Raw genomic sequence first — 110,317 nt, 5'->3', positions numbered from 1 at the left:
TACACCCGGACATCTGGTCCTCAGACCACCAGTCCGGGCCACTCGACAAGGGACCGCCACCTCACGAAAGATCGAGGTTAGGGGGGCGCTTGTGGCGGAAGTCTCATTTATCGCTTTTCTCGGCCGGTGGAGTGCGTGGTCGCGACGTCTTCGCAGATAAGCCCGCGAAACCGACCGATTCGCGCCATTGTCGGAGGTCGTCGCCATTTTAGGTCTGCCTTGCACCCCGTCTTTTCGGGTGGCAACCTCGGTGTGGCGCACGAAGCTGAAACACCACGCTGAACTGCCCGCAATATTTGCGAAACATGACAACAGAACACGGCGAAGATGCCGATTGAGGGAAAGGATCAGCGAAGATCGTGATAACTCAAACAGCAACGAAACCAGTTGACGTTTACCGGACCCGGTTGGCCAAGCGTGGCCAGATCGAGCCACGGCCGCATCCGACCGTCTGGGGGGACACGTCTGGACGCGGACCACTCTCGGCCGACCAGCTCGCGGCGTACGACGAGCGCGGCTTCCACACAGCGACAAATGTACTGAGCGACGGAGACATCCGGACCTGCATGGGTGAGGTCGATGCCATCACCGAGCGGCTCGGCGACGACGAGCGGGTGATCCGCGAATCATCGTCGGGCGACGTGCGGTCACTGTTCGCGGTGCACCAGCTCAGCGATGCCATCGCCGAGATTTGCTCGCGCCGCGACATCGTCGGCGTTGCCGAGCAGATCCTCGATGACGAGGTCTATGTCCATCAGAGCCGGATGAACCTCAAGCCAGGGTTCGCGGGTGGGCCGTTCTACTGGCACTCCGACTTCGAGACCTGGCACGCCGAGGACGGCATGCCCAAGCCGCGGGCGCTGAGCGTGTCACTCGCGCTGACACCGAACTACGAGTACAACGGCGCGCTGATGATCATCCCGGGGTCGCACAAGAAGTTCCTGACTTGCGTGGGAGAGACTCCGGGTGACTATCACCGCGAATCGTTGACCTCTTACCGGCCGCCCTTCGGCACGCCGGAGGAGGACGACGTGACCGCGCTGGCCGAGGAGCATGGCATCGATATGGTCACCGGCCCTGCGGGTTCCGCGCTGTACTTCGACTCGAATTGCATGCACGCGTCGTCGGGCAACATCACCCCATTCCCGCGGAGCAACCTGTTCGTGGTGTTCAACGCAAAGTCGAACGCCATCGGTGAGCCGTTCGCGGCCGAGCAGGCGCGCCCGGATTACCTGGCACACCGCTGACAAACACACGAGCTCCCCCTCTCAAGAGTCCTCGAGAGGGGGAGCTCGTCGTACCAGTGCTCAGGTACGCGCCGCGGTCACCGTCTCGCTCGCCGCGGGGGCGGTCTGGTGGTCGGCCTTCTTGCGTAGGACCGGGATGAACATCGTGATGGCGACGCCGACGAATGCGGCGATCGCGCCGATCAGGAAGCACCACCGGAACGCCGAGTGGCTGGGCACATCGAAGGAACCGTAGGTGACGGTCGAGCTGGTCAGCACCAGTGCCATCACCGCGGAGGCACTGGTGGTGCCGATCGAGCGCATCAACCCGTTGAGGCCCACGGCTGCCCCGGCCTCGCGGATCGGCACCGAGTTCATGATCAACGTGGGCATGGCGGCGTAGCCGATGCCGACACCCGCCGAGCAGATGACCGAGGCCAGCGCGAGCTGCCAGGGCGCGTTCATCAGTAGGAAGGCGCCGAGGTAACCCAGTCCGAGCACGGTGGCACCGATGGCCATCGTGAACTTCGCGCCGATCGTGTTGATCAGCGTGCCCGAGACCGGCGCGAACACCAGCATCATCAGGCCACCGGGAGCCATCCACAGGCCGGCGGCGAGCAGCGTCTGGCCGAGGCCGCCCATCGCCACCGGGATCTCCAGCAGCTGCGGCATCACCACGGCCTGGGCCATCATGCCGAAGCCGATGGCGATGGCGGCGATGTTGGTGAGCAGCACGGCCGGGCGGGCGGTGGTGCGTAGGTCCACCAGCGGATCGGTATGGCGCAATTCGTAGGCGGCCCAGATCAGCAGCAGCACGAGACCGCCGAACAGCAAGCCCAACGTGCTGGCCGATCCCCAGCCCCAATCGTTGCCCTTCGATACGGCGATCAGGATGCCGGACAGGCCCAGCGCAAGACCGACGGCGCCGCCGATATCGAAGTGTCCGCCGTTGCTGTCGTCGATGTGCGGGACGAGTACCGCGACCAGCACGGTGACCACCAGGGCCAGCGCGGCCGACACCCAGAACAGTGCGCGCCAGTCGAATTCCTGGGCCACCCAGGCAGACAACGGCAGGCCGATCGCGCCGCCGACACCGAGCGTGGCGCTCATCGCGGCAACCGCCATCGACGTCAGCTTGGGCGGTGTGACCTCCCGCATCAGACTGATGCCGACCGGGATGAAGCCCATGGCCAGGCCCTGCACGGCTCGGCCCACGATCATCGGGATCAATGACCCGCCGAGCGCACAGATCAGCGACCCCACCACCAGCAGCATCGCGCTGCCGAGCATGATTCGCTGTTTGCCGAACATGTCGCCCAGGCGCCCTGCGATGGGCATGGCCACCGCCGCGGCCAACAGCGTGGCGGTGATGACCCAGGACGCATTGGAGATCGACGTGTCCAGCAGTCGGGGCAGTTCCGGCTGGATCGGGATCACCAGCGTCTGCATCAAGGATGCGACGAGACCGCCGAAACACAGGACGGCAACCACCGCGATCGCGGCGCCGGTGTGCTTGTCGTCGGTCAACTCGGCGTCCACCGGGACGGCCGACTGCTCGCCGGATGGCGAAGTGCTCATGGGCTCCCTTTCCTCATTCGCAAGACTCCCCGAAACTGATGTGTAGCGTACATATGTACGATGCACATACCAACTCGTGGGTAGATTGCCAGGTGTCGTGACCGGGAGGGGATGTCGGATATGCCGGAAATCGGGGACGAGTCGGTGTGGCAGACGCCGCTCTACCAAGGGTTGGCCGAAGAGCTGCTGCGGATGAGTCGACGTAAGACCCATATCGTTCCCGGGGCCATGTTGGAAGCCTCGGCGTTCGCGATTCTGTGGACGCTCTCCGACGGCGCCCCGCGCACGCTGCGTGATCTCGCCGACGAACTCGACCTGGATCGGTCAACGGTCAATCGGCAGGTCAACGCGGCCATCAAGCACGGCCACCTGGAACGTTTCGAGGTGGCCGGTCAGGCGAGTCGGCTGATCCGGCCCACCGCAGCCGGCGAGGCGGCGTTCGAGCACGACGGACAGTTGCGTGCCGATCGGCTCCGGCGGGTGTTCGCCGACCTCGATCCCGGGACACCCGAAGCGCTGCTGCACGAGTTGCGCGCATTCAATGACGCCTACGAGCGCACCTACGTCCGCCAGCACGAAACTGCCCAGCGGTGACCGACACCGATCCGACCGGGCCTGAGGTGGCTTCCTCCGGCACCTACCTGGTGACCGGAGCCGCCTCCGGGATCGGCCTTGCCGTCGCGGATCGGCTGTGCGTTGCCGGGCACCGGGTGATCGGTCTGGATTTGCGTGACGTCGACGTGTGCGCGGATCTGTCCACCCCCGCCGGGCGGCGCGGTGCGGTCGAAGCGGTGCTCGCCTCGGCCGGCGGCCGGCTCGATGGTGCGGTTATGGCCGCCGGTCTCGGGCCCGCGAAAGGGCGTGAGGACAGCATCGTGGCGGTGAACCTGCTCGGTGTCATCGAACTGCTCGAGGGCCTCCGTCCAGCGCTCGCGGCCGCCACCGACGCAAAAGTGGTGGTGTTGGGCTCGAACTCGGCCGCCACGACCCCCTTTGTGCCACGACGTGCCATACGTCTGCTGCTCGACGGTGACGACGAGCGTGCCGTTCGGCTGATTCGACGTCGTCGTGGTGTGGCGGCGCCGGTGGCCTATGCCGCATCGAAACTGGCGGTGGCGAGGTGGTGTAGGCAGCGCGCGGTCGCCGATGAGTGGGCCGGTGCGGGAATCAGGTTGAACGTGATCGCGCCCGGACCGGTATTGACCCCGCTGCTCCGTGCTCAGCTCGACAGCAGCACCGGTGCTCAGGTGCGGTCCTTCCCGGTCCCGATCCGGCAATACGGCACCCCGCACCAACTCGCCGACTGGATCACGATGATGCTCTCGCCGAGCGCGGATTTCCTCGTCGGCAGCGTGCTGACCGTCGACGGCGGAACCGATGCCTTGCTGCGGCCCGACGGCTGGCCGCGGCAGCTTCCGATGCATGCTCTTCCGCGCATGTTGTGGACGATGTACCGTGCCCCTCGGGACGGTCGTGTCGCACAGTATTGAGGGTGCGGTCCACCGGTCGGCATCACAGGCGAGAGGACGGGCATGTCCGCATTCCGGCAGGCGATAGACGTACGCGACATGGATACGGTGGAGCAGATGCTCGCCGACGACGTGGTGTTCCGAAGTCCGGTCGCATTCAAACCCTATGAGGGCAAAGCGATCACGAGCGCGATCCTACGCACCGTCGTCCAGGTCTTCGAAGACTTCCACTATGTGCGCGAGATCGGCGAGTCGGGTGGCCGTGATCATGCTCTCGTCTTCGAGGCCAAGGTCGACGGACTGGCCATCACCGGTTGCGACTTCCTCCGATTCGACGACGACGGCAAGATCGTCGATTTCATGGTGATGGTTCGTCCGTTGCGTGCCGCGGAAGCGTTGGCCAAACAGATGGGCGAGCGGTTCGAATCGATCGTCGAGATGGCCTCGCGTAGTTCCTGATCATTCTCTACGACATTCGACCGGCGTCGCTGCTGTAGACCTTTACATTTTCCGATATAGGAATATGATGGCTTCATGGCGCGAGCGGCGACGACCTCCGACGCATTCAATGCGATTGCCGAGCCGCAGCGTCGCGAGATCCTGATCCTATTGCGCGGCGGCGAGCGGCCGGTGAGCGACGTCGCGCAGGATCTCGGCATGAGTCAGCCGCAGGCGTCCAAGCATCTGCGCGTGCTGCGGGAGGTCGGGCTGGTACAGGTTCGCGGCGCGGGAAAACAGCGCCTGTATGACCTCGACGCCCGAGGGCTGCAACCGGTTCGCGAGTGGTTGGGCGGTTTCGAACGGTTCTGGAACGAGAGCTTCGATCGGCTCGACGAGTACGTCCACGACCTGAAGCAGGCGCGAAGAGAGGGAGATTTCGATGACAGCGAACAACGAGGCTGACGCCGCCGAGGTGACCGTCGACCGTGAGGTTGTGGTGTCGCGGATGATCAGCGCACCAATGGAATTGGTATTCGAGGCGTTCACGCAGGTTCGTCATCTGTCCCGATGGTGGGGGCCGGACGGATTCTCCACCACCACCCGATCGTTCGAGTTCCGGTCCGGAGGAATCTGGGATTTCGTCATGCACGGGCCGGACGGGACCGACTACCAGGAGTGGATCACCTGGCAAGAGATCATTCCCTCCGAGCGAATCGAACTGCTGCACGGAGCCTTTCGCGATGATCCCGACGCCTTCACCTCGGTCCTCACCTTCGAACCGATCGGTGATCAGACCCGGATCGTGATGCGCACGGTGTTTCCCACCCGCGAACTCCGCGACGAGGCGGTGCAGCGCTATCACGCGATCGAAGGCGGCGAGCAGACGCTGGGCAATCTGGCGTCCTACGTCGACGAACTCGTCCAAGACGGTGCCGCCCCGAACGCTGCCACCGGGCGCGAGTAGGACAAGCGCATGTCTCTGGTTCGGGTACACAACTTCTCGGTCTCACTCGACGGTTTCGGCGTCGGCGAAGGCCAACAACTCGACGCGCCGTTCGGCCACGCCGGACATCGTCTCATGCAGTGGGCGTTTCCCACGCGGACATTCACCCAGATGGGCTTCCACGGTGAGGGCCCGGGCGATACTGGCGTCGACGAGGCGTTCGCGAGCCGGTGGGCTACCGACATCGGCGTCGAGATCATGGGGCGCAACAAATTCGGGCCGCAACGCGGTCCCTGGGCCGACGAACAATGGCGCGGGTGGTGGGGCGACGACCCGCCGTTTCACACCCCGGTCATCGTGCTCACCCACCACCCGCGTCCGACGCTGCAGATGAACGGCGGCACAAGCTTTCACTTCGTCGACGCCGCGCCCGCCGAGGCATTGCAGCGGGCCAGAGAACTTGCAGAGGGCAAAGATGTCCGAATCGGCGGTGGCACCACCACCATCCGCGAGTTCCTGGCGGCGGACCTGATCGACGAGATGCACATCGTCGTCGTGCCCATTCTGCTGGGTCGCGGTGAGCGGCTCTGGGACGGTCTCGAGGGTCTCGATGAGGGGTTCCACATCGAACCGGTGTCGTCGCCGAGTGGGGTTGTCCATCTGACGTTTTCGCGGCGGCAGGTGTGAGCTCGTGTTGAGGTTCGGGGGCGGGTGCGGCGGGTCTGGTCTCGATACGTCACTCGCCTAGCGGCTCGTGGCTACTCGACCAGCGATATGGTTGTTGGCAAAGTGGGGAGCGACGCGGGTTGGTGACTACTCGACCAGCGATAGGGTTGGTGGCTACTCGGCCGGCGAAGGGGCGTCGCGCCAACCGGTCAGCACCGCGTGGACGGCTTCGGCGCCGTGCAGGGGGTCGGGTGGGTGCGGGAGGTCTTTCGGGAACAGCAGGAACGGTGTGCTCTGCGGGCCGCCCATCCCGCCGTGCGAGCCTACCTGTTCCTCGAAGGCAGCGACCTCGTCGGTCTCGGGCCAATAGGCGCCACCGACCATGATGTCTGCGACATTGTCGAATGTATCTGTGCGCCGGATCTTCTCGAGTGCATCCGGGCCGAACCCGCGCAGCGGGTCGGTGCCGGTGACCGCCCCGGTGGCCACGTCGACCGAACCGTCGGCGCCGAGCACCACCGACCCGCCGCCGGGCACAGCAACCAGCAGGAAACCGATCCCGGGGTGGCCGCATAGTCCCGCGAGTAAACCTGGATAGGCGTCCTCGATCGACTCGGTATCGGCGCGGCCGTCGATGCGCGGGAAGCTGATCAGGCCCAGGTTCCCTGAGCCCAGCACAACCGGTCGATCAGACGGCGGGGACACGTCGGTTTTCTCACCCGCAGAACCCATACTGGCCGAGGCATAGAGCCGCCCCTCGGCATCGGCCTGCGCCGAGAGGTCTTCGGACTCCGGCCGTTCGGGATCGCCGCACAGCCGGTCGACCAGCTGTGCCAGACTCTCGCCGTAGCGCCGACTGAAGGTGGCGCCCTGACTCTGCCCGTGATCGGACAGCAGCACAACCCGGTAGTCGCGGTCGGCCTGTTCCACGGTGGCCAACAGCAGTCGGATGGTCTCGTCGATCTTCGTCAGCACCGCAAGGGTTTCCGGCCGCGAAATACCCGAGTGATGCGACACCTCGTCGTAGCCGATCAGGTCCGCGTAGATGATGCTGCGACCGTCGATGAGATCGCGGACCACCGCGGCCACCGTGATGTCGTTGGCCACCACGGTGGTGAAGGCCCGCACGAACGGGTAGACGCCGCCGCGTCGGACCCGTGGCCGGATGTCGCGCCGCCGTTGATGAAACCCCTGGCGCAGTTCGCGCTGGATCTCGGCGATCATCCGCACCACTGTGCGCAGTGCGCTCGACGGGTCGAAGAAGTACGACGCGTAGCCGGCGTCGCCGCCGAGTCGGGCGCCCCGCATCCGGCTGACCACCAGCACGTTGTCGTCGGCGCCGCCGGTGAACAGGTTGCCGCGGCTGGCGCCGTCGAACGCCAGCAGCCCCGGTCGGTCGGCGCGTTCGGCCTCGCGTTGTTCGTTGTCGCGGGGGTTGCTGAACACCGCAACGGTGCCGGTGGTCTTGTCGTACCAGCGAAACGCGGGGACGTTGTGGTTGCAGCCGTGCAGGATGCCCAGTTGGGACGCACCGGTCTGGCTGCTCCAGTCGGTGTGCCAGGGCACCAGCCGGTGGGTGTCGCGGACCAGCTTCGCCATCGTGGGGGTGACCCCATCGGCGATGGCGCGCCGCAGCACGCCATGACCGAGGCCGTCGATCTGTAGGCACAGCAGACCCGGAGTGGTGGTGGCCGGTACCGACGGGCGCCGGCGGAAACGTTGCCGACGCACCTGCATGATCCGGTAGGAGGTGTCCGAGCGGGATGCGATCACACCACCGACCACGGAACTGAACACCGAGAGCAGCGCGGCCATCACGAACAGGTCGAATGTGCGGTCCACGCTGGCGACCGGCACGAGGATCATCGACAGCATCAGCAACAGCCCGCCGGCCAAAAAGACCGCGACGAACAGCATCACCGGTCCGATCCATGCCATCGCGCGCACCACCAGCGGCCACAGGATCGCGTTGAGCAGACCGAACACCAGCGCCAACGCCAACGCCGCCGGCAGCGTGGTCGCCCGGCCGTCCACCACGACCGTGTCGAGGGTGACCCCACCGAAGACGGCGTCGAGAACCAACAGGGCGAGTGCCGAGATCAGCCACAAGACGATGAGTTCGACGACGATGCCGACGACTCGGGCGGTGCTGCGCATGGCGTCCTTTCGATTGCCCTGCGATGGTAATGGCATGACCCATCCCGGCGACGACCCTGCGACCCGCCGCGATACCCGCCCGGACTCCGAACTGCGCTGGCTGGGTCATGCGAGCACTCTGCTCGTCGATCGGCAGACCACCGTGCTGACCGACCCCATCCTCACCGGACGGGTTGCCCATCTGCGGCGGCGACGCGGCCCCATTCCGAGCGACCCCGACGTTCGTGCTCCCGATGTGGTGCTGTTGTCGCATCTGCACGCCGACCACACGCACCTGCCGTCCCTGCGGCTGCTCGGTCAGGACGTGCCGATCGTGGTGCCGCGCCACGCGCCCGACGTACTCCCTGCCTTGCGAGCCGTCGGGGGTCGGCTCATCGAGGTCGTGGCGGGCGACGAGATCACGATCGGTGGGTTGGGGATACGGGCCGTGCCCGCCGATCACGACGGCAGGCGATGGCGTCGCGGGCCGGCCGATACCGTCGCGCTCGGCTATGTGATCAGCGGGCAGCGGACGACCTACTTCGCCGGCGACACCGACCTCTATCCCGATATCGGCGACTGGGTTCCCCGCTGTGACCTCGCGCTGCTGCCGGTTGGCGGTTGGGGGCCGAACCTGGGGCCCGGGCACATGAACCCGACGCGGGCGGCCGAAGCAGCCGAGATCGTCCATGCCGGACTGGCCATTCCGGTGCACTTCGGGACTCTGTGGCCGATCGGACTCGAACGTGTGCGGCCGGACCGCTTCTTTCGGCCGGGCGCGGACTTCGTATCACTCTTAGCGGACAACGCGGTGGCCGCCATCGAGCTGCAACCGGGTGAAGGGATCGAGCTGGGCGAGTCCTCGTGACACTCACGTACCGAAGATCGGCGGCAGACAGAACAGGATGATCGCGCCCCAGATCACGTGGGTACAGATCGCCGCGAGGACTCCGTCGGTCGCGCGACGCAACACCGCGCACACCGAGCCCAGCACGATGGCGGCGAACCCGAGCATCACGTTGCCGCTGGCCAGCGTGACGAGAGCGTAGAGCAGCGTCGACCAGATCAACGGTTGATGCTTCTGCACCGCCGAATACACCGCTCCCCGGAAGAAGATCTCCTCGGCCAGACCGTTGCCGAGGGTGATCGCAGTGATCAGCACCACGCTGCCCTCGTCGCGGAACGCGAGCACGTTGCGCACCAGGGAGGCCAGCACCTCGATTTCGCGGGTGATGAGCGCGCCCAGGACGAAGGCGGCACCCACGGCGAGACCCACCGCGATGCCGAGCGCGGCCGCACCGACCGCAGACGCCGACCCGGTCGACGCCTTCGGCGACGTCTCGGACTCCGGCGGTCGCCACCCGAACCGTCCCAGCCGGATCGGCCCCGACAGAAACCCACCGATCAGCCAGGCGGCCGCCAACGCGATCGTCATCGGGACAAAGGATGCAGCCCCCGGTTCGGCGGACAGCGAGAAACCCAGGATGATCGCCCCGATCACCACGAAGACGGCGACGACGATCCGCCGGCGCCGCAACGCATCGGGGTCGTCGCGCGTGGTGCCGGGAGCGGGCTCGGTCAGTCGCTGGGCGAAGGTCGTGAGGTCGGCAGTCATCCTGTCAGCAGGGATACCATGCTTTGCGCTACTCGTCCCGTCGACGACACCGTCGTGGACACCGTGGAACCGATCATGCGGCGCACCCGCATCACATCTCCGCCCGCCCACATGGGGTCGGTCTCGGCCAGATGATGCAGATTCGACAATTCGCAAACCGGCCGGGGTGCGGGACTGCGCACGGCCGCGGCGATGGCCTTGCGCATAGGGGTCAGGCCGCCGGGCAGCGCCGGCACGATCTCGCGGATCGTGTGTTCGGACGCGGCCATCGGCTGATCCAGCGAGGTCACCAGGTCTTCGGTCAGCGACGTCGGTACCGGCACGATGCGTCCGGCGACCTTGCCGACCAGCCGCGTACTCACGTCGGGGAAGGGGAGGCGCAGCCGAGGTTGCCCGATGGCCCGCAGATACTCGGTGAGGACTTCGCCGTAGCGGACGCCCTCATCGGGGCCGGCGATGTCGTAGGCGCCGGCCGGGACCTCGGGCCGTGCAACAGCGGTCAGATAGTGCAGCACATCGCGTATGGAGATCGGGTCCATCGGGTTGCGGGTCCACCCCGGTTCCGGGATCACCGCGAGCCGGTCGGCGACGTAACGGATGATCTCGAACGAGGTGGACCCGGCACCCAGGATCACCGCGGCCCGCAACCACACCAGATCGGCGCCGCCCGGGATGTTGAGCGCATCGGCGGCGTCGGCGCGACTGCGCAGATGCGGCGACAGGCGGTTGCGGTCGACGTCGGGAACAAACCCGCCGAGGTAGATGATGCGGCGAACCGACGCGTCGCGGGCGGCCAACGCCACGTTGTTCGCCGCGCGCACATCGGCATCGTCGAAGTCGTCCTGACCGATGCCGTGCACCAGGTAGTAGAGGGCGTCGATCTGGCCGGCGTCCTGCAGCGCAGCGTGCGCCGACCATTGGTCGTCGGCATTCATCTCGACGGCGGTCACGGCGTCGTACCAGCTGAACTGCCGCAAGGATGCGGTCCGCCGGCTGCTGACCACCACCTCGTGTCCGGCCGCGAGCAGCGAGCAGACCAGCCGCGACCCGACATATCCGGTCGCGCCGGTGACGAACAGTCTCATCGAAGTCCCCCTGGGCATGGTCGCTGCCAGTTGTTCATACCCCGACGCTACGAGGTTCAACCCCGGCGCGTCGCGCGTGCGCGCGAAGGTGCAACACGATCGCGACGGCGATCACGGCGAGGTAACGCCGGTCGCGCGACGCGGCGTCGTCGTCGGCAGTGACAAGATCGACGACATGCTCATCAGTGTGGACGAACTCACCGAAGCGATGCTCTCCGACCGGCCGCCGGTGATCCTCGACGTGCGGTGGCAGCTCGGTGACAGTCACGGTCACGAGCACTACCGCGACGGACACATCCCGGGTGCGGTGTACGTCGATCTCGACCGCGAACTCGCCGCACCCCCGTCGCCGGAGGACGGGCGCCATCCGCTGCCCGATATCGCCGACCTGCAGGCCGCGGCCCGGCGTTGGGGGATCGACGACTCGTCGCCGGTGGTGGTCTACGACGACATCGGAAATCTGGCGTCGGCGCGGGCATGGTGGTTGCTGCGGTGGGGTGGGCGCCACGACGTCCGGATGCTCGACGGTGGCCTCGGTGCGTGGCGTGCCGCCGGACTTCGCGTCTCTGCCGGCGACACGACGCCTCGCGCCGGGTCGGTGACACTCGACGCGGGACACCTGCCGGTGGCGGAGATCGATGACGTGGCAACGACATCGGCGATCCTCGTGGACGCGCGCGCCGCCGAGCGATACCGAGGCGAGGTGGAGCCGGTCGATCCGCGCGCAGGTCATATCCCGGGCGCCATCAGCGCACCCACGGCTGCCAACCTCGGCCCCGATGGTCGGTTCCTACCCGCCGAGGAACTCCGGGAGCGGTTCGTGGCCTTGGGAATCGGCGACGACGACGAGGTGATCACCTATTGCGGCTCCGGGGTCAACGCCGCCCATGCCGTCGCGGCGTTGCAGATCGCCGGGCGGTCCGCCGCGTTGTACCCCGGGTCGTGGTCGCAATGGTCGGCGAATCCGTCCCGTCCGGCCGAGACCGGGTGACGCCCCGCCGATCGTGAGTACCGTGGGGAACATCGGAGCGCCACAGACGAGACCGAAGGAGGCCGACATGGCACAGACGGTGCTGTTCGTGATGACCGGATCCGACCACTGGACCCTGAAGGACGGAACGCGGCACCCCACCGGGTTCTGGGCCGAGGAAGCGGTGGTCCCACTCGAGGCCTTCGTCGACGCGGGCTATCAGGTGACCGTGGCCACGCCGGGCGGGGTCCGGCCACCCGTGGACGAAGGCAGTCTCAGTGCGCGGAGCGCCGGTTCCGAAGAGGCGGCCGCGCACTATCGGGAGGTCATCGACAACGCGCCCGAGTTCCAGAAGCCGATCGCGTTGGCCGACGTGAAGGTCTCCGACTACGACGCGGTGTTCTTCCCGGGCGGGCACGGTCCGATGGAGGATCTCGCCACCGATGCCGACGCGGCCGCCGTGCTGACCGCGGCGATCGGCGGTGATGTTCTGCTCGGCATCGTCTGCCACGGTCCCGCAGCGTTGCTGTCGGCCAGTGATGCCAACGGCCAGAGCGCATTTGCCGGTCGTACGGTCACCGCCTTCACCAACGCCGAGGAGGAGCAGGCCGGCCTTGCCGACCAGGCGCCATGGTTGTTGCAGGATCGACTCACCGAAGCCGGACTGAAGGTGATCGCCGGTGACCCGTGGGCCCCACACGTGGAGACCGACGGCGCGCTCTACACCGGCCAGAACCCGGCATCGTCGGCTCCGTTGGCCCGAGCCATGGTCGAGCGACTGGAACAGGGCCGCTGATGTCCACCGGCCCACTGCCGCCGGCGGTCACCGAGATGCTGGCTCAACCGAATCCCAGCGTGATGGCCACGTTGCGCAAGGATGGATCACCGGTCTCGGCGGCCACGTGGTACCTCATGGACGGCGACCACGTGATCCTCAATATGGATGACGGACGGGCGCGGCTCGGTCACTTGCGCCGCGATCCGCGGGTGACGCTCACGGTGTTGGCCGAGAACTGGTACACCCACGTCACTCTGATCGGTCGGGTGATCGAGTTCCGCGCAGACGAGGGTCTCGCCGACATCGACCGGCTGTCGCGGCATTACACCGGCAGTCCATACCCGCAGCGCGACCGTCCACGTACCACCGCGGTGATGGAGGTGCAGCGGTGGTTCGGCTGGGGCGAGATGAAAGACAACGACCAGTCGCAGTCGGTTCAGTCCTGATCCCAGAGCGGTCGATGTGCTGATAGCGCGAGCCGGAAGGAGTCGCGGTGGCCACCATTCGTCACGGTGACCTCGTCATCGAGGTCCCCGATGATCTGTCACCGGACGAGGTCGCCGTGCGCGACATCGGCGACGACGACCCGCTCGTGCAGGCGCTGTCCGCCGCTGACGATCTCGCGCTGGTGCACAGGGTGGCCATCACAATCGAGCGGCCGCTGTTCCGCACCGTCGAGGCGTCGACGTGGGGGCGTCCGGTCGCCCCACTGCTTCGCGTGCGGTCGGTCGGCGACGGTGACGTGCTGCTGTGTGAACGCGGCGGATGCTACTCGTGGGCCACGCACCGCGGCACACCGCCGGACGACCACAACGTCAGTGCAGTGCGGCCGACGGTGTTCGACGAACCGCGGCGCGGCGAGCCCGAGCTGAGTATCCGCCTCGCCGCGGCCGGTGTCGCGGAGAACACATTGCGGCTGTTCGGGATTCGCCTTCGTCGACCGCTCGCCGGTGACATCGTGGCTGCGTTGGAGTCGCGAATAGCGCGGCCATCGCTGGTCGAGATCGCCGATTCCGATCCCACCACCTGGACGCCGATCCAGCCCGCGGACGTCAGCTTCGGTGCCGGGACCAGTCGCGTGGTGCTGTTGGTCCACGGCACGTTCAGCACCACCCGCACCGGCTTCGGCTGGCGGGACGCGGGCTGGCGTGCGGTGCTCGACGACCTGATCGGCGCCGAGGGCACGACCGTGCTCGGCTTCACCCACCGCACCCTGAGCGAAGATCCCGAGCAGAATGCCCGGCAACTCGTCGCCCTGCTCGACCAACTGCAGGCCGATCGGATCGATCTCGACATCCTCACCTACAGCCGCGGCGCGCTCGTCGCGCGCAGCGCCATCGAACTGGTCGGCATGCCCGTCGGCGTCGTCGTCCGTGACGTGACCATGCTGGGCGGGCCGAATGCCGGAACGTTGCTGGCCGACCGCAGCAACTGGTCGACGTTGCTCGACCTCTACACCACGCTGCTCGCCGACGTGATCCGTCGATTCGCCGGTGCCGCCGGAGGTGCTGCGGCGCAACGGGTGCTGACGCTGATCTTTGCGGTGGTGAAGGGCATCATCGACCAGGCTCTCGATGCCGAGCAGGTGCCCGGGCTGGCCGCCATGACGCCGGGGTCGGCCTTTCTGGACCGGCTCAACGCGGGTTCGGCTCCGGACGGCGGGGTGACGTACTCGACGGTCGTCACCGACTTCGAACCGAGCGAGGTCGCCGACATTTCGCAGAATCTTGGTGCGGCGCTGGCGCGGATCGCCGACGAGGTGGTGGATCCACTGATGGGTGACGCCGCCAACGATCTGGTCGTCGATGTCGGCAGCATGTCGCTGATCGACGGGGCGGAGGTTGCGGCCACCGACATCCATCGGGTCCCGAGTTCGTCTGGCACACATCATCTCTCGTATCTGCTTACCGACGAGTCGTTGCGCATCGTCTCCGAGTTGCTCGACTGAGCTCCGCCAACGATTACCGGCTACAGACCGCGCCGCTCAAGCGCCTCGTCGAACTCCTCGGCCGCGGCCTTCTCGCCCTTGCCGGCAGCGATCGCACCTTGATAGACGTCGAACAACTCGTCGCCGTACGCCGCATACCGACGGGACCACTCCTCGCCGTCTGATCGCCAGTACCCGATGGTGTCGTAGCTTTCGCGTCGCCAATGGTGCTCGTTACGTAGCCACTTGCGCACCGCGCGGGACTCTGCGGCCTCACCGGCGAACCAGCAGTAACCGGGTCCGGCCGGAAGTGTCAGGTGCCGCATCGTCTCCGCCAGCACACTTGGTCCGATCCCGTTGCCGCTACCGGGAACCAGCACGATATCCGCGTCGTGAGCGACGTCGTCCAGGTAGTCGAGCTCGATGGCAGCCGGTACCTCGACGACCGCGATGGTTGATGTGGTTCCGTTGTCTTCCTGCAGAATCCGCGCCAACGCGGGGAGTCCGGCGAGGTCGGCGGCCAGCAGTCGCCACTGGGTGGGCGGAGGTCGGTACCAGCCGCGGGCATGTGCCATCACCACCTGGTGGCCTGGCTCGGCGCGTTGCGCCCATGCGGTGGCCGGCCCGTGGGAGTGGACGACGAAGTCCACCGTCATCGTCCCGGTGGCGTGATCTATGGCGCGCACCGAATAGTTGCGTGCCTCGGGGGCCGATTCCGGATCGTGATAGCCCCACACGCCGTTGCGGCACTCCATTTCCGGTGTGGCAGTTTCGCCGGGAAGCGGGAAGTAGATGCCCACCGCCTCGTCAGGGTCACCGGGCAGGGCGAGGCGGGCCAGGTCGGGCACGTGGAATTGCACCCGCCGCAGCCGCAGGGTCAGGTCGGTGGTCGCGGTGACACGCGCCGTGGAGTGCGTCATGAGTGCTGCGGGTTATCGGTTGCGGTGGTCGTCGTGAGGTCTTCGATGGTGGCGAGAAGTCCATCGACTGCGTCGGCGGTGGTGGCATGCGAGGTCACCAAGCGGGCAACGCCGGGTGCGGGGATGCCGTGATGGAAGACGTACCCCTGTGCGGTGAGGCCGTCGATGACCCGCTCGGGGAGCGCGCAGAACACCAGGTTCGCCTGCGCGGCACCCTGGACCGTGACACCGGCGGTGGTGCGCAGTCCGGATATCAGTCGCTGGGCCATCTCGTTGGCGTGTCCCGCGTTCCGCAACCACAGGTCGTCGGCCAGGTAGGCCAGCACCTGAGCCGACTCGAAACGCATCTTGGAGGCCAACTGGCCGCCACGTTTGACCCGGAATCGGAGTTCATCATGCAGGGTGGGGTCGAACGAGACGATGGCGTCGGTGGTCATCCCGCCGTTCTTCGTGATGCCGAACGAAAGGACGTCGACACCGCTGCGCCACGTCATCTCGGCCGGTGACACGCCGAGGTGGACGATCGCATTGGCGAAGCGTGCACCGTCCATGTGTATCCGCAGACCGGCGTCACGGGCGATCGCGGTGAGAGTGCGGATCTCGTCGAGCGAGTACACCGAGCCGGTCTCGGTGGCCTGCGTCAGGCTGAGCACCTGTGGTTGCGCGCTGTGCACGTCGCCGACGCGATGGCGCACCGCCCGCCGCATCTCGTCGGGGTCGATCTTACCGTCATCGCCATCGAGGAGAACGAGTTTCGCTCCGCCGCTGAAGAATTCGGGCCCGCCGCATTCGTCGACCTCGATGTGTGCGCTGCGATGGCACAGAATCGATCCCCACGGACGCGTCAGCGCCGCCAACGCAAGGGAATTGGCGGCCGAACCGGTGGACACGCAATGCAGGTCGACGTCGGTGCCGAAAAGCTCGGCGACCCGTTGGCCCGCCGATGCGGTCACCGTGTCATTGCCATAGGCCAGATGTGCCTGCGCCGATACCGCCACCACCGCATCGACGATCCCGGCGCTGGTACCGGCGGCGTTGTCGCTGGCAAACATCATCGCCGGGTCAGTTCCGTGACTGGTCACACTCGCTGTACCCATCGCGCCCAGTGTATCGATCCGCACTGGGTCGCTGAACGGGGCTGGAGCTTGCGGAAGCCCCGTGCGTAGGGCCCTTCGTGACGCTCGCTCGCCCTCAGGGGGCAGGTGATGAGGGCCGCTCGTTCCTCGCTCGCCCTCAGGGGCAGGTGGTGGCGCTCGTTGGCTCCTCAGGGAGCAGGGGGCGTGAACAGCGCGGGGTCGGGAACGGGGCGCAGACTCTCGCCCCCGCGGCGCAACCAGACCGCCGCGCCGACCACCGTCACCCACACCGCGAGGAGGACGATGGTCAGGCCCAGCCCGAAGTTGCGGTCCAGGATGGTGCTGTTGGCGATCTGATCGTCGGCGGGACGGGGTGCGATCACCGGCAGCGCCAACAGGATGAGTACATTTGTCAGACCCAACGCGATGAGGAGTGTGCGGCTCCACCACACCGGAAGACGATCCCGCAGTAGCCACGAGACACCGAGCGCGATCGGTGCCAGGACCGCGTCGTGGGCGAACAAGCCGACCGCCAGCCAGACGACGACAGACAGGCGATCGGCCGGCGTCAGCTCCCACAGCAGCCATCCGCCGTAGCCGCACGCGGCGATCCCGCAGGACACCAAGATGATTCGCACGGACCGCTCGATCACTGCACCACGCCCATCACAGGACCTCGATCCGCGACACCCACTTGGTCTGCATCACACCCGGCAGGTTCGGGGCGATGAGGCGGGCGGGGTAGCCGTGATCGATGTCGAGTGTCTCGCCGTTGAGCTGCAACGCCAGCAGCGTCAACGGGTCCTGCGACTGAGCCGTGGGCAGGGTGCTGACCGCATACAGTCCACGCTCCAGTGAGATCACCCGGATACCACGTGCGCCGGTGGCGCCGACCAGTTCGGCGAGGTCAACCAACCGCACTCCCGTCCACGTCGCGCCGACGCTCCATCCCTCCACACACGCAATCGGCAGGTCAACGGTGTGCTGGGGAAGGGCGCGCAGATCGGCCGAGGACAACTCCCGATCGGCGCCGCCGCTGGCGATGCTCAATCGGTAGTCGGTGTCGGTGGCCGCCGTGATGACCCCGGCGGCCTCGGCGGTGCGATTGATCGGCAGCCCCTGCGGGCCGTCGCCGCTGCGCGGGGCGAGGAAGGCCACCGGCCGCAGCAGGGGGATGGTCTGGCCCGCGAACGCCAGCGCGCCCAGACCACCGGCCACCCAGGTCAGGTTGAGGAAGCCGCGCCGCGTGAGCCCGGACGGTCCGCGACGCTGTGCCACCGGCCGAGAATCGACTGGGCCGTCGAGCGCGGCCCGGATCACCGGCAGCTTCACCGCGATGTGGATGGCCAGCGCACCGATCGCCACATAGGCCATCGCGTAATGTGCCGTCGGGAAGAAAAACGCCCACGGATACCACTGAGCGATGTTGAGCAACCCGGTGAGCAATTGGAAGATGCCGGCTGCCACCAGAACCGCGATCGACGCACGTTCCAGGGCGCGTGCCGGTGGCCCGATCAGTGGCCGGTCGAACAGCTTCGGGTACACCACGGCGAGCTTGGCCAGCAGCAGCGGGATCGCGACACACCCCGAGATCACATGCACCCCTTGGGTGACGCGGTAGAGCCAGATGGGCCGGGCGATCCACTCGAACCACGACGGTGGATGCTGGATGCCGTGGCTCAACAGGCCGGTGGCAAAGCAGATACCGAAGCTGATGCCCAGCGCCACACCGATCCGTGCGGTGACCCGCGGGCTACGGATGCCCGCGTCGTCGTCGGTGGTGGTCACGGCCGGATCATCTCCACCACCTGGCGCCCGGCATGCTCCCAGGTGCCCAGGATAGTCAAACCGCATCCGTGACAAAGACTCTCGGCGCCCAGTAAGCCGATCCGTGCCCACGGGAACCAGGTGCTGGCGTAACTGTCGCCTTCCACCCGCACTTCCTCGTACTCGATGTGTTCGACCGCCGGGTCGATTTCGACGAGCACCGTCCCACCGGGCCGGACGAGCGCAGCGGCGCGGGAGAGCACGCGATCAGGTGCACCACCGATGCCGATGTTGCCGTCGATCAGCAGGGCGGTGGTCCATCGTCCCTCGCCGGGCAGCGGGCCGTGGATGTCGCGGTGCAGCACTGTCACCCCGCGGGCACGCGCCATGGCCACCGCGACGGTGGAACTGTCGACGCCGAGCGCGATGAGACGTCGGGTGACCAACTCGTCGACCAAACGTCCCGGCCCGCAGCCGAGGTCGATCGTCGCGCCGTGACACCGGTCGGCAACCAACGTGTCGAACTGCCGGTCGAGATCGTCAGCCGCGGAGTCCGTGTCGCACCAGCGGTGCACCGGCCACTGCTGCGCCGAACCGTCGGTGCGGCGCAGCACGGTGTGCCGTGACGCGAACATCGCGTCGAACGGATTCGGCGCTCCCGCCGAAGTGGTCATCGCACTGCTCCGAGAAGTTCGGCAGTACGGGCGAACTCACTGGTGTCCGGACATTCCCGGGCCACTTCGGCGATGTCGGTGGGCAGATCCACATCTGTCATCGGGTCGAGCAGGGCGACGGTCAATCCCGCGTGGCGTAACGCGGCCTGGGTTGCGATGCCGGTGTCCGGACGCGACATCGTGACGGTCGACAGTGCCCGGGCCCCCCGGCCCAGTGCGGTGCCGAACGCCCACCACCCACCGTCGTCGGCGATACCCAGAACACAGCGTCGGGCGCGCGGCTCGAGTCGCCGCAGTGCGCTGCGCAGCTGGTCGGCCCGCACCTGTGGCGTATCCATCCCGATCTGGATGACCCGCTGTGCACCGGTGTCCGCGGCATCGAGATGGGCATTGACCAGTCGCTGCGCGAACCCGTCGCCACGCTGGGTGATGAGCGTGCAACCGCTCAGCGCCTCGATGAGGTCGACGCTGCGCACCGCGTCGGCGAGCCGGCCGGTGAGCGCCACGATCACCGAGGCCCCGGCCACTCCACGAGCGGTGCGCACGGTGTCGAGCAGGGCGGCGGCGGCCAGGGTTGCTGCGCCGACATCACCGAACTCGCCGGCCAGGCGGGTCTTGGCGAGGCCGGGCACCGGGGCCTTGGCGACGATGAGTACTGCCGCGCTGCTCATCGCAACACCACCAGGAAGTCCCGCGCGGCTCGTGCCGACCCTCGGATGGACCCGGACACCTTGGACTCGCCGGCGGTGCGCACGGTGTAGCGCACATCGCGTTCGACGACGCGCAAGCCGTGCTGCCCGGCCCGGAGCAGCAGTTCCACGGGGTATCCGCTCTGTCGATCACCGACGTTCAGTCCGTTGAGCGTGTCGCGGCGGATGGCGCGCATCGGTCCGATGTCGTGGATGGGCAGACGGTAGCGGCGGCGCAGGTAGGCGGCGACGACCGCGGAACCCGCGCGTGCATGCAGGGGCCAGGTCCGGGGATGGTCGGGGCGGCGGCGCCCGACGGCGAGGTCAGCGCCGCGATCGAGTTCCGCTACCAGCATCAACAGCTCCTGTGGGTCCATCGAGCCGTCGCCGTCGATGGTGCACACCACCGGCCGGCGGGCGGCCGCAACACCGGCACCCACTGCGGACCCGTAGCCGGGCTCGGGCTCGTACACCACCGTCGCCCCGGCTGCGCGCGCCGCCGCGGCGGTGTCATCGTCGGAACCGTTGTCGACCACGATGCTCTGCACGCCCTCGGGAACCCGGGCCAGCACATCCGAGATGGACCCTGCCTCGTTCCGGCAGGGGATGATCACCGCGATCTCGCTGGCATTCACCCTGTCCACGGTAGGAGCGGGACCGGTGAAGCGACAGGGTTTCGGTGATGACAGAAGTGTGACGGGTTGACAGTCGACGCCCGCCGACGGTGTGAAACCAATAGCGTTGCAGCATGGCCGACACGGTGACCGAGGACGAACGGGAGGGGCACAACGGCGCAGACGTTGCCGCGCCGCCTCCTGTTCGCCTGCGTCGAGACATCGTAAGCGTCTGTATCGCAGTGCTTCTGGTATCCGTTGCCGCTCTGGTGCCGTTGGTGTTCGACCGAACGCTGCTGGCCCGGATCTTCGCCGAGGCGCCACCGTTGTTCGCGCACTGGCTGCCGCATACGGGCCCGGGTACCGTTCCGGCGATCGTGATCGCGGTACTGGCGGTGGTGGCCATGCCGGCGTTGGCGCTGCGCCTGTCATTTGTGGGATTGTGCGTGGTGACCTGGGCCTGGGCTCTGGCGTGGACGGTGAGTCTTGCGCTGATCGATGGTCCACAGCGTGGCTACGCGGGACGGTTGGAGCGACCCGACGAGTACCTCTCGGAGGTGTCCGGCGTGGCGAGCATCCCGACGATGCTGCGGGAGTTCGCCGACCGCATCGTCGACGGTCAGCCCGATTCGTGGACGACGCATGTGTCCGGACACCCGCCCGGCGCGTTGCTGAGCTTCGTGGTGCTCGATCGGATGGGTCTCGGCGGCGGGGCCTGGGCGGGTACCTGGTGCATCGTGACCGGTACCAGTGCTGCGGTCGCCGTGCTGATCGCCGTGCGACGACTCGGTGACGAACGATGGGCACGACGATGCGCACCGTTTCTGGTGCTGTTTCCCGGCTGGGTGTGGGTAGGCGTCTCGGCAGACGGCTACTTCATGGCGGTCGCGGCATGGGGCGTGGCCCTGATCGCGGTGGCCGCGACCGAACGTGGCTGGCGACGAGCACTGTGGGCGACGGTGGCGGGCGTGCTGCTCGGTTTCGGGATCTTCCTCAGTTACGGACTCATCCTGGTGGGGGTGGTGGCGCTGGCGGTTCTGCTCGCCGCCCGGACCGCGCGTCCGCTGCCGTGGGCGTGTGCCGGTGCGCTCATCGCGGTGGTGGCGTTCTGGGCCAGCGGATTCTGGTGGCTCGACGGCTATCACCTGGTTGTCGAGCGGTACTACCAGGGCATCGCGAGCGATCGGCCGTTCGCGTACTGGGGCTGGGCCAATCTGGCGGCCACCCTCTGCGTACTCGGTCCGGCGGCTGCGGCCGGAGTCGGGCGCGCATTTCGGTGGCCACCGCGACGGATGTGGCACAGTGCGCCCACGGTGTTGTTGCTCGGTGGGCTCGCGGCCATCGTGATCGCCGACCTCAGCGCGCTCAGCAAGGCGGAGACGGAACGGATCTGGTTACCGTTCTCGCTGTGGGTGATGGTCGGTACCGGACTGCTGCCGATCCGGCATCAGCGAATCTGGTTGGTGCTACAGGCAACCCTGGCGCTGCTCGTCAACCATCTGCTGTTGACCTATTGGTGAGTCGAGAGGTGGGTGATGGTGCGCATACTCGTGGCCGACGACGACCGGGTGGTCGCCGACGTCGTACGGCGTTATCTGCAACGCGACGGAATGGAGGTGACGGTGGTGGACACCGGTGCCGCGGCACTTGCCCACATCGCCGCCGAGCCCATCGATCTCGCCATCCTCGACGTGATGATGCCCGAGGGCGACGGCATCGAGGTGTGCGAGACGATCCGCGCCGGCCGCCACGCCGACCTGCCCGTCATCATGTTGACCGCGCTCGGCGAAGCCGACGACCGTGTCGCCGGGCTCGAATCCGGCGCCGACGATTACGTGGCGAAACCCTTCAGCCCCCGCGAACTGAGCCTGCGGGTGCAGTCGGTGTTGCGGCGGGCACGGGCGAACCACACCGCGCCGGCGGCGTCGATCACCGACGGCGAGATCTCGGTGGACCCGGCGTCCTGTGCCGTGTTGGTCGGGACGCGTGAGATCTCGACCACCAAACGCGAATTCGATCTGTTGGAGTTCTTCGTCGCGCACCCGGACGCGGTGTTCACGCGCGAGGAACTGCTCGACCGGGTGTGGGGGTGGACGTTCGGCGACATCTCGACGGTCACCGTCCACGTCAAACGGCTGCGCGCCAAACTCGGTGCGGCGGCACGGATCGAGACGGTGTGGGGTCGCGGGTACCGATGGAACGCGGCGCCGGCGCCGCGAGAGCGGAGCAACAGGTGAACACCGAGACCCTACGCATCTTCGCGGTGGCGCTGGCGATGACGGCGCCGATCGCTGCGGCGGGCGCCGCCGTGATCTATCTCATCCGGGGAATGTCGTTGCGTGCCAACATGGTCGCCATCATCTTGGTGCCGTTGGCGGCAACCTTCACCGCGATCTTCGGGGTCAGCGGCTTCATGTTCACCGACGACAGTTCGCGGGTGGTCGCAGTGCTTGCGGCGGTGGCGTTGGTGACCGCGCCGCTGGCCCTGCTGCTCGGCCATTTACAGGCCAAACGCACCGTGTGGGAACGTCAGATGCGTGCGCAGGAACGTGCCGCCGAACATTCGCGTCGCGAACTGATCGCCTGGGTGAGCCACGATCTGCGGACTCCGCTGGCCGACATCAAGGCGCTGGCCGAGGCACTGTCGGATCAGGTGGTCACCTCGCCGGACGAGATCGCCGACTTCGCCCGCGAGATCGACACCAACACGATCCGGTTGTCGCAGATGGTGGATGACCTGTTCGAGATGTCGCGCATCAATTCCGGTGCGATGACCCTGGAGTTGGAGCCGGTCGACGTCCGGGAGGTGGTCGACGAGGTGACCACCGCTCTCGGTGGCGCCGCTCGCCGCGCCGACATCTCCCTCGGTGTCGTCGCCCCGAATACGCCGGTGGTGGCCACGGCGAGTTCGTCGGCGCTCTCACGTGTCCTGACCAACCTGGTCGTCAATGCGATCGCGCACACCGGGCGCGGTGGAGCGGTGGATCTGGTGGTCGCCGACCTCGGCGCGAGCGTGTCGATCGCGGTGGACGACGACGGCTCCGGAATCCCCGACGAGGACCTGCCCCGGATCTTCGAGGTGGCCTACCGGGGCACCACGTCGCGTAGTCCGGTCAACGCCGACGGATTGCCCGTCGGCTCCGGTATGGGTCTGGCGATCGCCCGCGGTCTGATCGAGGCGCACGCCGGTGAGATCGTCGCGGCCAACACCGAACGGGGCAGCCGATTCGAGGTGGTGCTGCCCCACACACCGCGCGCACCGCGTACGGATACGTCGGTCCGCGCCGAACTCGGCCGGTCAGCGCGCCGCATCACGTAGCGGCGCCGTCGCGAATTCGGCGAGACCCTCGTCGGGGCCGATGCGCGCGGTGAAACCCAGCGTCTCCCGTGCTCGGGTCGGATCGGCGACGATGTGCCGGATGTCGCCGGGCCGCACCTCGCCGGTCACCATGGGAGTCGGTCCGGTGATGCGCCGCGCCAACACACCGGCCACTTCGCCGATCGAGATCGGTTGTCCCGAACACACGTTCAGTGCGGAGAAACCTTCGGTGTGCGCGGTGATCGCCATAGTGTTCGCCCGTGCCACGTCGTCGACGTGGACGAAATCGCGCATCTGGCCGCCGTCTTCGAACACCAGCGGGGCCTGTCCGGCGGCGAGTCGGGAGCGGAAGATCGACGCGACTCCCGCGTACGGGGTGTCCCGCGGCATTCCCGGTCCGTACACGTTGTGGTAGCGCAACGCGACCACTGCACCGCCGGTCGCGATGGACCACGCACGCGCGTAATGCTCTTGGGCCACTTTGCTCGCCGCATACAGACTGGTGGGGCGCAGCGGTGCGTCCTCACCGGTCAGTTCCCAGGAGATGAGCTGCCCGTCCTCGGTGTGATACTCGAAATCTCCGGCGTCGGTGCGGGCCGGATCGCGGACTGGGAGCTGCTCGACCCGACTACCGTCGGCTGCCCGCAACCGACCAGAGCCGTAAACCACCATCGACGACGCCAGAACGAGCCGGCCACACCCGGCGCGATGCATCGCCGCCAGCACGGCCGCGGTGCCGAGGTCGTTGTGTCGAGCGTACAGCGGTGCATCCGAGGCGGTGACGCCCATCCCGACCATCGCCGCCTGATGGCACACCACGTCGACGCCGTCGAGTAGGTCGGCGATCGCGTCGACGTCGGTCACATCCACCTGCGTCACCCCGTCCGGGGTGAGCGGCCGGCGGCCGTGGGCCTCGGCGATCATTGCGTCGACGGCCACGGTGTCGATGTCCTGCTCGCGCAACTGACCGACGATGCGTGACCCGATGAATCCGGCTGCGCCGGTGACCAGAACCCGGGTCACGAGATCTCCGCGAGCACGGCGTCCACATCGTGATCACCTGTTGCGCAGGGGCAGTGGGTTGACACATCGATTGTGCGGATCGCGTCGAGCAGCAGGCCGGCGAATGTCGGCAGATTTCGGGAGAACTCGGCGAACACCTCCGCCGCGGTCACCCCATCGCCTTCGGACACGCCGGCGTCGAGATCGGTGACCAGGCAGGCATTCGCGTAGCAGATCTGCAGTTCGCGAGCCAACGCCGCCTCGGGGTGCCCGGTCATGTTGATGACCGACCAACCCTGGGCGGCATACCAACGACTTTCGGCGCGCGTGGAGAACCGTGGGCCGTCGATCACCACCAGCGTGCCGCCATCGACCGCGTCCGACCGGGTCATCGCCGCTCGCAGCGCAGGGCAGTAGGGGTCGGCCAGCGACACGTGGATCGGCCCGTGCGAGTGGCCGGTTGGTAGCCGATCGAAGAAGGTCTGGGCGCGTCCTCCGGTACGGTCCACCAGCTGATCCGGGACGATCACCGTGCCCGGCCCGTTGTCTGGCTGCAGCCCGCCAACTGCGGATGCGCTGAGGATGCGGCGAACGCCCACCGACCGCAGCGCCCACAGGTTCGCCCGGTAAGGGACGGTGTGTGGCAGGTATTCGTGGCGCGCGCCGTGGCGGGGGAGGAAGACGATGCGCCGACCGTCGAGGGTGGCCTCGGTCAGGACCGCCGACGGATCGCCGAAGGGGGTCTGGACACGATGCTCGACGACGTCGTCGAATGCCGCCTCCTCGGCCAACCACGAATAGAAGCCCGAACCGCCGATGACCCCGATCGCTGCGTCTCGTTCGACCATGCAGCCATCATCACCGAGGAACTCCGGTCGGGGGCGCAGATTGGCACGACGGTCACACTTTCGTCACCGGCCGGGCTGTGGTTGCCGGTGGCGTGGCCGCGGACTTCGCACAGCGACCGGGCAGGTTGTCCGAACACGGTGAACGCGCCCGGTGCGCGCGGTACCTTTCGACCATGCTGCGATCCCTGCGCGTTCTCGCCGGACTGTGCGTGGTTGCGGCGCTCTCCGGTGTCGGCACCTCACCCGCGCTCGCCACACCGTCGTCGGGGATCTCCGCGGTGACGGTGGCAGAGGGGGACGTCCCGGCCGGACTGCTGCCGTTCGTCCCCGACGGCGTCCATGTGGCCGTGCGGGAGATCACGATCGCTCCCGGTGGCACCACCGGCTGGCATTATCACGACGGCGATCTGGTCGGACTGGTGCGATCGGGGACGCTGACCCACCCCGGCCCGGACTGCGTCCCGACGATCTACGGTCCTGGGACGATCATCGAAGAGCCGCGCGGGCAGCAGAATACGCATGAGGGCGAGAATCTCGGCGACGTACCCGTGGTGCTCGACGTGCTCTATCTGATTCCGCTGGGCAAGCCGTTGTCACAGGACGCGGCGGCGCCGCCATGCGCGCAACCGTAGTCGGCGCGAGTCACAGGAACTGACGGCGCGAACCGGGAACATTCGCGAACTCCGGCAACGTCCTACTCTCGTTCGGCCGATGGGCCGGAACCCCAACCGGGTCTACGAGAGGAACACCAATGATCATCGCCATCTACAACCTGGGCGTCGCCATCTGGAATCTGGTCGTGAGCATCATCTGAGCACAGCCGACCGGCTCGGCCCGGCCCGGGACGTCGGACGGCCGCTAGGCGAAATGCGCCCCACAATAGCGCCCCTACCAGCACGTTCGTGAACACAGTGTTTGCGAAGGTGCTGTGCGGGGTGCTTCTGTGGGGCGCATTTCTGCTGGATCGACACACAGAAGGCGGGTGCTACACAGCTCGCGACCAGTGAACCTCAAGTGATCCCCAAGCGTGGTCGGCGAACCTCATCGGTGAGGACACCGAGACGAGGAGTACACCATGGCCGCGCGAACACACACGGTCCCGACGCCGCGCTGGGCGCATCGCCGCTGGACGTCGATGCTGGACACCACCGCGGTCGCCGTCCCGCAGATCCTGATGATGGGACTGATCATGTTCGCCGTTGCCGAGAGCCCCGCACCTGCCACCGAGTCGACCGAGCAGCCGCCGGTGGTCGTGGTCGCGCGGTGATCCGATCCCGGCCGGTCCGGCCACTCACTTCTTGGTGCGCCGGCTCCCGCCGTGCCAGTCCTCTTGCAACCCGGCTTCGGTGGTGTCCACCCCGAACGCGGTCAGCTGGGGACGCTCGCGCAGGCTGCGCTTCAGTTCGGCGAAACCGGGAAAGCGGGCCAGCCCGACGACGTGATCCCACAGTTCGACGGCATCTTCGTCGCTGGGCAGGCGGCTGATGACCGGGCCGAAGAACGCCACCCCCTCTGGCGGCTCGAAGTGGATGATCGGCGTGCCGACGTCGCGGCCGGTCAGCCCCAGCGCTTCGTCGGTCTCGGCCCGGATCTCCGCGTCCAACGATGTGTCGTCCAGCGCGGCGGCGTGATGGGCCGGCAGGCCCAGTTCGTCCAGCACGGGTTTCAGAAAGTTCTCGGTGCCTCGATCATCGCGTCCATCGACGATGTAGGTCCCGGTGTGCGAGTCGAAGATCCGCGTGCCGAACGCCTCGTACAGTCGTCCGATCGGTTCTCGTCCGTGTTCGCGTCGCACGCTTGCGGCGGCCCGGAGCAATCGCAGTCCCGCAGTGTGCCCGGCCTCGTATTCGGGCGGGAAATGACTGTCGTAGTCGATGTGCGAGTTGAGCAGCCGAAGCGAGATGAACCGCCAGTCGACGTTGTAGTCGCGTTGCGCCTGGACCTTTCGAACCCACTTGCTGGTCATCCAGGCGAAGGGGCAGACCGGGTCGAAGTAGAAGTTGATGTCGGACATCGGTGTCGCTTCCGGTTGCGGACGGGTCTCGGACTCGACCATAGCGCGCACGATGGGTGGCCGGCGTTTCCGTGGAATGTTGACCAGGTTGTGCACAGATCGGGTCATCGTCTGACGATTGAGCCTCGACATGACAGATTCGGCTCCGTGGCCATTCACCCTGCAGAGCGCGAGGTCTCGTACTCGATTCGTCCGATCCGATGAGCTGCGGCCTTCCATCCCGAGCTCACCAACCCGACTACACTCCTGAGCATGTCCCGCCCAGCTCGCGCCCATTTGCTGTCGCTGGATGAGTGGTGGGAAAGCGGCGAGGACCGTGAGGTCCGAGTCGAACTGCAAGAGGGTGTGCGGATAGTGGCGCCTCGGCCGCGACCCGCGCACGCACGCGTGGTGTTGAGTCTCGCCACTCAACTCAGCGACCAGCTCCCACCGGGCTTCGAGGTGCTGATCGAGGTCGATGTCGTGATCGATCCCAACACCCCGGCCACCGTGCGCGTGCCCGACCTCATCGTTCGCTCCACGACGTCCGTGGAGTTCCCGATCACCGCCGATCAGCTGGCGCTGGCCATCGAGGTGATGTCGCCGGGCTCGCGACGCACCGATCGCGTCACCAAGAGCAGCGAATACGCCGAGGCGGGCATCCCGCACTACTGGATCGTCGATGAAGACCTCTCGGTGACTGCATTGGAGCTGACACCGGGCGGTTACGTGGCGACCGGCTTCGTCGGCGACATCGTGACGTCGACCCCGTGGCCGATGCGGATCTCGCTGGAGCGGTGACGACGGGCCGAGGCAAAGTCTCGCCAGGTCGGGCGTCCAGGCGGATACTTGCAGTCTGTGGACACCATCGCAGTGCAGGACCGGCTGTTCCCGACGATGAACTGCTTCGGTTGCGGACCGGCCAACGAGCGCGGGTTGCGCCTGAAGAGTTTTGTCGACGGCGGTTGCGTCGTCGCCACGTTCACACCGTGGCCCGAGCACGACAACGGGATCGGGTATCTGAACGGCGGCATCATCGCCACACTGCTCGACTGCCACAGCGCCGCGGCGGTCATGAACGAGGCGTCGGTGCAGGGGTGGCACTCACTCGACGGAGCGCTGTTGCCGTTCGTCACCGCGGGTATCGACGTCCGCTATGTCCGACCGAGCCCGCTCGATCTGCCGGTCGAGCTCCGCGCGACGATCGTCGAATCGGTCGAGGCCGAGATCGTCTGTGATGTCGAACTGCGTTTCGACGAGAAGGTCCGCGCCACCGGACATGCGGTGTGGAAACGATGGCGGCCCAGGTGAATACGACCTCCCGCGACGGATGTCCGATGCCTCACCGGCAGCCGGTTTCGGTGGGTCCGTACACTGCCGGGGATGCCGAATCCTGATCCAACTCCGCGTCCGCTGGCCCGACGAGCCCTCCGCACCACCGCGGTAGTCATGATGACTCTCGTGTTCGGTGCGCTCGGATTCATCCAACCGGCGTCCGCGGACGTGGTCCTCGGTGGCCACGCGGTAGGCGGCAAGATCGGCGAGGCCTATCTCGGCAGCGGTGGCGTGTTCAAGTGGGGTGTGCCGACCTCCGACGAACGCGCTGCGGCCAAGGGCGGTCGCTACCAGACCTTCGCCCGCGATGTCACCTTCTACTGGCACCCGTCGGCCGACAATGGCACCGCGCACCAGATCGGCGGCGCCATCCGGCAGCGGTGGCAGGCGGCGGGCGCCGAGCGCGGACCGCTCGGATTCCCGGTCACCAATGAGTTCAAGGCCGGCAGCGGACGCGCCAACGACTTCACCGGGGGGTCGATCTGCTGGAGCAAGACCGGCGGTGCGCAGATCGTGTGGGGCGGTATCCTGCAGAAGTGGCGGGCCACGGGGGCGGCCGGCGGGTATTACGGTGTGCCGCTCGGCGGCGAGTACCGTGTCGGGTCGCGCTTCGCCCAGGACTTCGCCAACGGGACGATCTTCTGGCCGTGAGTGTCGGCGCCGGCAGCGGATGCGGCCTCGGCTCTGGCCACGTCGTAGTGGCGTTGGCCGCGGTCAACCAGCGATGAGTACGCGATGATCGACGGCGCAATCGGCGAATAGTCGGCGTACGGCGACGCGGGCCCAGGCGCACCGGAAGTACGGTTCGCGCTGCGCGTGGGCGCGGGCGTTGACCGAGTCGGGGCCGTGGCGCGTCAGCATGTTCTGCATGCGCTCGTCGAGGGGCAGATACTGTCCCTGTGGTCCCGACGTCTGGTCGGCCACGGTCAAGGCGTCGCTGACGGCGTCTTCGGTGAACTCGAAGCTGCTGAGTTCCTCGCCGAGGCCGTGTATCTCGGCGCAGAATCGCGCTCCGGAGTGGTGGGCCACCAGAGCGCAGATCTCCGGCGACCATCCCAGCGACTCGAGGTGGTGGGCACCGTCGATCGGATGGAATCCGCAGGACGCCAATTGTGGCGCGTACCCGACGTCGTGCAACCACGCCGCCGCGATCAGCGTCGGCCGATCCGCGGTGGGTACCGTCTTGGCCAGCCCCGGCGTCCTGGACACCACACCTTCGGTGTGCCTCAAACGTGATGGCAATGGTGTCAATAGTTTTCGTGACAATTCCGCTGCAGAAAGCACCAGTGGGTGCATACTCGCATCTTCACTCATGACCAACCCCCGACTATCACCCCGAAGGTTACTAGGCAGTAAGTCTCAACGCGAGTTGTGTGCACTACGTCACTACCTGGTGCATCAGACGGTCGAGAGTCGCCGTGACATCGGCCGCGTTCTGGCCGGTTCGCGCGTCCGATCGTCCCGGGCGGGGTAGGAATGGTCGCAGGGGGATCCACCGTGCGACGAAGGAAGTGACCATGAGCGAGACCGACGACTGGAATACCCAGATCATCAACGAGTTCCGTGCGAATGAGGGCAAGGTGGGTGGCCCGTTCGAAGGTGCGCCGATGGTCCTGCTGCATCACACGGGTCGCAAGAGCGGCAAGCAGAACGTCACCCCGCTGATGTTCATGCCCGATGACGACGATGCGGCGCTGATGTACATCTTCGCGTCCAAGGCCGGTGCCCCCTCTCATCCCGCCTGGTATCACAACCTCACCGCGTCCGGAAGCGCCCGTGTGGAGGTGGGCACCGAGACCTTCGACGTCGCCGTCAATGAGGTCGTCGGCGACAACCGCGACCGTATCTACGCCGAACAGGCCAAGCGGTATCCGGGGTTCGCCGAGTACGAGGCCAAGACCGCAGGTGTCCGCACGATCCCGGTGCTGGCGTTGCGACGGGTTTGAGTACTCGCGCGCGTCGATGCGTCGAAGCGGGGGCGTCGGCGGCTGTCCCGGAGTACAAACGAAGAATGAGTGACAGCGCCGTCATCGAGATCGGTCGTGACCGGAATCCCTTCGGCGTCTCCGGCGTCGTCCGCGACGACGATGGCGTGCCCCGGTACACGGGTCTGCCGGCGACGCTGGTCGACGTTGTCCGCGAGCGTGCCCTGTCGGCTCCGAAGGACGAGGCCGTCGTCGAACTCGGTGGACGCCGCCTGACGTACGCCCAGTTGTGGGACGAGGCGTGCCGCGTGGCGGGCGGTTTGCGAGAGCAGGGCGTGACAAAGGGCGATCGAGTCGCACTACGGTACGCGGCGGGTGTGGACTGGGTGCTGGCCTTCTGGGGCACCGTGCTGGCCGGCGGTGTGGTGGTGGCGGTCAACACACGAATGGCCGACGCCGAAGTGCAATTCGTGCTCGACGATGCCGCGGTGCGGGTGGATCTCACCCCGGACACGCCGCTGCCTATCGGGGAGCCGTACGTCGCCGACGACCTCACGGCTCGCGACGTCGCAGCGTTCTTCTACACCTCGGGAACGACCGGCCGGCCGAAAGGGGTGCCCACCACCCACGAGGCGTTCATCACCAACGCCGAGAACATGATCCGGTGCTCTGGCATCTCCCGCGATCTGGGTTCGGATTACCGCACCCTGGTCTCGGTGCCGCTGTTTCATGTGACCGGCTGCAACTCGCAGCTGTTGGTGGCCGCTTATGTCGGCGGTACGTCGGTGATCATGCCGCAGCTCGACGTTGCGACCATGGCCGACGTCGTGGTGGTCGAGCGGATCGGCTACCTGATCACGGTTCCGGCGGTCTACGCATTGCTGTTGAGACATCCCGCCTTTGCCGGCGCGGACGTGTCCGGGGTGCGGGTCGTCGGCTACGGCGGGGCGCCGATCGCGCCCACGCTCGTCCAACAACTCCAGGCTGCCTTCCCGCGGGCGACGGTGATGAACGGCTACGGAATGACCGAGTCCGCGTCACTCATCACGGTGTTGCCCGACGCGGATGCCGTCGCCCACGCCGACTCGGTGGGCTACGCCGTACCGTCGGTGGACATCGGCATCGTGCCGATCGGCGACGACCGGAGTGTCGGCGAACTCGTGGTCCGCGGTGCCAACGTGACCGGCGGCTACTGGCAACGCCCGGATGCGGATGCGGACACCATCATCGGCGGGTGGTTACACACCGGGGACGTCGTTCGGGTCGACGATGCCGGTCGCGTGCACATCGTCGACCGGATCAAGGACATCATCAATCGTGGGGGCGAGAACGTGTCCAGTATCGAGGTGGAGGCGGTGCTGTTGTCGGCCCCCGGCGTGCTGGACGCCGCGGTGCTGCCGGTGCCCGACGACGTGATGGGCGAGAAGGTCGGTGCGGTGCTGGTGTCGGAGTCCGGGGAGCTCGACCTCGACGCCGTCCTCGACCATTGCCGGCGCAGCCTGGCCGACTTCAAGGTGCCGCAGTTTGCCGCCGTGTCGGGAGAAGCGTTGCCGCGTAACGCGGGTGGGAAGCTGCTCAAGCGCAGGATCCGGGACGAGGTGAGGTGGGGAAATCCGTTGCGGTGACGCGTACGTGTCAGTCCACCACATAGGACGTCATCGACAGCGACCCGTACGAGCAACCGTCAACGAGGACGGTTGTGGACGAGTCGTCGGAGGTGCCGGCCGCCAGGCCGGCGAGATACACCGAGGGTAGGAAGTGGTCGGGCGTGGGCACGGCCGCGGCATAGTCGTGGTGGCCGGCCAGTGTCGGGTAGTCGGCGGGGTTGGTGAGCATGACCTGACGTGCGGCATCGTCGAAGCGTTGTGCCCAGTCGTAGCCGGACTCCGGAACGGAGAAGTCGACGGCGCGCAGATTGTGCACGATGTTGCCGCTGCCGATGATCAACACACCCGATTCGCGCAGCGGGGCCAGTTGTGCGCCGAGATCGAAGTGGTAGTCGAGATCGCGTTCGCCGTTGATACTCAATTGGACGATCGGGATGTCGGCGTCGGGGAAGGCATGCGCGAGCACCGACCACGCGCCGTGATCGATACCCCAGCTGTCGGCATCGGTGCCCACCCAGGTGGGTTTGACGACGTCGGCGACCTCACCGGCGAGATCGGGCAATCCCGGTGCCGGATAGTCGAAATCGAACAGCTCGCGCGGAAATCCGTAGAAGTCGTGAATCGTGCGGGGCCGCGCCATGCCGGTGACCGCGGTGGCGTTGATGTACCAGTGGGCACTGATCATCAGGATGGCTCGCGGGCGGGGGACCGACCGGCCGAATTCTGCCCACGACTGGGTGAAGCGGTTGTGTTCGATCGCGTTCATGGGGCTGCCGTGCCCGAGGAACGCCATCGGCATCGTCGAGGGGGATGCAGCGGTCATTGTCGTTCCTTCGCAGTCGGTCGAGGAAGCGCATGCGAGTGTGCATGAATCTTCATGAATTCTGATCGTACGACCATCTGTATGAAAGTTCAAGAACTTGCTACGCTGCGATCATGACGCTCACTCCGGACGAACAGCGGGCGTTTCGTGGGTTCCTGACGTTGTCGATGCTGCTCGACGATGCTCTCGATGTTCAGTTGCGGCGCGACAGCGGGCTGACCCACTCGCAGTACATGATCCTGTTCCGGCTGTCGGAGGCGCCAGAGAAGACCATCGGCATGCGGCGTCTGGTGGTCCTCGCGCACAGTGAGCAGAGTCGGTTGTCGCACGCCGTCACGGTGATGGAGGGTCGGGGGTGGGTGCGACGGGTCAAGTCGTCCGACGGCAGCGACCGTCGTGCCGTGTCGGTGATGCTCACCGAAGCCGGAATGGACCTGGTGCGTGCGGCTGCGCCGAGACACAGCACCGAGGCGCAGCGACTGATCTTCGATGCCCTGGACGCCGATGATCTCGCACACCTGAACTCGGTCATCGATCGTGTGTTGCCGCACATGTCCGCACTCGGACTGGATCTGCCCTCGCCGCAGGAAGACCCGACCATGTGGGATGGTCGGGTCGACCCGCGTGATACGTGAGAGAAACGGTGGTCAGTCGTCGGTCGACGCTTGCTCTGCGCGTGCGCCGGTCGAGACGTACTCGGGCTCAGTTGCGAGTGTTGCGGGAGGAGCGGCCAGTCGCCGTCCCAGGACCGAATGGCGCCGACCGTAGATAAGGTAGACGACGACACCCAGCACCATCCATGCGACGAAGCGAATCCAGGTCTCCACGGACAGATTGATCATCAGCCATCCGCACGCGATGATCGCGATCGCCGGAACGATCGGGCTGCCGGGAACCCGGAAGCCGCGCTTCAGGTCGGGCCGCGTGCGCCGCAACACGATGACACCGGCGCAGACGAGGACGAAGGCGAACAGGGTGCCGATGTTGACCATCTGCTCGAGTGTCTCGATGGGGAACACCGCCGCGATCACCGCGACGATTCCGCCGACGAGCATCGTGATGCGAATCGGATTGCCGGACTTGTTGGTTGTGCCCCACGACCGGGGGACGAGCCCGTCGCGGGACATCGCGAACAGCACCCGTGTCTGCCCCAGCATCATCACCATCACGACGGTGGTCAGGCCGGCCAGTGCGCCGACGTTGATCGCTGTCTGCGCCCAGGTCACCCCGTGGTACTCGAATGCGGTTGCCAGGGTGGCCGTGCCGTCGTCGACGAGTGGTCCGTCGGTGCGCAGCTGTTGATAACTGACCATGCCGGTGAGGACGACGGTGACGGCCACGTAGAGGACGGTGACGATGGCCAGCGAGCCCAGAATGCCCCGGGGAATGGACTTCTGCGGATTCTTGGTCTCCTCGGCGGTGGTCGCCACGACGTCGAACCCGATGAAGGCAAAGAACAGCAGGCTGGCGGCGGCCAACAGGCCGTACCAGCCGTAGTCGCTGCCGTGGGAGCCGCTGAGCAGCGAGAACAGCGTCTGCTGCAGACCGGCCCCGCTCTCGGTGTTCGCCTCCGTCGGTGGGACGAAGGGCCGGTAGTTGTCGGTGTTGATGAAGAAGGCGCCGACGATGATGACCAACAGCACCACCGCCACCTTGATGGCGGTGACGATCGCCGATACCCGCGACGACAGTTTGACGCCGAAGGCCAGCGTCAGCGTGATGGCACCGATGATCACCACCGCGCCCAGATCCAGGCTGACACCGCCGATCTCGACCGTGGTCGCAGTGCCGAGGAAGTCGGCCAGATACAGTGACCACCCCTTGGCCACCACCGAACTGGCCAGAGCGAACTCGAGGATCAGGTCCCACCCGATGATCCAGGCGATGAACTCGCCGAACGTGGCGTAAGAGAAGGTGTAGGCGCTGCCGGCGACCGGGACCGTCGAGGCGAACTCCGCGTAACACAAGGCCGCCAGGCCGCAGGCGACGGCGGCGAGGACGAAGGCCAGCGACACCGATGGTCCGGCGACGTCACCGGCCGTGCGGGCCGTGAGGGTGAAGATGCCGGCACCGATGACGACCGCGACACCGAAGGTCGTCAAATCCCGCGTGGTCAGGTCCTTGCGTAATCGACTGCGCGGCTCATCGGTTTCGGCGATCGACTGCTCGACCGACTTCGTCCGCCATATGCCGACTCCGGGCATGGTGTCTCCTCAATGCGAGTTGTGCTCGCGCAGTGTGCATCCGGCTGCCGGGAACTCCCGCTTGTGGCGGTCGGCCGGGGTGCGCGGGATCGGTGTCCGCGGGCTGCGCCCCGGCCTGTCAGGTGAGTGCCGGCATTGCCCGCCATGCAAGCAGTGTGATGTGGCACACGCCAGATGAAGACGCGAAATCCGGGTCAGGACGCAAAGATCGTCGTATTGACCGGCTTCGTGTGGAAATTTCTTGCGCGCAGAGTCGTGACGACGCTCGCCGGGTGCCGTTGGTGCGTCGTCACCGATGCCACGAGCCGAGCACGATCATCGTCTTCGTCCCGGTCGCCTTGCCGCCCCGACGTAGATGGTTGATGACCTGCTGCAGGTGGCTGTGGTCGCGGGCGCGCACCTTCACCAGCATGTCGGGGTCGCCGGCGATCGTGTAGACGGCCTCCACCTCGGGTATCTCCGTCATCGCCTGCATCATCTCCTCGGGTTGCGACGTGCCCACGTAGCGCACCTCGGTGAAGGCATGCACCGGCCAGCCGAGTGCCGTCTGGTCGATCGTGGCGGTGAATCCGGTGATCACCTGCTGGGCACGTAACCGATCGACTCGGCGCTTGGTCGCTGCGACGGACAGATTGACCCGGCCGGCCAGCTCCGAGAAGGTGGCGCGGCCGTCCTCGGACAGCAAGGCCAGCAGGGCCAGATCAACATCATCGAGATCGACCATGCGCAACAATTTATCGAAAGCGCTCTCCCGGTGATAAACGTTTGCGTCACGAGGGTCAGTTCGCGCCAAGTCCTTGCGGCCGCATTTCGGTCGGTCATAGCGTCGGGCGCCATGACCACAACCTTCGCAGCATCCGACTTGACCGCCGAACTCCACCAGCGCGATTTCGAACAGCTCGTCATCTGCCGAGATCCCGAGGTGGGACTGGAATCGGTTATCGCCGTACATGATACGACGCTTGGGCCATCGCTGGGCGGTGTGCGGATGCGTCGCTATCCGTCTCGGGCGGCCGCGGTGGCGGATGCGATGGATCTCGCCCAGGCGATGACCTACAAGGCCGCGCTCGCCGGAGTGCCGCTCGGCGGCGGCAAGAGTGTGATCAACGCCGATTCGCGCGTGGCCAACCGTGACGAGGTCTTGATCGCTCACGCCAAATATGTTGCGGCATTGAATGGTCGCTATATCCCGGCACTCGACATGGGCACGTCGGTGCGCGATCTGGAGCTGATCGGACGTCACGTCCCGGTGGTGTGCGCGCAGCGCGGCGACCCGTCCTACTTCACCGCGCGTGGCGTGGTGCGCAGCATCGAGGTCGCGCTGGAGGCCTGTGGTCGATCCGTCGCGGGCAGTCGCGTGGCGATCCAGGGGCTGGGGAATGTCGGTCTGCACGTCGCCCGGATGCTGTGTGCTGCCGAAGTGGAGGTGCTCGCCGCCGACATCGATCCGGTACGGGTGCACGACGCGGTCGACGAACTCGGGGTCACCGCCACGGATTTGGCCGACATTCTGTTTGCCGACGCCGATGTGCTGGCACCATGCGCCGCCGGCGGGGTCATCGACGAGCATGCGGTCCCCCGGTTGCGGGCTTCGGCACTCGTCGGTGCCGCCAACAACATGCTCACGACCCCGGCGCTCGCCCGCGATCTGCGCGAGCGTGGCATCGTGCACGTCCCCGACTTCGTCGCCAACGCCGGTGGGCTCATCGCGGTAGAAGCCGAACTCCGCGACGACGAGAGCGGCCTCGCCGACCGCGTCGATGCCATCGCGGACACGGCCCGCGACATGGTGAACCGTTCGGAGCGAAACGGTGTCGACGTGGTGAGCGCGGCGCTGTCGATGGCCACCGAGATCATCGAGGGCAATCGCAAGTATCGGCCGTGGTTCCGCGCGTAGTGTCACAGCGGTGACCGAACCGCTGCTGGTGGATGTGCGTGACGGTGCCGCACTGGTGACTCTCGATCGGCCGCAGGCGCGCAACGCGCTCAGCCCGGATCTGGCCGATGGCCTGAGCGCGGCACTGCGCCGACTCGACGCGGACGACGCCGTTCGGGCGATCGTGCTCACCGGTGCCGACCCGGCATTCTGCGCGGGACTCGACCTCAAGAGCCTGGCCGCCGACGGACCCGCCTACCTCGAGGCCATCCGCGAGTCGAACTGCATCCGGCTGGTTGGTGAGCTCGCCACACCCGTGGTGGGTGCGGTAAATGGTGCGGCATTCACCGGGGAAGTGGTGGATGCGGCCCTGGCATTGCGCATCGGCCTGGTGACCGAGGTCGTCGCACACGAGGATCTGCTGGGACGCGCATGGGACCTCGCACGGCGGATCGCTGATGCCGACGGTGAGATGATGCGGTCGGTCAAGCGGATCTACGACGCGGGCTGGGATGCGACAACCGGGGCGGCCCTCGATGTGGAAGGGGAGTTGGCAGCGGCGGCGGCGCCGGAGTGGTCGGCGCTGGAAGCGAATCGACAACAGGTCATGGCACGCAACCGGGCGCAGTTGTGAGTGTTGGGGCGGCCGCCTATCGCTCTCCGCAAGCGCCTACTCCTCGCGCCCGTGGACGTGTCCTGCGTCACCGATGAAGCTCAAGTTGAGTGAAATAGACTCAAGTTTGTTGGCGTTACACCTCTCGTATGGCTCATACTTGAGCCTGTTGGACTAAAGAGAGAAAGGTACACGCCCGTGGACAGCTTCAACCCGACCACCAAGACGCAGCAGGCCCTGAGCGCTGCTGTGCAGGCGGCGGCCTCTGCTGGTAATTCCGACGTGCGCCCGGCCCACATCCTGGTGGCCCTGCTCGATCAGTCCGACGGCATCGCCGCGCCGCTGCTCAAGGCGGTCGGGGTGGACCCGTCGACGGTTCGTTCGCAGGCTCAGGCACTGGTGAACCGAGCGCCGACGGTGTCCAGCGCGAGCGCGCAGCCGCAGCTCTCCCGCGAGTCGATCGCGGCAATCAGTGCAGCTCAGCAGCTCGCCGGTGAGCTCGACGACGAGTACGTGTCGACCGAGCACATCCTGGTCGGGCTGGCCACCGGAGACTCGGAGGTCGCCAAGCTGCTGGCCAACGCCGGCGCGACCCCGCAGACCCTGCGGGATGCGTTCGTCTCGGTGCGCGGTAGTGCCCGCGTGACCAGCGAGGACCCGGAGTCGACATATCAGGCGTTGGAGAAGTACTCCACCGACCTGACCGCGGCCGCCCGTGAGGGCAAACTCGACCCGGTCATCGGACGTGACACCGAGATCCGCCGCGTGGTGCAGGTACTGAGCCGCCGCACCAAGAACAATCCGGTGCTCATCGGTGAACCCGGCGTCGGCAAGACGGCCATCGTCGAGGGGCTGGCGCAGCGCATCATCGCCGGCGACGTCCCTGAATCGCTCCGCAACAAGACGGTCATTTCCCTGGACATGGGTTCGATGGTGGCCGGTGCCAAGTACCGCGGTGAGTTCGAGGAACGCCTCAAGGCGGTGCTCGACGAGATCAAGGGATCGGCCGGTCAGGTCATCACCTTCATCGACGAGCTGCACACCATCGTCGGCGCCGGTGCGACCGGCGACTCCGCGATGGACGCCGGAAACATGATCAAGCCGATGCTCGCCCGCGGCGAGCTGCGGTTGGTCGGCGCGACGACGTTGGAAGAGTATCGCCAGCACATCGAGAAGGACGCCGCGCTCGAACGCCGCTTCCAGCAGGTCTACGTCGGCGAGCCGTCGGTGGAGGACACCATCGGCATCCTGCGCGGACTCAAGGATCGTTACGAGGTGCACCACGGTGTGCGCATCACCGACTCCGCGCTGGTGTCGGCGGCGACGCTGTCCGATCGCTACATCACCTCGCGCTTCCTGCCGGACAAGGCCATCGACCTGGTCGACGAGGCCGCGTCGCGCCTGCGGATGGAGATCGATTCGCGTCCGGTCGAGATCGACGAGGTCGAGCGCATCGTGCGCCGGCTCGAGGTCGAGGAGGTCGCCCTGCAGAAGGAGACCGACGAGGCCTCGAAGGAGCGCCTGGAGAAGCTGCGCGGCGAACTCGCCGACCAGAAGGAGAAGCTCAACGAACTCTCGGCTCGCTGGCAGTCGGAGAAGACCGCCATCGATGCTGTGCGCGACGTCAAGGAGGAGCTGGAACGGCTTCGCGGAGAAGCGGATCGCGCCGAGCGCGAAAGCGATCTCGGCCGTGCCGCCGAACTGCGCTACGGCCGGATCCCGGGCCTCGAAAAGGAACTGGCGGCCGCGCTGGAGAAGACCGGCACCGATCCCGGCCAGGACGTGATGCTGCAGGAGGAGGTCGGACCCGACGATGTGGCGCAGGTCGTGTCGTCGTGGACCGGAATCCCCGCCGGCCGCATGCTGGAAGGTGAGACCGCCAAGCTGCTGCGCATGGAAGATGAACTCGGACAACGGGTCATCGGCCAGAAGGACGCCGTGCAGGCGGTGTCGGATGCGGTCCGTCGCGCCCGCGCCGGGGTGGCCGATCCGAATCGTCCGCTGGGCTCGTTCATGTTCCTCGGCCCCACCGGTGTCGGTAAGACCGAGCTGGCCAAGGCCCTGGCCGAGTTCCTGTTCGACGACGAACGTGCGATGGTCCGCATCGACATGAGCGAGTACGGAGAAAAGCACAGCGTCGCACGGCTCGTCGGCGCGCCTCCCGGCTATGTCGGGTATGAGGCGGGCGGTCAGCTGACCGAGGCGGTGCGGCGTCGGCCGTACACGGTGGTGCTGTTCGACGAGATCGAGAAAGCGCACCCGGACGTGTTCGACGTGCTGCTGCAGGTGCTCGACGAGGGTCGCCTCACCGACGGTCAGGGCCGCACGGTGGACTTCCGCAACACCATCCTCATCCTCACGTCCAACCTGGGCGCGGGTGGCGACAAGGACCAGGTGATGATGGCCGTGCGCAGTCGGTTCAAGCCGGAGTTCATCAACCGTCTCGACGATGTGATCGTCTTCGACGCGCTGAGCCCGGAGGAGCTGGTGTCCATCGTCGACATCCAGCTCGCCCAGCTGGGCAAGCGCCTGGCGCAGCGTCGCCTGGAGCTGTCGGTCACCCCGAAGGCCAAGGAGTGGCTGGCCGAGCGTGGCTTCGATCCGCTCTACGGTGCCCGTCCGCTACGGCGGCTGGTGCAGCAGGCGATCGGCGACCAGCTCGCGAAGGCGTTGCTGGCCGGCGACATTCACGACGGCGACGTGGTGCCGGTGAATGTGGGTGCCGACGGGGAGTCGTTGGTGCTCGGCTGAGCCGGCAGAGTCGCAACTGACTGAAATCGGCTCCCTCAGGTCGGACCGAGGGGATATCCCCTCGGAGCCGTCCGAGGGGGCCGATTTCAGTCACGGGCGGATTCTTGCGTTACGGGTTTCGATACGCGCCGGGCTCGCAAGCTCGCTCGGCGCTACTCCAACCCGCGGGGGTGGGGTCTGGCCGCTGCGAAACCCGCCACGGCGATGAGGCCCCCAACTCGGTGGTCGAGTAGTCGCGAGCGGCAGCGAGTGACGTATCGAGACCGGCCTCAGCTACCGATCTCGGCCGCGGCCCGATACAACCACGAGACGACCAGCGCACCCGGATCGACCACGCCGCGGGCATTCTCGCCCACATAGCTGGCCCGTCCCTTGGCGGCGGTGGTGTCGCGGGTGGATTCGGCGCCGTCCTCGGCTGCCTGCGCGACCTCATCGAGCGCCGCGCCATCGTTCAACGCGCCGGCTGCCGGGGCCAACGCGTCGACCATCGTGTTGTCGCCGACCTCGGCACCACCGAGGTCCTTGATCTCGGCGAGCGCTGCGCCCGTGCCGTCGCGCAGGGCCGCAGCGAAGTCATCGGATTCCGCGAACGCGGAGGCGAGCTGACGGAACAGCACCCCGAACACCGCACCCGAGGTACCGCCGGCGCGCACCAGGAACGAGGTGCTGATCGCCGTCAACACCTCGGCATCCGTCCCGCGAAGCGGCGCCTCGAAATGGCCGAGGGCCGCATCCATGTTGGCACCGAAGTCACCGTCGCCGGCCTGCTGGTCCAGCGCGGTCAGGTCGTCGATCGAATCGCGAACGCGGGTGACAAAGGTCGTCAGCCACGCCGACTCGGCGCCCTCGGATGCGGCGTCGTCGGGTTCGGCGAACTCGACATCGCTCACCTCCGCCGGACCGCGGCCGATGTGTGACGGCCACACCGGTGCCTCGGTGTCGGCGTCGAACAGGTCCAGGATCTCGTCGTCGTGACGGACGAGGGTGATCGAGAAGCCGGTCATGTCCAGTGCGGTGACATAGGTGCCGACCATCGAGCGATCGACCGTGACGCCGCGCTGCGACAGATCGGCGACCACCTCCCCGAACACCAGCGACAGCTCGAGCGGGTGAGCTGAGCCCAGGCCGTTCACCAGGCAGATCACCCGCTCGCCCGTACTGAGCCCCAGTGATTCCACGATGCGATCGAGCATGCGGTGAACCAACTCCCGTGCCCCGACCTGCTGGGTCCGCGCCTCGCCGGCCTCACCGTGGATGCCGACACCGAACTCCATCTGGCCCGGTTCGAGGTCGAAGGTCGCCGACTGCGCTCCGGGGATGGTGCACGCGCGGTAGGCAACCGCGAAGCTGCGGGCGTTGTCGGCGGTCCGGCGACCGAGTTCGGCGACTGTTGCGAGGTCGTCCCCGCGGGCGGCCGCTGCGCCACAGATCTTTTCGACGACGATGGTCGCCCCGGTCCCGCGGCGACCGGGACCGGACTCGGACTCGGTCGCGGCGTCGTCGTCGACGAGGACGTGATCGGTGGCGACTTCCTCGCGGAGCAGGTGACGGGCGATCCGGAAGTTCATCACGTCGCCGGTGTAGTTCTTCACCACGTGCAACACGCCCTGCCCGCGGTCGGCCCATCGGGTGGCGCCGACGATCTGCAGTGCGTTCGGTGATGTGAACACCAGGCCTGGGCAGGCGGCGTCGAGCAGGCCCGCGCCGATCAGCCCGGCGTGCATCGGTTCGTGGCCCGACCCGCCGCCGGAGATCACCGCGACACCGGAGCCCGGAGCCTCGCGACGGTGCAGGAAACCGGGGTCGGGCCGCCAGGCGATGCGCGGGTTGGCGGCGAGAAAGCCGCGCAGTGCGTCGGTGATGAAGGTGTCGGGGGAGTTGAGGACGTACTGGTGTGCGGTCACGACTCCACCCTAGGCAGCGTGACCCGGCTCCAAGTGGGTGCGAAGTCTGCGCATGCCGTCGCGGATGCGGGATTTGACGGCCGGCAACCCGATGCCCAGCCGGTCGGCGACCTCGCGATAGGTCAGACCCTGAAAGTAGGCCAGCTCCACAGATTCTCGCTGCAGGTTGGTCAGCGAGTCCATGCCGTCTCGGACTTCCCGGCGTCGGGCGCGGATCTCCACGGCATCGGATACCTCGTCGACCTCGGGGCGTAGCGAGGCCAGCCCGTATTCGGTGGTGCGCCGATGCGATGCCGTCTCCGACCGCACGCGGTCCACCGCGCGGCGATGCGCCATGGTGATCAGCCACGACAACGCCGACCCCGCGGCGGGATCGAACGCCGATGCCGACCGCCACACCTCCAGATAGACCTCCTGAGTGGTCTCCTCGCTGTATCCGGGGTCGCGCAGCACACGCTGGACCATTCCGAAGACCCGCTCGCACGTGCTGTCGTAGAGGGCGGCGAACGCGGCATGGTCGCCGCCACCGACACGTCGGAGTAGGTCGGCGAGGTCGATATCCGAATCGGTCACGGTGCGCGTCGCGGTGGCGGGCGAAATGTCGAGAACCGTCATGGATGAACCTGTCGCGTCATGAGTGTTGCAGCCGATACGAAAACGCTATCGACGATTCGGGTCCACACCCGCTGTCGGCAGACCATCTGCGATGCATTTGCAACTCGGATAACGGAAAGGTAACGGCGGTTCATCCGCCGGCCAGCCGTCGATCGAGGTTGATGGCCGCACTGATCAGCGACAGGTGAGTGAAGGCCTGCGGCAGGTTGCCGAGCTGCTCGCCGGTCAACCCGATCTGCTCGGCGTAGAGGCCCAGATGATTGGCGTGGGTGAACATCTTCTCCATCGCCAGCCGGGCGTCGGCGAGACGGCCCGAGCGTGTCAACGCCTCGACGTACCAAAACGAGCACAGCGAGAAAGTGCCCTCGCCGCCGTCGAGGCCGTCGTGGCCGTCGGTGGTGTCGTAGCGGAACACCAGCGAGTCGCTGACGAGTTCGTCTTCGATGGCCCGAAGCGTGCTCTGGAAACGGTCGTCGGTGGGCGCCAACAGTTTCACGGCCGGAATCAGGAGCAGCGAGGCGTCCAGGCGGTCGGCGTCGAGGGTCTGCACGAAGGCGCCCAGCTTCTCGTTCCAGCCGCGTTCCATGATCTGGGTGAAGATCTCGTCGCGGGCCGTCATCCAGCCGGCGATGTCGCCGGGCAGGCCGCGCTGGCGACTCATCCGGATCATCCGCTCCAGCCCTACCCAGCACATCAGCCGCGAGTACACATGATGGCGCGGTTCGGTGCGGACCTCCCAGATGCTCTGATCCGGTGCGTCCCAGTTGTCGACCAGCCAGGCCGCTACGTCGCAGAGCTGAGTCCACGACTGATACGAGATGCCCGGTCCGTACTTGTTGAACAGATACACCGAGTCGATGAGCTCGCCATAGATGTCGAGTTGGCGTTGCTGGGCGGCGGCGTTGCCGATCACCACCGGCGACGACCCGCGATAGCCCTCCCAGTCCAACCGTGTCTCCTCCGGCGGGGGATCGCCGTCGAGGGTGTACATCAGGCGTAGCGGACCCGTCAGGTCGTCCTCGCCGTCGGCGAAGCGGCACGTCAGCCACTGCATGAACGCGGCGGCCTCGTCGGTGAACCCGAGTCGCAGCAAGGCGTACAGGGTGAACGCGGTGTCGCGGATCCAGACATAGCGGTAGTCCCAGTTGCGTTCCCCACCGATGCTCTCGGGCAATCCCGCGGTGACCGCGGACACCACCGCGCCGCTCGGTTCGTGGGTGAGCAACTTCAAGGTCAGGGCCGAGCGATGCACCATCTCGCGCCACCGCCCGGTGTAGGTCGACTGCGAGATCCAGTCTTGCCAGAAGGTAACCGTCTCGGCAACGACCTCGGGGCGACGGTCATGCGTGAAGCAGTCATCGGCGATGGATTCCGGGGCCGCGACGGTGGTCATCGATTCGCCGGTGCGGAGACTGAACACGCCTTCGAGGTCGCGGTCGTCGATGGCGTGCCACTCGGCGTCGGAGGCGATGTGCAGGCGTGTTTCGGCGGTCTCGAACGTCGCGCGGCCGTTACCGCCGACCTCGACGGTGTGCGGGGCGCGCCCGTAGTCGAATCGCGGCGCGATGCGCATTCGGAATCTCACCTTGCCGCGGACACACACCACTCGCCGCACGATGCGGGTGCGGTGCTCGGGATCGTGTGGTCGCGCGATGGGCATCAGGTCCTGGACCTCGGCCACACCGTCGTCGCTCATGAAGCGGGTCACCAGGACGTTGGAGTCAGGCAGATAGAACTGCCGGGTCGTCACATCCCCATCGATCTGCTCTATCGTCCACGCGCCGCCATGCTCGGCGTCGAGCAGCGAACCGAACACGCTCGGGGAGTCGAAACGCGGGCAACAGAACCAGTCGATGCGTCCGTCGACCCCGATCACCGCGGCGGTGCGTAGATCGCCTATGACGCCATGGTCGGCGATCGGGAGATACGCGGGCGTGGGGGAGGACGTGGTGGTGGCGCCGTCGCAGCGGGTGGACATATCCGCACCGTAGGCAGGCGCCCGCGCCCGCGGCCGCCGTCGACCGCATACGGTCACAGAGTCGTGATCCGATGCCAAGATTCGATATCGATGGGTCGTCGGGCCGCGGGCGCTTGACCCTGACACCCTGTGAGGCAGGAGTGTGATCGTGTCATGTTCACCATCGGAGATTTCGCCACCATGGGTCGGGTGTCGGTGCGGATGCTGCGGCACTACGACTCGATCGGGCTCCTGCAACCGGCACGCGTCGACGAGTACACGGGCTACCAATACTACGAGGCCGATCAGCTGCGTCGACTCAACCGGCTCGTCGCGCTGAAGGATCTCGGGTTCACCTTGTCCGAGGTGACCCGGATCATCGACGCCGACGTCGACACCGCCGAGCTGCGCGGCATGCTGACTCTGCGGCAATCGCAGGTGGCCGCCCAGATCGAGGCCGACACCGACCGGCTCCGGCGCATCGAGGCGAGACTTCGGATGATCGAAAGGGAAGGCACCATGAGCACCACCTCTGTCACTGTGAAATCCGTCGAGGCACTCCGGATCGCGTCGATCAGCGGAGTCGCCGAGAGCACCGACTCCGCCGATGTCGCGCCCGTCATCCAACCGCTGTTCGGTCAATTGTTCGCCGCACTCGGGCCGGCCGGTGTGGAACCCGCGGGTCCGATCGTCGCGACCTATGCACCCACGGCAGACGGCAAATTGTCCGTCAGCGCGGCATGCACCGTCGCCGACGGGGTGACCGTCGACGGTCTCGTGATCTCCACCCTGCCGGCGCAGGAGCAGGTTGCTTCGTATGTGCACCACGGCGAGATGGCCAACATCGGTGAGGGTTATCAGATCCTGGCCACCTGGATCGACGACAACGGCTACATCACCGACGGCACCGCACGTGAGGTGTACCTGCTCAGTCATCCCGAGCCCGAGGAGAAGTGGCAGACCGAACTGCAGATGCCGATCACCGCGTCGGCCTGAGGCGTCGGATCAGTGCGGAAAGCGCGGCAAGTTGTCCTCCACCCAGTCGCGAAGTGCGTCAAGCGGCACCGAGGCGTCGGCGCCCAGGTCGGTCAGTGCGTACTCCACGTGTAGGGGCACCGCCGGATACACGGTGCGCGTCAGGATGCCGTGCTCTTCGAGTCGGCGCAGCGTGGCGGTGAGCACCTTCGGGCTGATGCCGTCGAGTCGCGTGCGGAGCTCACCGAAACGCATCGGGCCCGACCGCAGGGCACCGATGATGAGGGCGCTCCATTTGTCGGCGAGGAGGTCGAGCATCCCTCGGCAGGGGCATGTGGCCGAGTAGGCGTCACCGCGGTGTTGAGCTGTGCTCATTTATCCTCCTGACGTGCATAGGTTCCCGAAGGATACCAATATCCCTTGCGGGTAACCAGGGTCCTCTGGATACTGTCAGCGCCATGCCGACAACCACATCTGCCATCGCCGCCACCGCACCCGGTCCGATCGACGCCGACACGTCGTTCGTCACGCTCGACGTCGTCGTGGACGACCCCGGCCCACATGATCTGCTCGTGGAGGTTCGGGCCGTCTCGGTCAACCCGGTCGACGTCAAGGTCCGCGCCTCGTTCGATCCCGCCGACGGACCGAAGGTGCTCGGCTTCGACGCGGCCGGTGTCGTGGTCGGGGTCGGATCGGCAGTCACCCGCTTCGCTGTGGGTGACGAGGTCTACTACGCGGGTGTCATCAACCGTCCGGGTAGCAACGCCGCTGTCCAGCTGGTTGACGAGCGCATCGTGGGGCACAAGCCGGCATCACTGAGCTTCGGTGATGCGGCGGCTTTGCCGCTCACGTCGCTGACCGCGTGGGAGGTGCTGTTCGACAAGTTGCGGCTCGAGGAGTCCTCCGCTGGAACACTTCTGGTGGTCGCCGGGGCAGGTGGCGTGGGTTCGATGGTCACGCAGTTGGCGCGGAAGCTGACGGGAGTGACCGCGATCGCAACCGCGTCGCGGCCCGGCTCGGCCGACTGGGTACGGGATCTGGGGGCACACCACGTGGTGGCTCCGCGAGAGATGCGCGATCAGGTTGGCGCCTTGGCGCCGGAAGGGGTCGACTACGTGTTCTCACCCCACTCCCGCGGCAACGTGGAGACCTACGCCGAGATCATGGGCGTGCACGGTCAGGTGGTGGCCATCGACGAACCGGAGGGACTCGACACGTTGCCGCTGAAGAGCAAGAGTCAGAGCTGGCACTGGGAGCTCATGTTCAGCAAACCGCATTATCTTCCGTCCGACGACAGTCAGCATCGAATACTCGATGAGGTGGCGCGGTTTGTCGACGACGGCACGATCCGCAGCACGGTGAATCAGGTCTTCGAGGGATTCACCGTCGAGAATCTCCGCGAGGCGCACCGCATCTCCGAGAGCGGCGGAGCCATCGGGAAAACCGTCGTCATCCGTTGACCATCGGACGTGTCGGTGCACGGCGGTACGGTGCGGTTGATCACCGAACCCGAGGAGTGCCATGTCGTTCGTGACCACCGGAGCCGATGGCGCGACGCGCTGCGGCTGGGCCGCTGTCGAGCCGGAGACGACGTATCACGACGAGGAATGGGGATTCCCGCTCGAGGGCGACGATGCGTTCTTCGAGCGGGTCGCCCTCGAAGGGTTCCAGTCCGGCTTGAGTTGGCGCACCATCCTCACCAAGCGGGAGAACTTCCGGGCCGCGTTCGTCGGATTCTCCATCGAGAAGGTCGCCCGTTTCACCGACTCCGATGTCGACCGGCTCCTCGGCGATGCGGGCATCATCCGTCACCGTGGCAAGATCGAGGCGACCATCAACAACGCCCGCCGCGCGGAGGAGCTCATCGAGAAGGAGGGCTCACTACCGGGTTTTTTCTGGCGCTTCGAGGCGGAGGCGGAGGCGGAGCCACAGTCGCAGACCACGTCGGTGGAGTCGGTTGCGCTGTCCAAGGACCTCAAGAAGCGAGGCTGGAAATTCGTCGGACCCACCACGATGTTCGCGTTGCTGCAGGCCAGCGGGATCGTCAACGACCACGCGGTGCAGTGTGTGACGCGCGAGCGGGTCGCGGCCGCGCGGGCAGCGGCACGTCCTGCGGGTCCAATCGGCTGACGCCGGTCGGCTGGGGTCGCGCGGGCCGTCGACGACCTGCGGGAACGGAATCGACCTGCGGGAACGGTGTCGTCCCGCGTGGACCGAGAGAACCCGCGTCATCGCCATCGAAATGGGCGACTGACCAGCGTCGATCGCGTAACACAAATGTCATCTCGCACAGATTGTTGACAATCCGACAACGTGTCATCATTCCAGCATGAAACCGGTAGAGGTAACGGGTGTCCCCCAGCATCAGGTGGGCATTGGGATGGTGTGCCCGTTCGATATGGCGCTCGACCGGGAGCTGTGGCGGTGGATGCCCGACTCGGCGTCGATCTACTTCACGCGCACGGGCTTCATCGATGCCCCGGTGGATGTCGACCTGTGCCGCGACCTCAACAACCACGCAGACATCACCACCGCTGTCCGCAGCATCACTGCGGTCGGCCCGCGCGTGGTCGGATACGCCTGTGCATCAGGAAGTTTCGTCTACGGAATGACCGGGGCCAAGGAGCTGTCGCACTGCATGGTGGCCGCCGGAGCGAAGGCCGCGGTGACCACCTCGGAGGCGCTGGTGCGGGCGCTTGACGCCATGGACCTCGGCCGCATCGCAGTGGCAACCCCGTACACATCAGCGCTGACCGGCCTGCTGTGTGACTTCATCGGCGAGGCCGGCCGAACGGTGGTGTCACAGGCAGGATTGGGCCGTGACCATGAGATCTGGACGATTCCGTATGCGGTGACCTGCGACCTGATCCGGCAGGCCGACCATCCCGACGCCGATGCCATCTTCGTGTCCTGCACCAATCTCTGGACCTACGAGATCCTCGGCCTGATGGAGGCCGAACTCGGCAAGCCGGTGCTGTCGGCCAATCAGGTCACCGCGTGGGCCACCCTGTCCGAAGCGGGCCTGGTGGCCGAGTCGTTGTCCGCCGACGATGGGCAGTCGTTGTTCGCGCGCGTAGCCTGACATCCATGTCCGATGCACCGTTCGGCGAGGCCGCCGACGCCAAGTACGTCCTGCTGACCACGTTCCGCAAGGACGGCACGCCGAAACCCACGCCCATCTGGGCGGCGATGGATGGCGATCGCATGGTGATGTGGACGGAGGCCGAGTCGTGGAAGGTCAAGCGCATCCGTCGGGACGGCCGGGTCGTGGTGCAGGCCTGTGATGCCCGCGGCAAGACGACCCACGGTGTCGCGATCAACGGCACAGCCGAGATCCTCGACCCGGCAGCCACCGAACACGTCCGCGACCTCATCAAGGGTAAGTACGGCCTGCTGGGCAAGGTGTTGGTCACGGCGTCGACGTGGCGGCGCGGCAAGGCAGGCACCGTGGGCATCGCGATCACACCTTCGGTGACCTGACGTCGGGCGCAATGATCGAGTGACTTCCGTTTCCGTTGGTGTGTTGGCAGGCAACGTATTTCGATCTGATTGAGGCATCTCTGTCGGCAATCGATGTGCGCCATCGGGATTCGTTAGGCTACACTGGGCTGCGGTGTGCCGGGAAGCCTGGTCGGCCACGAGGTGATGTCACTGTCGTGACACCCACGTGCAAGTTGTCGACGATGAAAGGCCAAGGACACCACATGTGGGTACATCATTGCTCGGTGAGCGCAAGGGATCATGATCGTGTGGCGAACGATGTGTCGCCATGACCGGGCGGGGATCGGCGGAAACCGTTGATACGCAGCACCGTCAGACGCCGACGGGACGGCTCGCCGATGTGCTGCGGCGGGACACCGTCGGCGGATTCCTGCTCCTGGGTGCGGCGCTACTGGCGCTCGTATGGGCGAACTCGCCCTGGAGTGACGGGTACGAGACCCTCGGAGACACCCAGGTCGGTGCCGACGTCGTCGGTCTGCATCTCGACCTGAGCCTCACGGCGTGGGCTGCCGACGGCTTGCTCGCGATCTTCTTCTTCGTCGTCGGACTCGAACTCAAACGGGAATTCGTGGCCGGCGATCTCCGTGACCCGCGCCGCGCGGCCCTGCCGGTTGCCGCGGCACTGGGCGGCATGATCGTCCCCGCAGCACTGTTCATCGCCGTGACCTACCGTCAGGGTGCCGACGCGATGCAGGGCTGGGCCATACCGGCGGCCACCGACATCGCCTTCGCCATCGCGATTCTCGCAGTGGTCGCAACACATCTGCCGGTCGCGCTACGGACGTTTCTACTCACACTCGCCGTCGTCGATGACCTGCTTGCCATCACCATTATCGCGGTGTTCTACAGCGACAGCATCGACCTGACCTTCCTGGGTCTGGCAGTGATTCCGTTGGTGCTGTTCGCGATTCTCGTGCAGCGGCGCATCACATCCTGGTGGCTCCTGGTGCCGCTGGCCGGGCTCACCTGGACCTTCGTGCACGAGTCGGGAGTGCACGCGACGGTTGCCGGAGTGCTACTCGGGTTCACCGTGCCGGTGTTGCGTGCCGGCACAACCGGTGATCGCGACGACGGCCCGGGGCTGGCCGAACGTTTCGAGCACACGATCCGACCGCTCTCCTCGGGCGTGGCCGTTCCGGTGTTCGCGTTCTTCGCTGCGGGGGTGGCCTTTGGCGGGGTCGGCGGTCTCGTCTCGGCACTGCAAGAGCCGGTGGCGATGGGGATCGTCGCAGGACTGGTGATCGGAAAGGTGGTGGGGATCTTCGGGACCACCTGGCTGGTGGCGTCGGTGACCCCGGCATCGCTGGACTCCAGTCTCAAGTGGGTCGATGTGATCGGGGCGGCCATGCTGGCCGGCATCGGATTCACCGTGTCGTTGTTGATCGGTGAACTCGCCTTCGCCGGCGACCCTGACCGACAGGAGTACGTCAAAGTGGGCGTGCTGTTCGGTTCGGTGGTGTCGGCGACGCTGGCAACAGTGGTCCTACGGTCTCGGAACCGTCACTATCGCCGACAGCACGAACACGAGGTGCGTGATCGGTCCGTACTGCCTGTCGAGTAGCGGGCAGCGTGGGGACGTTGTCGAGATCGGTTGCGGTGGTTGGTGGCGGCGGGCTCGCGGGCTCGCTCGCCGCTACTCAACCAGCGGGGGATGCACTCCCGCCGACGCTACTCGGGATTCGGGAACGGTGCCGCCGAACAGCGCCCCCAAGCCGTCGACGGACAGTTGTAGGCCGACTAAACGTGTTGCCTGCCAAGTGGTCACCTGATTCGCAGTGAGTACGGGTTTGCCGACCTCGCGTTCGAGATCGGCGATCCAGCCGATGGTGTGCAGCGCGGTGTCGGGAACCAACACCGCCTCGGTGTAGGCCGAGTCGGCCGCGCGGACCATCTCGAACAGGTTGTCGCCGTCCAGGATTCCCGCTTCGGTCGCGGTGTGTACGTCGTGGGCCGACGAGGACACCACCGAGATGCCTGCGCCGGCGAGGAAGGTCGTGAAACCGTCGGCGACCGGAGCGGGATACGTGGCGGCAACCGACACCGACGTCACACCGAGCTCGCGGCAGGCAGCGGCGAATGCCAGGGACGTCGAAGACACCGGCAGACCCACCTGGTCGGCCACCCGGGCGACCTGTTCATGTGCGCCCTCCCAGCCGTATAGGAAGCTGCCGGACGTGCAGGCCCAGATCAGGGCGCCCGGCTCATGGCGCATGGCGCGCTGGGCTCCCTCGCGCAGCGGGGTATCGGTTCCCACGGCGCGCATGGCCTCCACCGTGTGATCGTCGGATTCGATCTCGGTGATGACCACCGGCAGCCGGATCGCGCCGTCGAGGCCGGTCTCGGCGAGCGGGTAGTCGTCTTCGGCGGCATGACCTGGATAGAGCAATGCGACGGTTGGCGTTCTGGTTGTCACTCACAGACCTCCCGGGTAGATTGTCAACAATCTACCAAGAACCGCACGATCTGCTGAAGGAACCGATGGACACAACCGCACGCTGGTGCACCGCCACCGAGCTCGGGGCGGGGTACCGGTCGGGGGCACTCTCCCCGGTCGCCGTGACCGAAGAACTACTCGCGACCATCGACGACGAGAACCCTGTCATCAACGCATTCTGCCTGGTCGACTCCGACGCGGCGATGCGCGACGCCCGCGAGTCCGCCCGACGACACGCGGACGGCATTCCCGTGGGTCCGCTCGATGGCGTGCCGGTGAGCATCAAGGATCTCTTCCTGACAGCGGGCTGGCCCACCCTGCGGGGATCCGAACTGATTCAACCCGAGGATGACGCCTGGACCGTCGATGCTCCGGTGGTGGCACGCCTGCGTGAGGCGGGCGCGGTGCTGCTGGGCAAGGTCACCACGCCGGAGTTCGGCTGGAAGGGCGTCACCGACAGCCCGCGGTGCGGTGTCACCCGCAACCCGTGGAACTCCGACCGCACCTCTGGTGGCTCGAGTGGCGGCAGTGCGGCGGCGGTGGCGGCCGGTCTCGGTCCGCTGTCGGTCGGCACCGATGGCGGCGGATCGATCCGCATTCCCGCATCCTTCTGCGGGATCGTCGGTTTCAAACCGACCTTTGGTCGTGTCCCGCTGTATCCGGCGAGTCCCTTCGGGACTCTGGCACATGCCGGCCCGATGACGCGCACGGTCGCCGACTGCGCGACGATGCTCGACGTGCTGAGTGGATTCGATCCGCGCGATTGGTGGGCGATGCCGACACCGACCACGAGTTCGGCCGAGAAGCTCGCGCTCGCACCGGATCATCTGGACGGAGTCCGGATCGCCTACAGCCCCGATCTGGGTTTCGGAACCAACTCCCCAGTGGTGCAACGCAACACCGAGGTAGCCGTCGATGCATTGCGTGGGCTGGGTGCCTCGGTGACCGAGATCGACCTGAGCTGGTCGGACCCGGCATGGGCGTATCACATCCTGTGGTTCAGTGGCGCCGACGTGGTGGTGCGCGCGCTGGGCCCGGGCGCGCACGAGAAGATCGACCACGGTTTGGCTGCGGCATTGGCCCGTCACGCCGGTTTCTCGGCAACCGACTACCTCGATGCCACCGCCGTGCGGATGGCGCTCGGCGTCGAGATGGGTAACCTGCATCTCGACTACGACGTGCTCATCACACCCAGCACGCCGCGGGTAGCGTTCGAGGCCGGCGTCGACGTGCCGGCTGGATCTGACTCGCCGGACTGGACGTCGTGGACGCCCTATTCCTATCCGTTCAACCTGACCGGTCAACCGGCGATCACCGTGCCGAGCGGATTCGACGATGACGCGATTGCGCCGTTGCCGACCGGCCTGCAGATCGTCGGTGCCCGCCACGCCGACGACACGGTACTGCGGGTGGCGGCGGCATACGAGCGTATCGCGCCGTTCCGGACCCGGGAGGGCGCACGATGAGCGACCGCTACATCACGGTCACACTCGAACAGCGCGGTGTCACCGCGGTGGCGCGCTTGCTCGACGACGAGGCGCCGCGTACCGCGGCGGCCGTGTGGGATGCGCTTCCGTTGGGTGACCAGGTATATCACGGCAAATTCGCCCGCAACGAGATCTACACCCTGCTACCGGCCTTCGCGCCGGTCGAGCCGGGTCCGGAGAACACCACCGTGACCCCGATCCCCGGCGACCTGTGCTACTTCACCTTCGACGGCGTGCTCGACAACCCTGCTTACGGGTATGAACCCGGCGGTGCGCCGGGCGCACATCGTCTGCTGATCGATCTCGCGGTCTTCTACGGACGCAACAATCTGCTGATCAACGGGGACGTGGGCTGGGTGCCGGGCAACGTGTTCGGGACCATCACCGAGGGGCTCGACGCGTTCGCCGCGGCGTGCAACGACATCTGGATGGGCGGCGCGCGCGGCGAAACACTCTCGTATCGGCGTGCATGAGAGTAAACAACAAGGGGTAATGCAGATGAGTGGAACGCGGCAACGAGGATCCGGACGCAAACGGGTCCTGACCCCGCTCGTGCAGGAGTCGACGCCGGCGATCATCGCGCGCAAACTGCACGATGCCATCGCCAACGGCGACTTCGCGCCGGGGTCGCAATTGACCGAATCGGGGCTGGCCGCCGACCTCGGGGTGAGCCGTGGACCGCTGCGGGAAGCGATGCAACGACTCACCGCCGAAGGGTTGCTCGTCAGCCATCGGAATCGCGGCCTTTTCGTTGTGTCGATGGACAATTCGGACATACGGGACATGTACGTGGCGAGAACTGCAGTCGAACGTGCCGCGGTGGAACAGGTGATCTATCGTGGGGATCACGACGCCATCGACGACTTGAATGATGTAGTGGCACAGATGCGAGAGTTCATCGATGACCCGAACGGGGTCGAGATGGCCGACGCAGACATGCGTTTTCACCAGACGCTGGTGGATCACGCCGCCAGCCAGCGACTTTCGCGGTTGCACGAAACGATCCTGGTGGAGACGCGAATGTGTCTGCGGGCGATGCGGGGAACCTACGCATCGGGAAAGGAACGGATAGAGGAACATCAGGCATTGGTCGACGCCATCGCGGCGAAAAACGCGCCGGCGGCCGACGCGCTGATGATCGAGCACATGAACGACGGACTGCACCGACTGGTCGGAGATGACATTCCCGATCTGGCCGGCGTGGTGTCGGCGGGGTGATCGCAGCAGGTCTCTGATCGGTCCCATCTCGTCATCGTTGCTTCTCGATCGCACCACGCGTCGTTCACCTCCGTGAACCCCACACACGACAACTGGCCGAACCAAATCGAGGAAGGCTCAGATGACGAATCCCACGCCGTCCGCGGCGAATGCACACCCCAGACCGGACCCAGAATCACCCGAGGGAAAGTCGATCCTGCGCAAAGCAATCAGCGCATCGGCCATCGGCAACGCCACCGAGTGGTATGACTACGGTGTCTACGCCGCGACCGCGACGTATCTGACCGACGCCTTCTTCCCCGGCGATCTCGGCACCCTGGGCACGATGCTCGGGTTCGCCATCTCATTCGTGCTCCGCCCCCTCGGCGGCTTCGTCTGGGGACCCATCGGAGACCGCATCGGACGACGTTCGGTGCTTGCCCTGACCATCGTGCTGATCTCCGGTGCGACCGCGTTGATCGGCGTCCTTCCCACCCACGCCGTGGCCGGCGTGTGGGCTCCGGTACTGCTGATCCTGCTGCGTGTGGTGCAAGGATTCTCCACCGGTGGCGAGTACGGCGGCGCGGCAACCTTCATGGCCGAGTACGCACCCGACAAGAAGCGCGGACGCTACGGCAGTTTCCTCGAATTCGGCACTCTCGCCGGATTCGTCCTCGGATCCGCGGTGGTGTTGTTGCTCGACCTGCTGCTGACCGACGACGCGATGGCCACCTGGGGATGGCGCCTGCCGTTCTTCCTCGCCCTCCCGCTCGGCCTCGTCGGGCTCTACCTCCGTACCCAGGTCGACGAGTCGCCGGTGTTCGAGGAACTCGAGGACGAACACAAACTCGAGGCGTCACCCGGTCGTGAGCTGATCGACCTCGTCAAGACGTACTGGCAGCCCGTCGTGGTCATGTTCGGCATGGTGATCGCGCTGAACGTGGCCAACTACACGCTCTTGGCGTATCAACCGACCTATCTAGAGAACACCATCGGGATGAGTACGGACACCAGTACGGCGGTCATCCTCATCGGTGAGTTGGTGATGATGGCGGTGATCCCGTTCTTCGGTGCCTGGTCGGACCGGACCGGACGAAAACCGATGTGGTGGGCGTCGCTCATCGGCCTGTTCGTCCTCGCATTGCCGCTGTACTGGCTGATGGGCCAGGGCTTTGGCTGGGCGATCATGGGCTTCGTGATCCTGGGGCTGCTCTACATCCCGCAGCTGTCCACGATCTCGGCGACCTTCCCGGCGATGTTCCCGACGCAGGTGCGGTATGCGGGCTTCGCGATCTCCTACAACGTGGCGACCGCCGCGTTCGGTGGTACTGCGCCGCTGGTGAACGACGCGGTGGTGGAGGGGACCGGATGGAATCTGTTCCCCGCGTTGTACATGATGATCGCGTGCGCCATCGGTATGGTCGCTCTGGTCTTCCTCAAGGAGACCGCGGGAGTGTCGATCCGGGGCTCGGAGATCCCGTCCAAGGAACGCGATCTCGCGATGGCCGCACGGGCGGCCTGACGGGGTCGGCCGGGCGGGTGTGTGTTGGGGGGATCTCGATACGCACGCTCGCCTGGCGGCTCGCGGGCTACTCGATCAGCAGTGGTAACGCGCGCTCGCCTGGCGGCTAGGGTCGGTGTGCGTTGGGGGGATCTCGATACGCGCGCTCGCCTGGCGGCTCGCGGGCTACTCGATCAGCAGAGGTAGCGCGCGCTGGCCCGGCGGCTAGGGGGTCGGTTTGCGTTGGGGGGATACGCGCGCTGGCTTGGCGGCTGGTGGGTTACTCGATCAGCGGTGGTGGCTCGGCCCGACTCTCAGCGTAGTAGCCGTAGGGCGGTGAGTGCGTAGGCCCGGGCGGCGGTCTCCAGGTCGGCGATCGCCACCGATTCGTCGGGTTGATGTGCCTCGCTGTGGATTTCGCCCGGTCCGCAGACGATGGCCGGGATGCCCAGATCGCGGCTGACAAAGCCGCCATCGCAGGCGGCGCTCCAGCCGCCGACCGAGGTGGTGCCACCGGCATCGGTGATGGCGCCAACGGTGGTACCGACCAGCGCGTGTGATTCGTCGGTGGCGAATCCCGGCATCTCCATGGTGACCCGAACATCCACCGACACTCCGTCGGTATCGATGTGGGCCGCCGAGATCGCCCGGCGCAGTTGAGCGGCGATGCTCTGGGCATCCTCGTGCGGCATCAGCCGTCGGTCGATGCCGAGACTGCACATCGGTGCCACCACCGAGATGCCTTGGCCGCCGGCAATCGTGCCCACATTCCAGGTGCCCGAACCGAGTAGGTCGTCAGACGTCATCGCCAGCTGATCATGATCAAAACGGATCAGATCGATGATGGACGCGGCCGCATTGATGGCGCTGCGTCCGTCGGCCGGACGCCCGGAATGAGCTGCACGCCCGGTGATGTCGATCTCCAGGTAGGAGGCGCCACGGCACCCCCGGACCACTTCGAGGTCGGTGGGTTCGGCCACGATGCAGCCGGCGAACTGGTGATCGGGTTGCTGAGCGACGAAATCGCGCACACCGATCCCGTGCTCCTCCTCGTCGACCGTGCACACCAGCCGGACAGGTCCGGTCAGTTCGGCACCATAGGCGCCGGCATGTGACAGCGCCTGCATGGCGACCACGGCCGCCGCCAACCCACCTTTCATGTCGGTGGCGCCACGCCCGTACAACCGGCCGTCGGCATAGCGCGCGCGGTACGGGTCCGCCGACCAGCCCGGGCCGGCGGGCACCACATCGGAGTGTCCCAGCAACATCAACCCCGGTCCGTCACCTGCGGCCATGGTGGCCACCAGATTCGGTCGCCCCGGCTCCACTTCTCGCGTCGCGACCGAGAAACCCGCGCTGCGGCAGGCCTTCTCGAGCACCTCGACCGCTGCGGCCTCGGTGCCGCCGGGATTCTCACTGGATGCCTCGACGAGACTCGCCGTCAGCATGGCGACGGTATCGGCGTTGATGTGGGACAACACGCCGGACTCGGCTTCGGACAGGGACACGTCGCGACCTCCGGGAGCTCTTCTGGTCATCGAATGGATTCCGTCATCCAGTATGAGCCATCTTCTCCAGCGTGCCGGTCAGGCGGGCGATGCCCTCCTCGATCCGCTCCGGGGTACTCGAGGCGAAGCACAGCCGCATGGCGTTGCGGAACCGACCACCCGGCGACAGCGCGGGACCGGGGATGAACGCCACCCCGTCGGCCAGCGCCTGCTCGAACAACTCGCGGGTGTCGATCTCGGCGAACTCCTCACGCAGGGTGACCCAGAGGAAGAAGCCGCCGTCCGGGTTGGTGGTGACCACCCGATCGCCGAGATGTCGAGCGATGGAGTCCAGCATGGCCTCCTTGCGTTCCCGGTAGAGCTTGCGGATTCCGGCGAGATGATCCTCCAGGCCGCCGCGGGCGATGTACTCGGCCACGATGTGCTGGTTCGGCACATTCGTGCAGGTGTCCATCGCCTGCTTGCCGTTGATGAGCAGTTGGCGCAACGACGCGTCGGCGTCGACCCAGCCGACCCGCCAGCCCGGCGCGAGGATCTTGGAGAACGTCCGCACCGAGAAGATCAGTGGGTCCTTGGGGCTCAGCGTCTGGAACGTGGGCAGGTCCTCGCCGGCGAAACGCAGCAGGCCGTACGGGTCGTCGTCGATGATCACCGCACCCCACTTGTGGGCCAGGCGCAGCAGTTCGCGTCGGCGCTCCTCGGACAGGGTCACACCCGACGGGTTCTGGAAGGTGGGGATCGTGTAGATCGCCTTGGGCGTCTGATGGGTGTGGGAGACGAGATCCTCTAGGGTGTCGACCTGCATGCCGTCCTCGTCGGTCGGGACCTCGAGCAGCTGCGCACCGTAGGAGAGGGCGGTGGCGCTGCCGTTGGTGTACGTGGGTGACTCCACGATCACCAGATCGCCCGGATCGACGAACAGCTTGCAGGCCAGATCGAGGCCCTGCATGCCGCCGGTGGTGATGACCAGCCGGTCGAGGCTGGACGGATCCGGGGTGGTGGCCAGGTAGTCGACCAGCAGTTGTAGCAGGCGCGGTTCACCCTCGGTGGCACCGTAGGTGAACGACGAGTTGTCGAGGATCTCCCCGGCGATCTGCCGGAACTCGTCGGCCGGTACCGCTTCGTCGGCGGGTGAGCCCATCGCGAAGCGCACGATGTCGTGGGTCTGGGCCGCCAGCAGCGACGTGGACGAGTCGATCATCGAGCCGACCAGATCTTTGGCCCGGCCCGCCAGCGGCAGGGTGGGACCGGAATGGCGCAGGTTGTGGGTGTCGGCGGTGGCGGTCATCGGTTCACCTCTCTCGGCGTGGTTGGGGCCCTTCGTGACGCTCGGCTAGCGCCCCGCTCCTCAGGGGTCGGGGGGTGACGCTCGGCCGTCAGGGATCGGGGCTTCATTTTCGGATCAGCTCCCGCGGGAAACTCGTGAACGTCTCCACTCCGGTGGGGCTGACCCGCACCGATTCGGAGAGTTCGAAACCGTAGTCGTCCATCCACATTCCGCACACGATGTGGAAGGTCATGTTGGTCTCCAGGATCGTCTCGTCCTCAGTGCGGATGCTGATGGTGCGCTCGCCCCAGTCGGGCGGGTATCCGATACCGATCGAATAGCCCAGGCGGGATGGCTTTTCGAGCCCGTACTTGGCCAGCGTCCAGTTCCAGGTGGACGCCAGTTCGCGAGTGGCGACGCCCGGACGGATGGCCTCGAGGACGTTGTTGAGACCTTCCGCGGTGGCGTTGGCGACGTAGTCGAGATCTTTCGACGGTGTGCCGAGGGACACCGTGCGGGCCAAGGGACAGTGATATCGGTTGTGGGCGCCGGTGAGTTCGATGACGACCGCCTCGTCGTCGGTGAACGTGCCCTGATGCCAGGTGAGATGCGGTGTGTCGGCGGCGGCCCCGGTCGGCATCATCGGCACGATCGCCGGATAGTCACCGCCGAAGTCCGATGTCCCGGTGATCTGCGCCTGCGAGATCGCCGCAGCTGCATCGCATTGGCGAACACCGACGTCGATGGTCTCGATGGCTGCGCGCATCGCCTCCGAACACACCATGCCGGCCTGGCGCATCAACTGGATCTCGGCGTCGGATTTCACCGACCGCACCCAGTTGACCAATTCGAAGTTGTCCACCAGTTTCCATTCCGGAATGGCGTTGTACAGGGCCCGGTAGGCCTTGGGGGAGAAGAAGTGCGAATCCATCTCCAACCCCACCGACCCGGCCCGCGACGCCGGTGCGATCTGGTGGCGCTGGCGCAACGCCCATGCCACCCAGTCGAATGCGTGGACGTGCGGACGGTGCACGTAGCTCTCCGGGTAGCCGACAATCTGATCCTCGGGTAGCCATGAAGTCCGGTGTGCGCCGTGCGCATCCATCTCCCGGGCGAAGAACACCATCTCGCCCTCGATCGGCACGAAGAGCATCTGTGGGGTGTAGAACGACCACGCGTTGTACCCGATGAGATAGAAGATGTTGGCGGGGTCGGTGACGATGATCGCCGAGAGGCCCTGCCGGTCCATGAGTTCGCGGACACGGGTCAGGCGCTGCTCGTACTCGCTGTCGGTGAACAGCTGAGCGCCGAGGTACATCCGTGGTCTCCTGTCGGGTCGTCCCGGCCGATGGTGCGGCCGGTGAATACTGGTGTGTCAGCGGGCGATAGGCCGCGAGACATACTTTATGTCGAGAAACTCCTCGATGCCGAGTCGACCGCCCTCACGGCCGAGGCCGGACTGTTTTATGCCGCCGAACGGTGCCGCCGGATTGGAGACCAGGCCGGTGTTGACACCCACCATGCCGACCTGCAGATCCGTCGACAACCGGTCGGCTCGGTCGATGTCCTGGGTGTAGAGGTAACCGACCAGGCCCCACGGGGTGTCGTTGGCCAACCGCAGCACCTCGTCGTCATCGGACTTCGCGTCACCGCCGGCGGTGCCGAACGGGATGATCGCTGCCACCGGGCCGAAGATCTCGGTGTGCATGAGGTCGGCGGCCGGATCCACATCGGTCAGCACGGTGGGCGGATAGAAATGCCCGGGTCCATCCGGTCGCTCACCGCCGCAGACGATGCGGGCGCCACGCTCGAGTGCGTCGTCGACGAGGGTGGTGACCTTGTCGGTGGCCTTCTGCTCGACGAGCGGACCCACCTGGGTGCCGTCGGCGGCGCCGTCGCCGACGACGAGCCCGCCCATACGTGCCGACAGTTTGTCGGTGAAGGCGTCGAGCACGTCGCGGTGCACAAAGATCCGATTGGCCGCGGTGCAGGCCTGGCCCATGTTGCGCATCTTGGCCACCATCACGCCGTCGATGGCCCGGTCGACGTCGGCGTCGGCGCACACGATGAACGGGGCGTTGCCGCCGAGTTCCATCGACGTGCGCATCACCGTGCCCGCGGCCTGGCCCAGCAGGATCTTGCCGACCTCGGTGGACCCGGTGAAGCTGACCTTGCGGGCATCGCCCGACGTCATCCATTCACCCACCACGGCACCGGGATCGGTGGTGGTCACCACATTGAGGACACCGTCGGGTAGGCCGGCCTCGCGCAGAATGTCGGTGAGCAGCAACGCGGTCAGTGGCGTCAGCTCGGCCGGTTTGAACACCATCGTGCAGCCCGCCGCGACGGCCGGACCGATCTTGCGGGTTCCCATGGCGAGGGGGAAGTTCCAGGGGGTGATCAGGATGCACGGGCCGACGGGCTGTTTGCTGACCACGACCCGGTTGTTGCCGTCGCCGGTGACGGTGTGGTCGCCGCCGATGCGCACGGCTTCTTCGGCGAACCAGCGGAAGAACTCGGCGCCGTAGGCGACCTCGCCCTTGGCCTCGGCCAGTGGTTTGCCCATCTCGGCGGTCATCACCGCGGCGATCTCGTCGACGCGATCCATGATGATCTGATAAGCGCGATATAGGATCTCGCTGCGGGAGCGCGGTGAGGTCGCCGCCCAATCGGCCTGGTGTGCGGCGGCGGCTGCCAGGGCCAGACGCGCGTCGTCGGCGGAACCGTCGGCGACCACCGTCAGCGGCGCACCGGTGGCGGGATTCTCCACCGTGAAGGTGGCACCCGAGGCGGCGGGTCGCCATTGGCCGTCGATGAACAGGTCGGTGTGCAGGCGCGCGATGGCCTGCGCGGCGTCCGTGGTGGGGATGGTGGCCGTCATGGTCACGCTCCTTCCTGGTTGTCGGGTGCTGTCGATGAGGGATCGGATTCCGTCGACGGATATCGGGGTTCTGTCGGCGCTGCGGGAGGTTCGCTCGGCGCGTTCTGGGGTTCTGTCGGCGCGCGGGGAGGTGCGGGGGAGCGGGTGAGGAGTTCGGCGAGATGAAGTCCGGTGGAACGAATCTCTGGGTCGGTCGCGGATAGGTGGTCCACCGACATCGCACAACTGAACCCGTCGGTGATCACCGGGCGCTCGGGTGCCGAACGCAACGCGGGTGCCAGGGCGTTCTCGGCGACCGCGACACTCACCTCGTAGTGCCCACGCTCGAATCCGAAGTTCCCGGCGACGCCGCAGCATCCGTCGGAGGTGTGCACCTGCACGCCGAGTGATTCCAGCACCGTCGCGCCGGTGCGCGCGCCGAACACCGCGTACTCGTGGCAATGCGTCTGCAGCGTCACCGATTCGGGTAGTCCGCTCGGCGTCCACCCCTGCTCGATGAGCGTCGGGAGATAGTCGGCGAAGCTGTGCACCCGCTTCGACACCCGTCGCGCCGCGTCGGTGTGGACGAGTTCCGGCAGGTCCTTGCGTAGCGCTGCGGCGCAACTGGGTTCGGGTAGCACGATCGGCCGATCGGTGCCGTCGTCGAGAGCGTCGGCAGTGCGCGTCAACACTTTTCGCGCGTGCTTGAGCTGCCCGGTGGAGATCCAGGTGAGGGCACAGCAGTTGTCCGCGTGGCAGCCGACCTGTGCGCCGGTGGCACCGAGGACGTCGGCGGCGGCCGTGGCGACCTGCGGCCGGAATGCCTGCGTGAACGAATCGATGAACAAGATGACGTCGGAGGTGGAACCGACGTCGGGCAGCGCGCCCAGATGACGCCGCCGATCGCGTCGACGTGCGAAGCGGGGCATGCTGCGGCGCGGGTCGAGTCCCCCGGCCCGGGCGGCCACGCGTCGCAGCGGACTGCGCAGGCTCGCATTGATCATCGGTGCCAGCGCACCGGCGACGCCCAGCCAGGCCGGCATCCAACCCAGGGAGTAGTGCGACAGTGGTCGCCGACGCCCGGCGTAGTGATGGTGGAGGAACTCCGACTTGTAGGTCGCCATGTCGACACCGGTGGGGCAGTCGGTGGAGCACGCCTTGCACGACAGGCACAGGTCGAGGGCATCGGCGACATCGGTGGACTGCCAGCCGGATTCGACGTCGGGGGCGGTGCGCACCATGTCCTGCAGCACTCGCGCACGGCCGCGCGTGGAGTCCTTCTCGTCGCGGGTGGCGCGATAGCTGGGGCACATCACGCCGCCCGACGACGCGCGGCACCGCCCGACCCCGATACAGCCCTGGACGGCGTGCACGAACGGGTCGAGCCCGGGGTCGGTCCCGACGCCACTGCTCGGGGCAGCCTGTGTGGGATCGGGGGTGCCGAGATCGAACATGGTCGACCAGGTGCGGGCCGGGACGTCGGCGAGCGAGAGGTCGGCGGTGATCGGCGGCGGATCGACGATGGAGCCGGGGTTGAGCGTGCCGGTGGGATCCCAGATCCGCTTGAATTCCGCGAAGGCGCTGAGCATGGCGGGGGAGTACATCACCGGGAGAAGAGCCGATCGTGCCCGGCCGTCGCCGTGTTCACCGGACAGCGAACCACCATGGGCCACAACGAGATGAGCGGCGTCGTTGCAGAACCTGTCCATGGTCGCCCGGCCGTCGGCGGTGCGCAGATCGAAGGTGATGCGTACGTGCATGCACCCGGCGCCGAAGTGCCCGTACATCACCCCGGTGAGCCCGTGCCGATCGAGAAGGCCGGTGAAGTCGTCGAGATAGTCGGCCAGTCGGTCCGGGGCGACCGCGGCATCCTCCCAGCCGGGCCAGGACTCGTAACCGCTGTCGACGTTGTCGTCATCGGGGTCGGCCAGGCGTGACGAGAGTCCCGCACCGTCCTCGCGGACCCGCCAGAGGGTCTTGCGGGTCACTGGATCGGGCACCGTGGTGCCGGCGATCATCCGCCCGCCGGCCCGGAGCTCATCGAGCAGTCGCTTCGCGGTGGCCGCCACGTTGGTCTCGGATTTCTGTGCGGCGCTGTGCTCGTCGAGGTCGATGAACAGCCAGGCGGTGCACTCGCGGTCGGAGATGCCGGGCAACGCGCTCACCGTGTCGCGACCACGGCGGGCGGCCATCGTCGCGACGATCTTGCGGTCGATGCCCTCCACCGCCGACGGTGCGTACGGCAGGATGGCGGGCACATCGCGGGCGGCGTCGCTGACGCTGGGGTAGCCGACGCACAGCAACAGTGGACTGGTGGCGACCGGCACCAGCCGTACCCGGGCGGCCACCACCAGTGCGCAGGTGCCCTCGCTGCCAACCAGGGCGCGAGCTATGTCGAAACCGTTCTCCGGCAGCATCTTCGACAGGTGGTATCCCGACACCTGCCGCGGGATGGTCTCCAGGTCGGTGCGCAGGATGGCGAGGTTGCGGGTTGTGAGATCGCGGAGCTGCTCGGTGAGATCGACCGCACGTGCCGCGGCTTCGGCATCGTCCGGATCGGTGGCATGGATGCCGGTGCGGGTTGCGGTGAGCCGCAGCCCGTCGGCGGTGACGAGGTAGAGCTCCTCGACATGATCGGTGGTACGGCCGTGCCGGACTGAGTGGTTGCCGCACGCATCGTTGCCGATGGCGCCGCCGAGAGTCGCACGTGACGCCGACGATGGGTCGGGTGCGAACGTCAGCCGACCGTCGGTGGCCGCCTTGGCCTGTGCGGCCAGCGACGTGAGGACGATGCCGCTCTCGGCGACGGCGGTGCCCGATGCGGCATCGACGGCGCGCAACCGATCCATGTGCCGGGAGAGGTCGATGACGACGCCGGTGCCGATGGCGTTGCCGCCCATCGACGTCCCGCCGCCACGCGCGATGAGCGGGATGCCGTGCGCGTGGCAGTACGCCGCGGTACGCGCGACGTCGACGTCGGTGTGCGGAAAAACCACCGCAATCGGACGAATCCGGTAATTGGAAGCGTCGTAGGAGTATTCGGCACGTCGGCGGGAGGACGCATCGACCTCGAGACCGAGCGCAGCGAGTTCACCGGAGACGTCTACATCTCCGGTGGGTGCCGGCCCCCTGGTGCTGACATCGGTCATCTCTGTCCGAGCGTATCGTCTGCGAACACATCGGACAGCGTTGCGGCGAATCGTTCCAGTCCCAGGGCGATCTCGTCCTCGGTCACCACCAGCGCCGGGATCAGGCGCACCACGTTGCCGGCGGGCCCGCAGGTGAGAGTGAGTAGGCCGTGCCGGGTGGTGGCCTGCTGAACCGCCGCGGCGGCCGCGGCATCGGGCACCGGCACGTCGGCGGCGTCTGTCCTGACGAACTCGATTCCGGCCATCAGGCCAAGCCCCCGGACATCGCCGATCGCGTCGAAGCGCCCGGCGATCTCCTGCAGCCCGGTGAGCAGTTGCTCGCCCCGGACTTGGGCGTTCTCCACCAGATTCTCGTCGCGGATGACGTCGATGGTGGCCACGGCGGCGGCCGCGGCGACGGCGTTGCCGCCGTAGGTGCCGCCCTGCGACCCCGGCCACGCCTTGCTCATCAGTTCGGTGGAGGCGGCGATGGCCGAGATGGGAAAGCCCGAGGCCAGGCCCTTGGCGGTGATGAGGATGTCGGGAGTCAGATCCGACGCGTGCTGATGTCCCCAGAACTTGCCGGTGCGGCCGAAGCCGGCTTGTACCTCGTCGAGGATGAACAGGATGCCGTGGCGATCCGCGCGTTCACGCAGACCCTCCAGGAATCGCGGTGGGGTCGGTAGGTAGCCGCCATCGCCGAGCACCGGTTCGATGAGGAACGCGGCGGTGTCGTTGGGTGCGACGCGTGACTGCAGCAGGTAGTCGAGCTCGCGCAGCGCGAAGTCGACGGCGCCGTCGGTGCCCCAGCCGTAGCGGTAGGCATACGGGAACGGTGACATGTGCACGCCGGACATCAGCGGTGAGAACCCGGCCGAGAAGCGGGTGCCCGCTGTCGTGAGGCTGGCCGCGGCGACGGTGCGGCCGTGGAAACCGCCCTGGAAAACGATGATGTTGGGTCGGGCGGTGGCCATCCGGGCCAACCGGATGGCGGCCTCGACGGCCTCCGATCCGGAGTTGGCGTAGAAGACCGAATCGAGACCCAGGGGTAGCACGCCACCGAGCTTCTCGGTCAGTTCGAGCAGCGGCTGATGCATCACCGTCGTGTACTGGGCATGGATGATCTTGGTGCACTGCTCCTGCGCCGCCGCGACCACGCGCGGGTGGCAGTGACCGGTACTGGTGACGCCGATACCGGTGGTGAAGTCGAGGTAGTCGTTGCCGTCGGTTCCGCGGATCCACGAGCCCTGCGCATGGTCGACGACGACGGGCGTGGCCTGCTTGAGCGCGGGACTCAGCGACGCGGTCTGGGCGGTGTTCATGGCTTCGGCAGTGACGGTCATGCGTACACGGTGACGCTCGATCGTCGGATTGTCAACAATTAGACATCGTCCCTGGTCCGGCGCGTGCAGAGGAGGGTTTCCGGCCGCAGTTTCGGATTCCGGCTTGGCGTCCGAACTGCGGCCAGAACCCATAGGTGCGGCCAGAACCGCGGCGCCTGGTTACGGTGAGGCGTGGCCACACAACGACCGACCATCGCGATCCTCGGGGCCGACGGCGTCCCGGAGCCCGCCAACCTCGATCAGATCTCGGAGCTCGCCACCATCCGACCCTGCACCGCGCAGACCTTGCCCGCGGCGCTGACCGGAGCCGATGTGCTGCTCGTGTGGGACTTCTTTTCCCGTGCGCTGAAGGACAATTGGGGTCCAGCGACCGCCGATCTCCGTTGGGTGCACGTATGCGCCGCCGGCGTGGACTCGCTGCTCTTCGACGACTTGCGCGCCTCGGACATCGTCGTCACGAACGCCGCGGGGGTATTCGACCGCCCGATCGCCGAGTTCGTACTTGCCTCGATCCTCGCGCGTGACAAGCAGTTACACATCTCCAAGCGATTTCAGGAGCAGCGTACCTGGCAGCATCGGGAGACCGCGCGCACCGAGGGCTCCTCGGCGTTGGTGATCGGTACCGGCGGCATCGGTCGCGCCACCGCTCGGCTGTTGAAGGCCGTCGGGATTCGGGTGACCGGAGCGGGACGGACCGCACGGTCCGACGACCCCGACTTCGGCACCGTCGTGCCCACCGATGACCTCGCCGAGCACGTCGGCGGATTCGACACCGTGGTCGCGATCGCCCCGTTGACCCCGCAGACCGAGCGGATGATCAACGCCGCCGTGCTGTCTGCGATGCGGTCGGATGCGCACCTCATCAACGTCGGGCGCGGTCAGCTTGTCGACGAACCGGCCTTGATCGACGCACTGCGGTCCGGCGACATCGGTGCGGCCTCGCTCGACGTGTTCACCGACGAACCGCTCGACCCGTCGAGCCCGCTGTGGGCGATGGAGAACGTCGCCATCTCCCCGCACATGAGCGGTGACGTCGTCGGATGGCGCGACGTACTCGCCGAACAGTTCCTCACGAACCTGCGGCGCTACCTCGATGCGTCCGTACCGCCGGCCGAGGTGCTCGGCAACGTCGTCGACAAGGACCGGGGTTATGTCGCCGGCGCTACACGCACCGGCGGCGATAGTAGGCTGTAGCGCGATGACCATCGTGTATTTCGTGATCGCCGTGTTGGCACTCGCCGGTGCGGTCGCCCTGTTGTGGCTCGACCGGCAGCGTTCGAGTGCTGTGCGGCATCGGCGAGCGGTCTGGGGGGACCAGCACGAGTTCAAATTCCGTGAAACGGACACCAAGCTGCGCAAGGTCTTTCACCGCGCGACGATGAACGTGCCCGACCGTGTGGCAGTGCAGGACGTCGCATACGGGCACTACGCCGGTACCGAGGCGGCGGTGTTCGACCTCGCCGAAACGGCCACCGTGGTCGCGGTACGGCGTTCGACCCCCTCCCCGGTCGTGATCGACCTTCGCCACGAGGACGTCCTGGCGCCGGCCGAAGAAGACGTGGAGCTGCTGGGCGCGATGGGGCCGCGTGTGATGTTCTCCAACAATCTCGACGTGGCGCGTCGTGTCTGCGATCGGCGCATGGTGGCGTTGGCCAACAACGCCCCGCCGTTCATCGAGGTGCTGTGGAACGAGGGCAACTGGGTGCTCGGCTCGATGCCGCTGACCACCGAAGACGCTCAGCTCGACACCGGGCTCGAGGTGGTCCGCAGGTTCGCTGATCTGTTGCGCGTGCTACCCCCACTGGTCGATCCGCAGGATGCCCCGGACCCCCGCGACCCGCACGGCCCCACACGCGCCGAACTGGCCGACGAGAAGACCGAGTCGATGCGCGACAAGCAGCGCCGCGCGCGGATCGAGGCCGACAAACCCGCAGCTGCTGCCGCCCCGCACCAGCCGCCCACCGCGGCGCCCGAGCCGTCGACCGCCGAGGGTGACGAGGTGTCACCCGCGCCGACACGAGCCTGGAGTCAAACTCCGGAATCGGCACCCGGACGGCGCATGCAACCGATGCCTGTGCGTCGGCCGGGACCTGACGGGCGTCGTCCCTACGACATGCCGCCGGGCGCCACCCCTCCCCCCGATCGTCCCAACCGTCACCGCAAAGGCTGATGTCGTCGGCCTCGCGGCGCGCGTCGGCGCACCCGTGACCGTCCAACACTTGCAGAAATGAGCAGCGTCATGTCTTCGTCAGCGTCCGCACCCACCGTCGACGACCGCGCCCGAACCCGCCTGGCCGAACTGGTCACCGACCTGGCCGTCGTGCACGGACGGGTGACGTTGTCGTCGGGCAAACAAGCCGACTACTACGTGGATCTGCGGCGAGCCACGCTGCACCACGAGGCGTCGCGGCTCATCGGGCAGCTGATGCGCGAACTCACCTCCGACTGGTCGTATGACGCGGTCGGTGGCCTCACCTTGGGGGCGGACCCGGTCGCCACGTCGATCATGCACGCCGACGGCCCGGCCATCGACGCCTTCGTGGTGCGCAAGGCCACCAAGACCCACGGCATGCAACGCCGTATCGAAGGTCCCGACATCGCCGGGCGCGCTGTGCTCGTCGTCGAGGACACCTCCACCACCGGTGCCTCGCCGTCCGCTGCGGTCGAGGCCGCGCGGGAGGCCGGCGCCACGGTCATCGGAGTGGCCACCGTGGTGGACCGGGCGACCGGTGCCGACGAGGTGATTTCCGCCCTCGGGGTGCCCTACCGGTCGTTGCTCGGCTTGCCCGATCTCGGCCTCGGCTAGGCCCGAGTGGAGCGACTTACGACCGTGGAGGAAACCGGACCCACCGAGTGGCAACCGCGGTCGACGCCGTCGGTCGGAGTGGGGCCGTGGATCGCCGAACACGACGCCCCGGTCCCCACCGACGCACGCTACGACCCCGAGCTGCTCGCCGACGGCGACACCCGCAACGTGGTCGACGCCTACCGGTACTGGACGCGCGACGCCATCGTCGCCGACATCGACTCCCGGCGTCACCCCTTCCACGTGGCCATCGAGAACTTTGCCCACGATGCCAACATCGGCACCGTGGTACGCACCGCCAACGCCTTCGCGGCGGCGGCGGTGCACATCGTCGGCCGACGGCGGTGGAATCGGCGCGGCGCGATGGTCACCGATCGCTATCAGCATCTGATGCACCATGATTCGGTGGCCGAGCTGATCGACTGGGCGCGAGCCGAGGGACTCGCCGTGGTCGCCGTGGACAACACGCCGGGTGCGGTTCGCCTCGAGGCGGCAGACCTGCCGCGCGACTGTGTGCTGCTGTTCGGGCAGGAAGGCCCCGGAGTCAGCGACGACGCCCAGACCCACGCCGACCTCACCGTCTCGATCGCCCAGTTCGGCTCCACCCGCAGCATCAATGCCGGTGTGGCGGCCGGGATTACGATGCACGCCTGGGTGCGTCAGCATGCCGATCTCGGGACGGCGTGGTAGGCGGCGCCGATGCGTCAGCCGCGACGCAGCAACTCGGCGACCCGGTTGGCGGAGTCGAAGGCCAGCACGCGGCCGCGCCGGGCCAGTCGTCGTGGCGCCGACGGTGGGCTCGGCGGTGTGATCGTCAACGAGTCGCCCACCCGGACCCGGCCCGACCGGACGACGTCGGCATACACGCCGAGGTAGCGGTCGGCGGTCGTGGCGACCGCACGGGTCAGACCGGCCTCCACCGGTAGGCCCACATGTGCCCGGCTGGGCACCACGCAGCGCACCGTCCGCATCACCACGCGCATGCGTGCGTCACCCAGGTCCAGGGTGGCGTCGGGCCACCGGGCCTCCGGGAGGCCGTCGGCGCCGAAGTCGCCGGCGAGTATCAGGTTCGGCCGGAACCGTCGGGGATCGAGGTGCTCGATACCCATCGCGGCGGCGATGGTGGCCACGCTCGTCTCGGTGATGATATGCACCGGACACAGATCGACGAACGTACCCGGCGGGGTGGCGTTGCGGGTCAACGTCGACAGCGCGCGGGCATTCATGTCGGAGACCTTCGGCAGCTTCTCGTCGGACGCGATACCTAGATCGCGGGCGAGCGCCCCCGGGGTCAGCGACGTCATCCGCTCGCGCCACGACAGCCGGTGCGCGCGCGGATCGTCGGGCAGGGGGATCAGGCGGACATCGCGGTCGAGTCGCGCGGACACGGCGGAATGGATCTGCGGGTCGTCGCTGTGATGCTCCGAGCCGTCGGGAGCGGTGAGGATCACCGCCGGTACCCGCCCCGGGCCCGCATCGGGGCCGGGTGGCGCCGCGAACCGCGCGGAGAATCCCAAGACGGCGGGCAGCCGTCGAGCCGAGATGGTGGTGTCGCGTTCGACATCATGCAGGGCCCACAGCCGATCACCATGTACCCCACGGGGTCTCAACTCGAGCGACTCGAGCGACTCGCCACCCATCGACTTCACTGGATGGCGCCACAACTCGGTGATACGACACGGTGTGCTGCTCATCGGTCCCTGCTCTCCGGCGATTGCCCGCAACTGTGCCCGCGGCGGTGGGTCGCGCCCACGGTAACCGATCGTTCACTTGCGCAACCAACGTCCGGGACGGAAGAGTGATCACCCGTGTCGACCTCGCGCCTACGCCCCGCGCTCATCTCCGTACTGACTGCTCTGACCGTCGGTCTCGGTCTCGTCTCCGGGGGAGTCGCCGCGGCCGCGCCCACCCCGGTGGCGGCGCCGGCGGCGTTCACACCCGCCCAGCTCATCAGACCGTACCCGTCGGACTATCCGCCGGGCGGGACGTACGTGCCGGTCCTGGACGGCTTCGATGTTCTGCGTGAACAGCGCCCCGACATCATCGACCAGAATCTGCGCACCGTCATCCGGATCAACAACTCGGCCACCCCGGCCCAGCAGGCCGACGCGATCGCGATCAACTACGACGATCGGCTGACCTCGTTGTCCGAAGCGCTCGGGAAGCGGCTCGGGCCGGTCTTCCGCAAGCTGCTCGCCGACGGCCGGGTGCCGAAGGTCGCCGCGCTCACCGAGGGCTACACGGCACGCGCCATGCTGCCGCTGGGCACCACCCTGATCGAGAAGGAGATCTTCGGCAACCCGCGTCCGTTCGTGGTGGCGCCCGGAAAGATCGAGCGCTACAACCGGCCGGGCGAGGACCTCTACGCCGACCTCGGCGGGAACGGCTCCTATCCGTCCGGACACACCAGCATGGGCTACCTGTTCGGTGGACTGATGGCGTACTGGTTGCCCGAACTCGGCCCGCAGATCATCGCCCGCGCCGGCGAGATCGGGCTGGGCCGCATCGTGCTCGGAGTGCACTACCCGCTCGACGTGATGGGCGGGCGGATCATGGCCACCGATCTCGTCTCGGCTCGATTGTCCGACCCGGGCTTTCGGTCCCTCGTCGAGCAGGCGGGACGTCAGCTTCGAGCCGAACTCGAACGTGCCGTCGGTGGGTCGCTGACGCGTTTCATCGCCGCGGACACCCCGTACATGAGCACGCAGCAGGCGGTGGCCGAGCATCGGCGGATGATGACCTACGGCTTCGCCAAGACGGCGCCGGCTCAGCGCAACCAGATCCCCGCATCGGCGGCGGCGCTGCTCGCGAGCCGATTCCCGGGTCTGACCGACGCGCAGCGTCTCGACATCTTGCAGCGGACCGCGATCGACCCCGGCTATCCGCTCGACAAGTCGGGCAGCGACGGCGGGTGGCTGCGGATCGATCTGGCTGCGGCGTACGCCTACACCCCGTAGCCGCCCGCGCGGAAGCCTATGAGGTCCGCTTCTCCGGCGTCTCCACCTCGAGCGTTTCCTCGACGACCGGCTTGCGAGAACGCAGGAACCGCTTGGCGACCTCCGCGATGATCGGGACCACCGAGACGAACACGATCAGCAGGAAGATGATGTCGATGTTGTCGCGGATGAACGCGATCTGCCCGAGGAAGTATCCGAGCAGGGTGACACCGGCGCCCCACGCGATCGCGCCGACCACGTTGTAGGTGAGGAACACCGGGTAACGCATTTTGGCAGCTCCCGCGACCAGCGGGGCATAGGTGCGCACGATCGGTACGAAACGTGCCAGGAAGATCGTGATGGGCCCATGCTTTTCGAAGAACTCGTGGGCCTCGAAGATATAGCGCTCTTTGAGCACTTTCGCGTTCGGTCGGAACAGCGAGTATCCGACGCGGTTGCCGATGAGGTAGCCGACCTGGTCGCCCATGAATGCCGCGATCGGGATCGTCACAAGCAGCACCCACAGGGGTGCGAACGGTTCGATGTCGGTGGATTTCGCGGCGACGATCAGCCCCGCGGTGAACAGCAATGAATCGCCGGGCAACAGCGGGAACAGCAGCCCCGACTCGATGAACACGACCAGCAGCAGGCCGGCGAGGATCCAGGTGCCAAACGAGTTCAGCAGGTTCACCGGGTCCAGAAACCCCGGCATCAAGGCGAGGTTGGTCGTGGTGGTGGCAAGGGCGGTGTCGATCACGACGAACCAATGTACTCGCGCAACCGGAGCGGAAGGTACTTCTGCGCTGGGAGTCGGCTAAGGGGTGGCTGTGACCGAAGCCTCGGCGTCGGTGGAGTAGACCTTGTGCTGGACGAGTGCCACCAATCCCACCACGACTGCACCGAGGACGAACAACCCGAGCGCACCGGGCCAGTCGCCACCGACGCCCATCAGGCCTCCCTCGTCGGTCTGCCACGGCCACAGCGCCCGTAGCGAACCCAGCAGAAGGCCGGCGGCCGCGATCATGGCGGTGGTGTGATGGTGTTCGAGCAGCCATTCGAGCACGCGCACGAAGGTCACGATGCCCAGTAGTGCGCCTAGGGCGAAAACCGACAGATACTGCAGGTCGCGGTCGTCGACAGCGGCCATGGTGGGTGCGTAGATGCCGACCACCAGCAAGAAGAACGAACCCGACACACCGGGCAAAACGAGCGCACACACGGCCACCGCCGCGGCGCAGAACACCAGGACCAGCGGCGGATCGGCGATCTCGCTGCGCGGTAGCGAGGTGAGCACGAACACGGCGACAGCCATCATGGCGAACACTGCCGCGGCGCGGCCCTTGGCGCCACCACCGTCGAGGTCGCCGGGCCGGACCTCGAGGAACGGGATCGCGACCGAGGCGGCGATCATGCCCATGAACAGTGCCTTGGAGTAAACGGGCTGCTCTGTGACGAACGTCTCCATCACCCCGGCGATGGAGAAGACGGCGATGAGCATGCCAATCGCGACCGGGATGAGCAACCACCAGTCGACCTGGCGGATCTGGGCCCGCCAGTCCGAGCGCAGGACCACCGCCCGCGGGACGTCGGTGAGGTGTTTGGCCGATGCGATCAGCCGGCTGTAGATGCCGGTGACCAGTGCGACCGTTCCGCCGGAGACACCGGGCACGGTCTCGGCCAGTCCCATCAGACCGCCGCGCACCACGTTGGCGACGGTGACACCGGCCGACGGACGGTGATTGTTGGGAGATGGACGATCCTGCGGTACCCGTTTCTCCTTTGACGACGACACGGTTGCCATCGTAACGGTCAAACCGGGCGGGCCGAGCGTCGGCGGAACCGGGCCCGCGGGTCCACCTGCAGCCGCAACAGCGCGCCGCGCACCTGCCATACTGAGACGCGATGGCAGCTCGCGCCTGCGAGAACCCTACGTTCGAAGGATTTCGTCGATGCCCATTGCAACTCCAGAGCAGTACGCAGAGATGTTCGACAAGGCCAAGAAGGGGGGCTACGCGTTCCCCGCGATCAACTGCACGTCGTCGTCGACGATCAACGCAGCCATCAAGGGTTTCGCCGATGCCGGCAGTGACGGCATCATCCAGTTCTCCACCGGTGGTGCGGAATTCGGTTCCGGCCTCGGTGTGAAGGATATGGTCACCGGCGCGGTGGCGCTCGCCGAGTTCGCCCATGTGGTGGCCGCCAAGTACGACGTCACCATCGGTTTGCACACCGACCACTGCCCCAAGGACAAGCTCGACACCTACGTGCGTCCGCTGCTCGCGATCTCGCAGGAGCGCGTCGACGCCGGGAAGAACCCGCTGTTCCAGTCACACATGTGGGATGGCAGCGCCGTGCCGCTCGACGAGAACCTGGAGATCGCGAAAGATCTGCTCGCGAAGGCGGGCGCCGCCAACATCATCCTGGAGATCGAGATCGGCGTCGTCGGCGGTGAAGAAGACGGTGTGGAGAACGAGATCAACGACAAGCTGTTCACCACCCCCGAGGACTTCGAGAAGACCCTCGACGCGCTGGGCGCGAGCGACACCGGTAACCGGTACCTGCTCGCCGCGACCTTCGGGAACGTGCACGGCGTCTACAAGCCGGGCAACGTGAAACTGCGTCCCGACGTGCTGAACACCGGCCAGGAGGTCGGGGTCAAGAAGCTCGGTCTGGCCGAGGGCGCGAAGCCGTTCGACTTCGTCTTCCACGGCGGATCGGGCTCGCTGAAGAGCGAGATCGAGGAGGCCCTCAGCTACGGCGTCGTGAAGATGAACGTCGACACCGACACCCAGTACGCCTACACCCGTCCGGTCGCCGGGCACATGTTCGAGAACTATGACGGCGTGCTCAAGGTCGACGGTGACGTGGGCAACAAGAAGACCTACGATCCGCGCGGCTGGTCGAAGAAGGCCGAGACCTCGATGTCGGAGCGTGTGGTGGAGGCCTGCACCGACCTCAAGTCGGTGGGTAAGTCCATCAGCGCCTGAACGACCCGCGTAACCACTCGACAGCGCCCGGTTCGCCGGGCGCTGTCGGCCGTTCAGGAGATGGTCAGAGGGTCGCGATTCCCACCACGACGCCCACCGCGAGCGCCGCCATGACCAGCGCCGCCATCACGACCGGCGGATCGAGGCGCTGCCGGCGGGCCGGTCGGGCGGTCGGAAGCGGCCGGGCTGCCTGGCGCTCGATCCGCAACGGCCGGGTCTGGGGTTCGAAGACCGGGGACTCTGGCAGCGGCGGGACCGCCGACAGCGGCAGACCGGCCAGCGGCGCATCGGATCGACGGTAGGCCGTACCGTGCGGAGCGGAATGCGGTGCGGGACCGTTCGGGTGATGTACCCACCTCGACTGGTGTCGGAGGGGTTCCGTAGGACCGGTGCTGGTCACTGCGGCGTGCACACCTTCCACTCCTCGCCGGATTTCTGCAGGTTGATGGTCACGGTCTGCGGCTGGTCGGGGTTGGCGCTCTGCACCGCGGACACCTCGACCACCGCCTGATCGCCCTCGCCGGTCAGCTTGACCGCCTTGATCTCGTCGATGCGGACCAGTTCGTCACGGGACTTCTGACCGTCGTAGATCTTCTGGAAGTCCGCGTCGCTGATCGAGGCGTAGAACTGATGCCGCTCGCCGCAGGTGACGGATCGCAGCGTGGCCAGATCGCCCTCGTAGAGAGCGGTCGAGAACTCCTCGGCGGCGTCGGCGGCCTCGTCGGCCGGGGCCGGGGGACGCAGGTTCAGATATCCGAAGACCGCACCGGCAGCTGCGAGTACGACGACCACGGCCGCCGCGACAATCCACCATCGGCGGCCTCCGCCGGACTTCTCGCCCCCGGACTTCTCGGCTGCGGACTTCCCGGCCCCGGACTTTCCGCTCCCAGACGTGCCGGACCCGGACGTCGTGGCCCGCTCCGCATCGCTTCTGGACGGGATGACCTCCGGCTTGTGGGCGGCGGTCGACCAGCCCTCGGCTGCGGACGTCTTGGTGGTTGCCGCCCCGGCCGCCCCGGCGGCAGCAGTCCCGGTCGCGGTGGCCGCGGCCGGGAACGCTTTCGTCGTACCCGACTTCTCGTCATCGTCCTGACTGTCGGAGTCGGAGTCGCTCGCGGTGGCGGCAGCGTCGTCGACGTCGACCCACTCGTCGGTCGGGTCGTCGGCGTCGGTGTTGTGGTCGTCGGTCCCGCCGGCGTCGGCCTCGGCGCCGGTGGCGTCGGCATCGGATGCACCGTCATCGGGTGTATCGCCATCAGCGGGAGCTTCATCGGATTCGCCGTCGGCTGCGGGGGACGGCGCGGCGACCGTCTCGATCGACTCGAGGTCCTCGAGTTCGTCATCGTCGGGTAGGTCATCTCGTCGGATGACGGTGGTCGCCGAATCCGTGGGCCCGATCCCACCGCCGGGCTTCGCGCGCTCGGTCGGAGCCTCCGGCTCGGTGTCAACGTCGGCCGCGGTGGTGTCCGCGTCGTCCACGGCGCTGATGCTGTCGAGGTCTTCGAGCTCGGAGATCTCGGGCAGGTCCTCGCGTCGGATGACCGCGGTCGCGGAGTCGATGCCCCGGCCACCCTTCGGCTTCGGCCGGGTGGGCTCGGTCTTCACCGGCTCGGCGTCGGTCGTCTCGGCTGGGTCGGACGCGTCGTTGTCGGGCTGTTCGGTGTCGGCAGGTTCAGACCGGTCCTCCGCGGCGTCTCCGGCCTCGTCGCCGTTTCCGGCTGCCTCGTCGAGCGCTGTCGCGTCGTCCTCGGGGGCCGCGGGCTCGGCCTCGGCATCATCGGCCGATTCGGCGTCCGACTCAGCCTCGGTCTGCTGCTCGGGGGTGTCCTCGTCTTCGTCGGCGGTCCCGTCGGAGGCCTCCGGCGCTGCCTCGTCTGTCGACGAGTCATCAGAGGGGTGGGCGTCGGCGTCGGGCTCAGCATCGGAACCGTCGTCGGTCGTGTCGCCGGCCGTGACCTCGTCCTCTGCGGATTCCGCGGCGGTGTCGCGTTCGGGCTGGTCGTCGACCGCAGCGGTCGGGTCGGTTGACTCGTTCGCGTTCGTCGACGCGTCATCCGAGGAGGATTCGTTCAGGCCGTCGTTGTTCGTCTCGTCTGTCACCGCTGCGTCGTCGCCCTTCGTACTGTCGACCCAGGAATCGTCCGGACCACGACGGCCGGGTCGGGCCGCCTGGTCGTTACCGCGATTACGCCACGCCTGCAGGGCGCGGCCGATCAACGATCCGTCGTCGCGTGCTGAAGGCATCGTCGTCTACACCCCGCTTCCCCGGATGGAATCTGATCGGCGTCGGTGAGTGTGCGACGTTCCCCGCCGAAGGGGATACGTCGTGGCCGATCGCGCCACTCACCCTAGCGAATGGCCCCCCGATTCAGCACTCGGTGGGCGGTTCACACTGCTGACGGCATTGCCTGGCCCGCCCAACAGTCGGGTCGAGTGGACCGGCCGGCTCTCCGCCCGCGCCGAGGCGAGGTGCTTGAATGGTGTGGTGACTTCTTTCGGAGATCTCCTGGGCCCGCAGCCGGTGCTGCTCACCGGCGACGACGAGGCGGAATCGGACCTGCTCAACGGCACCGCACCCGCACAGGTCGCCGCCGCACACCCGACGGCATCCATCGCCTGGGCGTACCTGGCGGATGCGGCGCTCGAGGCGTCTGCGGACGGCTCGGACATCGGCAAGGTCATCGAGGCCTACGCGTACGCGCGCACCGGGTATCACCGCGGACTCGATCAGCTGCGTCGACACGGCTGGAAGGGATTCGGTCCGGTGCCGTGGAGCCATGAGCCGAACCAGGGTTTCCTGCGGTGCGTCGGTGCGCTCGCCCGTGCGGCCAACGCGGTCGGTGAGCAGGACGAGTACCTGCGGTGCCTGGACCTGCTCAACGACAGTGATCCAAACGCTGTGACGCACCTCGGACTGGCGTGATCGACAGCCGGCGCGACCACTGATCGCAGAGATCGACCAACCGCCGTGACCGAATGGCTGCGCGCCCGCCTCAACGCGTTGCCTACTCCGCTGCATCGACGCGTCCGCCGACTGTGGCTGTCGATCGTCCCGATCATCCAGTGTTCGCTGGCAGCCGGGGTCGCGTGGTGGGTGGCTGTGGTGGTGTTCGGCCATCCGCAGCCCTTTTTCGCGCCCATCGCCGCCGTCATCTCGCTCGGACTGTCGCTGGGCAAACGATGGCGTCGCTCGGCAGAACTGGTCAGCGGTGTCGTCATCGGGATCTTGGTCGGGGACCTGCTGATCTCGGTGATCGGCTCGGGTACGTGGCAGATCATCGTGGTGGTCGCACTCGCGATGACCATCGCGGTGTTCATCGACGACGGCCCACTGATCCCCATGCAGGCCGCGTCGTCGGCGGTGTTGGTGGCCACGTTGCTGCCGCCGGGTGGCGTGGGCGGCTTCCACCGCGCGATCGACGCGCTGATCGGTGGTCTCATCGGCATCCTCATCGGGGCGCTGGTTCCGGTGAATCCGGCCCATCGGGCCCGCCGCGATGCCGCCGGCCTGCTTGCCACGATGCGGGATGCGTCGAGACGCCTCGCGAGCGGTCTGCGCGAGATGGACGAGGCCGAGGTCTTCGCCGCGCTGGCGTCCGCGCGGGGCACTCAGGAGGCCATCAACACGATGCGGTCCGACATGCGCGGCGGCAAAGAGGTCAGCGCCATCTCTCCGCTGTACTGGACGTCGCGCGAGCGGCTTCAGCGCATCTCGGCAACCGCCGACCCCATCGACAACGCGGTGCGCAACTTCCGCATCATCGCGCGGCGCGCGTTGGGCATGACGCAGCGCGGGGAGGCGCTCGACCCGGCCATCATCGACATCCTCGACGACATCGGCGAGGCCTTCGAGGTCCTGCGGGCGATGATGATCGCCAAGCCGGGGGAGGAACCCGACCAGGCAGATGCCGCGCGAGTGCTGCGCAGCGTCGCGCGCAAGGCCAAACCCGAGCTCGTCGCACATAGTTCGCTGTCGGAGACGGCGGTGATGGCCGAGCTCCGTTCATTGCTGATCGACATGTTGATGATCAGCGGCCTGCGGCGGTCGTCGGCTGCGGCCACCCTGCGCTGACACCACGCCACGCCTCATGGTGGGGAGCGCCACTCTTGTCATATATGCGAAAATCTGCATATATTGGCGGCGAGATGGGACATTCACATTCGCATTCGCACGGGCCGACGGCGACCACCGCGACGTCGGCGGGCCATCGCCGGATCTGGCCGATGGCGCTGGCCGCCGGAATCATCGCCGCGTACTTCGTCGTCGAACTCGTGACCGGCCTGCTGGTCGACTCGCTGGCATTGATCGCCGACGCCGGCCACATGCTCACCGACGTGGTGGCCCTGCTCATGGGTCTCGTCGCATTGCTCCTGGCCAGACACGGCTCGGCCACCGACGACCGCAGCTTCGGCTGGCATCGGGCCGAGGTGTTCACCGCCGTCGCCAACGCGGTCCTGCTCATCGGTGTCGCGGCCTTCGTGCTCTACGAGGCGATCCGCCGCATCGGCACCGACCCCGAGGTTCCCGGCTTGACGCTCATCGTGGTCGCGCTCATCGGGCTCGCCGTCAACGTCGCGATGATGATGCTGCTGCGCGCCGACTCCCGGCAATCGATCGCCGTACGCGGCGCCTACCTGGAGGTCCTCGCCGATGCGGTGGGCAGTGTGGGGGTGTTGGTCGCCGGTGTCGTCGCACTGACCACGGGGTGGGGGTACGCCGATGTCGTGGTGGCGGTGCTGATCGCCCTGTGGGTGGTACCGCGGGCGGTGCGACTGGCGCTCGATGCGATGCGCATCCTCAACCAACAGGCTCCGGCACATGTCGACGTGGAGGCTCTCCGGCGCGAGTTGGCCGCCATCCCGTCGGTCGACGACGTCCACGATCTGCACGTGTGGACGTTGACCACGGGGATGGATGTGGCGACGGTGCACCTCGACAGCGATTGTTCGAACACCGATGTGCTGGCCGCCGCGCAGGTGGTCATGGCCCGCCACGGACTCGAACACGCAACCATCCAGGTGGATCCGGCCGCGGTGCAACGTCGCTGCCGCGACGAACTCACGTGGTGACTGCAATCGATATTCGGTGGCGTGTACCGGTGTCGGCTGGGCATCCTGACACCCATGACGACCGACGAACTCGCAACTCTCACACGTAAGCCCGACCGCGCCGGTGATCGCAGACTGCTTGACGAGGTCCTCGACGAAGCGCGAGTGGGAGTGCTGTCCACGGTCACCGACGATCGCCTCCCGTGGTCGGTACCGATGCTCGCCGCCCGTGACGGTGATCGGTTGTTGATCCACGGGTCGTCGGGGGCCGGTGCGTTGCGGCACGTCGCCGCCGGTGCGCCGGTGACGTTCACGGCGTTTCTTCTCGACGGACTGGTGGTTGCGGAGACGTTGTTCGATCATTCGGTGAACTATCGGTCAGCGGTCGTGCGCGGGCGGCTGCAGCCGGTCGACGCTGACGACGCTTCCCGGGCACTCGACATCTTCTCCGATGCGATCCTGCCGGGCCGCAGTGCGGAGGTGCGTGCGCACACGCGGAGAGAACTGTCGGCGACGGCGATCCTCGCGTTGCCGATCATGGACGGGTGCTGGCTGGCGAAGGCGCGCGCCGGCGGACCCGGAGACGACGGGGCCATCGGGTGGACCGGACACGTACCGATGAAGACCGTCTACGGCGATCCGGTGACCGCGACGCCGGGTGCGGTGCCGGCGTCGGTGCGGGGTCTGCTGGAGCGGTGATTCTTGGTCTCCGGAGGGTCGGTTCTCCGATATCGCTTGCGGCTCAACGGACGTTGCACTTTTCGGGTGATTGTGCCGGTCACAGGCCCGCCGGTTTCGCGGCCCCGGCCGGGCAATGTGTGTAAGGTAGGCTAAGCTAACTTGCATGTGTAGGGGTGTTTCCGGTTTGAATCGACTGATGACATCCTCGGCGCCGTTTTCAGGGGCGCGTTGTGAAGCTCAGCGAACCTCGCCACGACGCCCACGGTGGTTCGGGCGCACGGTGATAGCGGCGATTCTGCTCACCGTGGTGATGTCACAGTTCGGGCCCGGACGGGCCGACGCGCGCGACCCCGACCAGCGCACCACGCTCACCGGGCTGACTCAGGTCGACGGGACCCTCTGGCAGATGATCGTGCGATCGCCGGCGATGGGGATCGACATTCCGTTTCAGGTGATCCGTCCGGCCGGTGCCCCGATGGGCGCCCCCACCCTATATCTGCTCAACGGCGCCGGCGGGGGAGAGGACGGGGCCAACTGGCTCGCGCAAACCGACGCCCAGCAGTTCTTCGCCGGCAAGTTCGTCAATGTGGTGATTCCCGCACGTGGTCTCGGTAGCTACTACACCGACTGGATCGCCGCCGATCCGCAGGTGGGGCAACCGATGTGGGCCACCTTCCTGACCGATGAGCTGCCCGACGTCGTCGATGACGCATTGGGCACGAACGGTCGCAATGCCATCGCCGGACTGTCGATGTCGGCGACGTCGGTACTCGACCTGGCGACCATCGCGCCGAGCCTGTACCGGTCGGTGGCCTCCTACAGTGGCTGCGCCCGCACCAGTACCCCGGAGGGCGAGGCCGCAGTCCGGGGCATCGTCTACACCGCTGCCGGTGGCAATGCCGACAACATGTGGGGTCCGACGGGATCGCGGCAGTGGCGCGCACACGACCCGTATGTCAACGCTGAGAAGCTTCGCGGAACCCACCTCTACCTGTCCAGCGGCAGTGGTGCACCGGGACGGTACGACACGCCGAGCGCGCAGGCGCCGGGTGCCCCGCCGATCGCCAACCAGATCCTGGTCGGCGGCGCGTTGGAGGCGGCCACCCGCGCGTGTACCGAGGCGATGGCGAACAGGTTGCGGCAGTTGTCCATTCCGGCGCAGGTACACCTCCCATCCACCGGCACCCACTCCTGGGGGTACTGGCAGGACGAGTTGCACCGGTCCTGGCCGACATTGGCGGCAGGCCTCGATGGCTGAGCCGGCCACCACGGTCGCACGGTGGCGCGCGGTGGCCGGCCGTTACGCGGATGCGATCGCGGTGCGCAGCCCGGATGGTTCGCTCACCTATGGTGCGGCCCGTGATCGCGCCGACGAACGCGGCCGCGCGCTGGCCGCCGCCGTCGACGAACCCGGCCGGCCGATCGCCGTCGACGTCGAGTCCGATGTCGACTCTGTCCTTGCCGTGCTGTCGGTGCTCTGCTCCGGCCATCCGGTGATCCTGCTGGACCCGCTGTTGCCCGCGGAGCGGCGCGAACACATCCTCGCATTGTCGGGGGCCCGACGGTTCGATCCCGCGTCAATGGCAGCGTTGCCCCCGTCCGATGCTCCGGTGCCCGAGCCCGACCCGCTCGATCCGTCGATCCTCGTCTTCACCTCCGGCTCCACCGGAAAGCCCAAGGGGCTCATCCACTCCCAACGAGGCTGGGTCAACCAGGCCACCGACGGTCGCGAGTTCCTCGGTCTCGGGCCGGGTGATCGGATGGCCGTGCTGTTGCCGATCAGCTTCGGTGCCGGCGTCGACTGCCTGGTGATGGGTTTGCTAAACGGGGCCACCCTCCTGCTGTGGGATGTGCGCCGGCGCACCACTACCGGCCTGCGTGACTGGCTGTGTGCCGAGGCCGCGACGACCGCGCACTGCACGCCGTCGCTGCTGCGGTCGTGGCTCGGTGACCTCGACACCGACGCCGCACTCCCTGAACTGCGCCTGCTGTCGACCTGTGGTGAACCCGTCCGCGGTGCCGATGTGACCCGGGTGCGGCGCACCGTGATGCCGTCCGGCACGTTCTGCAGCTGGTCGGGTTCCTCGGAGATCGGCAATCTCGCCTTCAACCTCTTCGGGCCGGACCGCGCAGTGCCCGATGGGGCCGTGGCCGTGGGCATTCCGGCCGGTGACAAGCATGTGCGGATAGTCGACGACAACGGCGACGATGTGGACGCCGGCGACGTCGGGGAGATCGTGGTGGAGTCGGGTCACCTGGCGTCGGGTTACCACAACGACCCCGAGCTCACGGCGCAGCGGTTCGAACCGATCGGAGATGGTCGGTCGCGCTTGCGCACCGGAGATCTGGGCCGTTTCGATGACAGTGGGATGCTGCATCTGCTGGGTCGGCGTGATGATGCGATCAAGGTTCGGGGCTACCTGGTGGAGCCCGCCGAGGTGGAGACCGCGCTGCGCGCGATGCCGTGGACCGTCGACGTCGTGGTGTCGGCGAATACCGAACGTACCCAACTCATCGCCCACGTCGCCGTTGATCCGTCGAAGTGGACTCCGTCGCCCGCTGAAGTTCGGACAGCGCTCGCCACGACGCTGGCGCCCTGGATGATTCCCCGTGACGTCGTCATCATGACCGACCTTCCGCGAAATGAACGCGGGAAGGTGGACCGAGCGGCCCTCCCGGCTCCCTTGCCCCGACCGACACCGAAGCCTCCTCGTGGACCGACGGAATCGACGCTGTCCGTGCTGTGGCGCGACGTTCTCGGCCTCGAGCAGGTCGGTCGCGACGAAGATTTCGTTGAGCTGGGTGGTGATTCGTTGGCCGCGGCCACCATGTTCGCGGATCTGGAGCATCGTTTCGGGGTCCGGCTGAACACCGCGATGCTCGCGACGGCGCCGACGATCGCCGACTTTGCCCCGATACTCGACGCCGCCAATGCGGAGCGCTCGGCAGCCGCGAGTGGCGAGACGCTTGTCCGCCTTCGGGAGGGCGTCTCAGAACCACTGTTCCTGGTCGCCGGTGCCGGAAGCCTCGCCACGAGTCTCACCGCGCTGGCGCGAGAACTCGATTCGGATGGGGCGATCTATGCAATCCAGGCACACGGCATCGAAGGCAGGGGGCGAGCGGATAGATCGATTCGTTCTGCAGCCCGCCGAGTGATTGCGGACATTCGCTCAGTCCAAGCCCACGGGCCCTACCGGATTGGGGGATATTCGCTGGGTGGTTTCGTAGCGATCGAAGCAGCAGCCCAGATGGCGCAACAGGGCGAGCCCGGTGGTCCGGTCGTGGTGCTGGATGCGCTCATCGACCCTGTGCTCGCCCGACGGCTGCAGGGGCGGAGATTTGGTCTGCCGAGGCGACGGAAGAGCGATACTCCCTTTCCTGCAAGGGGTATGGATGCGTTGCCCGATCGTGCCGGCACCTCACAACCCGTGGACGATAGGCCTCGGTGGCAGCGCGCCTGGAACGTGATTGCGATGAACGGGCTGATGCTGACGGCCGGAGTGGTCCGCCTGCCCACGACATTGCAGTGGGCCGTCTTCTTCGATCTGGGAACCCGGATGATTCGCCGCCACCGTCCGAGTCCGTTTGCGGGTCCCATCACAATGATCCGGGCACGCACCAATACCGACGACATGTCGCTCTGGTCGCATTTCACCACCGGCGCGGTGACGGTTGTCGATGTCGGTGGGGACCATCACTCGATGGTGCGGGTGCCCTATGTCGCCGAGACGGCCCGAGTCGTCGACGAGGTTCTGCAGGACCCGGCAAGGCAGGCGGCGCAGTGAAGGAGTGGCCATCGGTGGTGGCGGTCGTTAGTGCATTCGAGCCGGATGAGAGTCTCGTCGATACCGTAGAATCAGTTCTCGGACAAGTTATTCGGGTAATCATCGTGGATGACGGTTCACCCTCCCTGGCTGTGGATCCGGACGGTTCGGTTCGCGACGTGCTCGACAGCTGCGCACAGATGGGTGCGACTGTCATCGAACTACCCGCCAACAGTGGCATCGCTGCTGCGCTCAACCGGGGAATCGAAGCTGCACTGGCCGACGGTGCTGATGCCGTGCTGACACTGGATCAGGACACCCGGATCGGGCCTGACTACGTTCGCCGTATGATCGACCATCTCGATCTTGCAGCTTCGCTTGGGATGTCCACAGTGATGTTGTCGCCCAGCGAGATCAACGGGGACGTCGCGCCGTTCTGGTTTGCCCACCGGGGCCTGACGCTCGCGTTCGAGCCGTTGCAGTCGGGGATGCTGTTCCCGCGTGGTCTGTTCGCCGCTGTCGGACTGTTCGACGAGAGTTTGTTCATCGACTGCGTCGAGACCGAGTTCTACCTGCGGGCAAGGGCACACGGCGCCCATGCTCTGGTGGTTCCGGGCGCTGCGATCGACCACAGTCTGGGGCGGACCGCGGTCTGGCGGCCGCCGCAACCGCTACGGGGGTTGATGCGTGGCCGCGGGGCGGGGATCGAGTTCTCCGAGGACGCCCCGTTCCGGCACTACTACATCGCACGGAATCGGTTGACCCTCTATCGTCGTTACTGGCGCTCTGAGCCGCTGTGGACGATGGTTTCACTGGTCAAGGACTCCGCGATCCGAGGTCGGGCGATGATGATCGGGTCGCGCCGAATGTCACGCATCTACCTCACTGCCAGCGGCTTCCGTGCCTCCTGGCGCGGTGAGACGGGCCGGATTCCGGCGCGAACCCTACGTCGGAGCCGAGGTCGGCGCGCAGCGGAAGCCCCGCGCGAACGGATTACCCGGCAGCGGCCGCGGACTCCGTCCTCGGTCTCCGTAGTCATCCCGGTCCGCAACGCCATGGATTCGATCGACGGTCAGCTTGCGGCGCTGGCGGAACAGACATACCCGGGCTGGTTCGAGGTGCTGCTTTGCGACAACGGCTCGGACGATGGCCTTCGGCAGCACATTCAGCAGCATCGGTTGCGTGTCGACGTGAACATGAGAGTGGTGGACGCGTCGGCACGTGTGGGCGCATCATATGCCCGCAATGTCGGGATCTCGGAGTCCGAAGGCGATCTCATCGCCTTCTGCGACGCAGACGACATGGTGCATCCGCAGTGGTTGGAGCGGCTCGTCGCCTGCGCCGCCCACCACGACGTGGTCAGCGGAGGTATTGAGACCACGACCCTGAACGATCCCGAGGTCATAGCCTGGCGCCCCATGCCGCCGTCGGCAGTTCCTTTCGAGTTGCCTGGATTCCTACGCGTCGTCACTGGGGCGAACATGGCTGCGTGGTCGGATGTGCTGGCCGCCGCTGGCGGTTTCGACGAGGCGTACACGCGGGGCTACGAGGACGCCGACCTCGCGCTCCGAGTGCAGCTGCAGGGCGGCACGGTGGGACACGCTGCCGATGCTCTCGTCGCTTACCGCCTCCGTGACAGCCTGCGTGGACTCTGGTCGCAGTCGGTGACCTACGGCCAAGGTCTTGTCCAGTTGTTCTCGGACTACCGTGGCTATGGGATGCGTGGCAGGCCGCTGTACTACCTACTCGACCTGTTGGCTTTCTTGATCCTGCGGAACCCGCTTCTGCCCCAACGGTTGACGCGGGTTTCAGGGGGCCATTGGCTGTTTCACGCCGGAAACCTCGTCGGTCGGATCCGGGGTAGCATCCGGCATCGCCGATACTTCGTGTGAGCCGTCAGCCGCGCATCGATGCGCGGCGGTAGCCCACCATCGCCGGACCGGTGAACGCAACGAGTAGCGCGGCGGACCAGCCGAATGTGAGGAGCAAGGGACCGAGCAACGCAGAGTCGGTGGCGATCGCTTTGATGGCCTCGACCCCGCAGCTGAGCGGTTGATACTGAACGATTGGCCGGAGCCAGGCCGGGTAGGCGTCGGCGGGGACGAATCCGGTGTTGAAGAACATCGCCAGATTGGTTCCGATAGCGACCCATTCGACGATGTGTGAGTCGCGGCTGAGCAGCGCCAACGCGGTCACCATCATCGAGAACGAGAGGCCGAAAGCGAGCGACACGCCGATGATGCCCGCGAAACCGGCCGGGCCGGAATCGACGTGAAATCCGATCAGGGTGCCGACCATCAGCACGAATACGACGGTGATGACGATGCGAACCGCCTCGGCAGCGAGCCGGCCCGTCATCGGGGCGGCTCGATGGATCGGCAAGGCGCTCATCCGGGTCAGCAGCCCCGATGTCCGTTCCCGGCGCAATCCGAGTCCGCTGATCGAGGCGCCCGACATGGCGCCGATCAGCGCGACCATCGGCACCATGCCGAATGAGTATGGCGTGCCCGCGTGATCACTGACAGAACGGTCGAGCACCAGCCAGAACAGCATCACCATCAGAGCCGGGAACAGCAGGGACTGCAACAGGGTGACGGGATCCTTGGACCACTTGACAAGGATGCGGTGCGCCTGCAGTCCACTTCCGCGAACCAGCGCGCGCAGGCTGGGTTCGGAGGCGCGGCGCTCGCACCTCGGGAAGGGGAGGCGATGCGCCGTGTTGGAATCGCGGATCTCGATCGTCATGGGTACAACCGCCGATGGGTCTGCGTGTGGAATGCGGCCAAGAGGACGACCACCGCGAGCGCCGCCAACCAGATCAGTGCCGGCAGTGCGGTGTTCATCGTCAGTTCACCCGCAGCGAGGTCGCGCATCGTCGCGGCGAAGTGGGAAATCGGCTGGTTGCGTGCGAATGGCTGGGCCCAGCCGGGGAAGCTGTCCTCCGGTACGAATCCGGTCGACAGCAGACCGAGTACGAGCTGCGGCAACACCAGCAGTTGCGACGTGGCCTCGGCGTTGCGTGCTATCAGCCCCAGCGAGTCGGCGCCGATGGCGAGCACGAGGCCGACGGCGAGTGCGAATGCGATGAAACCGATCGTGTCGAGTGTGCTGCCATCGAAGGAGAACCCGAGCAGTGCTCCGAAGACGAGGGCCGCGATCACCGAGATCACCGATCTGATCATCGAGGTGCTCATCCGGGCGAACAGCGGAACGAGGGGGCGAACGGGCATCGACGCCATCCGGCGACTCATCCCGCGCAGCTTCTCCAGCGTCGCCCGTTGCGCTGCGGCGACCGCGGTGAATGCTATCGCCTGCAGCACGATGATCGGCATGAGGAACTGCGCGTAGTCGATACCCCGGTTGGCCATGATCAGCCGTAGCGGTAGATAGAAACCGAGCGCGAACACCATCGGCATCACCACTGCGATGACGAATTCGCCCTCGGAGTGGGCCGAGCGAACGGCACGTCCGGTTGCCGCGACCCACTGCCGCCAGAACACCGGACCGCGGACGAATACGGCCGGGTCGGATCGGTCCGGCCACACTACCGGGAGGTGCGCCGTCATCCGCCGACGCCCACGTGGTCACCGGGCGGGCCGGTGAGGGTCAGGAAGACGTCGTCGAGGGTCGGCTTGCGCAGACCCACATCGAGCAGCCGTACACCGGCGGTGCGCGCGAGCGCGATCACCTGCTCCATGGTCGCCACGCCGTCGGGTGCGGTGAGAGTGACCGCACCATTCGCCGAGACCGAAGGCCGATGTGCCGCACCGAGTTCACCGGCGATGGCCGCAACGAGCGTTGCACTCTGGGTGGGATCATCGAGGATCGCCTCGCAGTAGGTGCCGCCGACCTGCTGCTTGAGTGAGTCGGCACTTCCCTCGGCGACCACACGTCCGCGGTCCATCACGATGATGTTGTCGCTGAGCAGATCGGCCTCCTCCAGGTACTGCGTGGTGAGCAGGGTGGTGATGCCATCGGCGCGTAGCGTCTCCACCAGTGACCACACTGCCTGCCTGCTGCGGGGGTCGAGGCCCGTCGTCGGTTCGTCGAGAAACACCACCGATGGCCGGGTGACGAGGCCGCACGCGATGTCGAGGCGTCGGCGCATGCCGCCGGAGTAGGCGTACACGGGCCGCTTGGCGGCATCGGTCAAACCGAATCGTTCCAGGAGGTAGTCGGCACGTTCGCGGGCGGCGCTTCGCCGCAGACCCAGCATGCGGGCGAAGAAGACGAGATTGTCGCGGCCGCCGAGGGTTTCGTCGAGCGCCGCGTACTGTCCGGTCATCGAGATGGCGTTGCGGACGCCGGCCGGATCATCGATCAGATCATGTCCACACACCTGCGCAGACCCGGAATCGGGCTGGATCAATGTGCACAGCACGTCCACCAGGGTGGTCTTCCCGGCCCCGTTGGGCCCCAGGATGCCCAGTACCCCGCCGCGCGGCACATCGAAGGACACACCGTTGAGGGCATGGACCGATTCGAACGACTTGTGCATGTCGCGAACCTTGACGGCCAGATCTACAACTTGCGTTGAGGCTTTGTCGCCCTTGGGATTACGAGGACGGACGTCCATGGCTTTCCTACCCATCCTGCTACTCTCGACAGTGCCTCTTTCAGTGGTCAACGTAGCAAGGTTCATAGGGGCCATGAACCTCACGCTCGTTGACAGCGGGCAGACCGACACAATTGGTTAGGCTAACCTTTTTTTGGTAGGTTACCCTAACCAAATGTCATTGCGGTCTGCGTGCCACCCCAGCGCCCAGTCGGACGACTGCCAGCGGGTCCGCAGAGAGGCACTCGGAGAATGTCCCCGACAAGTGATGCGTGAGTGATGGTGAGTGATCTGTCGCCGGTCGAGAACGTGGTGCCCCTCTCGGCGGCCCAGCGCAGTATCTGGTTCGCCCAGCAGCTGGTCCCCGACGTTCCGCTGAACATCGCCCAGTACGTCGATGTCCGCGGCGACCTCGATCGGGCGCTGCTCACCGAGGTGGGCCGTCAGGTGGCCCGTGACCTGCACGTCGGCATGATGCGGCTGGTCGGTGGGACCAGACCCGACGGCGTACCGCAGCAGGTGTTCGACGACTCGCTGCGCGACGAGATGCTGCATCTGGATTTCCGCGGACGCAACGACCCCGAGGCCGACGCCCGCGCCTGGATGGATGCGGAGTTCCGTCGACCACTTGATCTGCTGCAGGACCGGCTGATCGAATCGGCGACCATTCGTATCGCCGACGATCGCCATTTCTGGTACACGCGTGTGCATCACATCGTGCTCGACGGCTACGGTGCTGCAACCTTCGCGCAACGTGCTTCCGAGGTCTACACGGCCCGCATCGACGGTGCGTCCGTGCCGCCGAGTCGCGCCGGCAACCTCGCCGAACTTCATGCCGACGATCTCGCCTACCGAGAATCGGCGCGCTATGAGCGTGATCGCGAGTACTGGTCGCACCGGCTGAGCGACCTGCCCGCCCCGGTCCGACTGGCCGATCCCGACCCGACCGTCACCCCGCGCACCCACAGTTGTGGTGACGCGCTCGACCCCGACCTCAGTGCTCGGCTCGCCGAACGCGCCGCAGCGCTGGGTACCGCGCTGCCTGCCCTGGTCACCGCGGCCGCGGCGCTGTTACTCGCACAGGGCACCGGTACCGACGATGTGATGCTGAGCCTGCCGGTGTCGGCGCGCACCAACGCACTGCTGCGCCGGTCGGGCGGCATGGTGAGCAACGTGGTGCCGATCCGCAGCACAATCACCGCCGACACCACCGTCGCCGACCTCATCGCAAGTGTGACCGCCGAGATGGGCGGCGCTCTTCGCCGGCAGCGCTATCGCTTCGAGGACATGCTCCGGGACATGGCCGACGGTTCGGCCGAACGGCCGGCCGCGGCCGACGTCGGACGCGGATTCTTCGGGCCGGCGGTCAACGTGATGACCTTCCGGTCCGAGGTCGTGCTGGGGCGGTGCACCGGCCGCAGCTACATCCTCACCACCGGGCCGGTGGAAGACCTCGCATTCACGATCTACACCGGTACCGGCGCGACGCGAATCGAGTTGGAGGGCAACGCCGCAGCGTACTCGACGGGAGACCTGCGTGCACACCATCGGCGTTTCCTGCAGGTCCTGGCGCAGCTGATCGACGCACCGGGAGAGCGACGTGCGGTCACGCTCGATTCCTTCACCGGCGACGAGCGCGCGAGCCTGATCCCGGCCGCCGGACCGGCAGCGGCGACATCCGTCACCGTGCCCAACCTGTTCGGCGACGTGATCGACGCTCATCCGACCACGACCGCCCTGATCGCCGGTGACGCCGACCTCACCTACGCCGAACTCGGTGCTCGGGTCAACCGGTTCGCCCGGGTGCTCATCGACCGCGGGGTGGGACCGGGCAGCTTGGTCGCCGTCGTTTTGCCGCGCAGTGCGTTGTCGGTGGTCACCGAACTCGCCGTGCTGGCCGCCGGCGGTGCCTTCATCCCGATCGACCCCGAGTCGCCCCGCGACCGTATCCAGTTCCTGCTCGACGACAGCGACGCCGATCACGGCATCACCGCACCCGGCTATGACGACGCGGTGCCGCAGACCGGCGGTACAACCCGATGGCACCGGTGTCATACACCCGAGATGCTCGACCGGTACCGGGCGGCATCGCCTGAACCGGTCACCGATACCGACCGCATCCGGCCGCTGCGTATCGACGATCCCGCATACCTCATCTACACCTCGGGATCGACCGGCGTGCCCAAGGGCGTGATGGTCTCCCACCGGGGGGTGGCCTCCCTGGCTGCCGAGCAGAACCGGCGTTACGAGGTCGGGCCTGGTTCGCGCACATTGCATTTCGCCTCACCGAGCTTCGACGCGTCGATCCTGGAACTGTTGCTTGCCTTCGCGTCCGGCGCCACCATGGTGATCGCGCCGACCGATGTGTACGGCGGTGCGGAACTGGCCGCCCTGCTGCGTGGCACCCGCGTCACCCATGCCTTCGTGACCCCGGCGGCGCTGGCCTCGGTTCCCGACACCCGCCTCGACGACCTGCACACCGTCATCGTCGGAGGTGAGGCATGTCCACCCGATCTGGTGGCGAGGTGGGCGATCGGGCGTCGCATGTTCAACGCGTACGGCCCCACCGAGACCACCGTGATGGCCGCGTTGGCCGGACCGCTGCGCAGTGGTGCCCCCGTGAGGATCGGGCGTCCGATCAGCGGTACCACCGCGGTGATCCTCGATCACCGACTCCAGCCGGTACCGGTGGGCTCGACCGGTGAACTCTACCTCGGTGGTGCCGGGGTGGCGCTGGGCTATCACCACCGAACCGCGCTCACCGCAAGTCGATTCGTCGCCGACCCCTACGGCGTGCCAGGGTCCCGCATGTACCGGACGGGGGATCTCGCGCGCTGGGACGCCGACGGTCACCTCGACTACCAGGGTCGCGTGGACCGACAGGTGAAGCTCCGTGGCTTCCGCATCGAACTCGGCGAGGTGGAGGCCGCACTGTCCGCGGTGCCGGGCGTCGAGTTCGCCGCCTGCGAGGTCCGTGGCGGCCCCGGCGCGCAGATGCTGGTCGGCTATGTGACCGGCGACGTCGACCACCTGGAGATCAAGGGCGTCCTGCGTCGACGACTGCCCGCGCACATGGTGCCGAACGCGCTGGTGACCCTGACGACGATCCCGCTGACGACGTCGGGCAAACTCGACCGCTCCGCCCTGCCCGAGCCCACCGTCGAGGTCGCCGAGTACGTGCGGCCCGAAACGGAGACCGAACGGCTGACGGCGGAGATCTTCGCCGAGGTTCTCGGTGTCGGGGAGGTCGGTCGGACCGACGACTTCTTCGCGTTGGGGGGCAACTCCCTGATCGCCACCCAGGTGGTGGCGGCGATCAACGATCGTCTGTCGACCACGGTTCCGGTGCGCTGGATCTTCGAGGCCCCCACGGTGGCGGCACTCGCCGAACGGGTCGAGCAACAACCGGGTGGCGACGACGGCCCGCAACTGCGGCCGCTGCCCGACGACGGTCGCGTCACCCCGCTGTCGCCCGCGCAGCACCGGATGTGGGTGATGAACCAATTCGATCCGGACTCGGCGATGTACAACATCCCGATCGCCTTGCGGTTGCGGGGGTCCATCGACATCGATGCGCTCAGCGCTGCGGTGGCCGACCTCATCGAGCGGCACGAACCGTTGCGCACCATGTACCCGGACACACCCGACGGGCCGGTTCAGCAGGTCCTCGACATCGCCGACCTGCCTGTCGGGCTCACTGATCTCACGCGTACCGTCCGCACGGTCGCAGAGTCCGAACTGTCCGCAACCCTGGTGGAACTCGCCGACTCCGGATTCGATGTCGCTGCCGCACCGCCGATTCGGGTACATCTGCTTCGCATCGCCACCGACCACCATGTGCTGTTCTGCGTGGTGCACCACATCAGTGCCGACGGGTCGTCGACCGCGCCACTGGCCAGGGACCTGGCGGTGGCCTACCGGGCGCGCCGCGAGGGGACACCGCCGGCGTGGCCACCGCTGCCGGTGAGCTACCGCGACTACACCCACTGGCATCACGATCTGATGGGCAGCGAGGCCGACCCCGACTCGACGGTCGCGCGGCAACTGGACTACTGGCACCACCAGCTCGCAGGCCTGCCGGAACGGCTCGAGTTGCCCACCGATCGGCCACGTCCGGCGGCCCTGCGCGGGCGGGGCGGGGAAGTGCGCACGCAGCTGTCGCCGACAGTGGTGTCAGGTCTGAGAGCGCTGGCCGAGTCCACCGGAACCACGCCGTTCATGGTGGCGCACACGGCCCTCGCGGTGACGCTGGCACGGTTGACCGGCAGCGACGACATCGCCGTCGGCACGCCGGTTGCCGGGCGTGGTCACCGGAACCTGGTCGACCTGGTCGGCATGTTCGTCGGAACCGTGGTGTTGCGCACCCGCTTGCGTCCCGGCGACGACTTCCGAACCGTGCTCGCCGCCGTCCGCGAGACCGACCTCGACGCGGTCGAACGCGCCGACATCCCGTTCGACCGGCTCGTCGACCTGATCAATCCGATGCGCTCGGCCGCGCATCACCCACTGTTCCAGGTGGGCTTCTCGTATCAGAACATGGCGCCCACCCACGTGACCCTCGACGACCTGGATGTCGAGGTGATCGAGCAGCCGTCCGGTGTCGCGAAATCCGAACTGCACCTGACCATCACCGACACCGACTCCGGGATGTCGGTGCTGTGGGACTACGACCGCGACCTGTACGACCGCTCCACCGTGGTCCGATGGCACGAACTGTTCACAGCTGTGGTCGAGGCTGCCGTCGCCGATCCGAGCTGTGCCGTCGGCGATCTCGCGGCAGTCGACATCTCCGGTGCGGCACTGGTCGCGCCCACCGCGCCCGCTGTCATCGACGGGGTACTGGTGGGAGACACGGCCGAACCCGGTGCGGACACGCTCACCGCTCTGCTGGATGCGGCAGCTGACAGCTCTCCCGACGTGGTCGCGATCTGGAGTGAGGCCGCCGGCGCCGCGGTCGAATCCACCTATCGGGCAATGACATATCGGACACATCGGCTCGCCCGCCTCCTGATCGACGCCGGGGTGGGACCGGAGAGTCGGGTGGTGGTGGCCATGGCGCGCTCGCCCCGGATGGTCGAGGCGATCCTGGCCGTCTTGCGTGCCGGCGGAGCCTACGTGCCGATCGACCCGGACGCACCCGTCGACCGCACCGCCCTCATCGTCGACGCCACCGCGCCGTGCGCGATCATCACCGACGCGGACGTCTCGCACCTGAGGGTGCCGACCACCGCCGTACTGATCGACGTCCGAACCGCTGAGGTGGATAAATTCGCCGGCCACCCAGTCACCGACGCCGACCGCCGCGGGCCGTTGCGGGCCGACAACACCGCCTACGTCATCCACACCTCCGGGTCCACCGGTACCCCCAAGGGGGTGGTCGTCTCACACGGTGCCATAGCGACCCAGTTGAGATGGAAGCGCGCCGCCCATCGGATCGGTGCCGCCGACACCGTACTGCTCAAGACGCCCATCACCTTCGACTTGTCGGTGTGGGAACTGTTCTGGCCGTTGGTGTCCGGCGCGCGCCTCGCGATCGCCGCGCCCGGTGGTCAGCGCGATCCGGCCTACCTCGACGCGCTGAGCACCCGCGCCGGGGTGACCGCCGCGCATTTCGTCCCCTCGCTGCTGGAGGCCTACCTCGACGCGCGTGCCGACGATCCCGGAGCCGGAGACCATGCACCCGGCACCATTCTGTGTATCGGCGAAGCGTTGCGCCCGGTCACGGCCCGCCGCGCCGCAACCGAATTCGGTGCTCGTGTGGTGAATCTCTATGGGCCCACCGAAGCCGCCGTCGGCATCACCGAACACGCCTGGCACGCCGATGATCACGCGCCGGTGACGGTGCCGATCGGCCGACCGGTGACCGGCTCCGATGCACTGGTGCTGGACCGCCGGCTACATCCGGTGCCGGCCGGGGTCACCGGCGAGCTGTACCTGGCCGGTGCACAATTGGCGGCCGGTTACCAGGGTCGTACCGATCTCACCGCCGAGCGGTTCGTCGCGGACCCGCGGGCTGTGGGACGCCGGATGTACCGCACCGGTGACCTCGTTCGGGTGAATGCCGATGGCGACCTGGAGTATCTGGGCCGAAACGACTTCCAGGTGAAGATCCGCGGACAGCGCATCGAGCTGGGTGAGATCGAACAAGCCCTCCTGCGCGACACCGCGGTCAGCGGCGCGGCGGTGGCCGTCGCGCGTGGTGACGCCCTGATCGCCTACCTGGTCCCGTCATCGGGTGCGACCGTCGATCCCGACGACATCCTGGCGCGTCTGCGCACGGTCCTACCCGCCTACATGGTGCCGACAGCGGTGGTGTTGCTCGACGAACTGCCCCTGAGTATCCACGGCAAGCTGGACCGTTCTCGCCTGCCGGCGCCGACGTCGGCCGCGACGACGTATACCGCACCGGCCACCCACACCGAACACACGATCGTGGATGTGCTCACCGAACTGCTCGACGGCCGGGTCGCCGACGAACAGCCGATCGGTCGGGACGACTCCTTCTTCGCGCTCGGCGGCAACTCCCTGCTCGCCACCCGGTTCGCGGCCCGGATCGGCCGCCGACTGGGCCGGGATGTCCCGGTGCGGGCGGTGTTCGAGGCACCCGTGATCGCCGACCTCGCCCGCTGGGTGGACGACGCCGCGGTCAGCGACCGGCCGGCCGTCGGATCGCTGCCCCGCCCGGAGGTGTTGCCGCTGTCGCGTGCGCAGCATCGGATGTGGCTGATGGAGCAGTTCGCGCCGGGAACCGGCCTCTACAACCTGCCGTTCGCCGTGCGGCTCACCGACACCCCCGATCCGGCCGCGTTGCGCGCCGCGCTGGCCCACGTCATCGGGCGGCACGAGGTGTTGCGGACGATCTATCCGGCCGACGGCGGGGTGCCGCAGCAGCGAATCCTGTTGACCGAAGAGGCCATCGCCGGCGCCGACATCAGTTTGGACGCCACGGCGATCACCGAACGTGAACTGAGCGCAGTCATCACCGCGATCGCCGCCGACGGTTTCGACCTGTCGGCCGCGATCCCGCTGCGCGTGCGCGTACTGCGCACCGAGGACGACTCGACGGCGCTGGTGGTGGTGCTGCATCACATCGCAGCCGATGGCTGGTCGTTCGGACCGCTGCTGCGGGATCTCCTCGGGGGCTACCTCGGCGTGGACGACGCACCTGCGCTACCGGTGCACTACGCCGACTTCGCGGTGTGGCAGACGCAACTCCTCGGCGACGATGACCACCCGGCCCACCCGTCGCTGCAGCGCCAGCGCGAGTACTGGCGCGATGTTCTCGCCGACCCACCCGGCCCGCTGCCGCTACCCGTCGATCGGCCGCGCCCGGTGCGCCCCACGCATCGGGGCGACACCATCGACACGCACCTCGATGTCGAACTGGTCGCCGCGGCCGACGACTTCGCACGCAGCCGACAGGCATCGCTGTTCCACCTGCTGCACACCGCGCTCGCCGTCACCCTCGCCCGTCTGAGCGGTACCACCGACATCGCCATCGGTACACCGGTGTCCGGGCGAGGCGCCGCCGAACTCGACGACCTGATCGGCATGTTCGTCGAAACAGCCGTCCTGCGTACCCGGATCGACGAGTCGGTGAGTGCCGATGAGCTGCTGCGGCACGTTCGCGACGTCGACGTCGCCGCGCTCGCCAACAGCGAGGTGCCGTTCGACGAACTCGCGGCAGAACACGAACCCGACCGCGGCGGTGCACATCATCCGCTCTTCGGGGTGATGCTGGCCGTCGGAGACCCGGCGCCGGTCATCGACGGAGCCGCACTGATCGATGTCGAACTCCCGGTGGCGCGTTTCGACCTGCACGCCACGGTGGATCTCCCCGTAGACGGCACGGCACCCGAGGGCGGGGTGCGGATGCGCTGGACCTACGCCACCGACCTCTTCGACCGCGCGACGGTGACGCAGGTGGCCGAGATGTTCCGCGCCGTCGTGGCCGGACTGATCGCCCAACCGGCCCGCGCGGTGCACCGGGCCGCGGCCCCGGCCACGGACGTCGCCGACACGAACCTCGCCGAGTGGGGGCGCACACCCGCACCCGCACCGGTTCTCGGCGACCCTCACCCGATGCGCACGCTCGCCGGACTGCTGCCGGTCATGGCCGCGCGCAACCCCGATGCCGTTGCGGTGGTGACCGATACCGAAATCGTCAGCTTCACCGACTTCGTGGCCCGGGTGGCGCGCACCGCCCGCAGGCTGATCGCGGCCGGCGTCGAACCCGAACGCACAGTCGCGGTGGTGGTCGAGCGGTCGCTGGACCTGCTGGTCGCCGTGCACGCCACCGTCGCCGCAGGCGGCGCCTACGTGCCCGTCGATCCGTCCTGGCCGGCCCAGCGCATCGAGGCCATGCTCGATGCCGTACGGCCCATCGTCGTGGTCGCCCGCGACGATCGTCACCTACCCGCAGACCTGCACTCGGCCGTCATCGACCCCGCAGATCCCTGCTGTGAATGGCCGGACACACCGGTCACCGATGCCGACCGCCGTGCGCCGCTGCGGCCGGAGCATCCCGCCTACGTGCTGTTCACCTCCGGGTCCACCGGTACGCCGAAGGCCGTGGTGGTGTCGCATGCCGGCATCGTCAACCGCCTCGATTGGATGCAGACCGCATATCCGATCGACAACACCGACGTGATCCTGCACAAGACTCCGGCCACCTTCGACGTGTCGGTGTGGGAGCTGTTCTGGGGCTTGGCCGCCGGCGCTCGTACGTTGCTCGCACCCGCCGATGCCCACCGCGACCCCTACCAGATCGCGGAGTTGCTGCGCGATCACGCGGTTACCGTGGTGCATTTCGTACCGGCGATGCTCGACACCTTCCTCGCCGCCCTACCCGCCGATGCGCGGTTCCCGGCGTTGCGGCACGTCGTGACCAGCGGGGAGGCCCTGGGCTCACCGGCGGCGGCAGAACTGTTGCGCCGCACTCCAGCTGCTCTGCACAACCTGTACGGACCGACCGAGGCCGCCGTCGACATCACCGCCACCACTGTCGGCCCCGAGGACATCGTGGACCGTCCGGTGTCCATCGGCCGGCCGGTGCCCGGCGGCGAGGTGATGGTGCTCGACCGCTACCTGCGTCCGGCGCCTCTCGGGGTCACCGGTGAGCTCTACCTCGGCGGTGTCCAGCTCGCCCGCGGCTACCACGGTCGTGGTGACCTCACCGCGGCCCGGTTCGTCGCCTCACCGTGGGGCGACGGGCAGCGGTTGTACCGTACCGGCGACCTCGTGCGCTGGCGCTGCGCCCCGCAGGAGGGTGCTGCTCCAGTGTTGGAGTACTTGGGCCGCAGCGACTTCCAGGTCAAGATCCGTGGCCAGCGGGTGGAGCTCGGCGAGATCGAGACCGTCCTGGCGGGGCATTCCGCGGTGGCTGCCGCCGTCGTGGTGGTGCACACCGATCCGCAACTGGGTGACCAACTGGTCGCCCATGTGGTGGGCCGTACCGACGCCGACCCGGTCGACGTGGCGCAACTGCGTGCGCACCTGCGGGCGACGCTGCCCGAACACATGGTGCCCGCACACATCATGCCGGCCACCGCATTGCCCATCGGCACCAGCGGAAAGGTCGATCGTCGCGCGCTGCCCGCACCCACCCGATCCGCCGCACAGGGCCGGTCTCGCGACCCGCGCACGGAGTCGGAGCGCACGGTGCTGGCGGTGTTCACCGATGTGCTCGGTGTCGACGTCGGCGTGGACGACGACTTCTTCTCCGCCGGTGGCAACTCGCTGGTGGCGACGCGAATCGTTGCCGGCGTCGAGCAGCGGCTCGGCGTGCTGATACCGGTGCGGGCGGTGTTCGACGGTCGTACCGCGGCGGCGGTGGCCGCCGCCGCCGACGCACTCGAGGCGACTGCGGACGCGACGGCCGCCGTCGTACTGCCGCCCCGGCCGGCCGAGCTGCCGCTGTCTGCGGTCCAGCGGCAGATGGTGTTGCACAACCGTATTGATCCCGACTCGGCCGCCTATCGCATCGTCGCGCCGGTGCGTGTGCCGCAGGCCATCGACATCGGCGCGCTGCAGGCCGCACTCGCCGATGTGCTCACACGGCACGAGATCCTGCGCACCGTCTACCCCGACGGCGGCAGTGGGCAGCCGATCCAGCGGATCATGGAACCGGATCGCGAGTTGAGCGCGCACCTCATCCGCGTGCTCGATGACGTGGCACCCGACAGCGGGTCGGTCGAGCAGGCGTTGATCGCCGCCGCCCTCACCGAACCGATCGATCTGAGCACCGACCTGCCCGTGCGGCTGCTGGTACACGCCGTCGACGCCGCCACTACGACGGTGCTGCTGATGGTCCATCACGTCGCGGCCGACGGATGGTCGCTACGCATCCTGGCGCGCGATCTGACGGATGCCTACACCGCACGGCTCGGTGGGCTGGCGCCCGAATGGGCGCCGCTGCCACTGCAGTATGCCGACCACGTACTGCGTACCGACGCGCGACTCGGCGAGGTCGACGACGACACATCCTTGGTGTCCGAGCACTTGCGCTACTGGCGGTCGGTGTTGGCCGGTGCGCCCGCGTTGTCGGTGCCCGAGGCGGATTCGGATGCGCAAGCGGGACCGACTGGCGCGGTGGAACGGACGGCGCTCGACCCCGCGATCTGGCAGCGTGTCGCCGATCTGGCCGATCGCCATCACACCACCGCGTTCGCGGTGTTGCACGCGGCGTTGGCCGTCACGCTGGCCCGCTCCGGCGCAGGCCGCGACATCGTGATCGGCACCCCGACCGCAGGCCGATGGGAGCCCGACGTCGCGGACCTGATCGGCATGTTCGTCTCGTTGGTGGCCCTGCGCAGTGACGTCGACGAGGCCGGCAATTTCGCTGCCGTGGTGGATCAATCGCGCGATCAGATCGTGTCGGCTATCGAGCATGCGGCCGTCGATGTGGAGCAGGTCGTCGACGACCTGGGGCGCTCGCGCGGCGACGGGCGTCACCCGCTGATCCAGGTGACATTCACCGTCGACGGTGCCGAGCACCCGGCTGCCGACCTCGAATCTGTTGCTCCGCAACGTCTGGACGTGCCGATGGCACGATTCGATCTGGAGTTCACCGCATTCGCCGGCGAAACAGGGGCGCCTGCCCTCGAACTGGTCTACCGGCCCGACGTGTATCGCGCGGACACCGCGCGCACACTGTTGACCCGATTCGCTACCGCCATCGACATGTTCACCGCAGTCCCGGACGCGACCTTGCGGACCGTCGAGATCCTCACCGCGCAGGAACGACGCGCACTCGACGGCGCCGCCGGACCCGCAGCCGTCACGCCGCGGTACCTGGCCGAGATCCTGGACACACCCGGTCACCGCCTGGTCGGCTGCGACCCGTGCGCGTCCGACCCGACGGTGCTGCGCGAGCTGGGCGAGGATGAACTGCGTTGCGCAACCGACGAACTCGCTGCGCGTCTGCGGGCGGCGGGTGCCGGACCGGAGGTCGTGGTCGCGCTGTACCTGAGCCGTTCGATCCGCTTCTACACCGCGCTGCGAGCGGTGGCGTCCACCGGCGCGGCGTTCGTGCCGATCGACCCGCGCCAGCCCGACGACCGGGTCGCGTTCATGCTGCAAGACTCGGGAGCGGCCATCGTCGTCACCACCTCCCAGCAGCGGGATCGCTGCGCCGCAGAGACATTGGCCGGTGTCAGCGAGGTGATCGAACTCGACACCGTGGCATCGCGCCGGTCGTCGCAGCCGCCGACCCCGGTCCGGCGACATGTCGACCAGCTCGCCTACCTGATCTACACCTCCGGGTCCACCGGACGGCCGAAAGCGGTCGCGGTCACCCATCGCGGACTGTCGGCATTCGTCGCCGAGCAGCGCCGCTACGGTGTCAGGGCCGACAGCCGGGTACTGCATTTCGCGTCCCCGGGGTTCGATGCGGCCATCCTGGAACTGCTCCTCGCCGCCGACGCCGGCGCGACGTCGGTCATCGCGCCGACGGATGTTTACGGGGCCGAGGACCTGCGCGGTGTCCTCCACGAGCAGCAGGTGACACACGCCTTCCTCACCCCCGGTGCACTCGACACGATCGAGATACCGGTGGTCGACGCGATTGCCCAGGACCCCCTACCGCGCCTCGAGGTGCTGATCGTCGGCGGTGACGCCTGCGCACCGGCCACCGCGAACCGTTGGATCGCGTTGGGCAAGAGATTCTTCAACGCCTACGGCCCCACCGAGTCGACCATCATGGCCACCGCGGCGGGTCCGCTGCCGCCGGTGTCGGGTGCGGCAGTGCCCATCGGCCGGGAGATCGCAGGCACCGCCGCGCGGGTACTCTCGCCGAGCCTGACCCGATCCGCGCCCGGGGTGACCGGCGAACTGTATGTCTCGGGTCAGGGGTTGGCCCGCGGCTATCACGGACGGCCGGGTCTGACGGCCGCCACCTTCGTGGCCGACCCGGACGGTCCGCCCGGGTCACGGCGCTACCGAACCGGCGACCTCGTCCGCCAGGTAGCCGATCCCGCCGGCAAGCTCACGCTGATCCACCACGGACGCAGTGACTTCCAGATCAAGATCCGCGGACATCGGGTGGAACTCGGCGAGGTGGAAGCCGCCGTGCGGTCGTATCCGGGCGTCGGTGCCGCCGTCGCCGTCGGCCGCCCCGGGCCGGCCGACGCGCTCGCCCTCGTTGCGTACGTGGAGCCGGCGCGATCGCAGCCGTTCGACCGGATCGCACTGATGGCCCACCTGCGGTCGCGGTTGCCGGCGTACGCGGTGCCGTCCTCGATCACCGAAGTCGATGCGCTGCCGCTGACGGCAGCGGGCAAGATCGACCGTCGTGCGCTGCCCGAGCCGCACTTCGATGTCGTGGAGCATGCGGCGGCCGCCACCACCCGCGAGGAAGTGGTGGTCGCCGCGTTCGCCGAGGTACTCCGACTCGAACGTCTCGGCGTGCTGGACAACTTCTTCGAGGTCGGCGGTGATTCATTGTCGGCCACCCGGGTGGTGTCGCGGCTGCGGGGCGTCACCGGGCGTGACATCGCGGTTCGTGACCTGTTCGACGCGCCCACCGCCCGCGAACTCGCCCGGCGAATCGGGCGGGCGCAAGCAGGCACCACCTCGGCGCTCGGTTCACTGCCGCGGCCCGCGACGATTCCGCTGTCCCCGGCGCAGCAACGGATGTGGTTCCTCAACCGGTTCGACCCGTCGGCGGCCACCGAGAACATCCCGATCATCCTGCGGCTCACCGGAACGATGGAGCACAAGGCGTTCGCGGCGGCGCTGGGCGATCTCGTCGAGCGTCATGAGGCGCTGCGCACGATGTATCCGGCGGACACCGAGGGTCACCCGTACCAGGTGATCCTGTCGCCGACCGACGTTCCGGTGAAGTTGGCACCGCAGCTCGTCGGTGCCGCTGCCCTGCCCGACGTGCTGCGATCGGTGATGCGCACCGAGTTCGATGTCACCGCCGAGCCGCCGATCCGCGCGGAACTGTTCTCGGTGGAGGGTCCGGCCGCCGCGGCCGCCGAACACATCTTCGCCCTGGTGTTGCACCACATCAGCGCCGACGGCCTGTCCGTCGTCGGCCTCGCGACCGAGCTGTCGGATGCCTACCGTGCCCGACTGTCGGGGGTCGCACCCGAATTCGTGCCCCTGGCCGTGCAGTACGCGGACTTCGCGATCTGGCAGCAGGCGTTGTTGGCCGACGGTGACGGGCGCGCCGCCACCGAACTCGCCTATTGGCAGGACCGGCTGGCCGATGCCCCACCGGTGATCGACCTGCCGACCGACCGGCCACGGCCTGCGCAGCGAAGCGGGATCGGCGCCCGGGTCGACTTCGACCTCGACGCGGATCTGCATGCCCGCATGCTCGACCATGCGCAGCGACACTCGGCGAGTGCATTCATGGTGGCGCACACGGCGTTGGCCGTGCTGCTCGGCCGGCTCGGCGCCAACCGGGATGTGGTGATCGGCACCCCGGTGGCCGGGCGGGAGGACGAACGCCTGGAACGGGTGGTGGGCATGTTCGTCAACATGCTCGCGTTGCGCACCCAGATTCCCGCGGACGCCACCGGAGCAGAAGCGCTGGCGATCGCGCGTGACGCGGATCTGGCCGCGTTCTCCCGCACCACATTGCCGTTCGACCGCGTCGTCGACGGCCTCGACCTGACCCGCACCGCCGCCCGCCACCCGGTGTTCCAGGTGGCGCTGTCGTTCCAGAACATCGGGCGTCTCGCGATCGAGCTGCCGGAGCTGACGATCGAGGCCATCGACGAGGACAACGGTCTGGCCGAGTTCGATCTGCACCTCACCCTGGTCGAACGTTGGGACGGCGCGACCCCCACCGGGCTCAGTGCGCAGTTGTCCTATGCCACCGAGCTGTTCGACCACTCCACCGCGCTCAACCTGACCCGATGGTTCGTGGCCGTGCTGGACGGGCTGGTGTCCCGATCCGATTGCGCTGTCGGTGACCTCGAGATCCTCGACGACACCGAACGCGCAGGGTCGGTGACGGTGCCGGCACGCGATGAAGCGACGCACCCCGTTCGGGCCGCGCGTTTCGATCTCGCGGAGCTGTTCACCCGCCAGGTGTGCCGCACACCGGATGCGCGCGCGGTGTCGTGGGATGACTCCCACCTCACCTACCGTCAGTTCCACCGCCGGGTGGCCGCGGTGGCCGACGAACTCGCGCGGCGCGGGGTGGGCCCGGAGGACCGGGTGGCCATCGCCCTGGCACGCGGTATCGATCAGCTCACCGCGATGTTCGCGGTGGTGACCGTGGGCGGCGCCTACGTTCCTGTGGATCCCGTTCCGGTGGGTACGACCGTGGGCGGTGAACGCGCCCGGATGATCGTGGAGTCGGCCGATGCGCTGTTGGTGATCTCCGATGCCTCGGCGGGCGATTCGATGTTCGGCCGTCCGGTGCTCGATCTCACCGAGGTGGGGGATCGGCATCCGGCCGACGTCGTCGAACCCCCACGGCTGCGGCCGTTGCGACCGGAGAATCCGGCCTACGTGTTGTTCACGTCGGGGTCGACCGGCCGCCCCAAAGGCGTTGCAGTGTCCTACGGTGCGGTTGCCGAACAACTGCGGTGGATGCAGCAGACCTACGCGCTCGACGAGACCGACGCCGTCATGGTCAAGACAGCCGCCGGTTTCGACCTGTCGGTGTGGGAGTACTGGTGGGCGCTGCTGTGTGGTGCCCGGCTGGTGATCGCCGAGCCCGGCGTGGAACGCGACGGTCGTGCCCTGGGCGAAGCCATGGGGCGTTCGGGGGTGACCGTGCTGCCCACGGTGCCGTCGGCATTGTCGATGATGCTCGACGGCGGCCGGTTCCCGGAGTCGGTGCGCACTGTCCTGTGTATCGGTGAGGAATTGCCGGCCGCGCTGGTGCGGCGCATGTCGGCGATGTCGTCGGCCGCACTCCACAATCTGTACGGACCCACCGAGGCAACCGTCAGTGTGACCGCACATCAGGTGGACCCGGAAGCCGAGGCGGATCGGATTCCGATCGGGCGGGCGCAACCGTCGGTGGCGCTGCGCGTCCTCGACGCGCGGCTGCATCCGGTGGCTCCGGGGGTCGCGGGTGAGCTGTATCTCGCCGGCGTGCAGCTGGCGCGCGGCTATCACGGCGACCCGGGACGCACGTCGGCCTCGTTCGTCGCCGATCCGTTCACCGGTGAGCGGATGTATCGCACCGGAGACCTGGTGCGCCGTGACCACAATGGTGAGTTGGAGTATCTCGGACGGACCGACCATCAGCTCAAGGTGCACGGCTTCCGCATCGAGCCCGGGGAGATCGAGGCCGCGCTGCGGCGATGTGCAGGCGTCGACGAGGCCGTGGTCGTCACGGTGGGAGAGGGCGACGAGGTGCGTCTGGTCGGGTTCGTCGTCGGTTCGAGTCCCGGTGACGTGGTGGGCCGTCAGATTCGTGACATGGTGCCCAGCTACATGATCCCGGAGGTGCATCGGCTCCAAGCGCTGCCGTACACAGCGAACGGCAAGGTCGACCGGCAGGCGTTGCCACAGCCGCCGCGTCCGCGCCGCGAGTATGTGGCACCGTCCACGCCGGTGCAGGCTGCAGTGGTGCGGGTGGTGGAATCGGTCACCGGAACCGATCGGGTCGGATTGTCGGACAACTTTTTCGGTGTCGGCGGCAACTCGCTGTCGGCGACGCGCGTCGCCGCTGGTCTCGAGACCGACCTCGGGGTGCCGGTGCCGGTTCGCGTGTTGTTCGAATCCGCGGATCTCGCGGAGTTCTCCGACGCGGTGGCGGCGCTGCTCGAGGCGGGCACCGACGACGATGCGGCGCTGGGGCGGGTCCGGGTCGACGGCCCGGTCGCGCCGATCGCGCCGGCGCAACGCCGAATCTTCGCGGCGGTCGCCGACGGCGTCGGCGCCGACTGGAATGTGCCGTTCGCGCTGCGGCTGTCCGGGGTGCTGGACGTCGCGGCGTTGCGCGCGGCGTTGCTCGACGTGGTCGAGCGGCATGAGGCGTTGCGCACGACATATCGCGACACCGATTCGGGGCCGGAACTGGTGGTGACCGACATCGATGACCTGCGTGAGGTGCTGAAGCGGGACCTCGAGCCGGTGCCGGTCGACGATGCGGACAGCGCCCGGGTGATCGACGCGATCGCCTGGTCGCCGTTGGACTTCGACGGGGTCGCGCCGCTGCGGGTGCGGCTGTTGCGGCTCGATGAGCACACCCACGTGCTGGTGGTGGTGTCCCATCACCTCAATGTCGACGGTCAGTCGATGTCGCTGCTGACACGTGACATGGTGGTGGCGTTCGCCGCCCGCTGTAACGGTGCGGTACCCGAGCTGCCCGAACCCGGCGTGCGGTTCCGCGACTACGCGCAGTGGCAGCGCCGCCTGCTGGGCGCACCGACCGCGCCGTCCGAGCACGGGCAGCGTCAACTGGACTACTGGACAGCCAGATTCGCCGACCGCAGCAACGACTTCCGGCCGCGGTTGCGGACCGATCGTCCTCGACCGGAGCGTTGGAATCCGATGGGGGCGGGGATCGAGTTCGTCGTCGAGGGCTCGGCGCATGCGACACTCGACGAACTGGCGAAGAGCCGGTCGGTGGCGCTGTTCTCGCTGCTGCAGGCGGCATTCGCGGTGATTCTCGCCGAGGGCGCCGACTCTCCGGATGTCCATGTGGCGACCGCGAACGCGAACCGTCCGCATCCGGAGCTGGCGGGAGTGGTCGGCAACTTCTCCGAGGATCTGGCGATGCGCCTGGACGTCGACGATCGGCGCACGATCGGTGAGGTGATCGCCGACGTGCACGAGCAACTGGTGGGCGGGCTGCGGCATCCAGACGTGTCTACGCCGGAACTAACTGCAGCACTGGGTATCTCGGCCACACCGGGTGAACATCCGCTGTTCCCTGCGACGTTGATCGTGCAGCCGGAGCCGGACGGGTCGGTGGATGCGGAGGTCGATCTGGGCGCGGTGCGCGTGCGGCGTGAGCCGATCGAACGCGTGGTGGCCAAACACGAGGTGGAGATCACGATGCGGGAGCGACACGCGGACGGCGTACCGGCGGGACTGGCCGGGACACTGATGTATCCGACGGCGTTGTTCGATCGGGCTACTGCCGAGACGATGGTCGCCAGTTTCCGCGCGGTACTCGCAGCGCTGGCCGACCGCGGGGTGTCCATCACGGTCGCCGAGTTGCGAGGGCTGCTTCGGTGAACGCATCGGTGGTGATCGCCGCCTACCGCGGCCTGCCGGATCTCGACGTCCAACTCGATGCGCTGGCCGCGCAGGACTGTTCGGCGCCGTTCGAGGTGATCCTCAGCGACAACGAGGGCAGCGACGAACTCCGGCGGCACGTGGCCACCCATCCTCATCGGCAGCGACTCGATCTGCGCTATGTCGACTCGTCGGCGGTGGCCGGTACCTCCCATGCGCGCAATGTCGGGACCCGTTCGGCACGATACGGTTTCATCGCCTATTGCGATCAGGATGACGCGGTGTATCCGGGCTGGTTGCGTGCGCTGCTGGAGGAGGGGCAGCGCTGCGACATCGTCGGCGGACCCCTGGAGCGCGACACGCTCAACGATCCGGTGGTCGCGGCGTGGCGTGAACTACCCGATCCTGATCGCGCAGCGGTGCTCGCCCGCTTCCTGCCCATCACGTTCGGTTGCAACCTCGGGGTGCGTCGGGAGGTGTTCGACGCCGTCGGCGGGTGGGACGAGTCGTATCCGACGGCCGGCAGTGACGTCGAGTTCTGCTGGCGGGTGCAGAAGTCGGGCTACCGTTTCGGCTACGCGCCGGCGGCGATGGTGGCTTACCGGTATCGCACCGGGCTGCGGGAGACCTGGCATCAGGTCGTCGACTACGGCCGTGAGGAGGCGCGGACGGCGAAGCAGTTCGGTGCGCCCGGCCGGCAGTGGTGGTGGTTTCCCGTCCATGCGGTCGTGGTGGCCGCGACCGCGCCGGTGTGGCCGTGGGGTTGGTCGCGTAAGCGCCGCGGCGCGTGGGTGTGGGTGACCGGCAATCTCGTCGGGCGCATCGCGGGCAGCGTGAAGTACCGCGTCGTGTATCCGTGACACTCTCATCGCCAGAACACGAACAGATTCCACCCGTAGGACGCGAGGACGCTGGGCACCCCGGACAGGCCGAACAGCCAGTAGACGAAGTCGAAGAAGGCGCGGTTGAGGAACGGGATGAACAGTAGTGCGAACACGATCAGGAAGCCGTACGGCGCGATCTTCTGCATCGAGAACCGGGTCTGCTCGGACAGATACGGTTCGATGGCCCCGTAGCCGTCGAAGCCGGGCACCGGCGCGATGTTGAGGACTGCGGCGGTGATCTGCAGGAACGCCAGCATCGACAGGGCGGCCCACAGATTGAGTCCGTCGGCGAAATACAGGACGTTGTCGCCTGAGCCGAAACCCTGCGATCCGTATGTGCTGGGTTGGGCGAATCTCACCACGATCAGCAGGATCGCGCCGAGTGCGGCGTTGGTGAGTGGCCCGGCCAGCGACACCATCGTCCGTTGGGCGCGGGTGAATCCGTGTTGGTGGACGTACACCGCACCGCCGGGAAAACCGATGCCACCCAACAGGATGATCAGTAGCGGCAGCCCGATCGACAGCCCGGGGTGGGTGTAGCGCAGCGGGTTGAGGGTGAGATATCCGCGCAGTTCGGCGTTGCGGTCGCCGAAGCGGAAGGCGGTTACCGCGTGGGCGAATTCGTGCAGGCACAGCGAGATGACCCAGCCGGCCAGTACCAACAGCAGGGTGCCGCCGACCGACTCGAGGTTGCGGCCCGGTGCGGAGCCCGCGACCAGCCATCCGCCGGCCGCGGCGGCGACCACCAGACCGAGGAAGACCGGGCCGGGACGTACCGCGCGGATGATCTCGCGGGTCGTCGGACGCAACGGTGCCGAGGTCATGGCCGTACCAGGCGCAGGTCGGTGTCGTGCCGGTAGAAGGTGGATCGCTTGACCACGCGGGGATTCACCACGCCCTCCCTTTCGACGACGATGTTGGTGCCGCCGGTCTGGGCCGCGCGCCCGGTCAGCCAGCGGCCCGGCAGCAGCAACCGCTCCACCTGGGCGCGCAGGCCGGGCAGGGCAAGGGTGGGTTCGATGAGCACCGAGCGCACCTCGCCACGGAACAGTCGTTCGCTGTCGACGTAGGTCTCGCCGTGCAGTTTGGCGCCTTCGGCGCCGAGGTGTCGGGCTCGGCCGAGCAGGACGGTGGCCGCGTCGTCGCGGATCAGCGGTACCGAGGTCGCCGTGCCGTGTTCGGCGAGTTCCCGCGCTGCCGGTCCGTGCGGGAGGCCGTAGCGTGTGGAGGCGCCGGTGGCCTCCGCCGGTAGCAGGGCCACCTCCACGTCGAGGCGCTCGGCCAGCATCAACGCGGCCAGCACCTGGGCGAAGAAGGTGTCCGACTCGTCGGCGATGGTCGGGGCGACCCGCTCGGCGACGCGCGGTTCCACGAGGAGGCGGGTGACCGCGGGGTCGGCCACCGCCGTGGTGACCGCGGTGCGGATGGCGGTCTTGTCGTCGGAGCGGGAGGCCTGCGAAATCAGCGCAAAAGACACTCGAATAGCGTATCGACCCGGGCGAACAAGTAAGGTTGGCCTGTTGTTCACCCGTCCCGACTCGAAGGAGTAACCGACCATGGCCGCGATCGTGCTGATCGGCGCCCAATGGGGTGACGAGGGCAAAGGCAAGGCGACCGACCTCCTGGGCGGGAAGCTGCAATGGGTTGTCCGCTACCAGGGCGGCAACAATGCCGGTCACACGGTGGTGCTGCCGAACGGTGAGACCTTTGCTCTGCACTTGATCCCGTCGGGCATCCTCACCCCGGGAGTGAAGAACGTCATCGGTAACGGTGTCGTGGTGGATCCGGGGGTGCTGCTCACCGAGCTGGGTGGACTCGAGGACCGCGACATCGACACCTCGGGCCTGATGATCTCCGCGGATGCGCATCTGCTGATGCCGTACCACGTGGCGATCGACAAGGTCACCGAGCGTTTCCTCGGCAACAAGAAGATCGGGACCACCGGCCGGGGTATCGGGCCGTGCTATCAGGACAAGATCGCTCGTGTCGGCGTGCGGGCGGCCGACGTGCTGGACGAGAAGATCCTCGCCCAGAAGGTCGAGGCAGCGCTCGAGCTGAAGAATCAGATCCTGGTCAAGATCTACAACCGCCGCGCGCTCGAGCCGGCGCAGGTGGTCGATGAGGTGCTCGAGCAGGCCGAGGGCTTCAAACATCGGATCGCCGACACCCGGTTGCTGCTCAACAAGGCGCTCGAACGGGGCGAGACGGTGCTGTTGGAGGGGTCGCAGGGCACGCTGCTCGATGTCGACCACGGCACATATCCGTACGTGACGTCGTCGAACCCCACTTCGGGTGGTGCGGCGGTTGGCGCGGGAATCGGACCCAACAAGATCACCACCGTGTTGGGCATTCTGAAGGCGTACACGACGCGTGTCGGGTCGGGGCCGTTCCCGACCGAGCTGTTCGACGAGTGGGGTGCCTACCTCGCCAAGACCGGCGGAGAGGTCGGCGTC

At 67.3% G+C, this 110,317-nt stretch carries 91 protein-coding genes (1 of these 91 cut by a window edge); 52 read left to right on the top strand and 39 right to left on the bottom strand.

Going from position 1 to position 110,317, the window contains the following annotated elements; all coding sequences use genetic code 11:
• Nucleotides 1-359: 359 nt before the first annotated feature.
• Nucleotides 360-1,247: an ectoine hydroxylase gene (thpD, locus tag VX037_RS17075; RefSeq protein WP_235724339.1), complete on the top strand. Its 888-nt coding sequence runs from the start codon at nucleotides 360-362 to the stop codon at nucleotides 1,245-1,247.
• Between the two features lie 60 nt (nucleotides 1,248-1,307).
• On the opposite strand, the gene VX037_RS17070 is transcribed toward thpD, so the two are convergent.
• Nucleotides 1,308-2,804 (bottom strand): MFS transporter, encoded by a 1,497-nt coding sequence (locus tag VX037_RS17070; protein WP_235724338.1) that lies wholly within the window; start codon nucleotides 2,802-2,804, stop codon nucleotides 1,308-1,310.
• 120 nt (nucleotides 2,805-2,924) lie between these two features.
• Between VX037_RS17070 and VX037_RS17065 the strand changes: the two genes are divergently transcribed.
• From VX037_RS17065 to VX037_RS17040, 6 genes are all read left to right on the top strand, one after another.
• Nucleotides 2,925-3,398, top strand: coding sequence for a MarR family winged helix-turn-helix transcriptional regulator (locus VX037_RS17065; protein WP_235724337.1), 474 nt, complete (start codon nucleotides 2,925-2,927; stop codon nucleotides 3,396-3,398).
• A complete protein-coding gene (locus VX037_RS17060; protein WP_235724336.1) occupies nucleotides 3,395-4,294 on the top strand; it encodes an SDR family oxidoreductase in 900 nt (299 codons plus the stop codon). Before VX037_RS17065 ends, VX037_RS17060 begins: the two co-directional genes overlap by 4 nt.
• Before the next feature lie 42 nt (nucleotides 4,295-4,336).
• A complete protein-coding gene (locus VX037_RS17055) occupies nucleotides 4,337-4,732 on the top strand; it encodes a nuclear transport factor 2 family protein (protein WP_235724335.1) in 396 nt (131 codons plus the stop codon).
• Nucleotides 4,733-4,807: 75 nt separating this feature from the next.
• A complete protein-coding gene (locus tag VX037_RS17050; protein ID WP_266063093.1) occupies nucleotides 4,808-5,176 on the top strand; it encodes an ArsR/SmtB family transcription factor in 369 nt (122 codons plus the stop codon).
• On the top strand, nucleotides 5,154-5,678 hold the full coding sequence (locus VX037_RS17045) for an SRPBCC family protein (RefSeq protein ID WP_328715045.1): 525 nt from the start codon (nucleotides 5,154-5,156) through the stop codon (nucleotides 5,676-5,678). The genes VX037_RS17050 and VX037_RS17045 overlap by 23 nt, the downstream gene beginning before the upstream one ends.
• Before the next feature lie 9 nt (nucleotides 5,679-5,687).
• Nucleotides 5,688-6,344, top strand: coding sequence for a dihydrofolate reductase family protein (locus tag VX037_RS17040; RefSeq protein WP_328715044.1), 657 nt, complete (start codon nucleotides 5,688-5,690; stop codon nucleotides 6,342-6,344).
• A gap of 153 nt (nucleotides 6,345-6,497) precedes the next feature.
• Here the strand turns inward: VX037_RS17040 and VX037_RS17035 are convergent, their stop codons facing one another.
• Entirely contained in the window at nucleotides 6,498-8,480 is a 1,983-nt protein-coding gene (locus tag VX037_RS17035) for a phage holin family protein (RefSeq protein WP_235724404.1), read from the bottom strand.
• Between the two features lie 34 nt (nucleotides 8,481-8,514).
• Between VX037_RS17035 and VX037_RS17030 the strand changes: the two genes are divergently transcribed.
• Nucleotides 8,515-9,327 (top strand): MBL fold metallo-hydrolase, encoded by an 813-nt coding sequence (locus tag VX037_RS17030; RefSeq protein ID WP_235724331.1) that lies wholly within the window; start codon nucleotides 8,515-8,517, stop codon nucleotides 9,325-9,327.
• Nucleotides 9,328-9,330: 3 nt separating this feature from the next.
• On the opposite strand, the gene VX037_RS17025 is transcribed toward VX037_RS17030, so the two are convergent.
• The gene (locus VX037_RS17025) at nucleotides 9,331-10,074 is read right to left on the bottom strand and encodes a CPBP family intramembrane glutamic endopeptidase (RefSeq protein ID WP_235724330.1); all 744 of its coding nucleotides are present in this window, start codon (nucleotides 10,072-10,074) and stop codon (nucleotides 9,331-9,333) included.
• Nucleotides 10,071-11,159, bottom strand: coding sequence for an NAD(P)H-binding protein (locus tag VX037_RS17020; protein WP_235724329.1), 1,089 nt, complete (start codon nucleotides 11,157-11,159; stop codon nucleotides 10,071-10,073). The genes VX037_RS17025 and VX037_RS17020 overlap by 4 nt, the downstream gene beginning before the upstream one ends.
• 175 nt (nucleotides 11,160-11,334) lie before the next feature.
• Here VX037_RS17020 and VX037_RS17015 point away from each other — a divergent pair, with 175 nt between their 5' ends.
• The 4 genes from VX037_RS17015 (at nucleotide 11,335) to VX037_RS17000 (ending at nucleotide 14,855) form a co-directional block, all read left to right on the top strand.
• Nucleotides 11,335-12,150 carry a sulfurtransferase gene (locus VX037_RS17015; protein ID WP_235724403.1) on the top strand — a complete coding sequence of 272 codons (816 nt, stop codon included), beginning with the start codon at nucleotides 11,335-11,337 and terminating at the stop codon, nucleotides 12,148-12,150.
• A 67-nt stretch (nucleotides 12,151-12,217) separates the two neighbouring features.
• Nucleotides 12,218-12,925, top strand: coding sequence for a type 1 glutamine amidotransferase domain-containing protein (locus VX037_RS17010; RefSeq protein ID WP_235724328.1), 708 nt, complete (start codon nucleotides 12,218-12,220; stop codon nucleotides 12,923-12,925).
• Nucleotides 12,925-13,353: a PPOX class F420-dependent oxidoreductase gene (locus VX037_RS17005; protein WP_235724327.1), complete on the top strand. Its 429-nt coding sequence runs from the start codon at nucleotides 12,925-12,927 to the stop codon at nucleotides 13,351-13,353. Before VX037_RS17010 ends, VX037_RS17005 begins: the two co-directional genes overlap by 1 nt.
• A gap of 47 nt (nucleotides 13,354-13,400) precedes the next feature.
• The gene (locus VX037_RS17000; RefSeq protein ID WP_235724326.1) at nucleotides 13,401-14,855 is read left to right on the top strand and encodes an esterase/lipase family protein; all 1,455 of its coding nucleotides are present in this window, start codon (nucleotides 13,401-13,403) and stop codon (nucleotides 14,853-14,855) included.
• Nucleotides 14,856-14,875: 20 nt separating this feature from the next.
• On the opposite strand, the gene VX037_RS16995 is transcribed toward VX037_RS17000, so the two are convergent.
• From VX037_RS16995 to VX037_RS16965, 7 genes are all read right to left on the bottom strand, one after another.
• Nucleotides 14,876-15,754 (bottom strand): siderophore-interacting protein, encoded by an 879-nt coding sequence (locus VX037_RS16995; RefSeq protein ID WP_328715042.1) that lies wholly within the window; start codon nucleotides 15,752-15,754, stop codon nucleotides 14,876-14,878.
• Entirely contained in the window at nucleotides 15,751-16,851 is a 1,101-nt protein-coding gene (locus tag VX037_RS16990; RefSeq protein WP_235724324.1) for a threonine aldolase family protein, read from the bottom strand. Before VX037_RS16990 ends, VX037_RS16995 begins: the two co-directional genes overlap by 4 nt.
• A gap of 167 nt (nucleotides 16,852-17,018) precedes the next feature.
• A complete protein-coding gene (locus VX037_RS16985) occupies nucleotides 17,019-17,468 on the bottom strand; it encodes a hypothetical protein (RefSeq protein ID WP_235724323.1) in 450 nt (149 codons plus the stop codon).
• Nucleotides 17,469-17,496: 28 nt separating this feature from the next.
• Nucleotides 17,497-18,618, bottom strand: a complete 1,122-nt coding sequence (locus VX037_RS16980; protein ID WP_328715040.1) for a molybdopterin-dependent oxidoreductase — start codon at nucleotides 18,616-18,618, stop codon at nucleotides 17,497-17,499.
• On the bottom strand, nucleotides 18,615-19,271 hold the full coding sequence (locus tag VX037_RS16975) for a class I SAM-dependent methyltransferase (protein WP_235724321.1): 657 nt from the start codon (nucleotides 19,269-19,271) through the stop codon (nucleotides 18,615-18,617). The genes VX037_RS16980 and VX037_RS16975 overlap by 4 nt, the downstream gene beginning before the upstream one ends.
• A complete protein-coding gene (locus tag VX037_RS16970; RefSeq protein WP_235724320.1) occupies nucleotides 19,268-19,942 on the bottom strand; it encodes a TIGR04282 family arsenosugar biosynthesis glycosyltransferase in 675 nt (224 codons plus the stop codon). Before VX037_RS16970 ends, VX037_RS16975 begins: the two co-directional genes overlap by 4 nt.
• Nucleotides 19,939-20,595 (bottom strand): glycosyltransferase family 2 protein, encoded by a 657-nt coding sequence (locus tag VX037_RS16965; protein ID WP_287015753.1) that lies wholly within the window; start codon nucleotides 20,593-20,595, stop codon nucleotides 19,939-19,941. Before VX037_RS16965 ends, VX037_RS16970 begins: the two co-directional genes overlap by 4 nt.
• 113 nt (nucleotides 20,596-20,708) lie before the next feature.
• On the opposite strand from VX037_RS16965, the gene VX037_RS16960 reads away from it, so the two are divergent.
• Genes VX037_RS16960 through VX037_RS16950 form a run of 3 tightly spaced genes read left to right on the top strand, consistent with a single transcriptional unit; the run spans nucleotide 20,709 to nucleotide 23,893 of the window.
• Nucleotides 20,709-22,094, top strand: coding sequence for a hypothetical protein (locus VX037_RS16960; RefSeq protein ID WP_235724318.1), 1,386 nt, complete (start codon nucleotides 20,709-20,711; stop codon nucleotides 22,092-22,094).
• A gap of 15 nt (nucleotides 22,095-22,109) precedes the next feature.
• Nucleotides 22,110-22,811, top strand: coding sequence for a response regulator transcription factor (locus VX037_RS16955; protein ID WP_235724317.1), 702 nt, complete (start codon nucleotides 22,110-22,112; stop codon nucleotides 22,809-22,811).
• Nucleotides 22,808-23,893, top strand: a complete 1,086-nt coding sequence (locus tag VX037_RS16950) for a sensor histidine kinase (protein WP_235724316.1) — start codon at nucleotides 22,808-22,810, stop codon at nucleotides 23,891-23,893. The genes VX037_RS16955 and VX037_RS16950 overlap by 4 nt, the downstream gene beginning before the upstream one ends.
• On the opposite strand, the gene VX037_RS16945 is transcribed toward VX037_RS16950, so the two are convergent.
• Nucleotides 23,873-24,916: an NAD-dependent epimerase/dehydratase family protein gene (locus VX037_RS16945; RefSeq protein ID WP_328715038.1), complete on the bottom strand. Its 1,044-nt coding sequence runs from the start codon at nucleotides 24,914-24,916 to the stop codon at nucleotides 23,873-23,875. The genes VX037_RS16950 and VX037_RS16945 overlap by 21 nt on opposite strands.
• Nucleotides 24,913-25,743, bottom strand: a complete 831-nt coding sequence (locus VX037_RS16940; protein WP_235724314.1) for an S-methyl-5'-thioadenosine phosphorylase — start codon at nucleotides 25,741-25,743, stop codon at nucleotides 24,913-24,915. Before VX037_RS16940 ends, VX037_RS16945 begins: the two co-directional genes overlap by 4 nt.
• Nucleotides 25,744-25,916: 173 nt before the next feature.
• On the opposite strand from VX037_RS16940, the gene VX037_RS16935 reads away from it, so the two are divergent.
• Nucleotides 25,917-26,375, top strand: coding sequence for a cupin domain-containing protein (locus tag VX037_RS16935; RefSeq protein ID WP_235724313.1), 459 nt, complete (start codon nucleotides 25,917-25,919; stop codon nucleotides 26,373-26,375).
• A 443-nt stretch (nucleotides 26,376-26,818) separates the two neighbouring features.
• Entirely contained in the window at nucleotides 26,819-27,010 is a 192-nt protein-coding gene (locus VX037_RS16930; RefSeq protein ID WP_235724312.1) for a hypothetical protein, read from the top strand.
• A 24-nt stretch (nucleotides 27,011-27,034) separates the two neighbouring features.
• On the opposite strand, the gene VX037_RS16925 is transcribed toward VX037_RS16930, so the two are convergent.
• Nucleotides 27,035-27,799, bottom strand: coding sequence for a mycothiol-dependent nitroreductase Rv2466c family protein (locus tag VX037_RS16925; protein WP_266063501.1), 765 nt, complete (start codon nucleotides 27,797-27,799; stop codon nucleotides 27,035-27,037).
• A 210-nt stretch (nucleotides 27,800-28,009) separates the two neighbouring features.
• Here VX037_RS16925 and VX037_RS16920 point away from each other — a divergent pair, with 210 nt between their 5' ends.
• From VX037_RS16920 to VX037_RS16910, 3 genes are all read left to right on the top strand, one after another.
• The gene (locus VX037_RS16920) at nucleotides 28,010-28,537 is read left to right on the top strand and encodes a Uma2 family endonuclease (protein WP_235724311.1); all 528 of its coding nucleotides are present in this window, start codon (nucleotides 28,010-28,012) and stop codon (nucleotides 28,535-28,537) included.
• 57 nt (nucleotides 28,538-28,594) lie between these two features.
• Nucleotides 28,595-29,047: a PaaI family thioesterase gene (locus tag VX037_RS16915; RefSeq protein ID WP_328715036.1), complete on the top strand. Its 453-nt coding sequence runs from the start codon at nucleotides 28,595-28,597 to the stop codon at nucleotides 29,045-29,047.
• A 72-nt stretch (nucleotides 29,048-29,119) separates the two neighbouring features.
• Nucleotides 29,120-29,722, top strand: a complete 603-nt coding sequence (locus VX037_RS16910) for an LGFP repeat-containing protein (protein ID WP_235724309.1) — start codon at nucleotides 29,120-29,122, stop codon at nucleotides 29,720-29,722.
• A 63-nt stretch (nucleotides 29,723-29,785) separates the two neighbouring features.
• Here the strand turns inward: VX037_RS16910 and VX037_RS16905 are convergent, their stop codons facing one another.
• The gene (locus VX037_RS16905; protein WP_287015752.1) at nucleotides 29,786-30,280 is read right to left on the bottom strand and encodes a hypothetical protein; all 495 of its coding nucleotides are present in this window, start codon (nucleotides 30,278-30,280) and stop codon (nucleotides 29,786-29,788) included.
• Nucleotides 30,281-30,588: 308 nt separating this feature from the next.
• On the opposite strand from VX037_RS16905, the gene VX037_RS16900 reads away from it, so the two are divergent.
• Together VX037_RS16900 and VX037_RS16895 are read left to right on the top strand one after the other, a co-directional pair.
• On the top strand, nucleotides 30,589-31,017 hold the full coding sequence (locus tag VX037_RS16900; RefSeq protein ID WP_266063497.1) for a nitroreductase family deazaflavin-dependent oxidoreductase: 429 nt from the start codon (nucleotides 30,589-30,591) through the stop codon (nucleotides 31,015-31,017).
• Nucleotides 31,018-31,082: 65 nt separating this feature from the next.
• Nucleotides 31,083-32,621 (top strand): class I adenylate-forming enzyme family protein, encoded by a 1,539-nt coding sequence (locus tag VX037_RS16895; protein WP_266063496.1) that lies wholly within the window; start codon nucleotides 31,083-31,085, stop codon nucleotides 32,619-32,621.
• 10 nt (nucleotides 32,622-32,631) lie between these two features.
• Here the strand turns inward: VX037_RS16895 and ygiD are convergent, their stop codons facing one another.
• Complete coding sequence (gene ygiD / locus VX037_RS16890; RefSeq protein ID WP_266063495.1) at nucleotides 32,632-33,426, bottom strand: 4,5-DOPA dioxygenase extradiol; 795 nt, start codon at nucleotides 33,424-33,426, stop codon at nucleotides 32,632-32,634.
• 113 nt (nucleotides 33,427-33,539) lie between these two features.
• Here ygiD and VX037_RS16885 point away from each other — a divergent pair, with 113 nt between their 5' ends.
• Nucleotides 33,540-34,061, top strand: coding sequence for a MarR family winged helix-turn-helix transcriptional regulator (locus tag VX037_RS16885; RefSeq protein WP_235724305.1), 522 nt, complete (start codon nucleotides 33,540-33,542; stop codon nucleotides 34,059-34,061).
• Nucleotides 34,062-34,073: 12 nt separating this feature from the next.
• On the opposite strand, the gene VX037_RS16880 is transcribed toward VX037_RS16885, so the two are convergent.
• Together VX037_RS16880 and VX037_RS16875 are read right to left on the bottom strand one after the other, a co-directional pair.
• Nucleotides 34,074-35,630, bottom strand: a complete 1,557-nt coding sequence (locus tag VX037_RS16880; RefSeq protein WP_287015751.1) for an APC family permease — start codon at nucleotides 35,628-35,630, stop codon at nucleotides 34,074-34,076.
• Nucleotides 35,631-35,919: 289 nt separating this feature from the next.
• Nucleotides 35,920-36,354, bottom strand: a complete 435-nt coding sequence (locus VX037_RS16875; RefSeq protein WP_287015750.1) for an Lrp/AsnC family transcriptional regulator — start codon at nucleotides 36,352-36,354, stop codon at nucleotides 35,920-35,922.
• A gap of 111 nt (nucleotides 36,355-36,465) precedes the next feature.
• Between VX037_RS16875 and VX037_RS16870 the strand changes: the two genes are divergently transcribed.
• The 3 genes from VX037_RS16870 (at nucleotide 36,466) to clpB (ending at nucleotide 40,870) form a co-directional block, all read left to right on the top strand.
• Nucleotides 36,466-37,527 (top strand): Glu/Leu/Phe/Val family dehydrogenase, encoded by a 1,062-nt coding sequence (locus VX037_RS16870; RefSeq protein WP_266063491.1) that lies wholly within the window; start codon nucleotides 36,466-36,468, stop codon nucleotides 37,525-37,527.
• 10 nt (nucleotides 37,528-37,537) lie between these two features.
• Entirely contained in the window at nucleotides 37,538-38,140 is a 603-nt protein-coding gene (locus VX037_RS16865) for an enoyl-CoA hydratase-related protein (protein ID WP_328715035.1), read from the top strand.
• A 177-nt stretch (nucleotides 38,141-38,317) separates the two neighbouring features.
• The gene (gene clpB, locus VX037_RS16860; RefSeq protein ID WP_266063489.1) at nucleotides 38,318-40,870 is read left to right on the top strand and encodes an ATP-dependent chaperone ClpB; all 2,553 of its coding nucleotides are present in this window, start codon (nucleotides 38,318-38,320) and stop codon (nucleotides 40,868-40,870) included.
• 269 nt (nucleotides 40,871-41,139) lie between these two features.
• On the opposite strand, the gene VX037_RS16855 is transcribed toward clpB, so the two are convergent.
• The 3 genes from VX037_RS16855 to VX037_RS16845 form a co-directional block, all read right to left on the bottom strand.
• Nucleotides 41,140-42,774 carry a dihydroxyacetone kinase family protein gene (locus tag VX037_RS16855; RefSeq protein ID WP_328715034.1) on the bottom strand — a complete coding sequence of 545 codons (1,635 nt, stop codon included), beginning with the start codon at nucleotides 42,772-42,774 and terminating at the stop codon, nucleotides 41,140-41,142.
• Between the two features lie 9 nt (nucleotides 42,775-42,783).
• Entirely contained in the window at nucleotides 42,784-43,389 is a 606-nt protein-coding gene (gene sigK / locus VX037_RS16850; protein WP_328715032.1) for an ECF RNA polymerase sigma factor SigK, read from the bottom strand.
• A gap of 130 nt (nucleotides 43,390-43,519) precedes the next feature.
• Complete coding sequence (locus tag VX037_RS16845; protein ID WP_328715030.1) at nucleotides 43,520-45,367, bottom strand: glycoside hydrolase family 15 protein; 1,848 nt, start codon at nucleotides 45,365-45,367, stop codon at nucleotides 43,520-43,522.
• 153 nt (nucleotides 45,368-45,520) lie between these two features.
• Here VX037_RS16845 and VX037_RS16840 point away from each other — a divergent pair, with 153 nt between their 5' ends.
• Nucleotides 45,521-46,342, top strand: coding sequence for a MerR family transcriptional regulator (locus tag VX037_RS16840; RefSeq protein WP_328715029.1), 822 nt, complete (start codon nucleotides 45,521-45,523; stop codon nucleotides 46,340-46,342).
• Between the two features lie 9 nt (nucleotides 46,343-46,351).
• Here the strand turns inward: VX037_RS16840 and VX037_RS16835 are convergent, their stop codons facing one another.
• Nucleotides 46,352-46,696 carry a winged helix-turn-helix transcriptional regulator gene (locus tag VX037_RS16835; protein ID WP_328715028.1) on the bottom strand — a complete coding sequence of 115 codons (345 nt, stop codon included), beginning with the start codon at nucleotides 46,694-46,696 and terminating at the stop codon, nucleotides 46,352-46,354.
• An 83-nt stretch (nucleotides 46,697-46,779) separates the two neighbouring features.
• Between VX037_RS16835 and VX037_RS16830 the strand changes: the two genes are divergently transcribed.
• The 5 genes from VX037_RS16830 to nhaA all read left to right on the top strand — a co-directional run bounded on the left by VX037_RS16830 (nucleotide 46,780) and on the right by nhaA (nucleotide 51,383).
• Nucleotides 46,780-47,781 (top strand): zinc-binding alcohol dehydrogenase family protein, encoded by a 1,002-nt coding sequence (locus tag VX037_RS16830; protein ID WP_328715027.1) that lies wholly within the window; start codon nucleotides 46,780-46,782, stop codon nucleotides 47,779-47,781.
• Between the two features lie 61 nt (nucleotides 47,782-47,842).
• Entirely contained in the window at nucleotides 47,843-48,451 is a 609-nt protein-coding gene (locus tag VX037_RS16825; RefSeq protein ID WP_328715025.1) for a DNA-3-methyladenine glycosylase I, read from the top strand.
• A gap of 199 nt (nucleotides 48,452-48,650) precedes the next feature.
• Nucleotides 48,651-49,403, top strand: a complete 753-nt coding sequence (locus tag VX037_RS16820; protein ID WP_235724416.1) for a maleate cis-trans isomerase family protein — start codon at nucleotides 48,651-48,653, stop codon at nucleotides 49,401-49,403.
• A 5-nt stretch (nucleotides 49,404-49,408) separates the two neighbouring features.
• On the top strand, nucleotides 49,409-49,801 hold the full coding sequence (locus VX037_RS16815) for a PPOX class F420-dependent oxidoreductase (RefSeq protein ID WP_328715024.1): 393 nt from the start codon (nucleotides 49,409-49,411) through the stop codon (nucleotides 49,799-49,801).
• Nucleotides 49,802-50,090: 289 nt separating this feature from the next.
• The gene (nhaA, locus tag VX037_RS16810; protein ID WP_235724418.1) at nucleotides 50,091-51,383 is read left to right on the top strand and encodes a Na+/H+ antiporter NhaA; all 1,293 of its coding nucleotides are present in this window, start codon (nucleotides 50,091-50,093) and stop codon (nucleotides 51,381-51,383) included.
• 72 nt (nucleotides 51,384-51,455) lie between these two features.
• On the opposite strand, the gene VX037_RS16805 is transcribed toward nhaA, so the two are convergent.
• Nucleotides 51,456-52,235, bottom strand: a complete 780-nt coding sequence (locus VX037_RS16805) for a maleate cis-trans isomerase family protein (RefSeq protein WP_235724419.1) — start codon at nucleotides 52,233-52,235, stop codon at nucleotides 51,456-51,458.
• A 65-nt stretch (nucleotides 52,236-52,300) separates the two neighbouring features.
• Here VX037_RS16805 and VX037_RS16800 point away from each other — a divergent pair, with 65 nt between their 5' ends.
• The 4 genes from VX037_RS16800 (at nucleotide 52,301) to VX037_RS16785 (ending at nucleotide 56,462) form a co-directional block, all read left to right on the top strand.
• Nucleotides 52,301-53,722, top strand: a complete 1,422-nt coding sequence (locus VX037_RS16800; protein ID WP_235724420.1) for an amidase — start codon at nucleotides 52,301-52,303, stop codon at nucleotides 53,720-53,722.
• Nucleotides 53,719-54,216 carry a DUF3830 family protein gene (locus VX037_RS16795; RefSeq protein ID WP_235724421.1) on the top strand — a complete coding sequence of 166 codons (498 nt, stop codon included), beginning with the start codon at nucleotides 53,719-53,721 and terminating at the stop codon, nucleotides 54,214-54,216. The genes VX037_RS16800 and VX037_RS16795 overlap by 4 nt, the downstream gene beginning before the upstream one ends.
• 25 nt (nucleotides 54,217-54,241) lie before the next feature.
• Nucleotides 54,242-54,961 (top strand): GntR family transcriptional regulator, encoded by a 720-nt coding sequence (locus VX037_RS16790; RefSeq protein ID WP_235724422.1) that lies wholly within the window; start codon nucleotides 54,242-54,244, stop codon nucleotides 54,959-54,961.
• Nucleotides 54,962-55,082: 121 nt separating this feature from the next.
• A complete protein-coding gene (locus VX037_RS16785) occupies nucleotides 55,083-56,462 on the top strand; it encodes an MFS transporter (protein WP_235724423.1) in 1,380 nt (459 codons plus the stop codon).
• A 293-nt stretch (nucleotides 56,463-56,755) separates the two neighbouring features.
• Here VX037_RS16785 and VX037_RS16780 read toward each other — a convergent pair whose 3' ends face one another.
• The 6 genes from VX037_RS16780 to VX037_RS16755 all read right to left on the bottom strand — a co-directional run bounded on the left by VX037_RS16780 (nucleotide 56,756) and on the right by VX037_RS16755 (nucleotide 66,547).
• Nucleotides 56,756-57,979, bottom strand: a complete 1,224-nt coding sequence (locus tag VX037_RS16780) for a M20 family metallopeptidase (protein ID WP_442903692.1) — start codon at nucleotides 57,977-57,979, stop codon at nucleotides 56,756-56,758.
• Between the two features lie 13 nt (nucleotides 57,980-57,992).
• Nucleotides 57,993-59,237: an aminotransferase-like domain-containing protein gene (locus tag VX037_RS16775; protein ID WP_266063475.1), complete on the bottom strand. Its 1,245-nt coding sequence runs from the start codon at nucleotides 59,235-59,237 to the stop codon at nucleotides 57,993-57,995.
• A 103-nt stretch (nucleotides 59,238-59,340) separates the two neighbouring features.
• Nucleotides 59,341-60,534, bottom strand: coding sequence for a M24 family metallopeptidase (locus VX037_RS16770; RefSeq protein WP_235724425.1), 1,194 nt, complete (start codon nucleotides 60,532-60,534; stop codon nucleotides 59,341-59,343).
• 57 nt (nucleotides 60,535-60,591) lie between these two features.
• Nucleotides 60,592-62,097 (bottom strand): NAD-dependent succinate-semialdehyde dehydrogenase, encoded by a 1,506-nt coding sequence (locus tag VX037_RS16765; protein ID WP_328715022.1) that lies wholly within the window; start codon nucleotides 62,095-62,097, stop codon nucleotides 60,592-60,594.
• Between the two features lie 2 nt (nucleotides 62,098-62,099).
• Nucleotides 62,100-65,225, bottom strand: a complete 3,126-nt coding sequence (locus VX037_RS16760) for an FAD-binding and (Fe-S)-binding domain-containing protein (RefSeq protein ID WP_328715021.1) — start codon at nucleotides 65,223-65,225, stop codon at nucleotides 62,100-62,102.
• A complete protein-coding gene (locus tag VX037_RS16755; protein WP_328715020.1) occupies nucleotides 65,222-66,547 on the bottom strand; it encodes an aspartate aminotransferase family protein in 1,326 nt (441 codons plus the stop codon). Before VX037_RS16755 ends, VX037_RS16760 begins: the two co-directional genes overlap by 4 nt.
• Nucleotides 66,548-66,718: 171 nt before the next feature.
• Between VX037_RS16755 and VX037_RS16750 the strand changes: the two genes are divergently transcribed.
• The 4 genes from VX037_RS16750 (at nucleotide 66,719) to VX037_RS16735 (ending at nucleotide 70,043) form a co-directional block, all read left to right on the top strand.
• Nucleotides 66,719-67,741, top strand: a complete 1,023-nt coding sequence (locus VX037_RS16750) for a D-2-hydroxyacid dehydrogenase (RefSeq protein WP_287015729.1) — start codon at nucleotides 66,719-66,721, stop codon at nucleotides 67,739-67,741.
• A 4-nt stretch (nucleotides 67,742-67,745) separates the two neighbouring features.
• A complete protein-coding gene (locus VX037_RS16745; RefSeq protein ID WP_328715019.1) occupies nucleotides 67,746-68,717 on the top strand; it encodes a hypothetical protein in 972 nt (323 codons plus the stop codon).
• A gap of 69 nt (nucleotides 68,718-68,786) precedes the next feature.
• On the top strand, nucleotides 68,787-69,353 hold the full coding sequence (pyrE, locus tag VX037_RS16740) for an orotate phosphoribosyltransferase (protein ID WP_235724431.1): 567 nt from the start codon (nucleotides 68,787-68,789) through the stop codon (nucleotides 69,351-69,353).
• 24 nt (nucleotides 69,354-69,377) lie between these two features.
• Nucleotides 69,378-70,043, top strand: coding sequence for a TrmH family RNA methyltransferase (locus VX037_RS16735; RefSeq protein WP_328715018.1), 666 nt, complete (start codon nucleotides 69,378-69,380; stop codon nucleotides 70,041-70,043).
• Nucleotides 70,044-70,057: 14 nt separating this feature from the next.
• Here VX037_RS16735 and VX037_RS16730 read toward each other — a convergent pair whose 3' ends face one another.
• Nucleotides 70,058-71,047, bottom strand: a complete 990-nt coding sequence (locus VX037_RS16730; protein ID WP_328715017.1) for an MOSC domain-containing protein — start codon at nucleotides 71,045-71,047, stop codon at nucleotides 70,058-70,060.
• A 114-nt stretch (nucleotides 71,048-71,161) separates the two neighbouring features.
• Here VX037_RS16730 and VX037_RS16725 point away from each other — a divergent pair, with 114 nt between their 5' ends.
• A complete protein-coding gene (locus tag VX037_RS16725) occupies nucleotides 71,162-72,310 on the top strand; it encodes an acid phosphatase (protein ID WP_328715015.1) in 1,149 nt (382 codons plus the stop codon).
• Between the two features lie 16 nt (nucleotides 72,311-72,326).
• On the opposite strand, the gene VX037_RS16720 is transcribed toward VX037_RS16725, so the two are convergent.
• A complete protein-coding gene (locus VX037_RS16720) occupies nucleotides 72,327-73,046 on the bottom strand; it encodes a VTT domain-containing protein (protein ID WP_328715013.1) in 720 nt (239 codons plus the stop codon).
• Between the two features lie 57 nt (nucleotides 73,047-73,103).
• Complete coding sequence (locus VX037_RS16715) at nucleotides 73,104-74,090, bottom strand: DUF368 domain-containing protein (RefSeq protein WP_442903691.1); 987 nt, start codon at nucleotides 74,088-74,090, stop codon at nucleotides 73,104-73,106.
• Nucleotides 74,091-74,238: 148 nt separating this feature from the next.
• Here VX037_RS16715 and fbaA point away from each other — a divergent pair, with 148 nt between their 5' ends.
• Nucleotides 74,239-75,276 carry a class II fructose-bisphosphate aldolase gene (gene fbaA, locus VX037_RS16710; protein WP_266063464.1) on the top strand — a complete coding sequence of 346 codons (1,038 nt, stop codon included), beginning with the start codon at nucleotides 74,239-74,241 and terminating at the stop codon, nucleotides 75,274-75,276.
• A 64-nt stretch (nucleotides 75,277-75,340) separates the two neighbouring features.
• Here the strand turns inward: fbaA and VX037_RS16705 are convergent, their stop codons facing one another.
• Together VX037_RS16705 and VX037_RS16700 are read right to left on the bottom strand one after the other, a co-directional pair.
• Nucleotides 75,341-75,676, bottom strand: coding sequence for a hypothetical protein (locus tag VX037_RS16705; RefSeq protein WP_328715010.1), 336 nt, complete (start codon nucleotides 75,674-75,676; stop codon nucleotides 75,341-75,343).
• Nucleotides 75,673-77,520 carry an Rv0361 family membrane protein gene (locus VX037_RS16700; RefSeq protein WP_328715008.1) on the bottom strand — a complete coding sequence of 616 codons (1,848 nt, stop codon included), beginning with the start codon at nucleotides 77,518-77,520 and terminating at the stop codon, nucleotides 75,673-75,675. The genes VX037_RS16705 and VX037_RS16700 overlap by 4 nt, the downstream gene beginning before the upstream one ends.
• A 241-nt stretch (nucleotides 77,521-77,761) precedes the next feature.
• Here VX037_RS16700 and VX037_RS16695 point away from each other — a divergent pair, with 241 nt between their 5' ends.
• The 7 genes from VX037_RS16695 to VX037_RS16665 all read left to right on the top strand — a co-directional run bounded on the left by VX037_RS16695 (nucleotide 77,762) and on the right by VX037_RS16665 (nucleotide 86,662).
• The gene (locus VX037_RS16695; RefSeq protein ID WP_328715006.1) at nucleotides 77,762-78,199 is read left to right on the top strand and encodes a DUF3151 domain-containing protein; all 438 of its coding nucleotides are present in this window, start codon (nucleotides 77,762-77,764) and stop codon (nucleotides 78,197-78,199) included.
• 45 nt (nucleotides 78,200-78,244) lie between these two features.
• Nucleotides 78,245-79,348, top strand: a complete 1,104-nt coding sequence (locus VX037_RS16690; protein WP_235724441.1) for an FUSC family protein — start codon at nucleotides 78,245-78,247, stop codon at nucleotides 79,346-79,348.
• A 74-nt stretch (nucleotides 79,349-79,422) separates the two neighbouring features.
• A complete protein-coding gene (locus VX037_RS16685) occupies nucleotides 79,423-80,346 on the top strand; it encodes a cation diffusion facilitator family transporter (RefSeq protein WP_328715005.1) in 924 nt (307 codons plus the stop codon).
• A gap of 54 nt (nucleotides 80,347-80,400) precedes the next feature.
• The gene (locus VX037_RS16680) at nucleotides 80,401-81,024 is read left to right on the top strand and encodes a pyridoxamine 5'-phosphate oxidase family protein (protein WP_328715004.1); all 624 of its coding nucleotides are present in this window, start codon (nucleotides 80,401-80,403) and stop codon (nucleotides 81,022-81,024) included.
• A 292-nt stretch (nucleotides 81,025-81,316) separates the two neighbouring features.
• Nucleotides 81,317-82,264, top strand: coding sequence for an alpha/beta hydrolase (locus tag VX037_RS16675; RefSeq protein ID WP_328715050.1), 948 nt, complete (start codon nucleotides 81,317-81,319; stop codon nucleotides 82,262-82,264).
• On the top strand, nucleotides 82,257-84,791 hold the full coding sequence (locus tag VX037_RS16670; RefSeq protein ID WP_328715002.1) for an AMP-binding protein: 2,535 nt from the start codon (nucleotides 82,257-82,259) through the stop codon (nucleotides 84,789-84,791). The genes VX037_RS16675 and VX037_RS16670 overlap by 8 nt, the downstream gene beginning before the upstream one ends.
• Entirely contained in the window at nucleotides 84,788-86,662 is a 1,875-nt protein-coding gene (locus VX037_RS16665) for a glycosyltransferase family 2 protein (RefSeq protein WP_328715000.1), read from the top strand. The genes VX037_RS16670 and VX037_RS16665 overlap by 4 nt, the downstream gene beginning before the upstream one ends.
• 4 nt (nucleotides 86,663-86,666) lie before the next feature.
• On the opposite strand, the gene VX037_RS16660 is transcribed toward VX037_RS16665, so the two are convergent.
• Genes VX037_RS16660 through VX037_RS16650 form a run of 3 tightly spaced genes read right to left on the bottom strand, consistent with a single transcriptional unit; the run spans nucleotide 86,667 to nucleotide 89,268 of the window.
• Nucleotides 86,667-87,515, bottom strand: coding sequence for an ABC transporter permease (locus VX037_RS16660; RefSeq protein WP_287015716.1), 849 nt, complete (start codon nucleotides 87,513-87,515; stop codon nucleotides 86,667-86,669).
• Nucleotides 87,512-88,336 (bottom strand): ABC transporter permease, encoded by an 825-nt coding sequence (locus tag VX037_RS16655; protein ID WP_328714998.1) that lies wholly within the window; start codon nucleotides 88,334-88,336, stop codon nucleotides 87,512-87,514. The genes VX037_RS16660 and VX037_RS16655 overlap by 4 nt, the downstream gene beginning before the upstream one ends.
• Nucleotides 88,333-89,268 (bottom strand): ATP-binding cassette domain-containing protein, encoded by a 936-nt coding sequence (locus VX037_RS16650; RefSeq protein WP_308191710.1) that lies wholly within the window; start codon nucleotides 89,266-89,268, stop codon nucleotides 88,333-88,335. Before VX037_RS16650 ends, VX037_RS16655 begins: the two co-directional genes overlap by 4 nt.
• Before the next feature lie 336 nt (nucleotides 89,269-89,604).
• Between VX037_RS16650 and VX037_RS16645 the strand changes: the two genes are divergently transcribed.
• Together VX037_RS16645 and VX037_RS16640 are read left to right on the top strand one after the other, a co-directional pair.
• On the top strand, nucleotides 89,605-106,980 hold the full coding sequence (locus VX037_RS16645) for a non-ribosomal peptide synthetase (protein ID WP_328714996.1): 17,376 nt from the start codon (nucleotides 89,605-89,607) through the stop codon (nucleotides 106,978-106,980).
• Nucleotides 106,977-107,840, top strand: coding sequence for a glycosyltransferase family 2 protein (locus tag VX037_RS16640; RefSeq protein ID WP_235724450.1), 864 nt, complete (start codon nucleotides 106,977-106,979; stop codon nucleotides 107,838-107,840). The genes VX037_RS16645 and VX037_RS16640 overlap by 4 nt, the downstream gene beginning before the upstream one ends.
• Before the next feature lie 5 nt (nucleotides 107,841-107,845).
• On the opposite strand, the gene VX037_RS16635 is transcribed toward VX037_RS16640, so the two are convergent.
• Nucleotides 107,846-108,688 (bottom strand): site-2 protease family protein, encoded by an 843-nt coding sequence (locus VX037_RS16635; RefSeq protein WP_235724451.1) that lies wholly within the window; start codon nucleotides 108,686-108,688, stop codon nucleotides 107,846-107,848.
• A complete protein-coding gene (locus tag VX037_RS16630; protein ID WP_235724452.1) occupies nucleotides 108,685-109,341 on the bottom strand; it encodes a hypothetical protein in 657 nt (218 codons plus the stop codon). The genes VX037_RS16635 and VX037_RS16630 overlap by 4 nt, the downstream gene beginning before the upstream one ends.
• A 79-nt stretch (nucleotides 109,342-109,420) precedes the next feature.
• Between VX037_RS16630 and VX037_RS16625 the strand changes: the two genes are divergently transcribed.
• Nucleotides 109,421-110,317, top strand: partial view of an adenylosuccinate synthase gene (locus VX037_RS16625; protein ID WP_235724453.1) — the 5' portion only. 390 nt of this gene lie beyond the right edge of the window; the window shows 897 of its 1,287 coding nt (coding positions 1-897); its start codon is at nucleotides 109,421-109,423; its stop codon lies off the right edge, out of view.

Origin of the sequence: Gordonia sp. Z-3, assembly GCF_036233855.1 — a bacterium.
Classification (GTDB): domain Bacteria; phylum Actinomycetota; class Actinomycetes; order Mycobacteriales; family Mycobacteriaceae; genus Gordonia; species Gordonia tangerina.
This window is presented reverse-complemented; position numbering and strand designations above follow the sequence as displayed.

What these genes read in the sequence shown, in the direction of transcription:
- VX037_RS17070 (WP_235724338.1), bottom strand. Translation starts at nt 2,804, where the DNA reads ATGAGCACTTCGCCATCCGGCGAGCAGTCGGCCGTCCCGGTGGACGCC.
- VX037_RS17065 (WP_235724337.1), top strand. Translation starts at nt 2,925, where the DNA reads ATGCCGGAAATCGGGGACGAGTCGGTGTGGCAGACGCCGCTCTACCAA.
- VX037_RS17055 (WP_235724335.1), top strand. Translation starts at nt 4,337, where the DNA reads ATGTCCGCATTCCGGCAGGCGATAGACGTACGCGACATGGATACGGTG.
- VX037_RS17050 (WP_266063093.1), top strand. Translation starts at nt 4,808, where the DNA reads ATGGCGCGAGCGGCGACGACCTCCGACGCATTCAATGCGATTGCCGAG.
- VX037_RS17045 (WP_328715045.1), top strand. Translation starts at nt 5,154, where the DNA reads ATGACAGCGAACAACGAGGCTGACGCCGCCGAGGTGACCGTCGACCGT.
- VX037_RS17040 (WP_328715044.1), top strand. Translation starts at nt 5,688, where the DNA reads ATGTCTCTGGTTCGGGTACACAACTTCTCGGTCTCACTCGACGGTTTC.
- VX037_RS17035 (WP_235724404.1), bottom strand. Translation starts at nt 8,480, where the DNA reads ATGCGCAGCACCGCCCGAGTCGTCGGCATCGTCGTCGAACTCATCGTC.
- VX037_RS17030 (WP_235724331.1), top strand. Translation starts at nt 8,515, where the DNA reads ATGACCCATCCCGGCGACGACCCTGCGACCCGCCGCGATACCCGCCCG.
- VX037_RS17025 (WP_235724330.1), bottom strand. Translation starts at nt 10,074, where the DNA reads ATGACTGCCGACCTCACGACCTTCGCCCAGCGACTGACCGAGCCCGCT.
- VX037_RS17020 (WP_235724329.1), bottom strand. Translation starts at nt 11,159, where the DNA reads ATGAGACTGTTCGTCACCGGCGCGACCGGATATGTCGGGTCGCGGCTG.
- VX037_RS17015 (WP_235724403.1), top strand. Translation starts at nt 11,335, where the DNA reads ATGCTCATCAGTGTGGACGAACTCACCGAAGCGATGCTCTCCGACCGG.
- VX037_RS17010 (WP_235724328.1), top strand. Translation starts at nt 12,218, where the DNA reads ATGGCACAGACGGTGCTGTTCGTGATGACCGGATCCGACCACTGGACC.
- VX037_RS17005 (WP_235724327.1), top strand. Translation starts at nt 12,925, where the DNA reads ATGTCCACCGGCCCACTGCCGCCGGCGGTCACCGAGATGCTGGCTCAA.
- VX037_RS16995 (WP_328715042.1), bottom strand. Translation starts at nt 15,754, where the DNA reads ATGACGCACTCCACGGCGCGTGTCACCGCGACCACCGACCTGACCCTG.
- VX037_RS16990 (WP_235724324.1), bottom strand. Translation starts at nt 16,851, where the DNA reads ATGGGTACAGCGAGTGTGACCAGTCACGGAACTGACCCGGCGATGATG.
- VX037_RS16975 (WP_235724321.1), bottom strand. Translation starts at nt 19,271, where the DNA reads ATGACCACTTCGGCGGGAGCGCCGAATCCGTTCGACGCGATGTTCGCG.
- VX037_RS16970 (WP_235724320.1), bottom strand. Translation starts at nt 19,942, where the DNA reads ATGAGCAGCGCGGCAGTACTCATCGTCGCCAAGGCCCCGGTGCCCGGC.
- VX037_RS16960 (WP_235724318.1), top strand. Translation starts at nt 20,709, where the DNA reads ATGGCCGACACGGTGACCGAGGACGAACGGGAGGGGCACAACGGCGCA.
- VX037_RS16955 (WP_235724317.1), top strand. Translation starts at nt 22,110, where the DNA reads ATGGTGCGCATACTCGTGGCCGACGACGACCGGGTGGTCGCCGACGTC.
- VX037_RS16940 (WP_235724314.1), bottom strand. Translation starts at nt 25,743, where the DNA reads ATGGTCGAACGAGACGCAGCGATCGGGGTCATCGGCGGTTCGGGCTTC.
- VX037_RS16935 (WP_235724313.1), top strand. Translation starts at nt 25,917, where the DNA reads ATGCTGCGATCCCTGCGCGTTCTCGCCGGACTGTGCGTGGTTGCGGCG.
- VX037_RS16930 (WP_235724312.1), top strand. Translation starts at nt 26,819, where the DNA reads ATGGCCGCGCGAACACACACGGTCCCGACGCCGCGCTGGGCGCATCGC.
- VX037_RS16925 (WP_266063501.1), bottom strand. Translation starts at nt 27,799, where the DNA reads ATGGTCGAGTCCGAGACCCGTCCGCAACCGGAAGCGACACCGATGTCC.
- VX037_RS16920 (WP_235724311.1), top strand. Translation starts at nt 28,010, where the DNA reads ATGTCCCGCCCAGCTCGCGCCCATTTGCTGTCGCTGGATGAGTGGTGG.
- VX037_RS16910 (WP_235724309.1), top strand. Translation starts at nt 29,120, where the DNA reads ATGCCGAATCCTGATCCAACTCCGCGTCCGCTGGCCCGACGAGCCCTC.
- VX037_RS16900 (WP_266063497.1), top strand. Translation starts at nt 30,589, where the DNA reads ATGAGCGAGACCGACGACTGGAATACCCAGATCATCAACGAGTTCCGT.
- VX037_RS16895 (WP_266063496.1), top strand. Translation starts at nt 31,083, where the DNA reads ATGAGTGACAGCGCCGTCATCGAGATCGGTCGTGACCGGAATCCCTTC.
- ygiD (WP_266063495.1), bottom strand. Translation starts at nt 33,426, where the DNA reads ATGACCGCTGCATCCCCCTCGACGATGCCGATGGCGTTCCTCGGGCAC.
- VX037_RS16885 (WP_235724305.1), top strand. Translation starts at nt 33,540, where the DNA reads ATGACGCTCACTCCGGACGAACAGCGGGCGTTTCGTGGGTTCCTGACG.
- VX037_RS16880 (WP_287015751.1), bottom strand. Translation starts at nt 35,630, where the DNA reads ATGCCCGGAGTCGGCATATGGCGGACGAAGTCGGTCGAGCAGTCGATC.
- VX037_RS16875 (WP_287015750.1), bottom strand. Translation starts at nt 36,354, where the DNA reads ATGGTCGATCTCGATGATGTTGATCTGGCCCTGCTGGCCTTGCTGTCC.
- VX037_RS16870 (WP_266063491.1), top strand. Translation starts at nt 36,466, where the DNA reads ATGACCACAACCTTCGCAGCATCCGACTTGACCGCCGAACTCCACCAG.
- sigK (WP_328715032.1), bottom strand. Translation starts at nt 43,389, where the DNA reads ATGACGGTTCTCGACATTTCGCCCGCCACCGCGACGCGCACCGTGACC.
- VX037_RS16845 (WP_328715030.1), bottom strand. Translation starts at nt 45,367, where the DNA reads ATGTCCACCCGCTGCGACGGCGCCACCACCACGTCCTCCCCCACGCCC.
- VX037_RS16840 (WP_328715029.1), top strand. Translation starts at nt 45,521, where the DNA reads ATGTTCACCATCGGAGATTTCGCCACCATGGGTCGGGTGTCGGTGCGG.
- VX037_RS16835 (WP_328715028.1), bottom strand. Translation starts at nt 46,696, where the DNA reads ATGAGCACAGCTCAACACCGCGGTGACGCCTACTCGGCCACATGCCCC.
- VX037_RS16830 (WP_328715027.1), top strand. Translation starts at nt 46,780, where the DNA reads ATGCCGACAACCACATCTGCCATCGCCGCCACCGCACCCGGTCCGATC.
- VX037_RS16825 (WP_328715025.1), top strand. Translation starts at nt 47,843, where the DNA reads ATGTCGTTCGTGACCACCGGAGCCGATGGCGCGACGCGCTGCGGCTGG.
- VX037_RS16820 (WP_235724416.1), top strand. Translation starts at nt 48,651, where the DNA reads ATGAAACCGGTAGAGGTAACGGGTGTCCCCCAGCATCAGGTGGGCATT.
- VX037_RS16815 (WP_328715024.1), top strand. Translation starts at nt 49,409, where the DNA reads ATGTCCGATGCACCGTTCGGCGAGGCCGCCGACGCCAAGTACGTCCTG.
- nhaA (WP_235724418.1), top strand. Translation starts at nt 50,091, where the DNA reads ATGACCGGGCGGGGATCGGCGGAAACCGTTGATACGCAGCACCGTCAG.
- VX037_RS16800 (WP_235724420.1), top strand. Translation starts at nt 52,301, where the DNA reads ATGGACACAACCGCACGCTGGTGCACCGCCACCGAGCTCGGGGCGGGG.
- VX037_RS16795 (WP_235724421.1), top strand. Translation starts at nt 53,719, where the DNA reads ATGAGCGACCGCTACATCACGGTCACACTCGAACAGCGCGGTGTCACC.
- VX037_RS16790 (WP_235724422.1), top strand. Translation starts at nt 54,242, where the DNA reads ATGAGTGGAACGCGGCAACGAGGATCCGGACGCAAACGGGTCCTGACC.
- VX037_RS16785 (WP_235724423.1), top strand. Translation starts at nt 55,083, where the DNA reads ATGACGAATCCCACGCCGTCCGCGGCGAATGCACACCCCAGACCGGAC.
- VX037_RS16780 (WP_442903692.1), bottom strand. Translation starts at nt 57,979, where the DNA reads ATGACCAGAAGAGCTCCCGGAGGTCGCGACGTGTCCCTGTCCGAAGCC.
- VX037_RS16775 (WP_266063475.1), bottom strand. Translation starts at nt 59,237, where the DNA reads ATGACCGCCACCGCCGACACCCACAACCTGCGCCATTCCGGTCCCACC.
- VX037_RS16770 (WP_235724425.1), bottom strand. Translation starts at nt 60,534, where the DNA reads ATGTACCTCGGCGCTCAGCTGTTCACCGACAGCGAGTACGAGCAGCGC.
- VX037_RS16765 (WP_328715022.1), bottom strand. Translation starts at nt 62,097, where the DNA reads ATGACGGCCACCATCCCCACCACGGACGCCGCGCAGGCCATCGCGCGC.
- VX037_RS16760 (WP_328715021.1), bottom strand. Translation starts at nt 65,225, where the DNA reads ATGACCGATGTCAGCACCAGGGGGCCGGCACCCACCGGAGATGTAGAC.
- VX037_RS16755 (WP_328715020.1), bottom strand. Translation starts at nt 66,547, where the DNA reads ATGACCGTCACTGCCGAAGCCATGAACACCGCCCAGACCGCGTCGCTG.
- VX037_RS16745 (WP_328715019.1), top strand. Translation starts at nt 67,746, where the DNA reads ATGACCATCGTGTATTTCGTGATCGCCGTGTTGGCACTCGCCGGTGCG.
- pyrE (WP_235724431.1), top strand. Translation starts at nt 68,787, where the DNA reads ATGTCTTCGTCAGCGTCCGCACCCACCGTCGACGACCGCGCCCGAACC.
- VX037_RS16730 (WP_328715017.1), bottom strand. Translation starts at nt 71,047, where the DNA reads ATGAGCAGCACACCGTGTCGTATCACCGAGTTGTGGCGCCATCCAGTG.
- VX037_RS16715 (WP_442903691.1), bottom strand. Translation starts at nt 74,090, where the DNA reads ATGGCAACCGTGTCGTCGTCAAAGGAGAAACGGGTACCGCAGGATCGT.
- fbaA (WP_266063464.1), top strand. Translation starts at nt 74,239, where the DNA reads ATGCCCATTGCAACTCCAGAGCAGTACGCAGAGATGTTCGACAAGGCC.
- VX037_RS16700 (WP_328715008.1), bottom strand. Translation starts at nt 77,520, where the DNA reads ATGCCTTCAGCACGCGACGACGGATCGTTGATCGGCCGCGCCCTGCAG.
- VX037_RS16685 (WP_328715005.1), top strand. Translation starts at nt 79,423, where the DNA reads ATGGGACATTCACATTCGCATTCGCACGGGCCGACGGCGACCACCGCG.
- VX037_RS16680 (WP_328715004.1), top strand. Translation starts at nt 80,401, where the DNA reads ATGACGACCGACGAACTCGCAACTCTCACACGTAAGCCCGACCGCGCC.
- VX037_RS16675 (WP_328715050.1), top strand. Translation starts at nt 81,317, where the DNA reads ATGTCACAGTTCGGGCCCGGACGGGCCGACGCGCGCGACCCCGACCAG.
- VX037_RS16670 (WP_328715002.1), top strand. Translation starts at nt 82,257, where the DNA reads ATGGCTGAGCCGGCCACCACGGTCGCACGGTGGCGCGCGGTGGCCGGC.
- VX037_RS16660 (WP_287015716.1), bottom strand. Translation starts at nt 87,515, where the DNA reads ATGACGATCGAGATCCGCGATTCCAACACGGCGCATCGCCTCCCCTTC.
- VX037_RS16655 (WP_328714998.1), bottom strand. Translation starts at nt 88,336, where the DNA reads ATGACGGCGCACCTCCCGGTAGTGTGGCCGGACCGATCCGACCCGGCC.
- VX037_RS16650 (WP_308191710.1), bottom strand. Translation starts at nt 89,268, where the DNA reads ATGCACAAGTCGTTCGAATCGGTCCATGCCCTCAACGGTGTGTCCTTC.
- VX037_RS16645 (WP_328714996.1), top strand. Translation starts at nt 89,605, where the DNA reads ATGGTGAGTGATCTGTCGCCGGTCGAGAACGTGGTGCCCCTCTCGGCG.
- VX037_RS16635 (WP_235724451.1), bottom strand. Translation starts at nt 108,688, where the DNA reads ATGACCTCGGCACCGTTGCGTCCGACGACCCGCGAGATCATCCGCGCG.